Below are 112482 nucleotides of genomic sequence, written 5' to 3'. Positions count from 1 at the left end.
GCACGGATCCGGGGGCGCCGCGCGGTGGCGGCCCGCCCCGGGCAGAGGGGAGAGAAGCCGGGCGGGGAGCGGAAAAGCTGACTAAATGTTGAACTTGCAAGTTCTAGTCAGGCATACCTAATCTAAGGCTGCTCCGTCCCCCACCGAAGGAGTTCCACCGTCATGTCTTCTTCGATATCCACGGCAGTGTCCTCGCTCGGTCGGCGGACCGACCAGGCACGCCCCTACGTCCTGGCACTCTTCCGCGCCGTGGTCGGCCTGCTCTTCGCCTGCCACGGCGCTGCTTCCCTCTTCGGCGTGCTCGGCGGCGCGGTGGGTGGCGGCACGGTGTCGGCGGGCACCTGGCCCGACGGATACGCGGCCGTCATCGAACTCGTCGGCGGCGTACTGGTGCTGACCGGACTGCTGACGCGCCCTGCGGCGTTCATCGCCTCGGGTTCGATGGCCTTCGCGTACTTCCATGTGCACCAGCCGCACTCCCTCTGGCCGCTCCAGAACGGCGGTGAGCCCTCGGTGATGTTCTGCTGGGCCTTCCTGCTGCTCGTGTTCACCGGTCCGGGCGCCCTGGCCCTCGACTCCGTGCTCGTCACCCGCAGGCGCGTCACCGAGCCGGCCCCGGTGGCGGCCTGACCCACAGTCCGGCCCGCGGCCGGACCCCGTGCGCCGCCCCGCCGGAGCCTTATGCGGCGGGGCCGGCCGACGGCCCGAACGGCACCGTGAAACACCCGACGGGGTCCGCCGAGCCGCCGCGCACCCCGTCGATCACCACCGATCCGGCGCCGCCGGGCCGGAATCCCCAGCCGCGCCGCGCCGTCACCGTGGCCGCACCCTGCGCGTCGGTGGTGAAATCCAGCCGCACCTCGTCGGCCGGGCCCGGCTTCCGGCCGGCCGCGCCGTGCAGATAGCGCGGGCCCGCCGCGGCCGGGGTGCCGCCGCAGGGCCTGGTGTGCACCCGCATACCGAAGCGATGACCGGGCGTCAGCCCCGCCAGCCGCGCCGTCACCCGGGTGCCCGAGGGATCCGTGTACTGCTCGACCTCGATCCGGGAGGCCGCGGGCACCAGCCTCATGTCGTACGTCACCGCCGACGACGGGACGAACGCGGTGGGCGGAGCGAACCGGGCGTGGACACGCTGCCAGTACACCCCCGCGGGGCCGCCGGCGGCCCCGGCGGGCGCCTCCGGCGCACTCCGCACCGGCACACCGCGCTCCACCGGGCTCCCCGCCGCGGCACCCCCGGCGGGCGCCACCCCGCCGCCCGTCAGCATCGCCAGCGCCGCCGCTCCGGCCAGTACCCCTGCCACCGCCATCGTCCGCTCCTTCTGCTCGTTCTACTCGACCCGCTCGGTCCGCTCGACCCGCCCGGTCCGCCCGGTCCGCCCGGTCCGCTCGGCCCGCTCGTCCGTCACCGCTCGGCGGACGTACGGCCCCAGCCTGGGCGCAGCGCGGCCGAATCTCCGCACGGAAGCCGTCATCCGGGTGAACGGGACCTTTCGAACATCCCGCCTGGGGCGGGCCCCGGCGAACCCCCGGCGGATCGGAGCGGAACCTCTCCGCGTACGCTGTATGGCTGTACAGCCGCATCTGCCGCTCCCCTGCGACGCCGCGGCGCCTTCACGAACGGGGAGTCCGGTGTTCGAGAGCGTGCGGTCGCTGACCGACAGTCCATGGATCTATGCCGTGGTAGCGCTCTCCGTCGTCCTCGACGTCTTCGTACCGCTGCTCCCCAGCGGGGTCCTGGTGATCACGGCGGCCACCGGCGCCGCCGCAGGCTCGACCACGGTGGCCGGCCAAGTCCCGCGCAACGTACCGGACTTGCTGATCCTCACCGCGTGCGCCGCGGCCGCGTCGGTCGTGGGCGACCTGGTCGCGTACCGGTTGGCCTGGCGTGGGGGCGAACGCCTGGACAGGGCCATCGCCCGTTCCCGGCGTCTCAGCAGCGCCCAGGAACGCCTCGGCACGGCGCTGGCCCGGGGCGGCGGTCTGCTCGTCGTGATAGCGCGCTTCGCACCCGCCGGCCGCTCCGTGGTCTCGCTGGGCGCGGGCGCCGCTCACCGCAGGGCGAAGGAGTTCGTGCCCTGGTCGGCGCTGGCGGGTGTGGCGTGGGCGGGGTACAGCGTGGGGCTCGGATACTTCGGCGGCCAGTGGCTGGGCGCGAGCTGGCTGGGGACGGCGGTCTCGGTCCTCGCCCTGTTCGGCGCGGGCACGGTGGCCGCGCTGCTGATACGGCGTCCCGCGCCGGTGCCCGCACCGGCCTCGTGACCCCGGGTGCCCGCACCGGCCCCGTGACCCGGCACCGGACCCGGCACCCGCCCGCGCGGCCTCAGCCGCCCGGCTGCGCGGCCCCCTCCGTCGTCCCCCGGCTGTTCCCGTTTCCGCTCCCCCGTACCTCCAGGTCGGCGAGGAGTGTCCCGGTCGCGCGGGCGATCTCGTCGACGGCCCGGTCGAACACGGCACGGTTGTGCGCGGCGGGGGCCCGGAAGCCGGAGACCTTGCGTACGTACTGAAGCGCTGCGGCCCTGATGTCCTCGTCGGTCGCTTCCCCGGCGAGCACGGGCGGACGGAGAGTCTTGATACTGCGGCACATACCTCCAGTGTGACGCGGTCCTGCGCCGTCCGGCCCACGGTGTCAGGCGGCCCCGGGCTCATGTTTCGGGGTGATGCGCGGGATCTCGTAACTCCCGTCCAGGACGGACTGCTCCGGCGTGTAGAGACGGAGCATCGGCCGGAAGTCGCCGCTTGGCGCGGGCAGCCAGTTGGCCGCCTCCGCCGGGTCGGTGGGGCGGTCCTTCTGGATGTGCAGGGTCAGCGAGCCGTCGTCGCCGTAGACCAGACCCGGGGTGCGGTCGCCGATGGAGTAGCGGTCGGCGGGGTTCGCGACGAGGTAGTAGTCCGGTGAGTCGTACATGGTCACGGACCAGAAGGACAGCACGGGCGGCGGGCTGTCGAAGCGCAGGGTGTACTTCCGGGAGCCGTTGAGCCAGTGGCCGTCCGCGTCTTCAAAGGTGTGCGCGTACACCGCTTCGTAACCGTGGTTGCCCCAGAGCCCGGTCCGTGCGGCCACCGCTCTGGTCAGATACGACGACGTCCGGTCGGCGATGCGCCACTCCGGTGAGTCATGGGTCCCCACCCCGAACCAGTCGAGGTTGTAGTCGAAGAGGTGCGGATTCATCTCCCAGGCGCCGGGGGGACGGGCTCCGTCCACTCCGGTGTGACTCGCCTTCTCGACCCGCGAGGCCCCGCGCCGCAGCCCTTCGGTGAGCGCGTGTACGAGTTCCGGGGCCGCGTGGCGGTACGGCGAAGGGCCCTCCTCCAGGAGTTGCAGCGGCTGGAAACGGTCCTGGTAGGCGCGGTCGTCGGCCGACGGCGGGAAGGCCGCCATCCAGACCCGCAGCTTCTCGAAGAAGTGCAGCGGCTCCGGCACATCGGGGTCAGGGGCGGGCAGCCAGTTGTGGTGCATGACGGCTTCGAGGACCTTGAGCGTGAGCCGCCGCTGGAGCCCGTGCACCCGCGGCAGGTCGGCGGGGCCCTCGCAGGCGAAGCGTCCGGTGAGGGAGACGACGGTGGTCGGCGCGTCGATCACCCCGGTCATCCCCTCGGGGGTCTCACCGGCCCAACCGGGCGGCACGATCAGCCACTTGGTCTCGCCGGTACCGGTCGCGCGGCGGCCGACGTACGCGAAGTTGTTGCTCCACGCGTCGATGAACTGCAGCACGTAGTACGCACCGAGGGTGTCCGGTACGTGCAGCGCCAGCGGGCCTCCGGAGAGGTCGAGCTGCGCGATCGAGTACACCGTGTCGTTGTTGACGGAGACGAAGCGCGCGTCGGGGGTGGCGAGCCGCGAGGAGTGCGCGAACTCGTTGAAGGAGGCCGAGGGCAGCGAACCGAACCCCTCGTGGAGCGCGGCCTGCACCATCGACAGGTCGAAGACCAGCGGATACCCGTAGACGTACGCCTCGGCTGCCAGCTCCGTGAGGTCGGAGGGCACAGGAGGCACGGAGGGGGCGGCCCGACCGGCAGCATCAGAACGGTCCGAGGGGCCGGCGGGAGCGGAGGGGCCGGCGGGGGCGGAGGGGCCGGCGGGGGCGGAGGGGCCGGCGGGAGTGGAGGGGCCGGTGGGGCTGGTCGGGCCGGTGGGGGCGGAGCGGTCGGCTTCGTCGGTCACTGCGGACTCCTCTCGGCCGCGCACAGGCGCGCGGGAGCGCGGGGGCTGCGGCGGGAATCCCGTGATGCGCACGTCCGCCACAGTCCGGTGAGGTGTTCCGGCCCTGGTGGACCCGGCGGTGGGCCCGGTGCCACTGCCCTCCCGGTGACAGCTCCGACCCTCCGTGAGCACCCCCCGCTCAGCCACCGGAGCGCGTCCATCCGGGTGAATGTGTCCCTCCGGGTGAAACCGGGACCGGCCGCGGTCGCGGTCGCGGTTTCGGTTTCGGTTTCGGTTTCGGTCGCGGTTTCGCTTCCGGAACAGAGCGATCCGGAAGCGCGACCGCGCGCACCCGCCCAGCCCCCTACGGCTCCGACGTGACGCGGGACTGCCGCCTCCTGCCCAGCAGATCGGCCAGGCCCTGCCGGGTCCCCGCGATGACGACCCGGTCCTCGGGGCGCAGTACGTAGCTCTGCGGCAGGTTCCAGACCAGTTCGGCCTTGCGGTCGTCGCCGCCGTACGAGGAGCGGGGCGCGGACAGATCGGCGCGGCGCTCGTCCGGGTCCGCGAGATCGAGCGCGAGGATCCGCCAGGCGCCCTCCCTGAAGACCTCACCGAGCGTGCGGCCCTCCAGCAGGGGATGGCCCGCGACCTCCACGGCGGCGAACAGCAGCACCCGGCGTTCGACCGGCATGGCGCCGAGGATCTGCCGGCCCATCATCGCCGCGGCGAAGGCGGGTGCTGCCAGCGTCGAGACGCTCCGGCTGCGGGTGACCGCCCGCGGATGGGCCGTCCGCAGCGTACGGAAGACGGCGGAGGCGAACGCGTCGTCGAAGAGCCGCATCGACACCCGGAGGTTGGGCTTCACCGTACGGGCGTAGAGGGCGGCCTCCAGATTGGTGATGTCGGCGCTGGTGAGCGCGAGCAGTGCGCGGGCGCGCTGGATCTTGGCGGCTTCGAGCACGCCCTCCGTGGTCACGTCGCCGATCACGATGGGCACCCGCAGCCGCCGGGCCAGGGCGATCCCGCGCGCGTCCGGATCGGCCTCCACACACACCACGGGGATGTCCAGCTCCCGCAGCCGCGCCAGCACCCGCGAGCCGATCTTGCCGAGCCCGAGCAGGACGACATGGCCGGAGAGCCCGCGCGGCGGCCTGCGCAGCGCGGCGGCGGTACGGAACGTACCGAGCCCTTCCAGTACGGCGGCGACCAGCACCGGCAGCAGCAGGAGCCCGGTCAGCCCGGACAGCATCTGGATCACCTGGCGGCCGGTGGGCTCGCCGATGGCGGGATCGCCGATCGCGAAGATGTCGAGGATGGTCAGATACGCGGCGTGGACCGGCGGATCGCCGGTGGTCAGCCAGGACGCGACGGCCAGGCCGAGCACCGAGACGAAGATCCCGAGGAGGGACCAGCGCAGCCGTCGCGAGAACACCTGCGCGAGGGGCGCTCCGCGCCCGGCCAGCCTGCTCGGGGACAGATCGGGGCCCCGGTAGGAGACCGTCTCCAGAACGACGGTGCCCCGCCCGGCCGCCGCCCGTACGGACTCCTCGTCGGGCAGGAGCTGGGGGCCGTCCTCACCACTGCTGTCCGAACCGTCGGCGCCGCCCGGGTCGCCCGTGGTCGACGAGAGCAACGCCAGGGTGCAGAGGCCGGAGTCCCCCACGGGACCCGACCGGATGCCGGGCGGCCGCTCCACCGCGCGCAGCAGCAGCCCGTCGGCCTGGACGACCTTGCTCGTACCGGCGACCACCGTCGCGGCGAGCGCGGGGGCCGCGGTGTCGGCGTCGGAGAGTACGGTCGTGGAGGCGTCGACCTCACCCCGGCCCATGTCCGGTGCGCTGACGGCGGCCGCCTGGTCGAGCAGTTCCTCCAGATGCTGCCCGAGCTTGCGGTTGTAGAGCCGGATCACCAGCCGCAGCCGGGGGTTGAGCCGACGGGCGGCGAGCGCGGCCCGGATGTTCGCCTCGTCGTCCTGGTGGACGAGCGCCAGTGCGGACGCCTCCTCCACCCCGGCCCGCACCAGTACGTCGTCGTCCAGGGCGGCGGCTTCGAGCAGCCGGTCGGCCACCGCGTCGGAGCCGCCGGACGACGGTCCGGCGACGACGCGCGACATCCGCCCGAAGAGCGCGGAGGCCCGCCCGACCGGGGAAAGCTGGGTGTCCGCCGGGGCGCCCGGGACCCCGGCAGGCGGGACGACGAGGGTCACCGTCTCCCGGTACACACCACGCAGTTCGACGGCGAGCCGGTGGGCCAGACCGTCGTCACCGCAGACGATCATGTGCCCTTCGGCGGTGCTCTGCTGGCTCTGGTGCGGGAGTGAGTACACGTCAACAGAGACTGCCTCATGGGGGTGTTCGGTTTCATACGCGGGTCCGGCCCGCTCGCCCTGTGTTCGGACGGCCCGTGTTCGGACGGCCCGTGTTTGCCCGTGTTCGGACGGCCCGTACAGCCGGCCTCGATTCCATAACGGCGCAGCCACTCCCAATGCTTCGCAAGGGAAACAGTTGCATAGTCTAAACATCTAAGGTGGGCGGGGCCGGGGCCGTGTCCCGGCCCGTACCCGGGGGCGCGCATACCCGCGCCCACGTGCAACGGAACCGCACGGATGACCGTCTGACAGCTCTGGAGAACCGAGGAGACACGAGACCGCCCGCGAATCACCCGCCACACCATCGGAGAGCCGCTGTGCCAGAGGAGAAGAGCCCCGCGTCTGCCTCGCTGTCGCTGCTGTCGATCCTGCCGTTCGCGGTGATGGGCGTGGTCGCCGGGGTGGACATCTCAGCGGGTTCGACCGTCGGGTTCCTGCCGCTGATCTCGCTCGGACCGGCGTTCTCCGGGCTGATCGGCGGCTGGCGGCGCACGGCTGTCGTCGGGCTGCTCGCGCTCGTGCTCTGCTACTCGCTGGCCTGGCACGACGGGGCTTTCCACGCCAGACGCGGCTACACCGCGATGTCCTCGGTGCTCGGCGTGACCGTCGCCGGGATCGCCGCCGCCGTCATGCGCCAGCGCCGCGAGGCGGAGCTGGCCAGCGTCCGCTCCATCGCCGAGGTGGCCCAACGGGTGCTGCTCCGCCCGGTGCCGCACACCGCGGGTCATCTGCGCGCGGCCGTCTCGTACACCTCGGCGGTGGCGGAGGCGCACATCGGCGGTGACCTGTACGAGGTGGTGGCCGCCCCGGACGGCGTGCGCGTGGTCGTCGGGGACGTCCAGGGCAAGGGGCTGGAGGCCGTCGAGACCGCCGCCGTGGTCCTCGGGGCCTTCCGGGAGGCCGCGCACGACGAGCCGGATCTGGCGGGGGTCGGAGCCCGGGTCGAACGCTCCGTGGACCGGGCGCTCCAGGGCGAGAAGTTCGTGACGGCCCTGATCGCCGAGATCAGTCCGGAGAGCGGCGCGCTCTTCCTCAACTACGGTCACCCGCCGCCCCTCCTCGTACGGGCGGACGGCTCCGCGCACTTCCCCGAACCGGCCGATTACGCGCTGCCGCTGGGCCTCGGCGTCCACGGAACCGACGGGCCCGAGCCCTTCCGTGTTCCCTTCGGCCCCGGTGACCAGCTGCTTCTCTACACCGACGGGGTGACCGAGGCCAGGGACCAGGACGGGACCTTCTACCCGCTGGGCGAGCGTCACCGGCTGCTGCGGGACGACGATCCCGAGCGCGCGCTGGAGAGCCTGCGCAAGGACCTGGTGCAGCACACGGCAGGACCGCTCCAGGACGACGCGGCCATGCTGCTCCTGCGGTACCGGGACGACGTCGCGGTCGGCAGAACCTGGAACACGGCACGGCAGGAGGAGACCGCCCCGGGCTCCCCGGCTCCCGCGGAGCCGCCTGCTCGCTCCACCCCCTGAGCTGCCCGTACCGCCCCGGGCCTGCTATTGCGACAACATTGCCTACAGCAGGGCGCCGCCGGATACTTCGAGGCGCTGGGCGGTGACCCATCGCAGGTCATCGGAGGCGAGCGCGGCGATGGCGTCGCCGATCTCCTGCGGTTCGCCGACGCGGCCGAGCGCGGTCTGCGCGCTCAGGCCCTCGCGCATCTGCGCGTCGTCCCGCATGGCGCCGCCGTTGAAGTCGGTGGCGGTCGGCCCCGGCGCGATGGCGTTGACGCGGATCTTGCGCGCCCCCAGCTCCACGGCCAACGTCCGGCTGAGGACCTCGACCGCCGCCTTGGAGGCCGAGTAGACCGAGGTACCGGCACTGGTGTGGCGGCTGAGGGAGGAAGAGACGTTGATGATCCGCCCCCCGTCGGCCAGCACGGGCGCAAGCGCCTGGATGAGGAAGAACGTGCCGCGCACATTGGTGTCCATCACCGCGTCGTAGTCGTCGGCCGTGACCGCTTCCAGCGGTCCGAACAGCCCGATCCCGGCATTGTTGACCAGGACGTCCAGCCGGGTCGCGTCCCAGCGCTCCAGCTGCGCGGCCAAGTGGGAGACGAAGGCAGGAAAGGAGGCCACGTCGCTGATGTCCAGCCGCAGTGCGGCGGCCGTGGCGCCGGCTTCCTGAACGCTCCTGACCGTCTCCTCGGCCTCCCCCGCGTCGCCGCGGTAGGTGACGATGACGCGTAGCCCGTGCCGGGCCAGCGACTGGGCCGTGACCCGGCCCAGCCCACGATTGCCGCCGGTCACCAATGCGATCTTGCCTGACTCCATGAATGCTCTCCCTGCGGGAACGGCGGGAACGGAAGGACGCCGACGGGAAATGCTCCCGTCGCACGAATGCGAGTCGCACGACTCGCCTCCCTTCCACGTAAACATCTGCACAGTGGCGAGTCAAGTGACTCGCCTCGTGATGGGTCATACTGGGCCCATGACCGCAGGACTCTCCGCGCACCATCAAGACCTCGCTCGGCGCAAGCGCGAGGCGATCACCGCAGCGGCCACGAAGCTGTTCCTGGAACGGGGCTACGACGGGACCTCGCTGGCAAAGATCGCGCAGGAAGCAGCCGTCTCGAAGTCCACGCTGTTCAAGCAGTTCCCCACCAAGGCGGCGCTCTTCGAAGCCATCGTCACCGAGTACTGGAAGGGCGGTCCGGACCCGGTGGCGCCCGCGACGCACCCCGGTGACCTGCGCGCCGGCCTGAGCGCGATCGGCCGCCAGTACGCCGACCTGATCGGCCGGCCCGCGATGGCGGCCCTCTTCCGTATCGTCATCGCCGAACTGCCGCGCTTCCCGGAACTGGGACGGGCTCAGTTCGAGCTGGGCAAGCTGCCCTACTTCATCTCCGTCCAGCACTACTTGGAGGCCCAGCACGCCACGGGCACCGCGGTGGTGCCTGACGCGGAGAGCGCCACCAACCAGTTCCTCGGCATGATCGCCAACTACGTCCTGTGGCCGCGGATGCTGCTCGCCGACTGGAGCCCCGCACCTGCCGACATCGGCCACGCCGTCGACGAGGCGGTCACGACGATGCTCGCCCGCTACGGCCGCAGCGCCGACGATCCGCAGCACTCCTGACTGACCGAGGGGCCTCCCCGCAGCCTTCCTGGGGTCCTGGGGTCCTGGCGCCCAGGGGTCCGGGGCGGCCGTCCTCGCCCACAGCGGCGCGGTGCCGGAGCCCTCAGCCGGGGCGGCCCGCAAGCGTCATTCCCGGCGACGGTGCCCACCGGCTGCGCCGCCGCCGGGAGTGCAGACGGTGTCCCCGACCGTCGCCTCGGCGCTGCCGTGGCGCGGCACGGGCGTGGGGGGGGCAGGCGCTGCCAGCGGTTGCGGGCCCTGTCGGCATGCCCTGAGCCCCTTGGGTATGCCTCGCGGGATCCAGGCCGTGATCCCGCAGCCCACCGACCGGGCCGCCACCCGTAAACGCCTCGGCAGCCCAGCCGGCAGACCACCGGCTTTCGACCGCGCCGCCTGCAAGCAACGCACCACGGCCGAGGGCTGCATCAACAAACTCAAGCAGTGACACGGCCCGTCCACCCGCTACGACAAGGCCGCCACCATCCACCCCTCAGGACTCCACCTCGCCGCCATCTTCATCTGGTCAGCGCGGTGATCCGAAGGAAATGCCCTAGACCTCGACGGAAGAGCCCTGAGCCCCGGGCCACTGAGTAGCCGGGGTCACGTCGGCCGCCCCGTAAGTCACCGAGGAATCCTGCGCATCGGGCCACTGACCGGCCACGGTCCTGCTCGTGCCCCTATGGGATTCAGCCGTCACGTGCCAGGTCAGACCGATCACCGACAACGAAAGCACCGCCGAAACGGCAGCAGCGGTCAGCTTCTTCTTACCGTTGTTCATACGTTCCCCTCAGCACTCAACCAGCCGTCGGGATCAGCCGGTCAGAGCCAACTCCTGGCTGGTCAGGCGGTCGACTATGTGTTGGCGCGTCAGATTAACATGGCATGCACATACCGGACTTGACGCTCAGCCCGGCACGATGTCCAGGGTCGGCGGACGCAATTGCTGTACGAGGCGGGACGCTGAAGCCGTCGCCGACCGGTGGCGGAAACGACCTGCCGCCTGGCGGACGAACCGATCGGCCACGGGCCCCTGGTCTGGCCGCGTGGGGCCCTCGGCAAGGGCCATGGCCGGCCGGCACACCCCTGACGTGCTCGTCGGCGGATCCGACGGCCGCTCGGGGGGGGGCTTGCCGCACGCCGCCTTCCAACCTCGTCGATGTCAGACAGACCTGGGAACGATGCTCACGGCGCGGTAGTCGTACCCGTCCTGTCTGAAGCCCGGTGCCTCCCAGACCAGATCGACCTGTTGACCTGCTGGCAGCGTGCGACATCCAAGCGCCTGGATGTCGGCATAGTGGCCGAAACATCCGCCGGGGGTCTGGGGCGAGTCGAGGACACCCCACCCCTCCTCGTCACTCCACTCACGCACAGTCGCGGTCACGGCTCCGCAGGCCGTCCGAGCTCTTGCGATCCTCGCCCGGATGCTCGGATTCCACATCAGAGTGGCCGCCCAGTGGGGGCAGGTACCGAGTGAGGACTGGTCCGCCTACGCTACCGAGTTCAGCCGTCGGAAGAAGGATTCGTGAAGTTATCCCTAACGGTCGCGCAGTTCCCTATCACGTGGGACGTTGAGCGGAATCTGGAATTGATCTCCGAGGTCCTGGCCGAGACCCGACCCGACGACATCGTCGTCCTGCCCGAGGGCGCACTGTCCGGCTACGGATCCGACCTCTCAGCCCTGGCCAACCTCGACACTCCGGCCCTGGCACACGCCACAGACCGAGTTGCTGACCTGGCACAACAAAACGCCATCCATCTGTTCTGCGGCACGTTGTTGTTCGACCGGGGAGTCTGGAGCAACGCCGCCGTCTACTTTTCACCCAACGGCGCCAGGTGGATCTACCGGAAGATCAACCTGGCGATGCACGAACGCGGCCGACTGGAAGCCGGGACGGACCTCTCCACGCTTTCCATCCCCATGGCTGGCGGGCCAGTCAGGCTCGGTGTCCAGATTTGCCGGGAGATCCGCTTCCCCGAGCAGTGGCAGCACCTTGCCGACAGCGGAGCTCAGGCATTCATCTACCTCACCCACGCAGTCAATACAGCCGAGCCGGCCGGAGTCTGGAGAAGCCACCTCATCAGTCGCGCAGCAGAGAACCAGCGGTTCGTCCTGGCGGCGAACGTCGCGGACCCTCACCAGCACTGCCCCAGCATGATCATCTCCCCGCGAGGAGAGGTCCTCGCAGAGGTGACCTCCGGCAGCACCGCCGTCATCAGAACCACCATCGACCTGGATCAGTCCGCCAGTTGGTACCTCGGCCAGCGGCGACAAGACCTGCTGAGGCTGTCCTACGAAGGACAGGCCCTATCGATCTGAACCGAACCAAGGGCGCCTGCCCACAGACAGGCACTCGGGGGCCAATCTCGGAGGGGCCAATACCGACTCCCCTTACGCGTCGTCCAGGACACGCGGCGCGAGGCGGTGAGTCACCTCGACCGCATGCTGAAGCGGCAGCGTCCCAACCGTGGTGACCACGCCCGGTGATGTCAGAAGTGGATGCCAAAGGCCCCCAGCCATGATCGGCTGGGGGCCTTCGCACTGGTGGGCGCGGACGGTTTCGAACCGCCGACATCTGCTTTGTAGGTTCGACCGGAGCCGCCTACGCGACCTGGCAGGCTCGTCCGTGGTTGCCGTCCAGGGCTCTCCAGGTCTGTCGTTGTGCAACGACGTTGATGTCAGGAGTGGATGTCAGCTCATGGGTTCGGCACCTGCTCGTCAACCGGCCTGCGCGGTCGCGACAAAGCCGCGGCAGCACGTCTGTCGTTTGCATGCTTCTGCTCAATCGAGGCACGCAGTTCCTCAGGAGTCGGCCACGGCGCCTGCCTGTGGATCATGCGGTGACAGTTGGCGCAGATGAGGGCCAGGTCGCTGAGCTTGGTGCGGCTTTCCCCAGCTACGTGCAGGGGCAGGACGTGATGGCACTCGATGTACCCGGCTCCGCGGTCCCCGTAGAACTTCTCAAAGTCGAAGCCGCAAGCCTCGCAAGCGAGCTGTCCGCCAAGTTGAAGAACAGAAGCGATCTTCTTCTTGCGCAGGCCCCTGTCCCGTTCGCGCGCCCTGTGCCAGCGCATGAGCAACCGCCCCTCAGGCGCGCTGAAGTCGTCGCCGAACTCCTCTTCCTCGGTCGGCACGAAGGACTGCAAGTCGCCGGTCGCAATGCCCTGCCGAATCAGCCTCGCGGCCTCGGTCATCGCCTGCGGCCGAGCAAGGAACTCGCGCAGGACGGCGGCATCCAGTGCACCGCCGTTGGTGGGCTTCCCCTGGTACTCCGGGTGCCGAGTAGCAATATCGAACGTCTTACGAGCGACGCCGTTGGGGTTGCGGAACTTCTCGTTTCGGTCCGCCTCAGCGTGGATGGGAAGCAACTGGAGCAGGGCGGACAGCTCCACCACCCGGCCATCGCCGGCATCCAGCCCCTTCCAACCGTTCCCCATCACGAGCTGACAGGCAAGGATGATCTCGTCGCGAGCCCAGTCCGGATTCTTGATCGCCTTGACCTGAAAGCCCACCCGCTTGAGCCACGCCGCGGCGTGATCCTTGCCGCCGCTGAACTCGTCCGGCCTGAGGGCCCGCCCCTGATCCCACTTGTGAGCCACCCCCGCAACGGCCTTGGAGTCGTACTCCCGACCTTGGTGGACCAAGGCGTAGGACCGCGCCTCCCCGAAGCCGTACTTCGCCAGGAAGACGTCACGCCCCAACTCGTCATGTTCCGCCAAGACCTTAAGCACGGACTCTCGCGTGATCGCTCCTCTTCGCATAGAAGGATCGTAGGACCGAGCCCGGGCTACACTCTCGCCCTTCGACACAGGGCGGTGACTCACGCCATCGATAGCGACTTCAGCGCCGGGCCAGGAGGCAAGGCTGCAGGACAGGCAGCACAAGCCGTTGACTCTTCATCCAAAACGTATGCCCAGTAGCTTGGTCTTGCGATACCGTTCGCAGCAGAGTCAGTGGATGGCATGGAGGCTAGGAATGTCCGAGGCGAATCCGAGCAGCGACCTTATTCCAATTGAGAGCAAGACGAAGACCATACAGACCTGCTTTCAGCAATGCCTTTACGAAGTCCCCAATTTCCAGCGCCCATACAGCTGGTCACGAGATCAGCTCGTCGATTTTTGGGACGACGTAATCCTAGCGAAAGGCGACTTTTTCTTCGGATCCACGGTAACGTGGGTCAGCAAGAAAAGAGACCTATTTAGCGACACTTATTCCATTATTGACGGTCAACAACGACTAACCACGAGCGCAATCCTTCTGTCCGTTGTGCGTGATGCACTTGATGAAGTAGCTAATAAGCACGCCAACGTTGCCAGCTTTGATGCCGGCGTAGCCAGCAGTCAGGCCCTAAGCACCCAGAAGTATTTGGTCGTCAAGGATGACGACGGTAAGAGCCATCCAGTTTTGCGCCGACCCGAGAGCATGTTTTACGAAGAGATCCAGAATCCAAATGCCATACCATCGGGGGCAAAGTGGAATAAAAGCGCCGAGCGAATTGGGGAGGCGCGCTCCTTCTTCGAGGAAAAAATCCTTTCCGCCCTCAAGGGATTGACGCCAGATGGGCAAGTTGAGCATCTAAAATTGATTCGCTCAAACGCTTTGAAAGCGCGGGTGATTCAGGTTGAGCTGGCATCCGAGGAAGACGGCTTCTTGGTCTTCGAGACATTGAATACGCGTGGATCTGACTTGCGACTGTCAGACCTGGTCAAGAATCTCCTGATTCGCGGAAGCTCTACAGATGCCGACGACAGGAGAGCGGTTGCAAGTCGCTGGGAACGAGTAGTAGACAGTGTTCAGCTAGGGCGCGTTAGCGCGGATGTCGTCGACAGATTTATTTGGCAGTCCTGGAACTCTCGTCGCGAGGCGGTAAAGGAGCCCGAACTATTCAAAGCGATTAGCCGTATCGTGAGTGCAGGTCCAGACGCACATCTTTCATATCTGCGGGAACTCGAACGCGATGCGGAAACTTATCAATGGCTTGAGGCTGAAAATGTGCAGGTGCAGCCGAAATCTCGTGGCCTACGAAATGCGTTCGCCGTTCCAGAATTCGTTGACAGTGTTCGCGCGCTTGCACTTTTCAATGTCTCTGTAGCGAACTCCACGGTACTTGCAGTGGCTCGCAAGTTCCGCGAAACAAGGTTGCTCAAGGTAGCGCAGGTCATCGAAGTTCTTAGGCTAGTTGAAGCCTTCCATTTTCAGTACACAGCGCTCACGAATAGCGGATCTACTGGCGGAACTCGAAGCCGATATAACCGCTTTGCTGTTCGCTTGGAGAGCGCTACCTCCTCCACCGATGTGGCGGTGGCTATCGAGGACTTGAAAGAAAAACTTCGCACAAGCCTGCCCGACCGCACAAGATCTGTTCAAGCATTTTGTTCGCTGTTCTACGCCCCGTCGCTTCAGTTGAATCAGGCGCAGAAGCTCCGATCTCGTAAAATCTTCATCGCTTATGTGCTGATGTCTTTTGCGAAACTGGAAGGGCTATTGCCCGCGGGCCAGAATCTCGCGACTTGGTCAATTGAGCACATCAAGCCTCAGTCTGTGGCCTCCAAGAACCATCTCGACCCGGTCTACTCGATTGGTAATCTGACGCTACTCACCAACCGTCTAAACAGTGCCCTTGGGGATGCACCATTGTCTTCTAAGGCTGAGGCGCTTAGGAAGGGAAGGGCATTTTTCGATACGGAGCTCGAAGCGTGGGAAGCGAACTCCGACGCCTTCCCGTCTGATGCCCAGATCGAGGAAAGATCGCGTTTTCTGGCGACCGACGCGCTGGACCGGGTTTGGAAGCTATAGATGGATCCTATATGCCGAATAGGCTGCGGAGTCCCTCCCGTGAACGTACCACTCACTCCGGCCCCCATCCCGTCCGCCTTCGACCCACACACCGTGGAGCGGGCGTGGTTCAGGGCGTCAAGGTGGAGCGCACCACCGTACGAACGACCTTGACGCCCTGGGACTCGACTGCTCGGCTATGCCTGGGTCGAAGGTGGTCGGGGTGGGCGTCCCACGACGCTCGCCACGCTCCGGCCGGCACTCGCGAACGGAGCCCCCCCCCCCCCATCCCAGAGTCTGAGCGCCCCCGCCGGAGGCATCGTCTTGAAGCCGCGGGCTTGGTTCTCGTCTCATGCCCCTCGGGCCTACACAGCGGGCGCGCGTCGGCGGCGGCAGCGCCGAGCGGGCCGAAGGTAGGAGCGCGGGCGCAGCCAGAGCCGGGAAGCGCGCCCGGCGGAGCGGAGCGCAGCCGGGTGCCTTGATGAGGTAGAGAAACCTGTAACAGCTCTCGGTAGCCGGAATCGGTGTCTTGGCACCTCTGCGGGGGCGTGGTGCGGTGGACTCCCAAACCGAGGGGGGGTAGGTAGCTGTGCTGCAAGAGGACTTGGTGGGGAATCGGCCGGGAGATGCGATCCGGAGGAAGCTCGTAGAACTGGAGTCCAACCGAGCGAAGAGGCCGTTCGCCCGCTGGTCGCCGGATCGGGAGATACGTAGCGGGGTGTTAGGTGCTCCGGCGGATCTTGGAGCCGTAGGCTCGAAGCATGATTAATCTCCAGGTCCGCAGCGAGGTCGGCACGATCGAGGCTCGCGCCAAGCACGGTGTGGTCTGGGGGCCGGAGCTGGCGGGTCTCGACGAGTCGGTGTTTCCGATGCTGGGGCACCTGTTGCCCTATGCAGACACTGTTTTCAACAGTCGCCAGGTGGCCACCCTGCTGGCCGAAGTGCCGGGTCTGCCTCCCGGCGTGGTCACGGAGGAGTTCGCGCGTGAGCTTCTGGACCTGGGCCAGACGGTTCTCGACGGACACCACCTCTACCTGTGGTTCCTCGGGGACTGAGACAGCAGGTCTACTCAGCCCCTGAGCCAGAGCCGGATCGCCGCGGTGGCGACGGTGCCGTGGAAGACGTAGGCGCGTTTGTCGTAACGAGTGGCGACGGCCCGGTGGTTCTTGAGCCGGTTGATCGTCCGTTCGACTTCGTTGCGGCGCTTGTAGATCTCGCTGTCGAAGCCGGTGGGCCGACCGCGCTTGCTGCCGCGGCGCTTGCGATTGGCTCGCTGGTCCTTCGGCTCGGGAATCGTGTGCTTGATCTGGCGTCTGCGCAGGTAGCGGCGGTTGCGCCGCGAGCTGTATGCCTTGTCGCCACCGACGTGGTCCGGCCGGGTTCGCGGGTGACCGCCCTGAGGGCGGTGGACCCGGATCCGTTTCAGGACCTCGATCATCTGCGGTGCGTCACCCCACTGGCCCGGTGTCACCAGGAAGGCCAGCGGGCGGCAACCTCCCCCATCGGCGAGGTGGATTTTGCAGGTCAGGCCGCCCCGGGACCGTCCGAGCCTTTCGTCGGGTCGGTGGTTTCGGGGCATCGATCTTTTTTCGGGACGTGTGGTGCCTTCTTGCGGGCCCCGGCCGCGTGCTGATGGGCTCGGCAGGAGGTGGAGTCGACGCTGACCATGGTCCAGTCGAGCCGGCCAGCCAGGTCGGCGTCAGCCTGGATGGCACGCAGGATCCGGTCCCAGGTGCCGTCTGCCGACCAGCGGCGGTGCCGTTCGTAAACGGTCTTCCAGCTGCCGAAACGCTCGGGAAGATCCCGCCACGGCATGCCGGTCCGCACGCGAAAGAGGATCCCGTTGACCACCTTTCGGTGATCGCTCCAACGACCGCCGCGTCGCCCGGCGGACGGCAGATGCGGCTCCAGCCGCACCCACTCCGCATTCGTCAGATCACCCCGCCCCATGCCGAGCACAACGACGAGCCAGCCCGACAGTCACATGATCCGCCGGACAGGCCCTAGTCCTGCGCGACCGGCAAGGCGTCCCGACGCCCACCCGTTCGGCCAGGCTCTCCGAATGGCTGCCCTATTGGCTGGAGGAGTTCGTCAGGGACGACAACAAGAAGACGACGTACGCCAAGTACGAGACCCACGTACGCCGCTACCTGATCCCGCAAATCGGCTCCAAAGCTCGTTCCTGCCCCACGTGTGGCGTCGCGGGAGCTGAAGCCACGGGACCTGGAGGAGACGGCGGCCTTCCTGGAGGCCGCGAGGAAGGATCCGCTGTATACAGCGTTCATGCTGGCCGTGGCTCTGGGGCTGCGGCGAGGAGAAGTCCTTGGGCTTCGCTGGTCAGACATCGACTTGGAGCGCCGCACGCTCACTGTGCGAAACCAAATCCAGCGGGTACAGAAGGAGCTGTACGCAGACTCCACGAAGAACCGCAGCACGCGAGCCATCCCCGTACCGCTCATGTGCGTGGCGCCGCTGCGCTGGCAGCGTCTTCGTCAGAGCGAGCAGCGCCTCACCGCAGGGCATGCCTGGCATAACAGCGATTACGTGTTCACGACCAAAACCGGGCGACCGATCGAGCCGAGAAACCTCAGCCGGTCATTCGAACGCATTACGGAGGACGCCGGGCTGCGCCGCGTTCGCCTGCACGACGCACGGCCCGGGTGCGCCACGCTCCTGTCCGCCGCTGGCGTGCCAGCGCGGGTCGTGATGGAAATTCTCGGGCACTCGCAAATTGCTGTCACGATGAACATCTACACCCACGTGTCCGACGACAACCGGCGGGAAGCAATGGGTCACATGGATCGCCTCCTACGGCGACGGCACCCAACTTCCTGAATGTAGGCATCGCCGCCTGCAAGCGCGAAACACAGGCGGCGATGCCTCGTTCACAGCGGATGGATTACACGGAAGAGCTACTCGGCCCAGACTTAGCTTTACGACCATCTGGCCCCCAGCGACCTTCGCTATACCAATCTTCATCCACTGTCGATCGCCGCTCGACCGGGAATTTTTGAGCCACTTTTGCATCGAATTCGCTGACAATCTTCATTGCGCTTCGGGCAGTGCGGACATAGTCAGGCATAGTCGTCGGATAGGAACTACCTCTAACTAGCCCCTTCTCTCCGGTCAATCGAATAAATCGCTCATCCACACGACTCCGCCTATGAACGATCAGATTACGCAACTGAATACCCTTCTTCAGGCTGACCCAGTCATCCTCATCCTGATGCAAGTTCAGCCCTAGGCGCTTGGTGACGTACTGTGCAATATCATCCAGACCCTGGAAGGATAGTTGGGCAACACGCTTTTCGGCAGCCCACGACACAAATTCAGTGATTGTTCCGTGCTGGAGTACGTCTTCCAACGTCACCTGCTCCTGGGATTTCAGGAGGCTAGGACAGACTATGAGAACCTCTGAAATCACATCAGAAACGTATACGAGAAAATTCTCCACAGACCGCGTAACTCCGAATTCAGCAGAAACCGGAGCAAGTTTTTCGACGGTCTTTTTCATGCCTCTCACATTGGAATAGAATTCCGGAAAAATCTTCTCCGGGTCCCCATCCGGGGCAACATGCGAAAAGGTAGATCCAATGCCACGCACAAGCTTCTCGTAGTGCTCAAGGATCAGGCTCGCAGACGCGGCATACTGCACATCCCGCGTATGCTGTGAATAAAATCGGCATGCCGCTTCCGTGGCGACCGCCGGCGTCCAGGTGAACCAGTCTCTCTGATCGCTCATATTCCCCCACCGATCAACACCGCGACGTGCAGATATCGCATTCAGAGTAGGGGAAACTGCATCCCTCTGACCTAGGTTCACCGGACCGATACCACATCTCTCGGCGTCCACTGGTCCTCAGACCCGAGCCCCGGGTGTGCCGTCAGGAATGAACCGCCGTCAGCTACTACCGTCAACGCCCCCGCAGCGACTCGCTGCGGGGGCGTTCTGGCTGGTGGGCGCGGACGGTTTCGAACCGCCGACATCTGCTTTGTAAGAGCAGCGCTCTACCCCTGAGCTACGCACCCGTGGATGAAGCAACAGGGTACATGGCCCTGACCCCCCGCTCGCAAACCTGTTGTACGGGCCATGGAACACCCCGGGGCACGCGCCCCCGCGCGCGCCACCGACGCCTGCGCCCGGCCCGCGCCCGGCCCCGCGCCCTGGGGATAACCCCACCCCCGGTCCGGTGGGCCGCTGGATCGTGCCGGGACGGGAGGCGTCCGTACCGTTGGGGGCCTTCGGCAGGTTCGGTTCGATCTGGGGGAATGATCTACGTGGCACTCCGTACTCGTACGCTGGTCGCGGCCGGCGGGGCCGTTCTTGTCTCCATCGCCCTCACCGGGTGCGGCTCGGATGCTTCGGACGCCCCCGCCGAGCACAAGGACTTCGCGCTCAGCGGGAAGACGCTGACCGTCCGGACCGACGACTCGGCCATCGAGCTGGTGCCGGCCGATGTGAAGTCCGTGCAGGTCACACGGCACGTCGGCGGATGGGTCTTCATGGGGAGCGGACCCCACGCCTCCTGGTCGATGCGGGACGACACGCTCACCCTGAAGGTGAAGTGCAGCGCCGTCATCAGCAACTGCGAGTCACGGCACCGGATCGAGGTGCCGCGCGGGGTCTCCGTGGTGCTGAGCGACAGCAACGGGTCCGTGACCGCCACCGGGTTCGACACCGCGCTGAAGCTCCGCTCGTCCAACGGCAAGGTGACCGTCCGGGACTCCAGCGGAGCCCTCGACCTGAACAGCAGCAACGGGAGCATCAACGCCACCGGCATCTCGTCCGGGCAGGTCGCGGCGGACTCCAGCAACGGCGGGATCCGGCTGGCGCTCGCCTCGGTTCCCGACCGGGTGGAGGGTGTCAGCAACAACGGGTCGGTCGAGATCACGCTGCCCCGGAAGGCGGGGCTCGCGTACAAGGTCAGGACCCAGGCGCGCAACGGGAGCACCCAGGTCGGTGTGCCCACGGACGACGCCAGTCACCACTCGGTCACCGCCCGCAGTGACAACGGAAGGATCACTGTTCGCAGCGGGGACTGACCGGCCCGTGTGTTCGTCCCTGCCTGGTGGGAGAATGGCCAGGGCAGGGCGGACCAGCACGGGAGAGGGATGTGACGGCAAGACACGGACAGCCGTATGCGCGAGCGAGTGCCGTCCGGGATGTCCTGACGCTCATGGCGCTCCCGGTGCCGTTGCTGGCCGGTCTGGCCGGGACTTTCGCGGGCGGCGGCACCAGGCGCTGGTTCGGCGGGCGCGGCGAGAGCCAGCGGGCCGAGGCGCAGGCCGCGAAGGACGCGGCGGCCGCCGCCTTCTACGACCTGGACACCGCTCAGCGTGATCTGCGGATCTCGATCGAGACGATCTCCGCGGTGGACGATTCGCCCGAGGCCCGCAGGGCGCTCTCCGGCTTCGCCTCGCTGGGGCAGCGGATCGACGAGGTCAGCACCTCGTACATCACCGCGGTCGACGCCCATGACCTGGACCGGGACGGTCTGGAGGGCTCGGCGCTGGCCCAGGCGCGTACGGAGCTGACGCGGGCCAAGGACGATCTTGTCCGGGTGAAGGGCGAGCTCGACCGGTTCGGGCAGGGGCTCGGGCCGCTGCTCGGCAAGGCCGAGACTCAGCTCGCCCGGCTCGCGCCCGCCGTGGAGCGGGCCCGGCAGGCGCTGCTCTCCGCGAGCAACGCGCTCGACGCGGTACGGGACTCCGGGCTGAAGGCCGACGATCTCGCCACCCGTCTCGCGCAGCTCGGGCCCGAGCTGACCAAGCTCAACCAGGGCGCGGCCCAGCACGGGGTGCAGGGCACGCTGGACCGGGCGGACAAGGTGATGCGGGACGCCGAGGCCGTGGGGGCCGAGGCCGCGCGGCTGCCGGAGCGGGCCGCCGAGATCGACCGGCGCCTGGTCTCGCTGCGTACCCGCGCCCAGGCGCTCACCACCCGGGCCGGGACGGTCGCCCCGGTCCTCAGTGAGCTGCGCCGCCGCTTCACCGCGCCGTGCTGGCAGGACCTCCAGCAGGTGCCCGAGCAGGCCGCCGTGTCCGTACGGCAGGCGGAGGAGAAGCTCAAGGAGGCGGCCAAGGCGCGTGAGGAGCAGCGCTGGCCCGATGTGACGTCCCTCCTCACCACGGTCAGGACGCTGCTCGACAACACCGACGAGGCGGTCTCGGCGGCCGGTGCGCGGCTCGAACGCCTCAACGCCGTGGCGAAGGACCCGCAGCAGGAGATCGAGCGGACCAGGTTCGCGATCCGGGACGCCCAGCGGCTGGCGATGGCCGGCCGCAACACACCGGACCCCCGGCACGCCCGCCCCCTGGACCAGGCGGTGGAGCGGCTCGACCGGGCGGTGTCGGGGCTGGAGGGGCGCCACCCCGACTACTGGCACTTCCTCACCGAGACCGAGGAGGTACGGAAGACCGCGACGCATGTGGTCGAGCAGATCCGCGAGGAGCGCGGGGCAGGACGCTGAGCGCTGAGCTGCGCAGAAGCCGAACCCTCTCGGGGCAGCCCGAATCCTCCGGCCCGGCCTCCTGCCCGGCGGACGTGTCCGGCGGATCCCCCGGCAGGCTCAGAAATCACCGGAGCACAGGAAGAGAACAGCATGGACCGCACGGACTTCACCGCACGCCTCCGCAGTGAGCGGCTGGTCGCCATCGTCCGCGGCTCTGACCCCGAAGCGTCCTTCAGATCGGTCATGACGCTCGTCGAGAGCGGGATACCCCTGGTCGAGGTGTCGCTCAGCAGCGCGGACGCGCTCGGCGTCATCCGCCGGGCGCGGGCCGCACTCGGCGACGGTGCCTGGCTGGGCGCGGGTACGGTGCTCACCGCCGACGACGCACGGCGGGCCGCGGACGCCGGAGCCGATCTCATCGTGACGCCGGGGCTCGGGGCAGGGGTGGACGAGTCCGTACGCCTGGGGCTCCCCGTCCTGTCCGGAGTCATCACGCCGACCGAGGTCATCGCCGGTGTGGCGGCGGGCGCCACCGCGCTGAAGCTCTTCCCGGCCTCGATGGGAGGCCCCTCCTATCTGAAGGCGCTGCGGGCTCCCTTCCCGGATGTTCCGTTCGTACCGGTGGGCGGGGTGGACGCGGCGGCGGCCGCCGAGTACCTGGCACTGGGTGCGGTCGCCGTGGGTGTGGGGTCGCCGCTGATCGGGGACGCGGCGGACGGCGGGGACCAGGACGCGCTGCGGAAGCGGGCCTCCGAGTTCCTGGCAGTCGTGGAGACGGCGGGGGCCGGCCGGGCGGCGGGCACGGCCACGGGCACGACGGCGGCCACGGCCGGTAGGTCATGAGTGTGTTCACCTTCGGCGAGACCATGGTCGCGCTGCGTGGAGACGGGCAGTTGAAGCTCGGCGGCACGATGGCCGTTTCGGTCGCCGGGGCCGAGTCGAACGTGGCCATCGGGCTGGCCCGGCTGGGACACCCGGTGGACTGGGCGGGCGCGGTCGGCGCCGACGAGGCCGGGGAGTTGGTGCTGCGGACCCTGCGGGCCGAGGGCGTCGACGTCACGGGCGCCGTGCGCGACGGCACCGCGCCGACCGGGCTGCTCCTCTTCGAACCGCGGCTGCCTGGCGTGACCCGGGTGCACTACTACCGGGCGGGGTCGGCCGGTTCACGGATCGCGGCCGACGACGTCGAGCGGGCCTTCACGGCGTTCCTGGAGGCCGGAAGCGCCGCCCCCGCCACCCCTGTGGAGGCCGGAACCGCCACCCCCGCCACCCGTGTGGGGGCCGGATCCGCCGCCCATGCCACCCGCGGCGGAACCGGAACCGCCCCTCGCGTGCTGCATCTGACGGGCATCACCCCCGCCCTCTCCCCCAGCGCCAGGTCCGCCGCGGAGCGTGCCATGGAACTGGCCGCCGAGAACGACGTACTGATCAGCCTCGACGTCAACTTCCGTGCCCGGCTGTGGAGTACGGAGGAGGCGGCGGCGGTGATGCGGGACTGGGCGCCGCGCGCCGACGTACTGATCGCCTCCGACGACGAGCTGCCGCTCTGTCTGCCCGCGGGCTCTCCCGACGACCCCGCCCTGCGGGCCGAGGCGCTGCTTGAGGCCGGGGCGGGTGAGGTCGTGGTCAAGCTCGGTGCGGCGGGCGCCACGGCGTACACCCTCCAGGGCGAGCTGCACGCCCCCGCGCGTACGGTGCCGGCCGTGGACCCGGTCGGCGCGGGCGACGCGTTCGTCGCCGGGTATCTCTCTGCGCTGCTCGACGGCTCGGACACGGCGGAGCGGCTCGACCGGGCGGTGACTACTGGGGCGTTCGCGGTGGCCGCGTCCGGGGACTGGGAAGGCGCTCCGACCCGCGCCGAGCTGGGCCTGCTCGGAGCGGCGCCGGGCACAGTGGTGCGCTGAGGTGGTGCGCCGGGGCACCCCGCGCCTCTAATCTTGGGCGCATGCCCCGTTACGAGTACCGCTGCCGCTCCTGTGGCGACACATTCGAGATCAGCCGTCCGATGGCCGAGTCATCGGCGCCCGCCACCTGCCCCGAAGGTCATGAGGACACCGTCAAGCTGCTGTCCACGGTGGCCGTCGGAGGCTCCGCCACCGGGGCGCCGTCCGCCGGAAACAGCGCAGGCGGCGGAGGTGGCGGCTGCTGCGGCGGAGGCTGCTGCGGGTAGCAACCCCGGCAGGCCCGCGCCGCCCCCCGCCGCTACCTCGGCGCGGCGCGGGTGAACTCCCGCAGGATCTCCTCGCCCGCCGCCACCCCGCGCCCGGCCGTCACCGCGACATGCGGGGCGCTCCAGCCCGCGTCCGCCAGTTCACCGTGGGCCGGGCGCCAGCCCCGGTCGGCGGCGAGCAGCAGGTCCGCGTCCAGGAGGGAATCGCCTGCGGCCAGGGTGAGTTCGGCGCCGGTGCGGCGGATCACCTCGCGCACCGCCGCGCTCTTGGTGAGCGGCTCCGGCACCGCGTACAGCTTGCGGCCCTGGAGCGAGACCGTCCAGCCGCGCGCGCCGGCCCAGGCGGACAGCTCATCCACCCAGCCCTCGGGCAGCAGGGCCCGCTCGACGACCAGATAGGCGAAGAGGTCCTCGGCCACCCGTTCCTTGAGCAGCCAGGCCGGATCGGCGGCGCCCACCAGATGGGCGCGCACCTCGGACAGCGTGGCGCACTCGGCCGCCAGCCGCCGGTCCACACCGGAGCGCCAGTCCGGGTCGGACACCCCGTCGACCAGCAGATGGCCGCCGTTGGCACAGATCGCGTACCGCGGCGGCGGGCAGGGCAGCCGGATCCGGTGGTACTGCTCGCGCGTCCTGGTCGTCGTCGGTACGAAGAGGTTCCGCTCCGCGAGCGCGCCGAGCAGCCCCGCCGCGGTCTCCGTCACGTACGAGAGCGGGCTTCCCCGGTAGACCTCGACGCAGAGCAGCCGCGGCGCGTCCGCGTCCGGCATGGTCAGGTCGAGCGCGGGCGCCGAGTAGATGAGGGTGCGGTCGAGATCGCTGGCGACGAGTACGGGCGCTGCCTGGCTCACCCGGTCACCGCCGCGGTGCCGTCGGCGCCGGTCGCGCCACGGGTGAAGCGCGGGTGGATCAGTCCGACACAGCTGTACGGCAGGCCGTCCACCTCCTCGACCGGGACACCGCGCTGCTCCGCCAGGAGCCGTACGTGGTCGAGCTCGGCGCCCGCACCGCTCCTGGCCAGGATCTTCCAGGGGACCCGGCGCAGCAGCACACGGGTGGTCTCGCCGACGCCGGGCTTGACGAGGTTGACGTCGTGGATGCCGTACTCCTCGCTGATCCGCTCGACCGCGGCCCACCCCTCCCAGGTCGGTGAACGGTCCGCCGCCAGCTGCTCCTTGACGGCTGCGTCGACCGCGCCCGACACCTCGTCGAAGCGGGCGGCGACGGCGTCGACGAAGTCGGACGACACATCGGATCCCGCCAGTTCGCGGTAGAACTTCCCGCCGTGGAAGTCCCCGGGCCCGACCAGGTCGGCGCGGAGGACCGTACGGGAAATCAAGCCGGACACCGTGGAGTTGAGGCAGGCGGACGGGATGAGGAAGTCCTCCCGGGTGCCGTACGTGCGGACACAGCCGCCCGGGTCGGCGAGGACCGCGATCTCCGGGTCGAAACCGGGGAACTCCGCCAGCGCATCGGCCAGTTCGCGGGTGATGGCCCCCTTGCCTGTCCACCCGTCGACGAAGACGACATCGGCCGGGTCGTGGTGCGCGGCCAGCCAGCGCAGCGCGTTGGCGTCGATGCCCCGGCCGCGCACGATGGAGACCGCGTAGTGCGGCAGGTCGAGGCCGTGACGGTGCTGGGCCCAGCGGCGCATCAGCACCCCGACGGGCGTGCCGGCGCGGGCGAGGGAGACCAGGACCGGCCGGGCCGACCGCTCGGCGAGCACGGTCTCGGCGACCGTGCCGACGGCCTGCGCGATACGCGGGGCCGAGGTTTCGAGCGCCGCCCTGAACAGCTCCTGGTACTGCTCGCTCGGCTGGTACTCGACCGGCAGCGACTCGGCGTAGTGGGCGCCGCCGGTCTGGATCGCTTCCTCGCGCTCCTCGGTGGGCGCCTCCAGCTCCACACCGGAGAGGTCCTGGAGCAGCCAGCCGACGTCTTCGGCGGCGTAGGAGGAGAAGGCGGGGCCGCGCAACGGCTCGGGCATGGCGGAGGCTGCTTCCTGCTGTTCGGGGGCGGGACGGTTTCCGGAGTCGTGTGGAGCGCGAGGGTTGCGGGAGATACGGGGGGCGAGACGTTCGTGGGGGTCGCGAAGGCTACGACGGTTCTCGGGAACGTACGACGGGACGTACGACGGGACGACCGCGAGCAGCACCTGCGGTACGTGGGTGGCGAGTTGCGCCAGAAGCCCGCCGGGGGCGTGCAGTTCCGGGGTGTCGGCGGCCGAGTCGACCACCAGGACCACCGCGTCGAATCCGCCGCCCGCCACGTTGTACGCGTAGCGGCTGCCCGGTCCGTCGCCGGGGTTGTCGTGCGCGGGGAAGACCAGTCCGGTCCGTATCGCGTAGCCGGGATCGTCCAGGGCGAATACGGGTGAGCGGGTGGTGGTCGACGACCGTATGTCGTGCCCGGCCCGCTCCAGCGCGAGGCCGAGACGGAGCGGGGCGTACATCAGCTCCTCGAACCCGAGCACCAGGACCCGCGGGGCGCCCGTGACGGACGGAACCGCAGGGCCCGGCTCCGGCTTCGACTCCAGGTACGGCTCCGGCAGGACCTCCGCGAGCCGCGCCGCCATCCCCGGCAGCGCGGACTCCAGGGCCGTCCGGTGGCCGGGCGTGAAGCCGTGCCGACCACCGTCCGGCAGCCCGGCGGGCCATCCGAGGTCCACCCGGACGACCTGGCCGCGGAGGCTCTCTCCGGAATCTCCGGCGGACACCGCGCCACTGGGTCTGCCGTCCCGCCGGCCCTCGCGCGCCCCGTGGTCCTCGTACCGCTCGACCAGGCGGCGCCCCTTCTCCAGTACGCCGTCGGGCAGTTCCACCTCACCCCGTACCGCGGTCAGCAGATCGACCCGGGCGCCGATCTCCCGGGCGAAGTCCGTGAGCCGGTCCCGGTCGGCGGCCGAGCGCATGTCGACCAGCGCGACGACCACGTACCACTGGCGCGGATACCGCTCGTGCAGATCACGGATGGTGTTGAGCACCGTGTTACCGGTCGAGAACTCGTCGTCGACGAGGACGAGCGGGCCGTCACCCGCCAGCAGCTCCGGGTCCTCGGGCAGCAGCAGATGCGAGGTGGCGTGCGAGTGCGACTCCTCGAAGCCGCCCGCACGCGCCACCCCGGCGACCTCGCGCCGGGTGGAGTGCAGATACGGGGCGAGGACCAGCCCGTCCGCGACCGAGTGGCCCAGACCCGTCGCGGTCTCCGCATAGCCGAGTACGACCGCCCGGCTCGCCGCGTCGTCGCCGAGCAGGCGCCGTACCGCGAGGCCGAGCCCGTGGCCCTGGCCGTACACCGTCGAAGGGCGCTGCGGGACATGCTTGCCCAGCACGTTCGACACCAGCAGATGAGCCCGTTTCGGATTGCGCCGCAGGGCGAGGCCCAGCATGTCCCGGAGTCCGTCGTCCCCGGAGAGCCGCACACCGAGCCGGTCCGCGACCCATGTTCCCGACCAGACCGCTGTTCCCGACCGGACCGCTTCGCCCACGTCGCCCGTCTCTCTTCCCGTTCGCATCAGCCGGAGAGCCCGGCCGTGAGCAGTTCGACGAAGCCGACGTCTTCTCTGGCCACACCGAAGACCTCGGCCCGCAGGAGGGTCCGCTCGGCCCAGGCCCGGTGCGGTTTCACCTCGTTCATCTTGTTCGTGTACGCGGAGCGCAGCACCCCGCCGCCGTCCCGGTCGGGCCGCACGATGTCGCGGGCGTCGCTGAACTCCTCGTGGCTGACGACCGAGAGGGCGTGCACCGGCATCACATGGGAGGGGTGGATGCAGGTCTTGCCGAGCAGTCCGTTGGCGCGGTCGAGGCCGATCTCGCGCAGCAGTCCGTCCAGGTCGTGCTCGATCAGGGTGGTGCGGAGCTGGTCGGCGCTGCCCTCCATGAAGGGGCTGCGGCGCAGCTGGGGCTTGAACATCCGTTCCTGGACGCGGAAGTACTCCCAGACCGGGCCGGTGATCGTGAAGCCCGTGCCGTCCGAGCGGCCCAGCACGTTCACCACGTCGGCGATGACGGCGGCGACGATCTGGACGTCGTACGCGGTCATGTCGGGTGTCCTGCGCAGTCCGTACGCCGAGCAGAAGTCGGTGACACCCAGCCGGAGCGCGAGGACCCGGTCGCGGTACTTGTCGACGGTGCGGGCGATCCCGGCGAGGCTGTCCGCACGGGTCTCCAGATGCAGCAGCTCGGGCGATTCGAGCACCGGCATGGCGAAGAGCCGGCGGCCGCTCAGGGCCTCCCCCCTGGCGAGCGCCTCCAGGAAGGCCGTGCCGCGCTCCTCGGTGAACTTCGGCAGTACGAATCCGGACAGCAGACGTACCGTGGGGCCCAGTCTGCGGACCAGGTCGGGTATCTGGTCCGGCTCACGGACCCGGATGAAGAGCAGCGGTACGCCGTCGGGCTCCCCGGAAGGTGTGGCGCACCCGGCGTCCAGCTCGGCGAACTGGCGGACCAGATTGGCCTCGCCGTCGGCGACATCGGCGTCGTCGATCGAGTCCTCCAGGCACAGCACCATGGAGACCACCCCGCGCGCCGCCTGCTTCAGGACGTCGTCGGCGAGCCGGGGCCGGGTGGCCGGGCTGTAGAGCGTGGCGCCGAGGGCGGCGGCGAGCAGGGGCGCCGGAGACCCGGAGGTGAACTCGGCCGGCTGCTGATGGAAGAGCCCCGACCGGACAAGGGGCGAGATATGCCCGAAATGATGCATAAGGTTCCCCCGTAGTTGCCGTACATGATTGCCCTGCGCAGGCGCCGTGGGCAGGTGCCCTGCGTAGTTGCCGTGCCGTCCCGATGACGCGTGGCCGGTAATAGTACGTATGGACGCATGGCGCTAGTTCCAACGGGGAGGAAATCCGGGACGTCCCGCACCGGTCGCCCCGTCCGTTTCTCCGGGTTGCACCGGACTCGCCACAAAGCGCCCCCACGTTGTCCGCGGCTGTCCGGGGAAGGCAGGATGACCGGCATGACGCACGCGATGATGAAGGGTTCGAACGTCCCGCTGGACGCCAGGGCGGTACGGGCCGTCCTGCGCTGGACCCCGGGCCCCGACGTCCCCGACATCGACGCGTCGGCCCTGGTACTGGGCCACGGCGGGCGGGTGCGCTCCGACGAGGACTTCGTCTTCTACAACCAGCCGCGCCACCCGTCGGGCCTGGTGCGGCGGCTGTCGAAGAAACGTGACGGCGGGGCGCTCACCGACACCGTCGAGGCGGACCTGACGGCCCTGGACCCCTCGGTGGAACAGGTGGTACTGGCCGCGTCCTCCGACGGCGCGTCCTTCCGCTCCGTACGGGATCTGCAGATCCTGCTGTACGACGCGGCGGCCCCGGCCGGCGAGGGCGCACCGGCCCTGGCCGTCTTCGACGTACAGCCGGAGACCGGCGAGGAGACGGCGATGATCTGCGGCGAGCTGTACCGCCGCGGGGATCGCTGGAAGTTCCGGGCGGTGGGGCAGGGCTATCCGACCGGTCTGGTCGGGCTCGCCACCGCGTACGGCATCTCGGTCGACGAGACGGCCGAGCCGGACGGAGCGGCCGAGCCCCCGGCGGCCCCGGCCGAACCTGAGCTGCCCGCACAGCAGAGCCCCCCGGGCGCGACCGGCCCCACGGTCCCGGCCGGCTATCCGCCGCCCCCGCAGTCCCCGCCGCCCGGCTACGGCTACCCACAGGCGGTCCCGGCACAGCAGTCCCCTCCCGGCTACGGATATCCGCAGCCGGCCGCAGCCGCGGCGCCTGCGCCCGATCCCTACTTCCGGCTGCCGCCGATGGGCCCGCAGTTCCTGCCCCGCTGACACCCGGGCGGACGGGGGACGACCGGGGCGGATCAGCGGGCTCCTGAACCTGGGGCCGCGCCGCCCAGCCGCGTGCCGGCCTCAGATCTTGGTCTTGTAACCCCGGCCCCACTGGAGCCCCCAGCCGTACAGCCGGTCCAGCTCGGCCTGGAAGCCGTAGACGAACTTCACCTCGCGGCGCACCACCATGTCGCCCTTGACCTTGTCGATGGCGAAGACCGCGCAGGACCGGGCCTGCGGATGGCGCTCGTCGAGCTGGATCTCGATGCGCGGGCCGTTGCTCGGGTAGAGGGTCACCACGGCGTGGGTACGGTCGAAGGCGGGGGTCTGATCGTAGATGTAGACGAAGACCAGCAGCCGTTTGATGTCGTCGCGGTGGTCCATGTTGACGTAGAGCGTCTCACCGGACGGCGAGCCGAACCGGTCGTCACCGCTGAGCTGTACGTACGGCGACTCGTTGAGACTGCCGAGGAAGTTGCCCAGGGGCTGCACCACGCCCTTGGTGCCGTCCTCCAGCTCATAGAGGCAGCCCAGGTCGAGGTCGACGTTGACGACGCCCTGGGTGTGGGCCTGGACGACGTCCGGCTGGAACATCTTGGACGGATGGCGCAGCAGGCTGCCGCGCTGGCGGGTGCTGCCGCCGAAGTCCGACGACCGCATCCGCCAGGACAGGTTGACCCGGAGGTTACCGGTGGTCGCGCCCTGTTTGGTCAGGGAGACCATCGGGTGGCGCTTGGTCAGCTCGATCGCGTTGGAAGCGGCGCTCCCCGAATCGAAGTGCGGCGAATTGTTCCGTCGGAGACTGTCCCAGAAGGCCATGTCCCACCCCCAGCATGCTCGGCGACTCTTCCCCGGTTCTTCCCGGGACTTCTTCCCCGGATTTCTTCCCCCGCGCGCCCTGCCCGCACGCGCACAGGGCGGTCAGGAGGCTTCCGCTTCCTGACCGCCCCGTTCAGAGCGTTCCGCAATCCGGTACGGGTCACACCCCGGACGGGACTTCCGTCCGGTCGCCCGAGCTGTCCCCGCCCTCCGCGGCGATCCGCTTGTTCCTGCGGACCGACGACAGGAAGGACCAGGCGATCAGCACGACCCCGACGAGACCGGTGATGACCTCGTTGATCTCGTACTGGATGGTGACCAGCAGGATCACCGAGAGCGCGCCGATCGCGTAGTGCGCGCCGTGCTCCAGGTAGACGTAGTCGTCCAGGGTGCCCTGGCGGACCAGGTAGACGGTGAGCGACCTGACGTACATGGCGCCGATGCCGAGGCCGAGCGCCATCAGCACGATGTCGTTGGTGATGGCGAAGGCGCCGATGACCCCGTCGAAGGAGAAGGAGGCGTCGAGGACTTCCAGGTAGAGGAACATGAAGAACGCGGCCTTGCCGGCCATCATGACGGCCGGGACGCTCGAACCGGACTTCCGGGCCTCTTCCTCGGCCTCCTGCTCGCGCTCCTCGTCCTCCTCCAGACGGTTCTCGAAGTACCCGGAGAGCCCGCCCACCACGAGGTAGGTGATGAGCCCGGCGATACCGGAGATGAGGACCGTCTGCGCCTTGTCCGCGTGTGCGCCCCCGTGCTGGTGGGCGTGGGTGGCGAAGGTGAAGGAGGAGATCAGCAGCACGGCGAGCGCGATGCAGACCGAGAGCATGTCGACCTTGCCGAGCTTGGCCAGCGGGCGCTCGATCCACCGCAGCCACTGGATGTCCCGGTCCTCGAAGATGAAGTCGAGGAAGATCATCATCAGGAACATGCCGCCGAAGGCGGCGATCGACGGATGCGCGTCGGTGACCAGCTGCTGGTAGTGGTCCTTCTCGTTGAAGGCCAGCTTCACCGCTTCGATCGGATTGATCTTGGCGCTGATGGCGACGATCACGACGGGGAAGACCAGCCGCATACCGAAGACGGCGATGAGCACACCGACCGTGAGGAAGATCTTCTGCCAGAAGGCATTCATCTTCTTCAGGATTCCGGCGTTGATCACCGCGTTGTCGAAGGAGAGCGAGATCTCCAGGACGCCCAGGATCGCCACAATGCCCAGGGCGGTCCATCCGTCGTAGATCACCGCCACGGCGAGACCGACCACGGTGATCACGAATGACCACCCGAAGGTTTTCAGAAGCACTGGCTACCCCATCGTGTGTGTACGGGTTCCCCCGCGCCGTGCGCGGCCCGGGTCCTGTCCCAGCCCTGCATGCTCCCCGGGGTGCGGACCGGAATCCGAACCCTGGAACCCCCACACGAAACCCGGTGGATCGACCGGACTTGAGCCATGCGGGAAGAATGCTTTAGGAAACGTTGACCCCGAAGTCTAGAGCGATGCCCCGCAGCCCCGACGCGTACCCCTGCCCCACGGCGCGGAACTTCCATTCCCCGCCGTACCGGTAGAGCTCGCCGAAGATCATCGCGGTCTCCGTCGACGCGTCCTCACTCAGGTCGTACCGCGCCAGCTCCTGGCCGTCCGCCTGGTTCACCACCCGGATGAAGGCGTTGGCCACCTGTCCGAAGGTCTGGCCGCGGCTGTCCGCCTCGTGGATCGAGACCGGGAAGACGATCTTGTCGCAGTGGGCGGGCACCTTGGTGAGGTCGACGATGATCGACTCGTCGTCCCCCTCACCCTCGCCGGTCAGATTGTCCCCGGTGTGCTCCACGGAGCCGTCCGGGCTGGTGAGCTGGTTGTAGAAGACGAAGTACTCGTCGCCGAGCACCCGCCCCGACTGGCACAGCAGTGCGCTGGCGTCGAGGTCGAAGTCCGCTCCGGTGGTGGAGCGTGCGTCCCAGCCGAGCCCGACCAGCACTTGTGTGAGGTTGGGTGCGGCCTTCGAGAGGGAGACATTGCCTCCCTTGGCGAGCGTGACGCCCATGATGCTGATCCTCCCCGAGGTGTGAACGGTTGACCCGGTCCCGTCCGGTCGGTCTCCGTGGGCCCTTCGCGGCTCTTCTTGGCCCCAGGCCGTGGACCCGGGCGGACGGCCCGGTCCGTGGGGGCCCGGGAAGCCCGGTGCACGGAGACCGGCCGGGCAGGACCCGGCACGTCCGGCGCCGCACTGGGGTGCGGCGCCGGACGGTGTGGCTTCTGCTCAGACGTTGACGCCGAAGTCCTGCGCGATACCACGCAGCCCGGAGGCGTACCCCTGGCCGATGGCGCGGAACTTCCACTCCGTGCCGTTGCGGTAGAGCTCGCCGAAGACCATGGCGGTCTCCGTCGACGCGTCCTCACTGAGGTCGTACCGCGCCAGCTCGGAGTTGTCCGCCTCGTTCACCACGCGGATGTACGCGTTGCGGACCTGGCCGAAGCTCTGCTGGCGGCTCTCGGCCTCGTAGATCGAGACCGGGAACACGATCTTCGCGACGTCGGCGGGGACGCCGGAGAGGTTGACCTTGATGATCTCGTCGTCGCCCTCGCCCTCACCGGTGAGGTTGTCACCGGTGTGCTCGACCGAGCCGTCGGGGCTCTTGAGGTTGTTGAAGAAGACGAAGTTCGAGTCGGTGGCGACCTTGCCCTCTTCGTTGGTCAGCAGGGCGCTGGCGTCGAGGTCGAAGTCACCCCCTGTGGTGGTGCGTGCATCCCATCCGAGACCGACGACGACTGCCGTCAGATTGGGTGCGGCCTTGGTCAGCGAGACGTTGCCGCCCTTGCTGAGGCTGACTCCCACGAGTCCTCCCAATTGGTTTCGAGGGGCCGAGGAGGGCCCTTGCCCCCGTTTTTACGTGGCACCGGATCAACGAACCGATCCTAGTGACGGGTTCCCGGACACGGCAGGCTCTTGCCCGGCCGGGTCAGAGGGTGTCGAGCGCCTTGGCGTACTCGTTCAGGTCACGAGCGTCGGGCAGACCGTTGACGACGGTCCAGCGGACGACGCCCTCCTTGTCGATGATGAAGGTCCCGCGCACCGCGCACCCCTTCTCCTCGTCGAAGACGCCGTACGCCCGCGAGGCCGCGCCGTGCGGCCAGAAGTCCGAGAGCAGCGGGTACTCAAGGCCCTCCTGCTCGGCGAAGACACGCAGCGTGTGGATGGAGTCGTTGGAGACGGCGAGCAGCTGTACGTCGTCGTTGACGAACGTCGGCAGCTCGTCACGGAGAGCGCAGAGCTCGCCGGTGCACACGCCGGTGAAGGCGAAGGGGTAGAAGAGCAGCACCACGTTCTTCTCGCCGCGGAAGTCCGAGAGGCGGACGGTCCGGCCGTGGTTGTCCTTCAGCTCGAAATCCGGGGCCTCGGTGCCGACCTCGATCGCCATGAAAACGCTTCCCTTCGGTGGGGCCATTCGACTGACACCCACCCTATGGCCTCGCGCCCCGGGCCCCCGGGGGCGGCCGGTCCCGGGCGGACGGAACGGTGTCCGGGAGAGCGGACCGAACGGTGTCCGGGAGAGGAGAGAAGCCCCCCTTCGGTCCGCTCCTTCCCCGGACAGGGGGAAGCCCCCGCAGGCAGGACGGCCGACGGGGGCTTCTCGGGGCTTGTGGCGACTCAGCGCTTGCCGGACCTTGCCACCTTCGGGGTGATCAGACGGCTTCCCGTCCAGTCCTTGCCGGCGTTGATGCTCTTGGTCTGGGCCAGACCGGCTGTCTGGGACGCCTCGTTGATGTCGCTCGGCTCGACGTAACCGTCACGGCCGGTCTTGGGGGTCAGCAGCCAGACCGCGCCGCCGTCGTCGACCAGACCGATGGCGTCCACCAGCGCGTCCGTAAGGTCGCCGTCCTCGTCGCGGAACCACAACACGACGGCGTCAGCCACGTCGTCGTAGTCCTCGTCGACGAGTTCCTGGCCGATGACACTCTCAATACCCTCACGGAGTTCCTGCTCGACGTCGTCGTCATAGCCGATCTCCTGGACCACTTGTCCGGGCTCGAACCCCAGGCGTGCCGCCTGATTGGTCCGCTCCTCCGCGTGGTCCGCGGTCGCGCTCACGGTTTGCCTCCTGATCGTTTTTGGAAATGCACCAGCCACGCGCGTGCGCGGGGCGTTGGCCGTAGTCCACACGGGCGGGACGGATCGCGCAAGTACCCAGCGGTCGAGACAGCCGAAACGGTGACGTTTCCTGGCACCTCATCCCAACCTCAGACAGCTTCTGACGGGCTCTGGTGATTCATCCCACACTGTTCATCCGTATTTGCGGGGTTCCGCGGCTTCGGATACTTCAATTGTGCCCCGGATCCCTTTGGGAATGTCTGAGCGGGTCGGGCGTAAGGTTGCGATTTCGCCGGAGCCGGCAGCGGCCTCCGGACGAGCCGTCCCGCCGGGCGGCGGTCACCCCGGTCGCCCTCCGGTCCGCCGCCCGCCTCTCCTGCGGTTACCCCTCGGTAGAGATGACGTCAGCGTCCGGGCGGTACACCATGGTGGCGGCGTACGTCCCGATACGGCAGGACCGAACAGCGAAGGAACAGCGTGGTTTCCGGATCCGATCGCACCCCGATCATTATTGGCGGCCTGCCGAGCCAGGTCCCGGACTTCGATCCCGAAGAGACCCAGGAATGGCTCGACTCCCTCGACGCCGCCGTCGACGAACGCGGCCGTGAGCGTGCGCGTTATCTGATGCTCCGCCTCATCGAGCGCGCCCGCGCGAAGCGCGTGGCCGTGCCCGAGATGCGCAGCACGGACTACGTGAACACGATCGCCACCAAGGACGAGCCGTTCTTCCCCGGCAACGAGGAGATCGAGCGCAAGGTCCTGAACGCCACCCGCTGGAACGCGGCCGTCATGGTCTCGCGGGCCCAGCGCCCGGGCATCGGGGTGGGCGGTCACATCGCCACTTTCGCCTCGTCCGCCTCGCTCTACGACGTGGGCTTCAACCACTTCTTCCGCGGCAAGGACGACGGTCTCGGCGGCGACCAGGTGTTCTTCCAGGGGCACGCGTCCCCCGGTATCTACGCCCGCGCCTTCCTGCTCGACCGCCTCACCGAGCAGCAGCTCGACGGGTTCCGCCAGGAGAAGTCGAAGGCGCCCTACGGGCTGCCCAGCTACCCGCACCCGCGGCTGATGCCGGACTTCTGGGAGTTTCCGACCGTGTCGATGGGCCTCGGCCCGCTCGGCGCGATCTACCAGGCGCGGATGAACCGCTACATGGAGGCGCGCGGGATCGCGGACACCTCCCAGTCGCACGTCTGGGCCTACCTCGGCGACGGCGAGATGGACGAGCCCGAGTCGCTCGGCCAGCTCTCCCTCGCCGCCCGTGAGGGCCTGGACAACCTGACCTTCGTCGTCAACTGCAACCTCCAGCGCCTCGACGGCCCGGTACGCGGCAACGGCAAGATCATCCAGGAGCTGGAGTCGCAGTTCCGCGGCGCCGGCTGGAACGTCATCAAGCTGGTCTGGGACCGGAGCTGGGACCCGCTGCTGGCCCAGGACCGCGACGGCACCCTGGTCAACAAGATGAACACCACGCCGGACGGCCAGTTCCAGACGTACGCCACCGAGAGCGGCGCCTATATCCGCGAGCACTTCTTCGGCAGCGACCAGCGGCTGCGCAAGATGGTCGATGACATGTCCGACGAGCAGATCCTGCACCTCGGGCGCGGCGGCCACGACCACCGGAAGGTCTTCGCGGCCTACACGGCGGCCAAGGAGCACAAGGGCCAGCCGACGGTGATCCTCGCCCAGACCATCAAGGGCTGGACGCTGGGCCCGAACTTCGAGGGCCGCAACGCGACCCACCAGATGAAGAAGCTCACCGCCGACGACCTCAAGCGCTTCCGGGACCGGCTGCACCTGCCGATCGCGGACAAGGAGCTGGAGGACGGCAACCCGCCCTACTACCACCCGGGCCGGGACTCCGAAGAGATCCAGTACATGCACGACCACCGCAAGTCCTGCGGCGGTTACGTACCGACCAGGGTGGTGCGCGCCAAGCCGCTGCCGCTGCCGGACGACAAGGCGTACGCCGTCGCGAAGAAGGGCTCGGGCCACCAGTCGATCGCCACCACCATGGCGTTCGTCCGGGTCCTGAAGGACCTCATGCGGGACAAGGAGATCGGCAAGCGCTTCGTGCTGATCGCCCCCGACGAGTACCGCACCTTCGGCATGGACGCGTTCTTCCCGAGTGCGAAGATCTACAACCCGCTCGGTCAGCAGTACGAGTCGGTCGACCGCGAACTGCTGCTCGCGTACAAGGAGTCACCGACCGGGCAGATGCTGCACGACGGGATCTCCGAGGCCGGCTGTACGGCGTCGCTGATCGCGGCCGGTTCGGCCTACGCCACGCACGGCGAGCCGCTGATCCCGGTCTATGTCTTCTACTCGATGTTCGGGTTCCAGCGCACCGGTGACCAGTTCTGGCAGATGGGCGACCAGCTGGCGCGCGGCTTCGTGCTCGGCGCGACCGCCGGGCGGACCACGCTGACGGGTGAGGGGCTCCAGCACGCCGACGGCCACTCGCAGCTGCTCGCCTCGACCAACCCGGCGTGTGTGGCCTACGACCCGGCGTACGGCTACGAGATCGCGTACATCGTCCAGGACGGTCTGCGCCGGATGTACGGCGAGACGGCCGACGGCAGGGCCGGCGAGGACGTCTTCTACTACCTCACCGTCTACAACGAGCCGATCCAGCACCCGGCGGAGCCCGACGGTGTCGACGTCGAGGGCATCCTCCAGGGCATCCACCGCGTCAGGCCCGCCGAGCGGGGCAGCATCCCGGCCCAGATCATGGCGTCCGGTGTGGCCGTCCCGTGGGCGGTCGAGGCCCAGCAGATCCTCGCCGACGAGTGGGACGTGAAGGCGGACGTCTGGTCCGCGACCTCCTGGAACGAACTGCGCCGCGAGGCCGTGGAGGTGGAGCGGCACAATCTGCTCCACCCCGAGGAGGAGCAGCTCGTCCCCTACGTCACGCGGAAGCTCGCCGGCTCGGACGGCCCGTTCGTGGCCGTGTCGGACTGGATGCGTTCGGTGCCGGACCAGATCGCGCGCTGGGTCCCGGGCCCGTACCAGTCACTGGGCGCCGACGGCTTCGGCTTCGCGGACACCCGGGGTGCGGCGCGCCGCTTCTTCCACATCGACGCCCAGTCGATCGTGGTCACGGTCCTGACCGAGCTGGCCAAGCAGGGCAAGGTGGACCGCTCGGCCCTGAAGCAGGCCATCGACCGCTACCAGCTGCTCGATGTGGCGTCGGCCGACCCGGGCGCTGCGGGCGGCGACGCGTAGCCACCGTCCAGCACGCGACGTGAGGGCGGCGGGACCCGCGTGGTCCCGCCGCCCTCACGTGTGCTCGCTCCTCCCTCGCGGGCCCGCGGGCTCAGTTCTCCCAGATCTTGAACGCCCGCACCTGGTACGGCGAATGCGGCAGCCAGGTGCCGCCGCCCGGGTAGGTCTCGAACTCGCCGGTCTCGGCGCACTCGGCGGACTGGTACGTGGTGACCGGGCGCCCGGTGCGGTTGGCGACGGACTGGGCGGTCGTCCCCGCGGGGAGCGGCGTGCAGCTCTCGATGCCGGTGCCGGAGAGGTCGTACGTCCGCCGGGCGCCCTTGAAGCCGCCCTTCTCCCAGAGGCAGAGCTCACCGGTCGCGCACTCCCCCATCCGCGGCTGGGACGCGGCCAGCGCGGTCCGCGGGGCGAGTACCTGGGGCGCGGCGAGCGCGGTGGCCGTGACGAGCCCGGCCGTGACGGTGGTACGGAGCAGCGCCCTGCGGACACCGGCGGCGGGCGTACGACCCCTTGTGCGGTCCGGCGCGGTGCTCAGCGCGGTGTTCAGCGTGGCGTCCGGCCCGGTGCTCGGCGTGGCGTCCGGCGTGCTGGGCGTGGTGTTCATGGTGGTCCCCCGTGGTGCGTCGTACGTACGGATCTTCCGGACCGCAGCCTGACCCGTGACCGCGTACCACCGGAAGGGCGCACCGCCCGGATCACCCTGATAGGCGACAGCCCCGCCGGAAGGGTCCGGCGGGGCTGTCGGATGCGCGGAGTTGACGCGGGAGCGCTCAGATGTGAGCAGCACCCGCGGCGGCCTCCGGGTTGTCACCGCGCTTGGTGAGCAGGGCCACGAAGATGGCCACGACCGCCACGCCGGCGGCGACCAGGCAGGCCAGGCCCATGCCGGACATGAAGGTGTCGTGCGCGACATCGGTGATCTTCGCGGCGAGTCCGGCCGGCGCCTGCGGCGGTACCGGGGCCATACCGACCTGGACGGCCTGCGACGCCTGGTCCAGCTGACCGGGCCCGAACGGGGGAAGCTTGGCGTCCGTCCAGTTGCCCGGGAGGGCGCTGTCGACCTTGGAGGCCATGACCGCGCCGAGCACCGCCGTACCGAGGCTGCCGCCGATCTGCATGGCGGCCTGCTGGAGACCGCCCGCGACGCCGGAGAGCTCCATCGGGGCGTTGCCGACGATGACCTCGGTCGCGCCGACCATGACGGGGGCGAGCCCGAGGCCGAGCAGTGCGAACCAGATCGACATGCTGACGCTGCCGGTGTCGGTCTCCAGCGTGGACATGCCGTACATCGCGACCGCGGTGCAGAGCATGCCGCCGGCCAGCGGGATACGCGGGCCGAGCTTGGTGATCACCGCGCCCGCGAGCGGGGAGGCGACGATCATCATGCCGGTGAGCGGCAGCAGATGGAGTCCGGCGTCGACCGGGCTCATGCCGTGCACGTTCTGCAGGTAGAAGGTGACGAAGAAGAGGCCGCCCATGAAGGCGATGGCCATGAGCACCATCAGCACCACGCCCGCGGAGAGCGGCACCGAGCGGAAGAGCGCCATCGGGATGAGCGGCTCCCTGACCTTCGTCTCCCAGAACGCGAAGGCCGCGAAGCAGACCACCGAGACGGCCAGGAACATCCAGACCTTGCCGTCGCCCCAGCCCCAGGCGGGGGCCTTGATGAGCGCCCAGACCAGACAGAACATGGCCGCCGAGAGCAGCAGGATGCCCAGGATGTCGAAGGACTTCGGGGCGTTCTCGGCGCGGTGGTCCTTGAGGATGACCGCGCCCACGACGAGCGCGATCACACCGACCGGCACGTTGATGAAGAAGACCGACTGCCAGCTGACGTGCTGGACGAGCAGGCCGCCGATGATCGGGCCGCCGGCGGTGGAGGCGCCGATGACCATGCCCCAGAGGCCGATGGCCATGTTGAGCTTCTCGGCGGGGAAGGTGGCGCGCAGCAGTCCGAGCGCCGCGGGCATCAGCAGCGCGCCGAACAGGCCCTGGAGGACGCGGAAGGTCACGACCAGGCCGACGCTGTTGGAGAAGCCGATGGCGCCGGAGGCGGCGGCGAAGCCGATTACGCCGATGAGGAACGTCTGACGGTGGCCGAAGCGGTCACCGAGCTTGCCCGCGGTGATCAGCGCCACCGCGAGGGCGAGGAAGTACCCGTTGGTGATCCACTGGATCTGGGCGAAGCTGGCCCCGAGGTCCTTCTGGATGGCCGGGTTGGCGATCGCGACGATCGTGCCGTCGAGCGCGACCATCATCACGCCGATGGCCACGGAGAAGAGTGTCAGCCAAGGGTGGCCGCGGAGCCCCTTGGCCGGTGGTGCCGAGACTTCCTGCGGCGCCGGGTCGACAGTGGTCTGACTAGTCATAAGAATCAGATTAGTGTCAGCCGCTGACAGTTGACAAACCAATTCACAAGTCGGTAGCTGTCACGTAGCTCACAGGTAATCTGAATGGACAAAGCGCCCGAAACGGGAAGCAGTTCGGGACCGCGCGCCGTACCCCCAACCCCACTTTCCCCCACCGGAAGAGGACCAGAACGTGACGATGGAGCAGACGGAGCCGTCGACGCCGGGCGCGCCGACCGGACTGCGGGAGCGCAAGAAACAGCGCACCCGCGAGGCCCTGCTGCGCGTCGCGCTCGAACTCTTCACGACGAAGGGGTACGAGCAGACCACCGTCGACGAGATCGCCGACGCCGTCGAGGTCTCCCAGCGCACCTTCTTCCGGTACTTCGCCAGCAAGGAGGAGGCCGCCTTCGCCGTGCACGACCTGGTGGAGTCCCGCTTCTTCACGGCGCTGGAGGCCCGCCCCCCGCAGGAGAGCCCGTTCGAGGCCATGCGCAACGCGGTGCTCGCCTCCTGGGACAGCATCAGCCTGACCATCGAGGACCTGGTCCCCGTCGATCTGTATCTGCGGGTCTGTCAGGTCATCGAGTCGTCACCGGCCCTGCTCGCGATTCATCTGCGCCGCTCGGCCCAGCTGGAGGACCGCATCGCCCAGCTGATCGCCGCCCGCGAGGGGCTCGACGTGGACACCGATCCGCGGCCCCGGGTGGCCGTCGCGGCGTTCGACGGTGTCATGCGGGCCACCGGCCGGATCTGGGGCAAGGGCGAGGATCTGAGCATCGCGGCCATGCGGGCCGTCGCCCTGGCCCATCTCGACCAGATCGGTCCCGCACTGGCGGAGAACTGGCGTACGACAGACGCACAGAGACTGTAGTCATTCGGATACATTCCCGCCGCGAAACGTGATGTGCCTCACTGACTTCGTAAGCACCCTTCCCCGTCTCCTAGGGTGGCGGGCAGTGACTTCCTTCGACTCCTCCCCCACGCTCACCGTCTGGCGCACCCTGCTCGCGCTCGCGGTGGTGTTCGTCATGCTGGCCACGACCGGCTGGACTGCCGTGCACCACCAGAGAACCGCCGGACCACGCCAAGCCGCGCTGGCCGCCTGGGGCAAGGGCTCCATCGCGGATCACCACCTCCCGTCGGCCAACGCGTCGCCGCATCGGCTGGCACGTTTCTTCGCTTCGCTCACCGCGGGCGACCGGACCCGGCTCGCCGACCGCTACCCGCTGGTGGTCGGCAATCTCAACGGCGCCCCGGTGAGCCTGCGCTACGAGGCCAACCGGCAGGCGCTGAAGGAGGCCGCCGCGCAGGAGCACAAGCGGCTGACCGACCCGACGCTGAACAAGGTCGGCCAGCTGGACGCGCTCCAGACGTACGACCGCTACAACGCGCTGGCGCAGCCCGGCCGGCAGATCCTCGCCTTCGACCCGACCGGCACCGGCCGCGTCGCCGAGGTGATGGGCGATCTGCAGCGGGCCCGGCACATCTCCATCGTGGTGCCCGGTGTCGACACCAATCTGCTGACCTTCCAGAAGTCCCAGAACGCCTACTACACCGCGCCGGTCGGCATGGCGACGTCGCTGTACGGCGCCGAGCGCGCCGCGGACCCCGGGTCGCGCACCGCCGTCATCGCCTGGGCCGACTACACGTCGCCCGTCGGTATCGGTGTCGACGCGGCGATCGGCAGACTCGCCGCCGAGGGGTCGCTCCGGCTGCACGCGCTCGTCGACGCGCTGCCGGGCCGGGCGCCCGTGGCGCTCTTCTGCCACAGCTACGGCTCGGTGCTCTGCGGGGTGGCCGCCCGTAACCTTCCGTCCCGGGTCAGCGACATCGCGGTCGCGGGCAGCCCGGGGATGCGTGTCGAGAACGCCGCGCAACTGGGCACCGACGCCCGGGTGTGGGCGATGCGGGACAGCGACGACTGGATCCAGGACGTCCCGCATCTGGATGTCGGCGGCCTCGGTCACGGCGCCGATCCGGTGTCACCGCAGTTCGGCGCCCGGGTCGTGTCGGCGGGCTCGGCGCAGGGTCATACCGGCTATTTCACGCCGGGTACGGAGAGTCTGCACAACTTCGCGGCGGTCGGCACCGGCGAGTTCGCTTCGGTGACCTGTGCGCACGGCGGGACCGCCTGTCACGGCTGACCACAGCTGATTTTGCGGTGGCCGGTGAGGTTCACGCGCGTAGATGCCCGCACATCAGGTCCGCCGCAGAGGGGCGACGCGCAGGCGCACGCCGCCTACGATGTGGCACATGGGTGATGTACTGGCGGGAATTCAAGCCACCTGGGAGTTCGCGACCGACTCCGTGCTCATCCGCTTCGAACGGGGGATTCGCACGCCGAAGCTCTTCCAGGCGCTGCGCGAGAGGCGTATCCCCCACGAGGCGCTGGGGTCGGTGACGGTGACCGAGGGCAGACGGGGGACGGTGGTGCTCCGTGCGGCGCCCCGCGCGGGCGCCGACCCGCTGATGGAGGCCGCTTCGGGGCAGCTGAAGGAGGGGTGCGATCCGTACCGGCTGGTCCTTCCGGCCGCGCAGCGGACGCTCGCGGAGTACTACGCGGAGGAACTGGCGGCCCGGCTCGTGCCGGAGGCGGCGGAGCCCGCCGAGCGGTTCCTGGTAGCGGCGCCGGAGGCACCGCTCCACTTCAAGGCGTACGACGGCAAGGCGTCCTTCGACGGCTCACGGGTCTCGTTCAGATGGTCCTGGACGGGCGCGTCGTCGGCCAAGTGGAAGAGCGGCGACCAGAGCTTCCCGGTGGACGAGCTGACCGGGGTCGACTGGCGCTCCCCCGAGGTGTACGACGGGTATCTGCGGGTGCTGCGGCAGGGCGGCCCGGACACGGCGCAGGCCGACCAGGATCCGGCAGCGGTCGTCTTCGGGCTCGGTTACGGGCCGGTCCACGAGTCGCTGCCCTTCGCCGCCGCAGTCCTCGGGGCGGCCCGCCACTCCAGGACGGTGCCGGTCCCGGTGCCGGCCATCGCCACCGGCCGGCGCGACCCCGCGGACATCGCCGAGCGGATACGGCACCTGGGCGAGCTGCACTCCTCCGGGCTGGTGACGGACGACGAGTTCAGCGCGAAGAAGGCCGAGCTGCTGGCGGAGCTGTAGCCCGGTCCCGTGGACGGCGGAGGGGGCCCGCGCGGTGCGGGCCCCCTCCGTAGCCGGGTATCCGGACTCCGTCGTCAGGTGTCCGGCTCCGTGGCCGGTGGCCGGTACGGCTACTCGCGCGCCGCCGACGTCGACGACATGTCCGGGTAGCGGTCGCCCTTGACCTCGGCCGCGATCGGTTCGAGCTGCGCCAGCTCATCGGCCGTCAGCCGCAGCCGGGTGGCGCCGGTGTTCTCCAGGAGCCGGGTGCGCTTGCGGGTGCCGGGGATCGGCACGACCGCCGACAGCCCGTGCACCTCGGCCCGCTGCTGCACCCAGGCGAGGGCCACCTGCGCCGCCGTCGCACCGTGCGCTGCCGCGATCTTGTGCACCGGCTCCAGGAGCGCCGCGTTCGCCTTGGCGTTGTCCCCGGTGAAGCGGGGCTGGAACTGCCGGAAGTCGCCGCTCGCGAGCTCCTTGGAGGCGTCCGCGAAGGAGCCGGTGAGGAAGCCCCGGCCGAGCGGCGAGTACGGCACGATGCCCACGCCGAGTTCGGCTGCCGCGCCGATCAGGCTCCGCTCCACGTCCCGGCTGAACAGCGACCACTCGGACTGCACGGCGGTGATCGGGTGCACCGCGTGCGCCTCGCGCAGCTCGGCGCCGGTCACCTCGCTCAGCCCCAGGTACTTGACCTTGCCCGCGGCGACCAGCTCGCCCATCGCGCCGATGGACTCGGCCAGCGGCACGTCCGGGTTGCGGCGGTGCATGTAGTAGAGGTCGATGACGTCGACATCCAGCCGGCGCAGGCTCGCCTCGACGGCCTGCCTGATGTACGGGGCGTCGTTGCGCACGCCCCGGTAGTGCGGGTCGTCGGCGCGCCGCTCGATGGAGAACTTGGTGGCCAGCGTGATCTCGTCGCGGTGTGCGGCGACGAACGGCGCGAGGAACGTCTCGTTGGCGCCCTGCCCGTAGATGTCCGCGGTGTCGATCAGCGTGACACCGGCCTCGACGGTGGCCTCCAGGGTGTCCCTGGCCGCCGCCTCGTCGGTGTCCCCGTAGAACTCGCTGATGCCCATGGCGCCGAAGCCCTGTACACCGACCTCGGGCCCGTCCTGGCCCAGCCGCACCCTGTCGATCTTCTCGATGCTCATCAGGTTCAGTACCTCTCCGACGCCCGCCGGGCGTCCGCGTAATAGTCGATCTTGAAGTCGAGTACGGAGAGCGTGTCCTGGAGCTCCGCGATGCGCAGCCGCACATCCCTGCGGGTCTCCTGCAGCAGCTCCTGACGCTCTTCGAAGGTGTCCACGCCCTGGCGTACGAGTTCGGCGTAACGGACCATCTTGGCGACCGGCATCCCGGTCAGCCGCAGTTTGCCGACGAAGGCCAGCCAGTCCAGGTCGCGGTTGGAGAAGCGGCGCTGGCCGGTGTGCGACCGGTCGACATGCGGCATCAGCCCGATCCTCTCGTACCAGCGCAGGGTGTGCGCGGTGAGACCGGTGAACGCGACGACCTGGCTGATCGTGTACTGGTCCCGCCCGTCCGGGAGCCTGTCCGCCGTGGACGCGGGCGCGGTCGCACAGGGGTGCACGGTCTCCGGCGCCGGCCCCGTGTCGGTCTCGGTCTCGGTCACAGTCATGCGCTCCCCCAGCTCCTTCGTCCTCGCTCCTTCGTCCTCGCGACAACCCCAACGCTAGATCCTTCGAGTGCACTCCAGGCAAGCGAATAGGGGCAGAACTTCGGCGGCGGCTCCCGTAGCCTCGCGCACCATGAGCACCGCACGCCGCGCGCACCCCGATGACGCCGTCGAACTCGTACGCCTGCGCAAGCTGATGCAGGACTCCCTGTCCGGCGCACCGCACCCGGACATCAGCTGGCAGCCCGCCGCCGTCGAAACGCTCCGCGGGAAGCTCGGTGACCCCGCGGCGGATCTCACCGCGTTCGTCGTCGACCGGCCGGACGGCGGCCTCGCCGCCTGCGTGGTCGGCACGGTCGAGTACCGGCTCGGCGGGCCCGGGAACCCGCACGGCGCGAGCGGTTACGTCTTCAGCGTCGCGACCGATCCTGACATGCGCCGCCGGGGGTACTCGCGCGCCTGTATGGAGGCGCTGCTCGGCTGGTTCCGGGAGCGCGGTGTGCCCAGGGTCGACCTGCGCGCGTCGGCGGACGGCGAGCCGCTCTACACCTCGCTCGGGTTCGTCAGGACCCCCGATCCCGCGATGCGTCTGACGCTGTAGTTAGGCTCGTCCCTCATGAAGAGCCTGGCGATGACCGAGAACTGGCCGGTACCCGCGGTGGCCGCGGCCGTCGTACGAGCGGACGGCACCGTCGCCGGTACGGTCGGCCCGACCGGGCGGCGTTTCCCGCTCGCCTCGGTCACCAAGCCGCTCGCCGCGTACGCCGCGCTCATGGCGTACGAGGAGGGGGCGGTCGAGCTGGACGAGCCCGCGGGTCCGCCCGGGGCCACGGTCCGCCATCTGCTCGCCCACACCAGCGGGCTCGCCTTCGACGAGGACCGGGTGATGGCGGCCCCCGGTGAGCGCCGGATCTACTCCAACGCGGGGTTCGAGGCGCTCGGCGACCACATCGCCGCGGCCACCGGCATCCCCTTCGCCGAGTACCTCCGCGAAGGGGTGCTCGAACCGCTCGGGATGACGGCCACATCCCTTGAGGGCTCGCCCGCAAAGGACGGTGTGTCCACCGCCGACGATCTGGCCAGGTTCGCCGCCGAGCTCCAGGCGCCCCGGCTGCTCGACCCGCGTACGGTCGCCGACGCCACGTCGGTGGTCCACCCGGGCCTCAAGGGTGTGCTGCCCGGCTACGGTCTCCAGAACCCGAACGACTGGGGCCTCGGCTTCGAGATCCGTAACACCAAGTCCCCGCACTGGACGGGCAGTTCGTCGTCCCCGTGCACCTTCGGCCACTTCGGCCAGTCGGGTACGTTCCTCTGGGTCGACCCGGAGGCGGGGGCCGCCTGTGCGGTGCTGACCGACCGGGACTTCGGGCCGTGGGCGGTCGACGCCTGGCCGCCGTTCACGGATGCGGTGCTGGCGGAACTCCGGTCCTGACAGCGATCCGCACAGCATCCGACCACTCCTGGGGCTGGCGCACGGGCCGTCCCTACCGGTAGGCAGGAGAGGCGACGTGCGAGTACTGGGGGGTACGGGGTGGATCCGGAGCTGACGGCACTTACTTCCACGGCGGCCACGACCGTGGTGCAGTTACTGGCGACAGAGGGGTGGGAGCGGGCACAGGCCGCCGTGACCGGGCTGTGGCGGCGGTTGCATCCGGAGCGGGCGGACACCGTGAGCGCCGAACTGGAGGAGTCCCGCTCGCAGGTGCTCGCCGCCCGGCGCACGGGGGACGGCGAGGCCGAGCGGGATGTGGTCGGCGCATGGCAGGGGCGGCTGCGCAGCCTGCTGCTCTCCCATCCCGAAGTAGCCGTCGAACTGCGCCGGTTGCTGGCCGACGAGCTGGAGCCCGCGCTGGCCGCGACCACGCAGACCACCTCGACCACGATGTCGGCACGGGCGTCGGGCCATGCCCGGGTGTACCAGGCGGGGCGGGACCAGCACATCACGGAGGCGTGAGCTGTGAGTCCCGGCCGGGACCCGGAGGCGCCTGATCCCGGCCCTTCGGGTGCCTCAGGGGTCTCGGGTGCCTCGCGCACCTCAGGTACCTCGCGTGCCCCGGGCGCCTCGCGTGCCCCAGGTGAAGAGGTCCACCTCCGGGCCGATGCCTCCGGGCACGCCACCATCAACCAGGCCGCCCGGGACCAGCACTTCCATTACGCCGACGGTGTACACGGGCAGCGCGATGTCGCGGCGGGCGGGCCGGCGCCCGAGTGTCCCTATCCGGGGCTTGCCGAGTTCGGGTCGGAACAGGCCCGGTGGTTCTTCGGACGGGCCGGGCTGATCGCAGAGCTGACGGCCCGTCTGGATCAGCGCCGGCGTACCGGTGGGGCGCAGACGGTCGTGGCGCCGTCCGGGGCGGGCAAGTCCTCACTGCTGCGCGCCGGTCTGCTGCCGAGGCTCGATCAGGGCGCCCTACCGGGCTCCGACCGATGGCCGAAGCTGGTGTTCACCCCGACCGCCGACCCGGTGGGGGCCCTCGCCGCTCAACTCGCCTCGCTGGCGGGCACTCGCCCTGACGCGCTGGCCAGGACGCTGACCGCCGACCCGCGCCAGTGCGTCTCCGTACTGTCCGAAGGTCTGCGCCGCCGTGTCGGCGACGGGGACCGGGAGGCGCGGGTGCTCCTGGTGGTGGACCAGTTCGAGGAACTCTTCACGTTGTGCGGTGACGACCGGCAGCGGCACCTCTTCGTCGACCTGCTCGGGCGCATCGCGGGCGGTGACGGGCAGGCAGGTCCGGAGGCGGGCACCGCGGCGGACCCGGCGGCAGGCTCGGTGCCGAGCCAGGCTGGGCTGGTCCTGCTGGGCATCAGGGCGGACTTCTACGCGGCCTGTGTCGACTTCCCGGTCTTGCGTACCGCGCTACAGGATGCCCCGTTGGTGGTCGGGGCCATGTCGGACGTGGAGTTGCGCGAAGCGATCCTGTATCCGGCCCGCAGTGTGGGCCTCGATATCGAGACCGGGCTTGTCGAGTTGCTGCTGCGGGACCTGGGTGCTTCGGCCGGGGCGGACGGGGAGAGAGCCGTCGGCTACGAGGCCGGGCGGCTGCCCCTGCTGGCTCACGCGTTACGGGGCAGCTGGCAGCAGCGCCACGGCTCCACCCTCACCGTGCGCGGCTACCAGGCCACCGGTGGTATCCAGCACGCTGTCGCGACGACCGCCGAAGACGTGTACTCCCGTCTGGACGCGGCCGGGCAGCTGGTGGCGCAGTCGCTCTTCCTCCGAATGGTCAAGGTCGGAGACGGGACCGAGGACGTCCGGAGGCGGCTGTCACAGGGCGAGTTGGCGAGTTACGGCGCTCAAGCGGGGCCGGTCGTGGACGCGTTCACCCGGACACGGCTGCTGACCCAGCAGCAGGACATCGTGGAGATCACCCACGAGGCCCTGCTGCACAGCTGGCCACGGCTGCGGGACTGGATCGAGACCGACCGTGCGGACCGGCTGACCCGCCAGAGCCTGGAGGAGAGCGCGCTCACCTGGGACCACGATCACCGGGACGCGTCCCTGCTCTACCGCGGCAGCCGACTGGAGGTCGCACGCGTCTGGGCAGCGTCCTCCCCCGGAGTTCTGAGTGGCACGGCACAGGCCTTCCTCGCGGCCTGCACCAGGGCAAGGCGCCGGACGACCCGCCTCCGTACCGCACTTGTCGCCGTGCTGGCGGTGCTCGTGCTGGCTACCTCCGGCGCCGCGGTATTCGCCTTCCAGCAACAGGGCGAGGCGTTGCACCAGCGCGACCTCGCCGTCTACAACAGAGTGGTCTCCGAGGCGGACCAGTTGCACACGAAGGACGCGTCCCTGTCGGCCCAACTGCTGCTCGTCGCCCACCGTATGAGGCCCGGCGACGAGACCTACACACGGCTCGTCGACACGGGGGACGATCCGCTGTCCACTCCCCTCCTCGGTCACAAGGGCAGTGTCAGCACGGTGGCGTACAGTCCGGACGGGAAGACGCTCGCCAGCGCGAGCTGGGATTCGACCGTCCGGCTGTGGAACGTGGCGGACCCGACCCGGCCCCGACTCCTGGGGCGCCCTCTGAAGGGCGCCACCACCGGCGCCGTCAACGACGTGGTGTTCAGCCCGGACGGGCACACCCTGGCAGCCGGATCCACCGACTCCTTCGTACGGCTGTGGAATGTGTCGGACCCCGCGCGTCCCACCCTGCTCGGTGAGCCTCTCCGGGGAAACACCAGGGGCGTTTCGTCGGTGGCGTTCAGCCCGGACGGCCATCTGCTGAGCATCGGCGGAGGTGACGGCACGGTGCAACTGTGGGACATCTCCGCCCCCTCACGGCCCGAACCCCTGGGTTCCCCGTTGGGGGGCCTCTCCGGCAATGTCTCCTCTCTGGCTTTCAGCCCCGACAGCAGGACACTCGCCTCGGGGAGCGCCGACAGGACGGTCCGGCTGTGGGACGTCTCCCGTCCCGCCCGTCCCGTGCCCCTGGGCAGCCCGTTGAAGGGCTACACCAGCACCGTGACCTCCGTCGCCTTCAGCCCCGACGGGCACACCCTCGCCACCGGGGGCGGCGGTCAGAGCACGGTGCGCCTGTGGGACGTGTCGGCTCCCGCAAAGCCCCGGCTCCGCGGGAGCCCCCTGTACAGCGACAAGAACGTCATCACCCAGGTGGCGTTCAGCCCGGACGGCCGCACCCTGGCGGTGGGAAACGGGGCTTCGACCGTGCGGCTGTGGAACGTGTCCAATCCCGACAGGCACATCCTCATCGGCCGGGCCCTGGCCGGCCACACCGGCATCGTGGCCTCGGTGGCGTTCAGTCCGGACGGGCACACCCTGGCAACCGGCAGCTACGACAGGACGGTCCGGCTGTGGAATCTCCCCTCCACCCGCCTCACCGGCGCCACCGCTACTGTCAGCTCGGTGGCGTTCAGCTCGCAGGGACGCCTCCTTGCCACGGGCGGGGGCGGAGACGGATCGGTGCGGCTGTGGAGGGTATCGGCCGGATCCAGGCCCAAGTCCCTGGGGAAGCCGCTGAAGGGCCACATCCGTTCCGTCATGTCGCTGGCGCTCAGCCCCGACGGGCGCACACTGGCCGCCGGAGACATCAAGGGAGGGGTGCAGTTGTGGGATGTCTCGACAGCTGCCGAGCCCCAACTCCTCGGCGAACCGCTGAAAGGCCACACCGGCAATGTCGGAACTCTCGCCTTCAGCCCGGACAACCGGACCCTCGCCTCGGGAAGTGACGACAGCACGGTGCGTCTGTGGGACGTGACCAGCCCCTCCCGGCCCGCGCCCCTCGGCGAGCCTCTGAAAGGCCACACCGGTCAGATCTGGTCCGTCGCGTTCAGTCCGGACGGCAGAGCACTCGCATCGGGAAGCAACGACAGGACAGTCCGGCTGTGGGATGTCTCCCACCCCGCCCTTCCCGCACCTCTGGGCCGCCCTCTGACCCTCGGATCCCAGGCGGCCTCGCTGGCGTTCAGCCCGGACGGACACACCCTGGCCATCGGCACCTACGACTTCACCGTCCGCCTGTGGAACGTATCGGATCCGGCCCGCCCCAAGCCCCGGGGCCGCCCCCTGGAAGGGCACACGAGCGCCGTGCGGACGGTCGCGTACAGCCCTGACGGCAAGATGCTGGCATCCGGAGGCTTCGACGGGACGGTGCGCCTGTGGAACGTGTCCGATCCGGACCGTTCCACATCCCTGGGCGAGCCGCTGACCGGGCACAACAGCGGTGTCTGGTCAGCGGCGTTCAGCCCGGACGGCCGGACCCTGGCCACCGGCAGCCTGGACGAGTCGGTCCGGCTGTGGGGACTGGATACGGACACCATCACCCACCGGATCTGCGCCGACACCAGGAACATCCTCACCGCCAGGCAATGGCGGCGCTACGTCGGCGGCTCACTGCCCTACCACCCGCCCTGCGCCGCCTGAGGCTCCTCCCACCCGGAGAACTCAACGGACCGCTGTCACCCCGGCCTCCCCCGGCTCCGGTACATCCGCCGCCTTCGCGGTCAGGCACTCGAACCACACCGTCTTGCCGCACCCGTCATGGCGCGGCTCCACGCCCCAGCTGTCGGTGAGGGCATCGACCAGGACCAGCCCCCGCCCGCCCTCGTCGAGTTCATCCCCCACAGCCGCGCTGGGCAGGTGCGGGCACCCGTCCGCGACCTCGATCCGCACGCCACGGCCCGGGAGCCAGAGGATGCACGTCTGGCAGAGGCGCCCCGGGACATGCCGTACGACATTCGCGATCAGCTCGGTGAGCGCCAGCTCGGCCACGTCGGCCACGTCGAGAAGACCCCAGCCGGTGAGGTACATGCGCAGGATGCGCCGCAGATGGAGCGCCGAGTGCTCACTCACCGCGAAGGCGGCGCGGTAGGTCGGCTCCGCGTGGTCCGCCGGGGAAGCAGTTACGTCATTCATGTCACCAGGGTGCAATGCGACGGTTACGCTCGGCTACGTACTGAACCGAACGCCGGGCGGCGTTGCAGGCCGGAGGTGCCCACGTGGCCAACATCCACTCGCTCGACCCCAGTGCCTCGCCGCTGGACTACTTCGGCTGGGAACTGCGCCGGCAGAGAGAGGCCGCCGGCCTGAAACAGGGGCAGCTCGGCGACATCATCTTCTGCACGGGCTCCCTGATCGGCCAGATCGAGACCACGAAGAAGATCCCGACCCGCGACTTCGCCGAACGCGTGGACGCGGCACTCGGCACGGACGGCGTGTTCTCCCGCCTGGTCGGCCTGGTCCTGCGCAGCCAGCTGCCGACCTGGTTCCAGCCGTATGCCGACATGGAGGCGCGTGCGGCCTACATCTCCACGTACCAGACGCAGTTGGTGTACGGGCTTCTCCAGACGGAGGAGTACGCGCGGGCGCTGCTCCGTGTCGACCATCCGAGCAAGGCCGACGAGATGGTGGCCGCCCGGCTGGAGCGTCAGAGAATCCTGGAGGGCGAGCATGCGCCCGCTCTCTGGGTCATCCTGAGCGAGGCCGTGTTGCTTCAGGAAGTCGGCGGGCGGGACGTCATGCGCAGGCAACTGGCCCGGTTGTTGGACTTCCGTCACGATCCGTGGGTGCAGATCCAGGTCCTCCCGTTCTCAGTCGGCCAACACACCGGTTTGATGGGGTCGTTCAACCTCCTCCGGTTCGACAACGACCCTGACCTGTTCTACGTGGAAAGCTACGATCAGGGCCATATGACGGCCAATCCGCAAGTGATCAAAGAGCGTTCGGTCGGTTACGCTCGCTTGCAAGCGACCGCCCTCTCCCCCGAGGACTCGGCGGTACTGATCGCTCGGGTGATGGAGGAACGATATGGAGACCAGGGATGACCTGACCGGAGCGTGCTGGCGGAAGTCTTCGCACAGCGGCACCAACGGCGGCGACTGCGTCGAGTGCACAGTGACCGGCGGTGCGACCTGGCGTAAGTCGACGTACAGCGGCAACACCGGCGGCGAGTGCGTCGAGGTGGCCGCCGGCCTCCGCGGCACCGTGCCGGTCCGAGACAGCAAGAACCCCGCAGGTCCGACCCTGTTCGTGCACGCCGCAGCCTGGCAGACCTTCGTTGACGGGGTCCGCTAGAACTCCCAGACCAGCACCTCGGCGGCCGTCGCCGCCACCAGTTCCAGGCCCTCGGGCCCCGTGATCCGCACCGAGTCCCCCGGCCCCAACCCCGTCTCCCCCAGCCGCACTTCGCCCCGTACGACGTGCAGGTACACCCCGGGCGCGTCCGGCACCGCAACGCGCTCGCCGGGGGACGGCCTGCGGACCGAGAGCAGCGCACCCGAAGCCGGGACCGCGTACGGGGTGGCGTCCGCGATGCCGCGGACGATGGCGTACGACGGGTCGCCGCCCGGCTCCAGGGGTGACAGCCACATCTGGACGAAGACCAGCGGGTCCGGGCCCTCGTTGCGTTCCGCGTGGCGTACCCCGCCGGCCGACGAGAGGTGCTGGACGTCTCCGGCGCGTACGACCGTGGCGGCGCCCGTCGAGTCGCGGTGGGTGAGTTCGCCCTCGACCACCCAGGTGATGATCTCGGTATGGCTGTGGGGGTGTTCGTCGAAGCCCGCGCCGGGCGCGAGCCGCTCCTCGTTGCAGGCCAGGACCGGTCCGAAGCGCAGGTTGTCCGGGTCGTAGAAGGTGCCGAACGAGAAGGCGTGGCGGGAGTCGATACCGGCCGCGGCGTCGCCTCCGCGGTAGCGCTCGCCGGAGCGCCGTACATCCATCACGCCGACCACCGTAGCCCCGCCACGCCATGCCCGGGTCCGGATAAGGCAGTCTTGTCCACGTGCCCCGACCCGATTCCGCGCAGCCCGGACCCCCTCCCGAACATCCGCACGCCGCGACTCTGAAGCGTCTTGAGCAGTCCTCCGGCCGGCTCTCGGCGAACGCCATCGCCCGGATGGACGAGACGCTGCCGTGGTACCGGGCCATGCCACCGGAGAACCGATCCTGGATCGGTCTGGTCGCGCAGGCCGGGATCGCGGCGTTCACCGAGTGGTTCCGGCACCCCGAGGCCCCGCAGGCGATCTCCACCGATGTCTTCGGCACCGCTCCGCGCGAGCTGACCCGGGCCATCACGCTGCGGCAGACGGTCGAGATGGTGCGTACCACCATCGAGGTCATGGAGACCGCGATCGAGGAAGTCGCGGCCCCCGGCGACGAGTCGATCCTCCGCGAGGCGCTGCTCGTCTACGCCCGGGAGATCGCCTTCGCGACCGCCCAGGTGTACGCGCAGGCCGCCGAGGCGCGCGGGGCGTGGGACGCCCGGCTCGAATCGCTGGTGGTCAACGCGGTGCTGTCGGGCGAGGCCGACGAGGGCGCGGTGTCCCGGGCCGCCGCGCTCGGCTGGAACTCGCCCGACCATGTCTGTGTGATCCTCGGCACCGCGCCCGAGGGCGACAGCGAACTGACCGTCGAGGCGATCCGGCGCGCCGCGCGCCACGCGAAGGTCCAGGTGCTGACCGGGGTGCTCGGCAACCGGCTCGTCGTCATCGCGGGCGGCAACGACAACCCGCTCCAGGTCGCCAAGGCCCTCATCGGCCCGTACGCGGCGGGTCCGGTGGTCGCCGGGCCGATCGTGCCCGACCTGCTGGCGGCCACCCGTTCCGCGCAGGCGGCGGCGGCCGGGCTCAAGGCCGGTTACGCCTGGCAGGACGCGCCGCGCCCGGTGCTCGCCGATGATCTGCTGCCGGAGCGCGCCATCGCGTCCGACCCCTCGGCGCGCGAGCAGCTGGTGGAGGAGATCTACAGACCTCTGGAGGAGGCGGGTTCGGCCCTCCTGGAAACGCTGAGTGTCTATCTGGAGCAGGCGAGCAGCCTGGAGGGCGCGGCCCGGATGCTCTTCGTGCACCCCAACACCGTCCGCTACCGGCTGCGACGTGTGACCGACGTCACCGGCTGGTCACCCTCCGACGTGCGCTCCGCGTTCACTCTGCGCATCGCCCTGATCCTGGGGCGCCTGGCCGACGGGGATACGCACCTCTAGACTTTTGTCGGACACCAACAATTCCCCCGGCGGTTCTTCGTCCCTGTCCCCACGGGCGTCAGGGGCCGTCCACAAGAGAGAGTGTGAGGGTGCTCGTACTCGTCGCTCCCGGCCAAGGCGCTCAGACGCCCGGCTTCCTGACCCCCTGGCTCGAACTCCCCGGTGCCGCCGACCGTATCGCCGCGTGGTCGGACGCCATCGGGCTCGACCTCGCCCACTACGGCACGGAGGCCGACGCGGACGCGATCCGCGACACCGCGGTGGCCCAGCCGCTGCTGGTCGCGGCCAGTCTGCTGTCCGCTTCCGCGCTGGGTGACTTCGTGCCCGGTGCCGTCGCGGGACACAGCGTCGGCGAGATCCCGGCCGCGGTGTTCGCGGGCGTCCTCGACGAAGCGGCGGCCCTCGGTTTCGTACGGACCCGTGGACTGGCCATGGCCGAGGCCGCAGCTGTCACCGAGACCGGGATGGCCGCGCTGCTCGGCGGCGACCCGGAGACCGTGCTGCCGCACCTGGAGAAGCTCGGGCTGACCCCGGCGAACGTGAACGGCGCCGGCCAGATCGTCGCCGCGGGCACCGCCGAGCAGATCGCCGCGCTCGTCGACGACAAGCCGGAGGGGGTGCGCAGGGTCATGCCGCTCAAGGTGGCGGGTGCCTTCCACACCCACCACATGGCGCCGGCGGTCGCCGGACTCGGCAGGGCCGCGCAGGACCTGGTCGTCGCCGACCCGACGGTCCCGTACCTCTCGAACGCCGACGGCGAGGCGGTCGCGACCGGCCCCGACGTCGTCGCCCGGCTGGTCAGCCAGGTCTCGAACCCGGTCCGCTGGGATCTGTGCATGGAGACCGCTCAGAAGCTGGGCGCCACCGCGCTCATCGAGGTCTGCCCCGGTGGCACGCTGGTGGGCATCGCCAAGCGCGCCATGCCCGGCGTGCGGACGCTGGCACTGAAGACGCCCGACGACCTCGACGCGGCTCGCGCCCTCATCGCCGAGACCCAATCACCTGCCGCTGACGCGGCGGGGGCCTAAGGAGCCCGAGAGAGCATGGCGAAGATCAAGCCCAGCCAGGGCGCCCCGTACGCGCGGATCATGGGGGTCGGCGGCTACCGCCCGACCCGGGTCGTGCCCAACGAGGTGATCCTGGAGACGATCGACTCGTCCGACGAGTGGATCCGCTCCCGCTCCGGCATCGCGACCCGCCACTGGGCGTCCGACGAGGAGACCGTGGCCGCGATGTCCATCGAGGCATCCGGCAAGGCCATCGCGGACGCCGGGATCTCCGCCGACCGGATCGGCGGCGTGATCGTGTCGACGGTCTCGCACTTCGCGCAGACCCCGGCCATCGCCACCGAGATCGCCCACAAGCTCGGCACCGAGAAGGCGCCGGCCTTCGACATCTCGGCGGGCTGCGCCGGCTTCGGCTACGGGCTGACGCTCGCCAAGGGCATGGTCGTCGAGGGTTCCGCCGAGTACGTGCTCGTCATCGGCGTCGAGCGGCTCAGCGACCTCACCGACCTGGAGGACCGTGCGACGGCCTTCCTCTTCGGCGACGGCGCGGGCGCGGTCGTGGTCGGCCCCTCCCAGGAGCCGCACATAGGCCCTACGGTGTGGGGCTCGGAGGGCGACAAGGCCGGGACCATCAAGCAGACCGTGCCGTGGTCGGACTACCGCGACGGCAAGGGCCGCGAGAAGTTCCCGGCGATCACGCAGGAGGGCCAGGCGGTCTTCCGCTGGGCCGTGTTCGAGATGGCGAAGGTCGCCCAGCAGGCGCTGGACGCCGCCGGTATCGCCGCGGCCGACCTGGACGTCTTCATCCCGCACCAGGCCAATATGCGGATCATCGACTCGATGGTGAAGACCCTCAAGCTGCCGGACCATGTCACGGTCGCCCGTGACGTCGAGAACACCGGCAACACCTCCGCCGCCTCGATTCCGCTCGCGATGGAGCGGCTCCTGGCGACCGGTCAGGCGAAGAGCGGCGACACCGCGCTGGTCATCGGCTTCGGGGCGGGTCTCGTCTACGCCGCGACTGTCGTTACCCTCCCCTAGGGCATTCCGGAGTAATCCGGTTCGTTCGAACACCCCGAGCAGTCCCCGACACACACCGCTACACATCGAAGGAGCGCCAACATGGCCGCCACGCAGGAAGAGATCGTCGAGGGTCTCGCCGAGATCGTCAACGAGATCGCAGGCATCCCGGTCGAGGACGTCCAGCTGGACAAGTCCTTCACCGACGACCTGGACGTCGACTCGCTGTCCATGGTCGAGGTCGTCGTCGCCGCCGAAGAGCGCTTCGACGTCAAGATCCCCGACGACGACGTCAAGAACCTCAAGACCGTCGGCGACGCTGCCGATTACATCTCGAAGCACCAGGCCTGACCCAGGCCCGCGGCTGACGCCACCCGGCGGTGGCGCCGTGATTCAGATCCCTCTACACGTGGAGAAGAAATTCCAGTGAGCCCGACCAATCGCACCGTGGTCGTCACCGGTATCGGCGCAACCACACCGCTGGGTGGCGACAGCGCATCGACCTGGGACGGTCTGCTCGCAGGCCGTTCCGGTGTCAAGCCGCTCACCGAGGAGCGCTTCGCCGAGCTTCCGGTCCGCATCGCCGCCCCGGCGGCTGTCGACCCGAGCGAGGTCCTGGCCCGTCCTCTCGCCCGCAAGCTTGACCGCTCGGCCCAGTTCGCGGTGATCGCGGCCCGTGAGGCCTGGTCCGACGCGGGCTTCACCGCGAAGGCCGGTGAGGACGACGCCGTACACCCCGAGCGGCTCGGCGCGGTCGTCGCCTCCGGCATCGGCGGTATCACCACCCTGCTCGACCAGTACGACGTACTCAAGGAGAAGGGCGTACGCCGTGTCTCCCCGCACACCGTCCCCATGCTCATGCCGAACGGCCCGTCCGCCAACGTCGGTCTCGAACTCGGCGCGCAGGCGGGCGTCCACGCGCTGGTCAGCGCCTGTGCGTCCGGCGCCGAGGCGGTCGGCTACGCGGCCGAGATGATCCGCATGGGCCGTGCCGACGTCGTCGTCGCCGGTGGCACCGAGGCGACGATCCACCCGCTGCCCATCGCGGCCTTCGCCAACATGATGGCGATGTCCAAGAACAACGAGGACCCCGAGGGCGCCTCCCGCCCGTACGACAAGGGCCGTGACGGCTTCGTACTCGGCGAGGGCGCCGGCATCGTCGTCCTGGAGTCGGCCGAGCACGCCGCCGCGCGCGGAGCCCGGGTCTACTGCGAACTCGTGGGCCAGGGCCTGTCGTCGGATGCCCACCACATCGCGCAGCCGGAGCCGACCGGCCGCGGTATCGCGGCGGCGCTGCGGCACATGCTGGAGACCACCGATCTCAACCCCGCCGAGGTCGTGCACGTCAACGCGCACGCCACCTCGACTCCGCAGGGCGACGTCGCCGAGATGAAGGCGCTCCGCCAGGTGCTGGGCGACGACCTCGACCATGTCGCCATCTCCGCGACGAAGTCGATGACCGGGCATCTGCTGGGCGGCGCCGGTGGTATCGAGACCGTCGCCACGGTGCTGGCGCTGCACCACCGCACGGCTCCGCCGACCATCAACATCGTGGACCTCGACGAGGAGGTCGACGCGGACATCGTGCGGGACAAGCCGCGGACGCTGCCGCAGGGGCCGATCTCCGCGGTCAACAACTCGTTCGGTTTCGGCGGTCACAACGTGATGCTGGCGTTCCGCTCGGTCTGACCACGACCGGCGACGGCCGCACCGCCCGCGGGCCCGTCCCTCCCTGTCCGGGAGGGGCGGGCCCGCGGGCGTGACCGGCCTCAGGCGTCGAAGCTCGCGAAGTACGAGGCGGCCATGTCGTCGTCGCCGTGGCCCTGCGCCTGCGCCCGGCGGAACCGCTCGCCGCCGGCGGCCGCCACATCCATCCGCACCCCCGCGGCGCGCCCCGCCTCGACGATCAGCCGGGCGTCCTTCGCCGCGGTGGTGACCGAGAAGCTCGGGGTGTAGTCCCCGGTGAGGATCGCCTGCCCCTTGATGTGCAGATAGCCGCAGTCCAGCGTGCCGCCGCCGACCGCGTCCAGGAAGTCCGCCGGGTCCACGCCGAGTCCGGCCGCCAGCGCGAGCGCTTCGGCCGTGCCGTGGGTGAGGGACAGGACCCAGCTGTTGCAGACGAGTTTCAGCCGGGTTGCCGCGCCCGTGGAGCCGTCGTCGCCGACCCAGACCGTACGGGAGCCGACCGCGTCCAGGACGGGTGCGAGAGCGTCACGTACGGAGCCGGGGCCGGCCGCGAGGACGGTGAGCTGACCGTTCTCCGCCGGGACCTTGGTGCCGAGTACGGGGGCGTCCACGAAGACCAGCCCGTGCTGCCTGGCGAACGCGGCGAGCGGGAGCAGCCCTTCGGTGCCCGCGGTCGTGGACTGGAGCCAGACAGCTCCGGACTTCAGCACGGGCCCGGCCGCGGTCATCGCTTCGAGGGCGGCGGCTCCGTCGTACAGCATCGTGAGGATCACGTCCGCGCCCTCGACGGCCTCGCCGGGCGTGCCGGTGACACGCGCACCGTCAGCGGCGAGCGGCTCGGCCTTGGAGCGGGTCCGGTTCCAGACCCGGACATCGAGCCCGGCGCGGCAGAGGTTACGGGCCATCGCGGCGCCCATGATGCCCGTACCGAGAACAGCTACTGAGGTGTTGTCAGCCATGGGCCGATCGTAAAGCGGATCAGACGACCTGGTGCAGCCAGCGCACCGGGGCTCCCTCGCCCGCGTACCTGAAAGGCTCCAGCTCGTCGTCCCACGGCTTGCCGAGCAGCCGGGCGATCTCGGCCTCCAGGTCGCTCTCGCCGCCCAGTGAGCGGGCCAGTGCGGCCCGCAGCCGGTCCTCGGGGATCAGGATGTCGCCGTGGATTCCGGTGACGGCGTGGAAGATGCCCAGCTCCGGTGTGGCGCTGTAGCGCTCGCCCTCGGCCGAGGGGCACGGCTCCGACGTCACTTCGAAACGCAGCAGATTCCAGCCACGCAGCGCCGAGGCGAGCTGGGACGCGGTGCCGGTCCCGCCCTTCCAGGAGAACTCGGATCTCCAGGTGCCCGGAGAGGCGGGCTGCCTGATCCAGTCGAGATTCACCCGCGCACCGAGAACGCCCGCCACCGCCCATTCGACGTGTGGGCACAGCGCGCGTGGTGCGGAGTGCACGTACAGAACTCCACGTGTCGTCACCGGGACCTCCAGTGCGGGTCGAGGTTCGCCTTCCCCAGCGGCCTCTCGCCCGTTCTGCCCCGGGGTGCAACAGTAAACAGCATCGGGAGTTAATCTCCTGAAATGGGACAGTATGTGACGTGATGTAATTTACCGGAGCCGCTGATGGGCGATGTTGCCACTGGTCCGACGGGGAAAAACTACCGCGCGGGGGCCTCACTCGTGTGACGTACTGTCGGTCCTGGCCCCGTTGAACACAGAGCTTTCACTCGGCAGGACGCCCGGGTCGGCCACTTGGAGGGTGCAGAGGGTGCAGAGGAAGCCGGAATACGCGCCGGGGTCCGCCCGGAGCCGCCGCGGCCGCACCGCTGTCGCGGCGCTGCTGGCGGCTGTCGTGCTCCCGCTCGGCGCGACGGCCGGCTGTGACTCTTCCGACAGTGGCGGGAAACATGCGCAGGGCCCTCACGGCGCGCCGTCCTCACCCGCCCCGACCTGGGACACCTCCCCCGGATCAGTGGCCGCCGTGGGCGATTCCATCACCCGTGGCTTCGATGCCTGTTCGGTGCTCGCGGACTGTACGAAGGTGTCCTGGGCGACCGGTTCGGACCCGAAGGTGCGCAGTCTGGCCTCCCGGCTCGGGGTGAAGAAGCAGTGGAACGACGCCAGGACCGGGGCCCGGATGGCCGATGTGCCCGCCCAGATCGACGCTGCGGCGGCGCACCGCCCCGAGTTGGTGACGATCATGGCAGGTGCCAATGACGCATGCCGGGACTCGGTTTCGCACATGACACCGGTGGATGAATTCCGCACCTCGTTCATGACAGCGCTGAAACGTTTTCGCACGGCGCTGCCCAAGAGTGAGGTCTATGTGTCGAGCGTGCCGGACCTGAAGCGGCTCTGGTCGCAGGGGCGCGGCAATCCGCTGGGCAAGCAGATCTGGAAGCTGGGGATCTGCGCCTCGATGCTGCGGGACGCCGATGCGATGGACCCGGCGGCCGTGGCGCGGCGCGACGCCGTGCGGGAGCGGGTGGTCGCGTACAACGCGGTGCTCAGGGACGTGTGCGCGTCGGACACGCACTGCCGTTACGACGGCGGGGCGGTCTTCGGTTTCCGGTTCACCGGGGCCCAGTTGAGCCCCTGGGACTGGTTCCACCCCGGCCGGGACGGCCAGGAGCGGCTGGCCGAGATCGCCTACCGCAACGTCACGGCCGCCCGGCCTCCGGCGTAGGGTCCGGTCATGAGCAGCGCGCAGCCGGAGATCTTCGGCCGTCTCGGTGACGGCACCCCTGTCCACCGCTGGACCCTGGAGCGCGGCGGCACGCGGGTGCGCGTGCTCACGTACGGCGGGATCCTGCAGTCCGTCGAGGTACCCGACCGGACGGGGGCGGCGACCGGTGTGGCCCTCGGGTTCCCGGACCTCGCCGGGTATCTGGCCCACCCCGGGCCGTACTTCGGGGCGCTGATCGGGCGGTACGCGAACCGCATCGCGGGCGGTGCGTTCGCGCTCGACGGGCGGACGTACCGGCTGCCCCGCAACAACGGGCCGCACAGTCTGCACGGCGGCGACCGGGGCTTCGACAAGCGGGTGTGGGAGGCGGAGGCCACCGGGCACGGGGTGCGGCTCTCGCGGGTCAGCCCGGACGGCGAGGAGGGCTACCCGGGGCGGCTGGCCGTCTCCGTGACGTACGGCCTGACGGAGAGCGGTGCGCTGCGGATCGGGTACGAGGCGACGACGGACGCGCCGACCGTGGTGAGCCTGACCAACCACTCGTACTGGAACCTGGGCGGCGCCGAATCCGGCAGCGCGGCCGGGCACGAGCTGCGGATCGCGGCCTCGCTGGTGACGCCGGTGGACGCGGAGCTGATCCCGACCGGGGGTTCGGAGCCGGTGGCGGGGACGCGCTTCGACTTCCGGGAGGCCCGTAAGTCGGGTCCCGGCTATGACCACAACTATGTGCTCGACAACGAGGTGCCCGGTGGCGGCAGTACGGAGGCCGCCGAACTGTTCGACCCGGCATCGGGGCGGGTGCTGACGATCACGACCAGCGAGCCGGGCCTGCAGCTCTACACCGGTGACCACATCGACGACGGGCCGTACGGTGCCTGCGCCGGGATCGCGCTGGAGACCCAGCGCTTCCCCGATGCGCCGAACCGGCCGGAGTTCCCCAGTGCGGTGCTCAGGCCGGACGGCGCCTACGTCTCCGAGACGGTGTACGGGTTCTCCACGCGGTAGCGGGCGCGGGCTCTGCCCGGTCCGGCGCGCCCCCGCCCTGTCCTGCCCGGTGGGCAGGGGCGGGGGCGCGCCGGTGTGTCAGACCGTGATCGCGGCCGTCAGCCTGGTGTCCGTGAGGGAGCGGCCGGCCCGGATCTCGTAGCCGCCCGGGCGGCGCGTCCAGCCGCCGGACTCCTCGTCCCAGGTCTCGAAGACCCGCGGGGAGAGCGCGACGGCCACCTCCACCGTCTCCCCCGGCGCCGCTTCCACGGTGGCGAATCCGGCCAGCTGGCGGGCGGCCCGGTCCGGTCCCGGGCTGTCCGGGGCCGCGTAGACCTGGACCGTTTCGCGGCCGGTGCGGCTGCCGGTGTTGCGGATACGGACGGTCGCGGTCCCGGTGGCCGCTTCCAGGGACTCGTAGCTCCACTCGGTGTAGCCCAGGCCGTGGCCGAAGGGGTAGGCGGGGGTGGCGCCGGACCGGTCCCAGGCCCGGTAGCCGATGAACACGCCCTCCTCGTAAGGGAGTTCGCCGTTCTCCGGCTCGACCCTGCTGACCGGGGCGTCCGCCAGGGCCACCGGCCAGGTGGTGGGCAGCCGGCCACCGGGCTCCGCCGCTCCCAGGAGTACGTCGGCGAGCGCGGCACCGCCCTCCTGGCCCGGGAACCAGCTGAGCAGCACCGCCGCCACGCTCTCGCGCCAGGGCAGCTCCACCGGGGAGCCCGCGTTGACGACCACGACCGTGTTCGGATTGACGGCCGCCACCGCGCGTACCAGGTCGTCCTGGCGGCCGGGGAGCCCGAGGTCCTTGCGGTCGAAGCCCTCGGACTCGACCTCCTCGGTGGTGGCGACGACCACGACGGCGGTATCCGCCTCGCGTGCGGCGGCCACGGCCTCGGCGATCAGCTCGTCGGGGTCGTGCTGCGGGTCGCGGTGCATCAGCGAGAAGCCGATGGCCTGGAGCCGGGATCCGGCGCTCTTGTAGACGGTGTACTCGAAGGCGATCGCGACGGACTCACCGGCCGTGAGGGGGGCGGTGCCGCGCTCGACGGGGGCGCCGAAGACCGCGGCGAACGGGTCGGCCTCGTCGCCCGGGAGTTCGTCCGCTTCGAAGAGGACCCGGTCGCCCACGGTGAGCCGGAAGCCGCCGAGTCCCCGGGTGCCGAAGGTGTGCTCGCCGCTCTCCCTGGGGGTGAACGTGCCCTTGACCTCGATGGTGTGCAGCGCCTCGTGGGTCACCCCGTCGGGCAGGTCGCTGCCCACCCACTGGATGCGTCCGCCGGGCACCGATGCGGTGCCGAGGATTCGGCCCGCCTTGTCGCGGCAGACCGCGTGCAGGGCGAACCCCTTGCCCGCAGGGGCCAGTTGGCCGCTCGGGTCGGCGCCGATGGCGTAGCTGACGGCGCCGTCCGGGAGTGCGGCGGCCAGTCCGTCGAGCGGGGAGACCAGCTGGGTCGGGAAGACGGTGGCCGAGCCGCCGCCGAGGATACGGGCGTCGCGGGCGGCGGCGCCGATGAGCGCGACCTTGCGGGTCCTCGGCGCGTCCAGCGGCAGCGCGCCGCCCTCGTTCCGTACGAGCACGAAGGCGCGGCGGGCGATCTCGCGGGACAGCTCGCGCCCGTCGGTCTCCGGCGGCGGCTCGGTGACGACCGGCGGTGCGCCGTCGAGGATGCCGACCCGGGCGGCCAGCCGCAGCACGTTCCGTACGGCGTCGTCGACCGCGCTCTCGGGGACCTCGCCCGCCCTGACGGCGGCGGCCAGCGGCTCACCGTACGGGGTGACCGGTCCCGGCATGGCGACGTCGAGGCCGCCGGTGATGTCCCCGGCGGTGGAGCGCGCGGCCGTCCAGTCCGAGACGTTGAACCCGTCGAAGTGCCACTCGCCGCGCAGGACTTCGTTGACCAGGTAGCGGTGCTCGGTCATCGTCGTGCCGTTGACCGTGTTGTACGCGGTCATGATGCCCCAGGGGTGGGCGTTCTTGACGATGGTCTCGAAGGGCGCCAGATACAGCTCGCGCAGTGGGCGCGGGGCGATGAGGTTGTTGACGGTGAAGCGGTCGGTCTCCGCGTCGTTGCCGACGAAGTGCTTGACGGTGGTGCCGACGCCACCGCTCTGCACTCCCCGGACATAGCCGGCGCCGATCTCGCCGGTCAGATGCGGGTCCTCGGAGTAGCACTCGAAGTGCCGTCCGCCGAGCGGCGAACGGTGCAGGTTGACCGTCGGCGCGAGCAGGACGTGCACCCCCTTGCGCCGTGCCTCCTGGGCGAGCAGGACACCCGCCCGGCGGGCCAGCTCCGGGTCCCAGGTGGCGGCGAGTGCGGTCGGTGACGGCAGGGCGATGGACGGGTCGTCGGCGGTCCAGCGCACTCCGCGGACGCCGATCGGACCGTCGGACATGACGAGGGACCTCAGCCCGATCTCCGGGACCGCCGGGAGCGACCAGAAGTCCTGTCCGGAGAGCAGCCGGGCCTTGGTACCGAGATCCAGCCTGGCGAGTGCGGCCTCGACCGCGGCTTCGCGGACCGGGTCCGCGTCGTTGATGGGGGTGGCTGCCACCGTCGTACCTCCGCCTTGACGTAGTGAAGTTCCGCAGTCCCGTGCGTGATGTCTCCATCCTGACGCGCGTACCGGTAGATCGGTAGGTTTCGTTACTTCTTCGTGATGTGCGATGTCGTACGGTCCTCGGAGAGCACGTCTCGGACGGGGAAGGGAGCCGGTGGATGGGGAGCACCAGAGGCGAGGGGCGGCGGGCGGAGATCCTCCGTGCGGCGCTTGAGGTCATCGCGGAGCGCGGCTACCGGGGGACGACGCTCGGAGCGGTCGCCGAGCGGGTGGGCCTCACTCAGCAGGGGCTGCTGCACTATTTCCCGAGCAAGGACGCGCTGCTCGTCGCCGTACTGGAGGCGCGGGACCGGTGGGATCCGGGCGGGTCCGCGCGCTCGGGTGAGCCCTGGCCGCTCGGACTGCTCGGCTCACTGGTCGAGTACAACGCGATGCGGCCGGGGGTCGTGCAGACCTTCGCCGCGCTGCTCGGCGAGAGCGTCACGGACGGGCATCCGGCGCGGGACTTCTTCACGCGCCGCTATACACAGGTGCGGGGTTCGATGGCGGCCACGCTGCGCGGCGAGTTCGGGGACCGGCTGCCGGGCGGGCTGACCCCGGAGGAGGTCGCCCCGCTGCTGGTGGCGGTGATGGACGGGTTGCAGTACCAGTGGCTGCTGGACCCGGAATCGGTGGATATGCCCACCGCCTTCCGGGCCTTCACTACGCTGCTCGGGGGCGGCGCGGCGGCGGGGTGACGGGGGCCGGGTCTACTGGGCCCACAGGTGCCGGGGTTGCTCGGGCCGGGGCTACGCGTCCGGGGTTACTGGGCCCGGTAGGGCGTGGCGGCCGGGGGCGCGAGCGTCGCGGGTGCGCCGTCGGCGTGCGGGTCCCGTGGGGCGTGCGGGTCCGGGGCGCCGTCGGGGTGCGGGTCCCGTGCCTGGTCGGGGCGCGGACCTCGCAGGGCGTCCGGTTCCGCTTCCGGTTCCGTCGCGGTCTCCCCCGTCAGATCACGCGCCATCAGCGTCGCCCCGGCCACCGCGCCTGGCATCAGGAAGACCGCGACCAGTGGCACCAGGAAGCAGAGCGTCAGCGGGACGCCGAAGCCGAGGGTCAGCAGGCGGCGGCTCTTCAGCAGGGCCAGCCGCTCACGGAACTCCATACCGCGGCGCTGCAGCGCGATCGCCGTCAGCTCCTCGGCGAGGAAGAAACCCGAGACGCAGAAGCCGATCGCCGGGACCACGGTCTGGCCGACGACCGGCAGGAAACCGGCCACGAAGAGCAGCAGTCCGTAGCAGGCCACCCGCACCAGGACACGGACGCTGTCGCGCGCGGATATCCACAGCTCACGCCAGAAGGAGAGGCCGGAAGCGGGGACATCGGAGCCCTCCGACGCGTCGACCCGCTCCGAGAGCGCGTCGTAGAAGGGCTGGCCGACCAGCAGGGTCACCGCGGTGAACGAGACGACGGCGAGCAGCAGAGCCAGCGCCCAGAGCAGTACGGTCAGCACACCCCGAAGGAGCCCCGGCCAGGGCGAGCCCCAGGTGTCGGCGAACGGGGTCGCCCAGGCCACGGCGTCGTCCGCCCAGAACGCCAGCGCGACCAGCACCGCCGCATAGAGGACCAGCGTGATCAGCCCCGGCAGCAGCCCGAATCCGTACTGCCTGCCGCGCCCGCCGACCCAGCGCTGCCCCTTCACCAGATAGCCGAAGCCCGCCCCGAGATCACCCATGCGCAGCAGCCTAGCGGGGGGCGGGGCAGCGGAGTCCGGCAGCGGCCGGGGCCGCACGTCCCGGCCCCGGCTCAGGCTCCGACCCCGGCCCCGGCCCCGGCTCGGGGGTGGGCTCGGGGGCGGGGGCAGGGACGGGGGCGCCAACAGCCCGTACGGAGACGGCGAAGGGCCGCCCCCGCCGGAGCGCTCCGGAGCGGGGACGGCCCTCCCTGTCCCGGGCCGAGCCGGGATCAGCGGGTCATGATCAGGCGACGGCCAGGTCGACCTTGATGTTGCCGCGGGTGGCGTTCGAGTACGGGCACACCTGGTGCGCCTTCTCGATCAGCGCCTGCGCGGTGGCCGTGTCGACGTTCGGGATGGCGGCGGTGATGGTGACCTCAAGGCCGAAGCCGCCCTGCTCGGTCTTGCCGATGGAGACGGCCGCGGTCACGGTCGAGCCGGAGATGTCGGCCTTCTCCTGGCGGGCGACGACACCCAGCGCACCCTGGAAGCAGGCGCTGTAACCGGCGGCGAAGAGCTGCTCCGGGTTGGTGCCCGCGCCGCTTCCGCCCATCTCCTTCGGCGGGTTGACGACGACGTCGAGGTTGCCGTCGTTGGAGGAGACCCGGCCGTCACGGCCGTTCTCCGCGGTGGCGACAGCGGTGTACGCGACATCGATCTTCTGGATTGCCATGCGAGTTCCTTCTGTTGTGTACGCCGCGTCTCGCGCCCACGACCGCGGCGGCCTGGGGACGAGACTACTGGTTCACGGCGACGATCATCTTCCCGGTGTTCTCACCGCGCAGCAGCCCGAGAAACGCGTCGACGCCCTGCTCTACGCCTTCGACGACCGTTTCCTGGTAGGTGAGCTCGCCCGAGGCGATCCAGCCGGCGACATCCTTGACGAACTGCGGCTGGAGCGCCGCGTGATCGCCGACGAGCATGCCCTGGAGCCGCAGCCGCTTGCCGATGACCAGCGCGAGATTGCGCGGAGCCGGGGTGGCCTCGGTGCTGTTGTACTGCGAGATCATTCCGCAGATCGTGGCGCGGCCGTGCACGTTGAACGAGGTGAGGGCCGCTTCCAGGTGCTCGCCGCCCACGTTGTCGAAGTACACGTCGATGCCGTCGGGTGCCGCCTCGCGCAACTGCTTCGTGACGGGGCCGTCCTTGTAGTTGAAGGCCGCGTCGAAGCCGAGGTCCTCGGTGAGGTGCCTGACCTTCTCATCGGAGCCCGCCGAGCCGATGACGCGTGCGGCGCCCCTGATCCTGGCCATCTGGCCGACCTGGCTGCCGACGGCGCCCGCGGCGCCGGAGACGAAGACCGTCTCGCCCTCCTTGAAGGAGGCGACATCGAAGAGGCCGGCGTAGGCGGTGAGTCCGGTCATGCCGAGCACACCGAGGTAGGCCGAGAGCGGGGCGGCCGAGGGGTCGACCTTGGTGGCGTGCTTGGCCGGCACCTCGGCGTACTCGCGCCAGCCGAGGCCGTGCAGGACGTGGTCGCCCACCGCGAAGCCCTCGGCGTTCGAGGCGATGACCTCGCCGACCGCGCCGCCGTCCATCGGCTTGTCGAGCTGGAAGGGCGGGGTGTACGACTTCACGTCGTTCATCCGGCCGCGCATGTACGGGTCGACCGAGAAGTAGAGGTTGCGCAGCAGGATCCGGCCATCGGCGGGCTCGTCCACCGGGGCCTCGCGCAGGGCGAAGTCCGCGTGGGTGGGCCAGCCGTTCGGACGGGCGGTGAGGTGCCAGGCGCGGCCGGTAGTGGGGAGTGCGGACATCGGGTACAGCCTCCTGAGCAAAGATTCATGACGTGAAACATCGACTGCCTTAAACAACCATGCCTGGATATTTTAGATTGTCAAGCATGTGGGTACCATGGCGGACATGGCCACTCGTACAGACCCGCTGACCCTGGAAGTCGTCGAGCTGATCGGCGACATCGTCATCCGGTACCACGAGGAGTACGACGAGGCGGCGGCGGCGCACTCCCTCACCGGGGCGCAGGCGCGGGTGCTGGGTCTGCTGTCCATCGAGGCGATGCCCATGCGCCGGCTCGCCGGGCACCTGAAGTGCGAGCCGTCGAACGTCACCGGGATCGTCGACCGGCTGGAGGCGCGCGGTCTCGTGGAGCGCCGCCCCGACCCCGCCGACCGCCGGGTCAAGATCGCCGCCGCCACCGACGCGGGCCGGCGGACCTCCGGGGAGCTGCGCGCCACGATGGACTTCGCCCGTGAGCCGCTGGGCGAGCTGTCGGCCGGGGAGCGGACGGTGCTGCGGGATCTGCTGCGGCGCATGCTGGGGCGTACGGAGGAGTAGGGGACGGCCGGGGTACGGGAGGGGGCCGGGCCGGCGCCGCTGCCGGACCGGCAGGATGGGGGTATGCCGCGATCAGGGAGCCCGTTCGGGCCGCTCGACTTCCAGCTGGTGCTGCTGCGCCGGATGGCCGACCATCAGCCGGTCCTCGTCGAGGACGCCCGGCACGAGCTGGGCGTCACGCTCGCGGAGATGCGCGAGGCGAACCGGCGGTGGCAGGCGATGGTCCGCTCGGCCCGGTCGGGCGGGGCGGCCCGGCGCTACCGGTCGGTGCTCGGCGAGCCGTCCGCCACCGCCCGCAGGAGGATCGGCGATCTGGAGTGCGAGGCCCTTCAGTGGCCGGTGCCCCTCTGGCCGGACCTGCGGTTCGAGGTGCTGACCGCGCCGGGCGGCGCGGTGTGGAACGAGTGGCTGGTCCGCGCCCCCGGCGCCGCGGCACCCGTCCTGGACACGGCGGACGATCTACGGCCCTGGTCGTGCACGGTGGACGAGGTGGCCCGCGCCTTCGCCCCCGTACGGCCGATGGAGGGCACCGCGCCGACCCGGTGGCGGCTCGCGCTGACGCTGCCCGGCGGGCGGCCCGCCGTCGCCGACTTCACCTGGGGGCTGCTCCAGGACGTACGAGCCACCGACACACCCGCGTAGAAGCTTGCTTTCTGGCGGCCCGTCAGAAAACCACCCGGGCGGCTCAGCCCAGCGCGCGCCCGGGTTGCGGCCGTCGCACGATGCGATGAGGACCGGCTGCCGCCGGTGCCCCACCCCAGTGTTTCCCGGGAGATCGTGCCGTGACCGTCAGTCTTGATCAGTTGCGTCGTTGCCAGGTAGCCGTCGACCTCGGGGCCTCGCGGACCCGCGTGTTCGTCAAGGGCATGGGCCTCGTCGTGGACGAACCGAGCGTCGTCGCGGTGAACGTCCGGACGGGCGCGCTCATCGCCGTCGGCGACTTCGCCGAGCAGATGACCGGCCGCACCCCCGGATACATCCGGGTGGCGCGCCCCGTCACGGGCGGCACCGTCGTCGACATCGACCTGGCCCGGCGCATGCTGGGGCAACTGCTCGGTGACAAGCTGCGGCGCAGGCTGCGGCGCACCCCGATGCTGCGCGCCGCCGCCTGCACCCCGCACAAGTCCGACCCGCTGGCGCAGCGCGCCACGGTCGAGACCCTGCTCGGACTCGGAGCCCGGAAGGTCGAGCTGGTCGACACCCTCGTCGCCGCCGCCGTCGGCTGCGGGCTCCCCGTCGAGCAGCCGACCGCCACCATGATCATGGTCTGCGGTGCGGCCACCACGCAGATCGCCGTACTCTCGCTCGGCTCGATCGTCACCGCCGAGCGGATCCCGGTCGGCGGTGAGGCCATCGACCGGGCCGTCGTACAGCATCTGCGCCAGCACCACCAGCTGCTGCTGCCGGGCCAGGCCGTACGGCCGCTGCAGCTGGCGCTCAGCGGCAACGGGCTGTCCCAGGACGGGCCCGAGTACACCGAGATCCACGGCCGGGACGTGGCCACCGGACTGGCCCGTTCGGTCCAGGTCGAGACCGCGGCCGTACGGGAGGCCATCAACACCCCGCTGACCGCCGTGCTCGACGGCATCGGCCGGGTGCTGCGCGGCTGCCCGCCGGATCTGGTCGCCGATCTGTCCGACCGGGGCATCATGATGGTCGGCGGGAGCGCCCTGCTGCCCGGCCTGGAGCAGATGGTGCGCAACGCGACGGGGATGCCGGTGCACATCGCCGAGCGGCCCGACGTCTGCTCGGTCCTCGGACTCGGCGCGATGCTGGAGGGGAAGATCCAGCCCCTGACGCTGGCTCCGCTGAGCGGCTGAACCGCACCCCAGGGACCTGCGACGATCGGAGCGGGGGACCACGATGACCGCTGACACCCGGCTTCCGCTGCTGCTCGAAGCGGTGCTGAGCGTCGGTACGGATCTCGAACTGCGCGGCACGCTCCAGCACATCGTGGACTCGGCGACCCGGATGACGGGCGCGCGGCGTGGGGCGCTCGGGGTGGTCGACCCCGAGCGCGACCGCCTCAGCGACCTGTTCTCGACCGGCACCGACGGCGACGCGCTGATCGGCCTGGCCGACGACACCCCCGGCCTGCTGCGGCTCCCGGTCCGGGTCCACCAGCAGGTCTTCGGGACCCTCCATCTGGCCGACAAGGACGGCGGGGGGTTCGACCGGGACGACGAGGCGCTGCTGCGGGTGCTCGCCGCGCAGGCGGGCATCGCCATCGGCAACGCCCGGCTGTACGAGACCGCCAGGCTCCGCGAGCGCTGGATCAAGGGGGCGGCGGCCGTCACCAACGCGCTGCTCACCGGCGAGAGCGCGACCGACGCGCTGACCACCGTCGCCGAACAGGCCAGGAGCCTCGCCGACGCGGTCGCCGGTGTGGTGCTCCTGCCGACCGACGCCGGCGGTATGGAGATCGTCGCCGCCTCCACCTTCGACGACCCGGGCGACCTCATCGGCGCCACCATCGCACCGGGCTCCCCCGTCCTCGTCCAGTTGCTCAGCGGGGACCCGGTGTACATCGAGGACTCGTCGACCGATCCCCGGATGACCACCCATGTGCGGGCCCGTTTCGGGCCGAGCATGATGCTGCCGCTGCAGAGCGGCGGCAAGCTGATCGGCACCCTCGCACTGCCCAGGCGGCGCAGCGGCCGCCCCTACAACGCGGCGGACCGGACGCTCGCCCTTCAGTTCGCCTCGCAGGCCGCGCTCGCGCTCGTACTGGCCGACGCCCGGCAGAACAGCGAGCGGCTGGCGGTCTTCGAGGACCGCGACCGGATCGCCCGGGATCTGCACGATCTCGTCGTCCAGCGGCTCTTCGCGACCGAAATGATGCTGGAGTCGACCCATCGGCGGGCGGCCGGAACCGAGCTCGGGGAGCTGATCGGGCGGGCGGTCGACGAGCTGGACTCGACCATTCAGGACGTCAGGACGGCGATCTTCGCCCTCCAGCAGCCGCCGGCCGACGCACCGTCGACGCTGCGCGGTCAGGTGCTGCGGGAGGCGGACAGCGCGCGGGCGCTGCTGGGGTTCGCACCTTCGGTGCACTTCGTCGGCCCGGTGGACGCGCGGATCCCGGAGCGGACCGGCGAGGAGCTGCTGTCCGCACTGCGCCGGGGGCTCGCCCGCGCGCACCGGTCGCCGGACGCCGCCCGGGTGGCGGTGGTGGTCGACGCCCGGGAGGGGCCGGTACGTCTGACCGTCACGCACGACGGGACACCGGACGGCGAGGACGGGAACACGCTGGTGTGGGAGGCGTCGTAGGGCCGGTCCGCCCCTGCGGCCGGGTTACGGCACCGGCGACCTGGCGTCGTAGCGCAGGAAGCCGCGCCGGGTCAGGCCGAGCAGGGTGACCGCGAGGACGCAGGCGAGGCCGCCGCCGACCACGGCCGCGGTCGGGGAGGCCAGATCGCCCGCCGAGCCCGCGAGGAAGTCGCCGAGGCGCGGTCCGCCCGCGACGACCACGATGAAGACCCCCTGGAGCCTGCCGCGCATCTCGTCCGGGGCGGCTACCTGCATCATCGTGTTGCGGAAGACCATGGACACGGTGTCAGCGGCACCGGCGAGCGCGAGGAAGAGCAGCCCGAGCCAGAGGTTCCTGGTCAGGCCGAACACCGCGATGGCGAGCCCCCATCCGGCGACCGCGACCACGATCGCGAGGCCGTGCCGGTGGATGCCGCCCAGCCAGCCGGAGAAGACCCCGCCGAGCAGCGCGCCGACCGCGGGGGCCGCCACCAGCAGCCCCGTGGTGCGGGCGTCTCCCCCGTACCAGAGGACGGCCACCGCGGGGAACAGCGCCCGCGGCTGGGCCAGGATCATGGCGCAGAAGTCCGAGAAGAACGTCATCCGGAGGTTGGGGCGGGTGGCCAGGAAGCGCAGCCCGTCCAGGACCGAGGCGCGGCTCTTCTGGCCCGCGGCCCGGTCGGGGAGCATCGTGGGCAGCCGCCACATCGCGTAGAGGGCGGCGACGAAGGAGACGGCGTCGATGAGGTACGCGGCCTGATAGCCCCAGAAGCCGACGATGAGGCCGCCGAGCATCGGGCCGATCAGCGTCCCGAAGGTGGTGGTCATCGAGGACAGCGCGTTGGCCGCGGGCAGTTGTTCACCGGGCAGCAGCCGGGGGATCATCGCGGATCTGGCCGGGGCGTTGAGGGCGGCGCAGACGGACTGCAGGGCCACGATGCCGTACAGAAACCAGACATGGTGGAAGCCGGCGAACGCGGCCGACGCGAGGGCGACCGAGAGGAAGGCGGACCCGAGGGCGCTGTACAGCCCGAGTTTGCGGCGGTCGAGCGTGTCCGCTACGGCCCCTCCGTACAGGCCGAACGCGACGAGCGGCACCAGCGAGAAGAGCCCCACCAGCCCGACGGAGAAGCTGGAGTGCGTGAGGGCGTAGACCTGGAGCGAGATGGCCAGGGTGGTCATGCCCTGCCCGACCCAGGAGACGGTGTTGCCGAACCACAGCCGCCGGAAGTCGGGGGATGTGCGCAGCGGTGTGAGGTCGGCGAGTATGCGCCGACGTATCGGCGTCTCCTTGGGCGGGCGTATCGGGGTCACACGGGATGCTAACCGGCGCCCGGGACCGCCCCCCGCCCCGGTCGGGTCAGTCCTTCGACCGCTGCGACGCGATGAGACCGCTGAACAGCCAGTGGACGGCGTCGCCGTAGAGATTCTCGGGAACCAGCTCCGGATCCGTCCTGCGGAGCTGCACAAGTCCCTGGAACAGCGCCATCACGACTGTGGCGACCCCGTCGAACGGAACGTCGTCGGACTGCCCCCGCGCCTTGGCCCGGTCCGAGAGGACGGTGGACAGCGCGTCCCGGTTGCCGCGGAACTGTGCGGCCATACGCTCCTGGAACTCGGGGTGACGGATCGCGTACAGCCAGAACTCCGCCTGCAGCGGGGCGAGATCCATGTCCTCGCTCGCGACCTCGACCAGCAGCCGGGACAGCATGGTCTGGGTGTCCTCGACAGTTCCGTCCCGGTCGGACAGGATCGCGGCGGCCTCGGCGAGGCGGCTGCCGCTCCGGTTCGAGAGAAGCTCGACGAACAGCTCGTCCTTGCCCGCGAAGTTCGAGTACAGCGCCCCGGTGGAGAACCCGGCGCTCTCCGCGATGTCGTCGACCGACGCCCCCGCGAAACCCTTGCGTGCGAACACCCGCGCCGCGGCCTCCAGGAGAAGGGTGCGGGTGCGCGCCTTGGTCTCCGCCCGGGTCATACGGCGCGGACGTGAGTCGTCGTCTTTCATATAGCGAACATTACCGAAATAGTGTTAATTACGTCAATTGCCGGGAGGGCGGCCGCATGGCGGGGCGCCTTCAGGCCCCGTCCGGCAGCCAGTTGCCGTGGAACCCGGCGGGCACCCGGGCGGGCAGCTCGATTGTGGCGACGGGTTCCGAGAGGTCCGTGGCGTCCAGGATCACCAGGTCACTGGCGTCACGGGTGCGGTCGTGGACATAGGTGATCAGCCAGCGCGGAGGCGCGAACGCCGCCTCGCCCGGCGTCCGGTCCGCGCCGAAGGCGTGCTCCGCGGCCGATCCCGTGTGCAGGTCGTAGCGCACGAGCGAGTTCCCGGCCGTCACATGGCCGTACCGGGCGTCGAGCCCCGCGAGACGGTCGTCGATACGGGGGAACTCGCAGGCCCTGTCGTCCAGTTGCTCTTCCCGTACCGCGCCGGTACGGAGATCGAGACGCCACCGCCACAGATGCGCGGGCACGGAGTCGTGGCCCTCCCACCACAGGTGCGCGTACCGCGCCGCGTACAGGACGACCTCGTCGCCCGCCTCGTACGCGTTGAGCGTATGGAACACGTAGCACGGATCGATGGGGAACCACCGCACCGCACCGTGCGGATCGGTCCTCGGCAGCAGCCCGATCCGGGCGCCGTATCCCGGGTCCCAGCGGTAGGGCATCCCCTTTCCGCCGGGCACCAGCACGACCGGCAGATCGAGGAAGACGACATGCCTGCTGGTGAGCGTGAACTCATGCATCATCGTCGGCCCGGCCACCTCTATCGGGCGGCTCAGCCGCAGGGTGCCGTGCGCGTCGGCGCGGTGGTACGTCAGATACGGCTGCCGCTTCGCATAACCGAAGAAGTGGAGCTCCCCGGTCTCCGGGCAGATCTTGGGATGCGCGGTCATCGGGGTGGTGAGCCCGCCCCCGAAGTCGTACGGACCGACCGTCTCCAGCTCACGGGTCACCTCGTACGGCAGCGACGCCTCCTCCAGCGCGAGCGTCCGGCCGGCGTGGCTGACGACATGGGTGTTGGCCCAGGCGCCGGTCAGCTCCGGTGAGCCGTCCGGACGGGGCGGCAGCGGGGTGTCGAAGCCCTCGGTGCGCACCCAGCGGTTGCGGTAGCAGGCGGCCCGCCCGTTCTCCAGGCGCACACCGTGGAGCATGCCCTCGCCGAGAAACCAGTGCCGCGACTCCGTACGCGGGTTCGGTCCGTTGCGTACGTACCAGCCGTTCAGCTCGGGCGGCACCGCACCGGTGACCGGCAGGTCGAACGCGGTCGACTCGGCGGCGACCGGGGCGTAGTTCCCCCGGGTGTGGAAGGTGTGCTCGGTCACGGGGCTGCTCCATGGTGGGGTGAACGGTCCGCGGAGGGCAACGGGGTTGTATGCGCGCGATCGTGACGGCGCGTCAACTCTGCGGTGACACCCGTCACGCCCGCACGGCAGGGGCTCGCTATCGGATGTGCGGCAGGGGCTTCGCGGTCATGGGCGGCGCGAGAGGGGTGAAGAACCGGCTGTCACCCAGCGGCCCGAGCAGCATGACGGCGAGTCCGAGCCCGATCGCGACGACGAGCGAGGCATCGCCGACCGAGCCCTTGAGCTGCTCCTCGACCACGGCCGCGATCACTACCAGGACGGCCTTCGAAGCGACCAGCGGCACCAGGTGCACCTCGACGGACCTGCGCCGGAGCCGGGACCTGAGCAGGAACATCACCACGGCGAACACGAGGATCGTGCGCAGCGCCTCCTCCCACACCGGCCTGCCGCGGTTGAGGTACCAGAAACCGCCGATCAGCAGACCGCCGAGCAGATAACGGAGGGCTTTCGATGAGGACGTCATTTCTTCGCTCCGAGAGGTGTGGGGAGACCGGTGGCGGCCAGTGCACGGCGGCGCCGGGGTATCGGGCGGGGGCGCGCATCGGCCCCCCCGTCCGGCTGGGCGTCGCCCAGCGGCTTTCATATGGATAACGCTATTCGGATAGTGAGCATTATGTCAATCGCTGGAGAGCAGGGCGGGCAGCAGAAAGACCCCGGCCGCTCGGCCGGGGTCGGGGTGGGGTCGTGGTCGCGGTGGGGTCGGGGTCGCGGTGGGGGTGGGGTCGCAGTGGGGGTGGGGTCGGGGTCGCGGTGGGAGCGGGAGGGAAGCTGGGAGGTCCTAGACCTCGACCAGGGTGATCTCGGTGGCCTTGACGCTGGTCCACACCCGTACGCCGTCCGCGAGGCCGAGTTCGAGTGCGGCCTGCGGGGTGATCTCGGCCACCAGGTCGGGCGCCTCGGCCGAGGTGATGAGGACGCGGAGCCTGCTGCCCGCCGATGTGATCTCCCGTACGGTGCCGGGCCAGACGTTGCGCGGGCTGCCGGTCGGCCGGTCCGGGTGTACGGAGACGGCCTCGGGCGCGATGATCGCCAGCGCCCCGGTGCCCTCGGCGAGCCCGTCGGCGACGACGAGCTGTCCGCCGCCGGTGAGCGCGAGGCCGTCCCCCGACGCGGTGCCGGTCCAGGCGTTGCGGCCGAGCATCCGGGCCACCCACGGCGACCGCGGATGCAGGGTGACTTCGGCGGGCGGGGCGTCCTGGAGCGTACGGCCGTCGTCCAGTACGAGGACCCGGTCGGCCAGCGAGACCGCCTCCACCGGGTCGTGGGTGACGATCAGACAGACACCGGCGAAGCCGCTGAGGTGCGTCCGCAGGGTGTGGCGCACATGGGCCCGGGTGGTCTGGTCGAGTGCGGCGAGTGGTTCGTCGAGCAGCAGCAGCCGGGGGCGGGCGGCGAGCGCCCTGGCGAGGGCGACGCGCTGCGCCTGGCCGCCGGAGAGCTGGGAGGGCTTGCGGGCGGCGAGATGGCCGACGCCGAGCCGCTCCAGCCACAGGGCCGCATCCCGGCGCGCCTCCGCGCGTGGCACCCGGCGCGACCGCAGGCCGTAGGCGGTGTTGGTGAGCGCGCTGAGATGCGGGAAGAGCGCCCCGTCCTGCGGGACCCAGGCCACCCCCCGGCGGTGCGGCGGCAGCGGGCCGACGTCGGTGTCGCCCAGCCGCAGTTCCGCGTGGGCGCGCGGGGTGAGGCCGAGGAGGGCGCGCAGCAGGGTGGTCTTGCCCGCGCCGTTGGGGCCGACGACCGCGATGGTGGTGCCCGGCTCCGCGTCCAGGGTCAGCTCGTTGAAGCCGGTGACCACCGCGTGCAGCGGCCAGCGCTCCTGCGGGGCAAAGGACTCGGGGGCCGGGCCGCCTCCCGTGGTGGTGTCCGCTGCGCCGACGGCGCGGTCCGCGTCCGGTGCGCCTTCCGCAGTGGCGGCGGGGCCGAAGCCGGGTTCGGGCCGGCCGGTGCCGTCCGTACCGTCCGTGTCGTCGGCGGGGCGTACGGGCTTCGCGGTGCGCTCGGCCGTTCCGCCGGTCCACCGTCCGCGCAGGGCGACCAGGACGGCCATCGCGATGACGAGAAGCAGCAGCGAGACGGAGGTCGCGGCCTCCGGCGAGTCCTGGAGCAGCAGATACACCTGGAGCGGCAGCGTCTGGGTGGTACCGGGCAGATTCCCGGCGAAGGTGATCGTCGCCCCGAACTCACCGAGCGCCCTGGCCCAGGTCAGCGCGGCGCCCGCGGCGAGACCCGGCGCGACCATGGGCAGCGTGACGGTGCAGAACACCCGGACCGGCGACGCTCCGAGCGAGGCCGCGGTCTCCTCGTACCGCGGACGCAGCCCGGCGAGCGTGCCCTCCAGGCTGATGACCAGGAACGGCATCGCCACGAAGGTCGCCGCGACCACCGCCCCCGAGGTGTGGAAGGGCAGCACGATCCCGAAGGTGTTCTCCAGCCAGGGCCCGAGCAGCCCCCGGCGGCCGAACCCGAGCAGCAGCGCCACACCGCCGACGGTGGGCGGCAGCACCATCGGCAGCAGGACGAGCGAGCGTACGAGCGTCTTGCCCGGGAAGTCGACCCGGGCGAGCAGCCAGGCCAGCGGCACCCCGAGCAGCAGTGAGAGGCCCAGCGCCCAGAAGGAGACCAGCAGCGAGAGCCGTAGCGCCTGGGTGGTGTCCGGGCTGGTCAGATGGGTGCCCAGCTCGCCCCATGAGGTGCGGGCCAGGATGCCGATCAGCGGCATCAGCAGGAACGCGACCGCGATCAGAGCGGGCACCGCGAGGGCGATCGGGGTGCCGGTGCGCGGAGTGCGGGCACGGACGCGGATGCTTCTCATCGGGGTTCCTGTGATCGGGATGCCGGACAGCGGCCACCCGGGTGCCGGAGCCGTGGCCGCGTATCCATACAAGGCGGGACCGTACGGGGCTGTCCACCGTCTGCGCGGATACGGCAGCGGCAACAACAGCCCCGTACGGGAGAGTTGAGCGTTCTACAGCTTGGGCGTTCTACAGCTTGGGCCGCACTACGGCTTTAGGCGTGCTACGACTTTGGCCGTACTGCGGCTTGGGCCTGCTACGGCTTTGGCCGCACTGCGGCTTTGGGCCTGCTACGGCTTCTGGAAGCCCGCGCCCTGGAGGATCTTCTGCGCCTCGGGGCCGGCCAGCCACTTGACGAACGCGGCGGCGGCCGCCGAGTGCTTCGAGTCCTTGATGGTCGCCGCCGGGTAGGAGGCGACGGCGTTCTGCGCGTCGGGGATGTCGACGGCCTGGACCTTGCCGGGCGCCGTGGCCGCGTCCGTCTTGTAGACGATGCCCGCGTCCGCCTCGCCCAGCTCGACCTTGGAGAGGACGGCGCGGACGTTGACCTCCTGGGAGACCGGCTTCACCTTGATCTTCTGGGCGTCGAGCACCTGCTTGCTGTAACGGCCGACGGGCACCTCGGGGGCGGCGAGTACGACCTTCAGCTTGGAGTCGGAGAGGTCCTTCAGGTCCTTGATCTTGTCCGGGTTGCCCTTGCCGGTGGCGATGACCAGACGGTTCTTGGCGATGATCTCCGGCGTACCGACGTCGGACTTGAGGCCGTCCATCGTCTTGGTGTCCGCGGTGACCAGCGCGTCGGCCGGGGAGCCCTGCTTCACCTGGGTGGCCAGTTCCTGGGAGCCGGCGAAGGAGTAGGTGATCTTCGTGCCGGGGTGCTCCTTCTCGTACGCCTTCTTCGCGGTGGCGAACACGTCGGTGAGCGAGGAGGCGGCGAGGACGGTCAGATCCGCCTTCGGGGTGCCGGACGCGGAGTCGGACGCCTTGGCGCCGGTGTCCTTCTTGCTGTCGTCGTTGCCGCCACAGGCGGCCAGCGGCAGCAGCAGGGCTGCGGTGACGATCGCGGTGGCGGTACGGCGGCGGGTGAGGATGCGGGACATGAGGGTGGGACTCCTTGAGGGACGGGCGGCACGGTTGCTGCCCGAGCGGATGGGGATGAGCCACGCCGAATGGGGGCCTCCCGGCTCGGGTTGGTCCGAGGGTTCGGGGAAGGGCGACGCCGCTGTGTGGGGGAGCTGCTTACGGGAGCGGATCCGAGCCGGCACGGGGCTCAGGTCCGGTCGATGTGCACACTGGTCGACTTGACGCGGGCGGTGGCCTGCATGCCGACCTCCAGGCCGAGTTCCTCGACGGCCTCCCTGGTGAGGAGGGAGACCAACCGGTGCGGGCCTGCCTGGATTTCCACCTGAGCCGCCACATCGCCGAGCTTCACGGCGGTGACGATGCCCGGGAACGCGTTGCGCGCCGAGGTGTAGGACGCGCCGTCCTCGCCTGCGGAGCTCTGCCCGATCTCGATCGAGAAGGCGGCCAGATCGCGTCCGCCGATGAGCCGGCGGCCGGATTCGTCGCGGTGGGTCGCGACTCTGCCGGCATCCGCCCAGCGACGAGCGGTGTCGGGGCTGACGCCGAGCAGACGAGCCGCCTGACCGATCGTGTAGGACTGCATATGCGGAAAGATATGCCCAGTTGGCTGGCATCTGCAATTCATCGGCCGAAGCTCCATGGCAGATGCCAATCCCCTTGGAGGAAGACCCGAAGCGCCGTTGGGCGACAGGGGACGCACGGCGAAGGCGGGGAACGTAATATCGCAAATCCGACATCCCCCTCTGTGTGCGAGGTTCCCCCATGTCTCTGGACATCCGCAGTCTGAGCATCCGCAACCAGCTCCCCGGCACCGTCACGGGCGTCACCGAGGGGGCGGTCATGGCGACCGTCAAGGTGCACCTCGGCGGCGGCCAGGAGGTCACCGCCGCCATCACCCTGGAGGCTGCGCGGGAGCTGGGTGTCGCGGAGGGCGTGGCCGTACGGGCGCTGATCAAGTCCACCGAGATCTCCCTGGCGACCGGCCCGGTCACCGGGCTGAGCATCCGCAACCGGCTTCCCGGCACGGTCACCGCCGTCACGACGGGCGGGGCCATGGCCGGGGTCAAGGTCGACGTCGAGGGGGCGGAGCTGACGGCGGCCATCACGAAGGAGTCGGCGGCCGAACTCGGCCTCGCGGCGGGCTCGTCCGTCGTCGCGCTGATCAAGTCCACCGAGGTCTCCCTCGCCACGGTGTGAGGGCGGGCGGCACGGCCGCGCCTACCGCTCGGCGAAGACGCAGGCACCGACCCAGACACTGGTGATCGCGCTGATGTAGCGCGCCCCGCAGCGGTCGGACGGGACCACCAGCTGACTGCCCGCCATGTCCAGGCCGCGTCCGTCCACGGCGGTGGCCAGCAGGATCGGCGAGTCCGCGAAGTCCGCGTCGATCTCGGCCCAGGACAGCACCGTACGGTGCCCGTCCCCGCCCTGGACGGCCAACAGGAAGCGGGAACGGTCCTTGCGCCGCGCCGGGTCGAAGGCCGGCCGTGCGTCGCCGACGACCTCGCGCAGCAGCGGACCCTCGAAGGTGTGGTGCTGCGGGCCGTTCTTGGCGCAGTCGAAGACCACATCCGCCCGGTGCTGGCCCCACCGGGCCCGCAGATCCGCCACCGTCAGCGCGACGGGCCGCACCAACTCGCCCTTGAGCACCAGGCTTCTGGGCGCCAGGGAGGCGGCGCGGACGGGCCGGGACGGTGCGGTGGTTCCACTCATGGGGTTCCCCCTCCAGGCGGGCCACTCGGCGTCCGCCCTTGCCTGGAGCCCATGATGCCCACCGCCTCGGCGCCTGAACCACAGGTGCGGCCCGATGTGGCTCGCCCGGCTCGCCGCTGGGAGGGAAAGGGGCCGCGGGAAGCGGTATCCGCGAGATGTCCGGGGATCCGGGTGAATCTCTAGACATCCAGGCCCCTCGCCCGCCGGTCCATGGCACGCCATACGCGGTCGCGGGTGACCGGGAGTTCGGTGAAGCGGATACCGGTGGCGTCCCGCAGGGCGTTGGCCAGCGCCGGGGCCACCGGGTTGAACGGGCTCTCGCTCATGGACTTCGCGCCCAGCGGACCGATGGCGTCGTCGGTCTCCATGAAGTGCACCTCGGTACGCGGCACATCGGCGAAGGCGGGCAGCCGGTACATCCGGAAGGCGGGCGTGGTGACCTGGCCACGGTCCCCGATCCGTACGTTCTCGAAGAGCGTCGCCCCCAGGGCCTGCGCCACTCCCCCCTCGACCTGGCCGCGGCACTGCATCGGGTTCATCACCTTGCCCGCGTCCGCCGCGTGCACGCTGCGCAGGATACGGATCTCACCGCTGCCGGGGTCGACGGCGATCCGGAACCACTGGGCGTTGAAGGCCACCGAGCGGGGAGTGCCGCCGAAGTACCCGTCCTCGGCGAGCACCTGGCCCGCCGTCTGCGCGGCGGCGTACACCTCCTTGAGCAGCAGACGGCGGTCACCGCACTCGACGGCCTCCTCGACCAGACGGCAGTCGGCCGGGGACACCCCGAGATGGGCGGCGGCGAAGCGCAGCAGCGACGCCGCGAGCGCCTCCGATGCCCGCAGGGTGGCCTTGCCCGCCACCACGGTGCCGGTCGACCCGAAGGCACCGGTGTCGTGGCGGACCACGTCCGTGTCCGACTGCCGGATGGCGATCCGGCCGACGGTGGTGCCGAGTTCGCCCGCCGCGATCTGCCGGTGGACGGTGGTGGTGCCGTTGCCGAACTCGGCCGTACCGACGGCGAGGTCGAAGGTGCCGTCGGCGAGCAGCGTGACACGGGCGTCGGCGATGTGACCGCCGGGCGGCCCGGTGGCGATCATCGAGAGGGCCGCGCCCTCCCCGGTGAGCCAGCCATCGGGCACGACGGCGCCCGGTGCGGTCTCCGGTGCGGTGTCCGGGGCGCCCGCGCTCTCCTTCTCCTGCGCCTGTGCCCGCTCCTTCTCCTGTGCCTGCGCCGTGCGGACGATACCGAGGCACTGGTCGAGCCCGTAGCTCGCGATGTGCAGGTCCTCCTCCTCACCGTCGGCGGTGACCATGGGCTCGCCCGCCTTGATGATGTTCCGCGCCTTGAGGTCCAGCGGGTCCATGTCCAGCCGCCTGGCGATCTCGTCGAGCACGGACTCCATGCCGAAGACGACCTGCCCGAGCCCGTACCCGCGGAACGCGCCCGCCGGAACGGTGTGGGTGTAGACCGAGTAGCCGTCGGCCCTCTTGTTGGGGCAGCGGTACACCGAGAGGGACTCGCCGCAGGCGTGGAACATCACGGCGGGGCCGTGGTTCCCGTACGCCCCGGTGTTGGAGACGACGCGCAGCTGGAGCGCGGTGAGCGTGCCGTCCCGCCGGGCCCCGGCCTTGATACGGATACGGAACGCGTGGCGGGTGGTGGCGCCGTAGAACTGCTCGGCCCGGGTGTACTCCAGCTTGACCGGGCGGCGGGTCCGCATCGCGGCGAGCGCGACGATGTCCTCGACGATCATCTCCTGCTTGCCGCCGAAGCCGCCGCCGACCCGGCCCGCGAACACGCGCACCTTCTCCAGCGGCAGTTCGAAGAGGACACAGAGCGCGCGCCGGGTCAGGAACGGGGTCTGGCTGCTCGTCCGTACGATCAGCCGCTGCCCTTCGGGCGGGGCGGGGATCCCGGCGGTACGGCCGGTGCCCGCCGCCTCTTCTGCCGCTACTGCCGCTACTGGCTCTTCTGCGTCTCCGGCCTCTCCGGCCTCCGCAGCCTCTCCGGCCTCCGCGGCCTCCTCTGCCTCTTCCAGCTCTCCCGCCTCTCCCGGCTCTCCCACCCCGGCGTGGACGTTCACGCCCGTCTCGGGGTCCCTGCTCACCCGGTCGACCCCCACCGCGGAGCCCACCTCGCCGGCCACGTTCTCGTCCATGTCCTCGAACCAGGCCACCGCGCCGTGCGTCTCCAGGCTGGCGTGCTGCACCCGCTGGGTCCGGAAGTCCTGTTCGTACACCACGTCGGCCTCGGCGAAGCCCGCCTCGACATCGCCGGTCTCGCCGTGGGTCTCCCCGACCACGTTGTCCTGCGGGCGGCTGATCCGGGATCGCTCCGCGTCCTTGGCGTGGACGACGGGAGCGCCGGGCAGCATCGCCTCCTCCGGGTCGAGCACGGCGGGCAGGACCTCGTACTCGACCTCGATCCGGCGGCATCCCTCCTCGGCCGCGCCCTCGCTCTCGGCGACGACGGCGGCGACGCGCTGGCCGACGTAGCGCACCGTGTCGTCCAGCAGCCGGGTGTCGTCCGGGTCCTCCTCGGGGTGTTCATGGCGCGCGGTCGAGTAGAGCCGCTCCGGTGCGTCGTGGTGGGTCAGTACGAGGTGCACTCCGGGCACCCGCAGCGCGGCCGCCGTGTCGATGGAGACGATCCGGGCGTGCGCGTGCGGGGAGCGCAGCAGCTTCATGTGCAGCAGCCCCGGCACATTGATGTCGAAGGTGTAGCGCGCGGTGCCGGTGACCACCTGCGGCCCGGCGGGGGCGGGCAGACTGCGGCCGACGGCCTTGCCCGCGCACGGCGCCTCGGCGTGCTTGACGCCCCGGATGGAGTCCTCGATCGCCCGGTAGCCCGTGCAGCGGCACAGATTTCCCTTGAGCGCCCTGGGCAGGTCGGTCAGCTGGTCCTCGTCGAGCGCCGCGGTGGTCATCAGGAACCCGGCGGTGCAGAACCCGCACTGGAATCCCTGCGCGTCGAGGAACTTCTGCTGTACGGGGTGGAGTTCGCCGTCCTTCGCGAGCCCCTCCACCGTGGTGACCGAGCGGCCCTCCGCCCGGACGGCGGGGTAGAGGCAGCTGTGCACGGGCTCGCCGTCCACATGCACCGTGCACGCCCCGCAGTCGCCCGCGTCGCACCCCTTCTTCACACCGAACCAGCCGCGGTCCCGCAGATAGGTCCGCAGACACTGGCCGGGGCGGGGCTCCGCGTCGAAACGCTGGTTGTTCACTTCGATCTCGTAGGTCATCGCACACCGCCCCCGGTGAGTTCGGAACGGATCTCCTCGGCCAGCCGCAGCGCCATGTGGCGGCGCCACTCGGGGAGTCCGTGGATGTCGTCGAACCAGTCGTCGTCCCGGACCTCCCGCAGGATCGCCGCGCGCAGTTCGTCCGGCGAAGGCGGCAGCGGGAACCAGAACCGGAAGGGCCGTACGGTCGCGGCCGAGACCGTGATCGCCAGCGAGCCGTCCAGCGGGTCGAGCGCGCCGATGACCAGGGCGCCGGAGCGTCCGAGCCCGTAGAGGGACGCCTGCCGGAAGGCCGTACGGGAGGCGACGGCGCGGGCGGGCAGGGTGACCGAGCGCAGCAGCTCCCCCTGGCCCAGGTTCTTCGCCCCGGCACCGGTGATGAACTCCGTGACCGGCAGACGGCGCAGCGATCCGTCCTGGGCCCGGAGCAGGCAGACGCCGTCGAGAGCGGCGGTGAGGGAGATCATCGGGCCGGCCGGCAGACCGTTGCAGAGGTTGCCGCCGAGAGTCGCCATGTTCCAGATCTTGAACGAGGCGAGGAAGGCGCGGCAGCACTGCTCGACGAGCGGCGCCGCAGGGGCCGACCAGACCTTTCCGAACCGCGAGAGCTGGGCGATCGTGCAGGTCGCGGCGATCTCCAGACCGCCGTCCGGCAGTTCCTTCAGCGGCTCCCAGCCCATCCGGCTGAGGTCGATCAAACGCCGCAGCCGGGGCTGGGGTTCGGAGAAGAGGTAGGTGCCGCCGCCCAGCCAGTAGTCGCCGGGCCGCCAGGCCGGCCGGGTGCGCGCGTCCCGCACCTCGGCCACCGTGTTGAGATCCATAGCGCTCCCCCTCGTTCCCTCTCCGTACTGCTCCCGGCCCGTACCGTGCGGGGTTCGTCGGGGTGTCCGTATGCCGGGGCCGCTGCCGACGCGGCATGTGCTCCGCCAGTGAAGCAACGCGCCGGGGTCCGGGACGACTGGTTCCGGCCACGGAAAACCGCCGGGTGCACAGCACGATGGTTGGACGATCAACCAAGGGGCGTTCCTCCATTGACGCCTGGCATTTACGATGGTTCCACTCACACTCGCCTCGTGAATGTGAGATGCCGGATCTTCAGGTCGGGCGCTGTACAAGGGGCTGTCCGGCGGATCAGGGCGCAGGTATCGCCGGTTCCCGATCGGCCCCGGTGAGCGGGGCCTGGTGCGTCCAGCTGCAAGGAGGAGGAGGGCGGCGAGGCGGTGGGGGTCCCCCCGGCCGGAGGCTGGGGGAGTCGTCAACCGACGACAACGCCGCAGATGGGCGTGCCAGGCCCCGCGTCTGCGCCCGGATCCGCCGGACAGCCCCTAGGAGCCAGAGCATGCACGTCGGACAACTTCTCCAGCTCGAATCACTCGATCTGGCCCTGCTCTGGGGGGAGCCCCCGCTCCTCACCCGGGAGATCAGTGGTGTCACCGCCACCGATCTGGAGGACCCGGCACGCTTCCTCCAGCAGGGCGAGATCGTGCTGAGCGGGCTGGTCTGGTGGAGCCCCGACGCCGGCCCGGCCAAGACCGACCACTTCGTATCGGCGCTCCGCTCGGCCGGGGCGACGGCGCTCCTGGCGGGCGAGGAGACCCATGGCACCGTCCCCGGCGTGCTGATCGACTCCTGCCGCGAACACGGCGTTCCGCTGCTCTCGGTGCCCGCGCAGACCAGCTTCCGCGCCATCACCGAGGCGGTCTATCTGCGCCAGTGGGGCGACCTCAGCCGCCGCCCGGCGCACCACTACGCGCTGCCCGCCAACGTACGGACCGAGCTGTCCCGGCTGCTCGCGGACGGCGCGGGCCCCGACGAACTGCTCGACCGTGCCTTCGCCCATCTCGGGCGGCTGCCCTGCTACCTCCTGTCGGCCGGTGGCCGCACCCTCGGCCGCACGCCGTCCGCCCCCGAACTGCCCGCGCCGCGGGCCGCCGCGCTGCTCAGGGACACCGCGAGGGACACCACCCGGGTCGCCCTGCGGGTCGAGGCGGAATCGGGCCCCTATGACACCTGGTACCTCTACCTGCCCGACCCGGCGGAGGCCCCGCCGCGGGTGCTCCACGAGATCGCCGATGTGATGGCGCAGCACCGCCACACGCTCGACCGGCGCCGGGCCACGGAGCGGCGGGCCGGTGACGAACTGCTGGCTCTGGCCGACTCACCGGTGGCGGACCCGGCGGTCCTGGACTCCGCGCTGGCCGCCTGCGGTCTGCCGGCGCACGGCCACTACCGGGTGATCGCGGCCGCGCTGGGCGGTGACGGTGCGCAGCGGGCGGAGGGGGCGGATGCGCGGGCCGCTCTCACGGAGGCGCTGAGCCAGGTGGTGACCGGACCGTTCGCGGTGGGGGTGCGGCCCGGCGGGACCGCGGTGGCCGTCCTGCACACGGGACACGACGAGGACTCCGGGCGGCCCGCGCTCGACCAGGCGTGGTCACTGCTGCACGGCTGCTCCCCCGGGACACCGCTGCACGCCGGCATCAGCGACCGCACCCCGGGCCCCGGCGGCCTCAACTCGGCTCTGGGGCAGGCGCGTTACGCCCTGGCAGCGGCGGCCACCACGGCCTCGGAGGCCGACCGGGTCACCGCGGTGGACGACCTGACCTCACTGGACGCGCTGCTGGCCGGTGTCCCCACCGACGTACGGGCGGCCTTCAGCGTCAACACCCTGGGGCCCCTGTCCGACAGCTCCAGCGGTTCGCACCGTGTGCTCCTGGAGACGCTGGAGTCCTTCCTCGCCCACAACTGCTCCTGGACCCGTACGGCCGAGGCGCTGCATCTGCATGTCAACACGGTGCACTACCGCATCCAGCGCGTGGAGGCGCTGACCGGCCGGGGGCTCTCCAACCTGGACGACAAACTCGACCTGCACGCCGCGCTGAAGTGCCGCTGAGAGGCAGGACCGCGGGCTGCCGGGCCGCTACTGCCGGTCGATATGCACATTGGTCGACTTGACGCGCGCTGTCGCCGTCACCCCGACCACGATCCCCAGTTCGTCGACGGCCTCCCGGCTCACCAGGGAGACCAGCCGGTGCGGCCCGGACTGGATCTCGACCTGGGCGACCACGTCGTCGACGGTGACCCGGGTGACGATCCCGGCGAAGGAGTTCCGTACGGAGGTGTGGACCTCCCCCGGCACCGGATGCAGGCCCTGGGCCCGCCCCTTGGCGAAGGACGCGAGGCTCACCCCGTCGATGACACGGTTCCCCGCGCCGTCCCGGTCCATGGCGATCTGCCCCCCGTCGGCCCAGCGGCGGACGGTCTCAGGACTCACACCGAGCAGACCCGCTGCCTGGCCAATGCTGTACGAGGGCATTCCTGCACCCTAAAGCCACCCGTACGGCGGCGGCGTGCGGGCCCCGTGCGGCCCCGTGCGGCCTGCGCCGTACGCGTCAGGCGGATCCGCGGGCGAAGACCCCGCGCAGGGAGGCGGCGTAGCCCACGACTCCGGCGAGCAGAAGTCCGCAGACACCCTGTTCGATCTTCATCCACTCGGGGAAACCCCCGGGCAGCGCGATGATCACGACGATGACCGCGACCATCACGGACGAGATCACCGTCAGACGGCGCCAGGCACCACGTGCGCCCCGCGCGGCACGCACGGCGAACCGGTACAGCAGCACGGAGCTGGCCGCCACGATGGAGCCGCGTATCCACACGGCGGAGTTCACCGCGGCGTGGTCGTCGCGCAGCAGCACGACGGCCAGAAGGGTCAGGACGCTCAGGCCGAGATAGCCGCCGACCAGCAGTTTGATTCTGCGGAACGCCTCCCTGGTGCGGGGCTGTTCCAGGCTCCGGGAATTGACGGTGTTCATACTCGTCCTCCTTGAGGGCTCCCGTTCCGGTCAGCTGGTGCCCGCGGCCGGGATCATCCGGTCGATCAGCCACACCAGCTGTCCGGCCACCTCCGGGCCGTCCAGCTCGGAGTGGTTCATGAACTGCTCGGAGAGCGCGTCGATGGTCGCCCGCAGCAGTACCGCCGCCGTCCAGGTGTCGAACTCCCCGAACTCACCGGCCCGTTGGCCTGCCTCAAGCAGCTGCTGAGCGACGGCGACGAGACTGTCGTTGCCCTGGCTCGTGTAGCGGAGCGCACCGTCGTCGCCGCGCAGGTTCCGGCTGATCTCCAGCACGGCCCGCGCTTCCTTCTGGTGGGTCCAGGTGAAGTTCACGCAGGAGCGCACATAGGTCAGCACCCGCTCGCGCTCGGTGGAGGCGGCCGCCCGCTCCGCCCGCAGCGGTGGCACCGCGTCCGCGTACACCTGCTCCATCACGGCTTCCATCAGCTCGGACCGGGAGGTGAAGTGGTAGAGCACCACACTCTTCGACACCCCGGCCCGCCGGGCTACCTCCGCGATGGTGGTCGCCGCGTACCCCAGCTCGACGAGGCCGTCGATCGCGCAATCGACGAACTGGCGACGACGGGCGCGGTTCACGAAGGTGCCGTCGCCCTGACCATCCACACTCTTTTTCGACCGCATGGTCGAAAAGTAACACGTGCGGTCAGCCTATGCCATTGTTCCTGGTCAGGGGGACGCCCGAGGGGAGGCACGGGTCCGGGCGCGCGGAAGCGGCTGGACGCGGCACTCGGCGCGGTCGGCCGTGCCGACAAGGTCAACGCGGTCAACGCGGTCGACAGGGCCGGCAGGGTGGGCACGGTTGGCGCGACGGATGCGAGCGGTCAACAGGGTGGCCGCGCACCGCCGTTCAGCCCGTCAGCCGAGCTGCAGCACATGACTGTGCCGGCTGCCGAAGAAGACGAGCGGGACTCCGCCGTCATGTGCGCCGGACGAGGTGGCCGCCGATGCGACCCGCGCCACGAACAGCGTGTGGTCGTGGATCTGGATCTCCCGCGTCACCTCGCACTCGAAGCGGGCGAGGCTCCCTTCGAGCGTGGCCACATGGCTCCCCTCGACGAAGCGCGGTTCTATGTGTCCGTCGCGTGGTCCGCTGAAGTGGGAGGCGTACGCGCTCTGCCCGTGGCCGAGCACGCTCACCCCGTACCAGCCGCTCCCCGATATGAGGGAGTGCGTCTTCCCCTTCCGGAGCGAGACCATGACGGTCGGGGGATCGAGGCTGATCGACGTGAAGCTGTTGACGGTGGCGCCGCGCGTCTCCCCCTCGGGGTCATCCGCGGTCACCACGACGATTCCGGTCGCGAACAGCGCCACGGACTCGCGGTACAGCTCCATGGACGCCTCTGGCCTGGACGCTCGCATACGGACGCTCCTCTTCCTGGGGGATCGGCATCCAACGGGGGCTCCTGGCCCACCCCGTTGCAGGTTAGGTTAGCCTAACTTAAGCAGAAGGGCTTCGAGGTGTCGTACGCCGGTCCGGGCGTGCCCGCACCTGCCCGTGTATCGGCCTGTCGATCTGTCGACTCATCGACCTGGAGTGATGTATGACCGCTGGGACCGTCACCACCCGCCCCGTCCAGGCGCCGTTCCGCGTCTTCCCCGTCCATGTGGAACGGACCGTCCGGCTCACCCCGCAGATGGTGCGCGTCACCTTCGGGGGCCCCTCGCTCTCCGCCTTCCGCACCGGCCACCGCGACCAGCGCGGCAAGATCCTGCTCCCGGCCCCCGGCCAAGCCGAGCCGCTGCTCCCCGAAGGCACGACCGACAGCGGCTGGTACGCGGTCTGGCGGACGATGCCGCCGGAGACCCGGCCCGTGCTGCGTACGTACACCTTCCGCGCCCACCGCACCGATCCGGACGAGGTCGACATCGACTTCGCCCTGCACGGTGAGGGCAGCGGCCCCGCCTCACGGTGGGCGGCCGGCGCCCGCCCCGGTGACCGCGTCCTCGTCGTCGGCCCGGCCCGCGAGGACGCCGGCGGTGTGGACTTCCTGCCGCCGCCCGGTACGCGTTCGGTCGTGCTGGCGGGTGACGAGACGGCGCTACCCGCCATCGCCTCGATCCTCGAAGGGCTCCCCGCCGCGCTGCCCGTCCAGGTCTTCGCCGAAGTCTCGGGGCCTGCCGAGGAGTTGGAGCTTCCCGGCACCGCACAGGTCACCTGGGTGCACCACGGCCAGAGCCCGTCACCCCTGCTCGACGCCTTCCGGGACGCCGAACTGCCGGTCGCCTCGCCGTACTTCTGGATCGCCGGAGAGGCTTCGGTCAGCAGGGAGCTGAGGCGCCATCTGGTCGGGGAGCGCGGGGTCGAGCGCGGTTCGGTGTGCTTCAAGGGGTACTGGCGACGGGGGTTGACCGAGGACCAGGAGGAGAGCACCGCCGCCGCACCGCAGGACGGCACGGACGACTGAGCCGGTCCGGCGGTCCCGCTCACGGCGGGGACCCGACCGGCCTCCGGCCCGGGTCCCCGGCGTCATCCCCCACCGGACGAACGGCTCTGGGGCCTGTCGTCGGAGTGCCGTGCGGCAGGCGGCACTCGACGGCAGGCCCCAGAGCCGTGTCCGTGAAGTCGCGAGCCGGACACGGCTTCGCGGGACACGGCCTAGCCGCGCGCCCCCGACCACGCGGCCCACAGCGCCGCGTATCCCCCGCCGGCCGCGACGAGTTCGTCATGGGTGCCGTGTTCCACGATGCGGCCCTGTGCCAGGACCAGGACGCGGTCGGCGCGTACCGCCTGGGTGAGCCGGTGGGCCACCACCAGCGCGGTGCGGCCCTCAAGGGCGCGCTCCGCCGCCGCCTCCAGCACCCGTGAACCGGCGCTGCCCGCCTCGGCGGTGGCTTCGTCCAGGACCGCGATCGGCGGATCCGCGAGCACGAGCCGGGCGAGCGCCAGCTGCTGCGCCTGTACGGGGGTGAGGCGCAGGCCGCCCTGGCCGATCCGGGTGGCGAGGCCCTCCGGCAGCGCCTGCGCCCAGTCCAGCGCGTCCACCGTCTCCAGCGCTGCGAGCAGTTCGGACTCCCCGGCATCGGGCCGGGCCAGCCGGAGGTCGTCGGCGAGCGAGCCCGCGAAGACATGCGTCTCCTGGTTCACCAGGGCCACCGTGCGGCGCAGCAGCGGGGCGGACATCTCGTCCAGCGGCACGCCGCCGAGCAGCACCCGGCCCTCGGTGGGCCGGTGGACCCCGGCCGCGAGCCGGGCCAGGGTGCTCTTGCCCGCACCCGTCGTGCCGACCACCGCGACCCGCTCCCCGGCGGCGAGCCGCACATCGGCCCCCATGAGCACCTGGTGGCCGGGGACATAGGAGTGGCCCACCCCGCGCAGCTCGACGGTGGCGCCCGCGGTCCCGGCGGCGCCCGGCTCCTCGGTGAAGGGTTCGGTCAGCTGGGCCAGGCCCATGACGCGGGTGGCGGCGGCTCCGGCGGACTGCACCTCGTCGAAGGAGGACAGCAGCCCGTTGACCGGGTCGAAGAGCCGGTGGAAGTAGAGGGCGGCGGCGCTCGCCGTACCGATGCCGACATGGTCCGTACGGACCAGGACATAGCCGACGACGAGCAAGGCGCTCAGCCCGGTCCACTCCGCGACGTTGAGCCGGCCGAAGAAGCGGGTGCCGATCCGGGTGGAGCGCAGCGCGAGGTCCCGGGTGACCCGTGAGCTGTCGGCGGCGGCGGCCAGCCGGCCCGGCACCAGCCGGAAGGCGCGCACGGTGTGGGCGCCGTCGACCGATTCCAGGACGGTCTGCGCCAGCTCCCCCTGGGCGATCCGTTCGGCGCGCCGCACCGGGCGCGAGGTGCGCATCAGCCAGCGCACGGCGTACGCCTGGAGGGGCACCGCGAGCAGCGCGGCCAGCGCGAACCGCCAGTCGAGCAGCAGCAGGGCGACCAGGGTGAGCCCGATCTCCAGTACGGCGCCGATCAGTTGGGGCACCAGACTGCGTACGGCCTCCGCCAGCAGGGCCGTGTCGTTGCTGACCCGGGAGACCAGGTCGCCCATGCTGGAGCGCTCCAGACGCTCCAGGGGTACGGCGAGCGCCCTGCCGAGTGCGCTCTCCCGGATGTCGGCGAGCATCTCCTCACCGCTCCGCGCGACCAGGGCGTCCCCCCAGCCGCTGAAGACGGCCTGTGCCAGGCAGGCGACGGCCACGATGACCACGGGCGCGGTGACGGCGGACACGGTGTGCCCGCCCTCGGCCACCAGGTCGACGACGCGGCCGAGCGCCCGGGGGATCACCAGCCCGCCGACGACCCCGGCGACGATGAGGGCCAGCGCTGCGACCGGGCGGGCGGGCCTGGCGCGGATCCGCGCCAGCAGGTCGGCGCGGACGGCGGCGGCGGTCGCGGTCGGCAGGAGTTCCCGCCGGTGCGTTCCTTCGCCGTCGACGCGTTCGGTCTTGGGCGCGGTCATGCCATCACCGCCGCGTGGTAGGAGGGCTGTGCGGACGTCAGTTCGTGGTGCGTGCCGGTCGCTCCCACCGCGCCGTCGGTCAGCAGGACGACCCGGTCGCAGCTCTGGAGCAGGATCGGGCTGGTGGTCACGAGAAGCGTGATGCCGTCGGTGCGCACTCCGCGCAGCCCGGCCGCGATCTTCGCCTCGGTCGCCGCGTCCACCGCCGTGGTCGGCTCGTGCAGGACGAGCACGGGTGCTCCGGACGCCAACGCCCTTGCGAGGGCGACGCGTTGGCGCTGGCCGCCGGAGAGTGACCGGCCGCGTTCGCCGATTCTGCTCTCGGCGCCCTGCGGGAGGGAGCGGACGACTTCGTCGGCGTCGGCGGCGGCCATCGCGGCGGCCACCCTTTCGGCACCGGCGGCGGCCCTTTCCGCATCGGCGGTCCTTTCGGCGCCGGCCCCCCTTTCGGTGCCGGTGGCGGCCATCCCTCCGGCGTCGGCGGCGACCGCGACGTTCTCGGCCACCGTGGCGTCGAAGAGATCCGAGTCGTGGTCGGCGACCAGCAGCATCCGCCGGGCGGCGTCGAGTTCCAGTCCGTCCAGCGGCACCCCGCCCAGCGCGACGCCGCCGTCCTCGGGGAGCGTGCGCAGGGCGAGTACGTCGAGCAGCGCGGCGGCGACCGCCGGATCGGGCGCCACGATGCCGAGCGTGGTGCCGGACTCGATCCGCAGGTCCAGCTTGCGCAGCGGCCCGTTGCGTACACCGGTGAGCTCCAGTGCCCCGGCCGGGAGCGGATGGCCGGGCAGGTTGCCGCCGGTCACCGCGTACGGTTCGGCCAGCAGCTTCGCCATCCGGCCTGCCGAGCCCCGGGCGCGCGCCCGCAGGCTCATCGCCCCGCCGAAGCGGCTGCTGGGGCCGATCAGGAACTGGGCGAGGCCCACCGATGCGACGAACTCCCCCACCGAGATGGTGCCTTCGACCGCGAGCCGGGCACCGACCAGGGCCACCAGGGCGAGGAACAACCCGTTGAGCAGCAGCGTCACCGCGTCGTACCCGGCGCTCCAGCGCGCGGCCCGCACGGTCGCGGCGAGCGCGCTCCGGCTGGCCGTGCGGTAGCGCCGCTGCGCGGCGGGCTCCACACCGAGCCCCTTGATGATGCGCAGCCCGCGTATCAGGTCGGCTGCGGTTCCGGTGGCCCTGGCCACCTGCGCCTGCTCGGCGCTGCCCCGGGCGCTGAGCGGTTTGGCGAGCAGCCGCGTGGCGGCGAGGAGGGGGACGAGCCCGATCAGCACCAGGAGGCCGAGCGTGACGGAGGTGAGCAGCAGGGCGACGGCGCCGAAGGCGAGGGCCGCGACGGCGCCCGAGCCGATGACCCAGGCACGGTTGCCCAGGCCGATACGGAGGCTGTCCGATGTGGCGGTGCTCAGCAGCGAGCCCGAGTTGCGTGCGCCGTTGGCGAAGCCCCGGGGGTCGAGGATGCGGGCGACCGCGACCACCCGCAGATCGTGAGCGGCGCCCTGGCTGCCCTGCCGGTTCCACCGGCCGCCCAGCCGCATGGCGGTGGTGAGTACGGCGAACAGGACGGCGAGCAGCCCGATCCAGAGGGCCAGGTCGTCCGGTCCGCCGTGGCGCACAGCGTGGTCGACGACGGCGCCGATGAGGACCGGCACGGCCGCTTCGCACATCTGGTGGACGGCGGTGAAGACCGCGGCACCGACGATCCAGCGGCGCCTGCGGAGGAACGCCCAGCGCAGGACGCCCTGTTCGGTGGGTTCGGGTCCTGGTACGGGTACGGAGTCGTCCCCGGCGCCCGGATGCGCCCGCGTCCCCGCGGTGGTCACGCTCTCCGGTTCAGCCTCGGCCGTGCGGGCCACCATAGGTCTCCCCAAACTTCCTTGTCGTCGTCGCTGTGTGGGCGTAGCTGTGTGGTTGTACCTGCGCTGTCGTGCCTGCGTCGCCGTGGGTCCGCGTCGTACCCGCGTCGCCGTACCGCTGGGTGCGGGCCCGCACCCGGCGGTCGCTCAGCGGCCCCTGCGGTACTGGCGGGCCAGCAGAAAGATCAGATAGAGGCCGCCCACCGCGCCGGTGGCCACGCCCACCGGAAGCTCCGCGGGGAGCGCACGCTGCGCCGCCAGATCGCTGACCGGCATGATCAGGGCCCCCATGGCGGCGGCGGGCCCGATGCCCACACCGGGCGCCCGGGTCAGCCGCCGGGCCAGCTGGGGCGCGGCCAGCGCGACGAAGGCGACAGGCCCGGCCGACGCGGTCGCCACCGCCACCAGGGCCACGGCGGTGACCATCAGCGTCAGCCGGGTGCGTTCCACCGGGAGGCCGAGGGCGCGGGCGCTGTCGTCGCCCATTTCGAGCAGGCTGCCCCCGCGGTTGAGCAGCAGGAGAAGCGGCAGCAGTACGGCCATGGCCACCGCGAGCGGCACCACCTGGCTCCAGCTCCGGCTGTTGAGGCTGCCGGTCAGCCACACCTGGGCGGTCAGCGCGTCGTTGAGCGACGCCCGGGTCAGCATCCACTGGTTGAACGCGGTCAGCATGCCGGTGACCCCGATGCCCACCAGGATCAGCCGGAAGCCCTGGACCGAACGGCGCCGGAAAGCCAGTAGATAGACGGCCGCCGCGGTCAGCAGACCGCCGGCCACCGCGCTCGCCGACACCTCGGTGGGCGAACCGTGCACGATCACCAGGCAGACGACGGCGCCGGTGGCGGAGCCCGTACCGAAGCCGATGACGTCCGGACTGCCCAGCGGGTTACGGGTGATGCTCTGGAAGACCGCACCGGCGGCGCCGAGCGCGCAGCCCACCAGGACCCCGGTCAGCAGCCGCGGCAGGCGCAGCCCGTCGACCACGAACCGGGTGGCGTGGTCCCCGCCGCCGACGAGGGCCCGCACCACGTCGGCGACCGGGATGCTGTAGTCCCCGGTGGCCAGGGTGTAGAGGGCGACGGCGACCATCAGCGCCAGCAGCACCGCGCACACGGCCACACTGCGGATCCGTACGCGTACGGCCAGCAGGCCGCCGATGCGTACGACGCGCAGGTGCACCGCGGGGGCGGGGGCCGGGGCGCCGGTCTCCCGGCGGGTGAGCACGGAGGTCACAGCTGCGCGATCCTTCCGCTGCGGGCCAGGGCGATGAAGACGGGGGCGCCCAGGAAGGCGGTGACGATGCCCACTTCGAGCTCGCCGGGCCGGGTGACGATCCGGCCGACGATGTCGGAGCCGATCAGCAGGATGGGGGCGACGAGCATCGAACAGGGCAGTACGAAGCGCTGGTCGGGGCCGGTGAGGAAGCGGGCCAGATGCGGTACGGCGAGTCCGATGAAGCCGATCGGGCCGACAGCGGCGGTGGCCGCCCCGCAGAGCAGTGTGACGGCGACGGCGCCGAGGAGCCGGGTGCGGCCCACATGGGCCCCGAGCGCGCGGCCGGTGTCCTCGCCGAGTGCGACGGCGTTGAGCGAGCGGCCGAGCCCGAGCGCCAGGAGCGCCCCCACCGCGATGAAGGGCAGCACCTGCCACATCACCGTGCTGCTGCGTCCGACGACGGAGCCCACGTTCCAGTACCGGAACTGGTCGAACGCGTCGGGTTTGAGCAGCAGGACGGCGCTGGTGAAGGCGGTCAGCGCCGCGGTCACCGCCGTGCCGGCCAGCGCGAGCCGTACGGGGGTGGCGCCGGACCGTCCGGCCGAGCCGAGCAGGTAGACGGCGACGGAGACCACGGCGGCCCCGCCGAACGCGAACCAGATGTAGGCCCACGTACTCTGCAGCCCGAGGAAGCCGATCCCGACGGCGACCGCGGCCGACGCACCGGAGTTGACGCCAAGGAGCCCGGGGTCGGCCAGCGGGTTGCGGGTCAGGGCCTGCATCAGCGCGCCGGCCAGACCCAGTGCCACGCCGACCACCAGCCCCAGTTCGGTTCTCGGCAGCCGCTGCTGGCGGACCACCAGCTGGTCGTCGCTGCCGTCGAAGTGGAACAGGGCGTCGAACACGGTGTGCCAGGCGATGGACTTGGCGCCGACCACCAGGCTGAGCCCCACGACGAGAGCCAGCAGGACGAGACCGGTCAGCAGTCCCGCCGTGCGGCCGGCGGTGGAGTGCCGCCGGCGGTCGCGCCGGGCGGTGGTCCGGGGCGGTGCCGGAGATATCTGGGGTGCAACGGACGAGGACACAAGAGGTGAGGTTAGCCTAACCTTCTCACCACCAGCAATGCACGGTGCCGCCTTGCGCCGTCATGCCGCCGAGCCCCTGCGCGACCGGCGGCTCCGAGAAGGGATCCCGACCATGAACAGCCCTACACGCCCGTCGCGGTCGCACCGCGCCCTGCTGGGCGCCTGCTGCCTGCTGACCGCCGCCGCGACCCTGACCGCGTGCGGGGGCTCGTCGTCCGGCAGCGACTCGGACCACGCGGACAGCAAGGCAGCCAAGAGCGACGCGGGCTCCTTCCCCGTCAGCATCACGAGCAAGTTCGGCACGGCGAAGATCACCAAGGCCCCCAAGCGGGTCGTCGCGCTGGGCTGGAGCGACCAGGACGCGCTGCTCGCGCTCGGCGTGAAGCCGGTCGCGATCGTCAAGACCGAGGACAGCTTCAAGAACGGCGTCGGCCCCTGGGCCGAGAAGGCACTGGGCAGTTCCCGCCCCGAGGTGCTGAACACCACGGACGGTTACTCCGTCGAGAAGATCGCCGCCCTCCACCCCGACCTGATCGTCGGGGTCCAGTCCGGACTGACCAGCGCGGACTACTCCAAGCTCTCCCAGATCGCGCCCACGGTCGCCTACCCGAAGAACCGGCAGGCGTACGGCACCCCCTGGGAGGAGCAGACCGACCTGATCGGCAAGGCGGTCGGGCGCGAGAAGGAGGCGAAGGCGGCCGTCGCGAATGTGAAGTCCGGGCTGCAGAAGGACGCGAAGACCTACCCGCAGCTCAAGGGCAAGAGCTTCCTGTACGCCTTCCCGCAGCCCGCCAACGGGCGGATGGTGCTGTACAAGGACGAGCGGACGAAGGTGCTCCAGCAGGTCGGCCTCACCCTGGACCCGGTGGTCGACAAGGGGACGAAGATGAACAGCTTCGCCAACTCGCTGAGCACCGAGCACATCGACGAGCTGAAGTCCGACGCCCTGGTCATCTGGTACAACACCGCCAAGGACCGTACGCAGCTGGAGTCGAGCGCCGCGTTCAAGAAGCTGCCCGCGGTCCGGAAGGGCGCCTATGTGCCGCTCGACCGGACGATGTCCCAGGCCACCAGCGCGCCCAGCGTGCTGAGCATCCCGTGGTCGATGCAGAAGCTGCTGCCGCCGCTGGCCAAGTCCCTGGGCTGACCCGCCCGCGCCACCACGGCACACCGGAGCCGCATGCCCGCCGGAACGGGGGCCGGGCATGCGGTCCTTCGGCATGCCCGCGGCCGGAGGCGGTCCGAGCTGCCGACACGACGGGCCACTTGACGTGAAACCCGACTAAGGCAAGGCTTACCTAAGCAAGTCGCCGACTGCTGGACCCTGGCATGCCGCAGCACAGTCATGCCCGCGGGCCACCTCCCCGTCCCGCGTGGGGTCCGGACGCCGGCTGTGCCCGACCGTCCCTTCCCGCCCGCTCCCGTCCGCCTGTTCCCGTCCGCTTGGAGGACCGTCATGACACTTGACCACTCGGAGATACTCGCCAGCCTGGATCCCGAGGACTCCAACAGCATCGTCAAGGCGTTCGCCGCCAACACCGCCTTCCGCGCCGCCGAGTGGGAGGAGCTGACGACCGAGGACAATCCCTACCGGCGGCCCGTCAGGCCCGACGACCTGGCCTGGCTCGACTACAGCAAGCCGATGCCGGCCGCCAAGGCGCTCAAGCTCAGCGCCCTCCTCGGCCACCGGATGCTGCGCAATGTCTACGACAGCGGACTGCTCTATCTGCCGCCCACCGCGGGGAAGGCGCCCCAGACCGACGGCGCCGCCTTCTACAGCGACCGCAACCGGATGCTCGGCGCCCTCGCGGCCCCCGTACTCGAACAGCATCTGTTCACCCTGCTCGACGGCGAGCGCAAGCCGCTCGGCGGCAGCGACCCCGCCCATCTGAAGCGCGAGGTGCGCGAGTACTACCAGCAGCGGACGGCGGAGCCCGGCAGAGCGTTCACCACGGCGCTGGCCACCAAGGACCGCAAGGCTTCGGCCACCTTTGTGATGCTGCAGCTCAGCGCCTTCCTGCCGGCCGCGCGCTCCTCCGTGGGCCGGGCCGCGCTCGGTGAGTACGACGCGACGCACCCGGGAGCCCGCACCTTCCTCCTCGACGACTACCGCTCCTGGGCCGGGCTGCACGAGACGTACCGCACCCTGCTCGGCGGGGCCGGCCTCAAGCCCACGGCGGCCGCCTACTGGCAGCTCTACCTCGGCACCTCGCTCGCGCGCGGCAACCATCTGCACCGGCTCTCGCACAACCGCGAGCTGTACCCCGAGTTCCTCGGCGCCCTGCTGCACCACAAGATCGAAGAGGCCGCCGACGGGCCGCGCTTCGCGGAGGTCTTCGAGGACGGACTCGGGCTGCGCAGCGTCCTGTTCGACGCTCTCGGCGCCGTACGCGAGACCGACCTCGACCCGCTGGTCGACCGGCTGCTGCTGCCGCTCCTCAGCGTCTACGGGGACGAAGCCGTGGACCGCTTCCACCGGGGATTCGCCGACGCCCGCTGGTTCTCGCAGCTGTGGGACGAGGACCTCGCGGAGCAGCTGGCCTGGGCCGACAGCATCGAGCTGCACCAGGAGAAGGCGGAGCGGCTGAACAAGCACATCGAGGACAACAACATCACCGTGGACCTCGACACCTTCGTGGAGAGCAACGAGGAGACCTCCACCACCCATGTGCACAACGAGCACCGGCTGGTGATGGTCGAGCGCGGCCAGATGCACTTCTGGAACAACACGACGCACAAGCTGGAGTTCAACGAGGGCGACAAGGTCCTCATCCCGGTGTCCCGGCTGCACGGCTCGACCGTGCTCTCCGGCGAGTGCACCTACCACCAGCCGATCATCCCGGAAGAGATGTACCAGCAGTTCTGACCCTCACCCGCCGGCCGGGCGCCCGCCGATTCACGGCGCCCGGCCGGTGCGGCGCGCGGCAACACCCCTTCGTACGCCGCCCGTTCGAGTCAGCGCGGTCGCCGGACCGAGCGTGTCACGGCCCTTCCCGGGATGGAGTCCCAGCAGTGCCCACCCCTTCTGACAGCAACGGCATGTCCGCAGGCCCGACGGCCGAAGCGGAGATCGCCGCCTGCACCATCGGGAGTACGCCCCAGTGGGGCCTTCCGGTGGCGCGGGATCTGATAACGACCCTGCTCAGCGCCGAGAATCCGTTCCCCTGCACGTTCGCCGTGGCCGCCGCGAAGAAACGCGCCCTGCGGTACGGCTTCGTGGAGAGCCCACACGACGACGGGACCTGGGGGCCGCTCGTCGACATCCTCAGCAGCTATCTGGAGTGCTACCAGGAACTCGGCAAGGACACCTCCCTGGTGGTCTTCTTCCGCCCCGACGAACACGCCCTGAGCCTGGACGAGTACTTCCAGCGGTTCTGGTCGGTGCTGCAGTTCCTGCACGAGAAGGACCCGGAGCCGTGGCCGGGCGGCGTGCCCACCGATCCGGAGGAACTCATGTGGGAGTTCAGCTTCGGCGGCACCGAGATCTTCGTCGTCTGCAACACCCCCGGCCATGTCACCCGGCACAGCCGCAACAGCCAGGGCTTCATGATCACCTTCCAGCCGCGCTGGGTGTTCGAGGGCCTGGAGGCCGACTCCCCGCGCGGTGCCAAGGCGCGGAAGGTGATCCGCAACCGGATCCGGCGCTTCGACGGGATGGAGCCCGCCCCCGAACTCGGCAACTACGGCGAGGAGGGCAACCTGGAGTGGCGGCAGTACTTCCTCCCGGACACCCCCGAGGGCACCGTGCCCGTCTGCCCATTCCGGGCCGGCCGGGAGCACCGGACAGAGCTGGCGACCGACGACGAGATCCCGGAGCAGAGCCGATGAACACCACAGGACCCGGCAGCGGCACGACTCCCCGTGACGGCACAGACGGCACGGGCGGCACGGGCGGCGCGGCTGACGCGTACACCGCCGTGGTCAACGACGAGGGCCAGTACGCCCTGTGGCCGGCCTGGCGCCCGCTGCCCGGCGGCTGGCACGGCACAGGCGTACGGGGCGACCGCGAGGAGTGCCTGGCGTACATCGAGCGCGAGTGGACCGATATGCGCCCCCGCAGCCTGCGCGGCGAGCCGCCCCGGCCCGCCTGAACCAGCGGCAGAACCAGTCCGCCCCCTCCCCCGACCACAGAACGGATACCGCCCGCCATGACCGACCTCGCCGATGGGCAGCCGCTGACGGGCGCCCAGTCGGGCATCTGGTACGCCCAGCAGCGCGACCCGCTGAGCCCGGCGTACAACTGCGCCGAATACGTCGAGCTGACCGGCCCGCTGGACGTGGAGCGCTTCGCCGAGGCGCTGCACCGGACGGTCACCGGGATCCCGGCGCTGTGGATCCGCTACGCCGAGCGGGGCGCGGATGCGGAGCCGGTCGCCGTACAGCGGGAACCGGACGGGGCGGGCACCGGCACGGCGCTGCACCAGGTCGATATGACGGGGCATCAAGATCCCTTCGAGGGAGCCCTGGAGTGGATGCGGGCGGATCTGCGCCGGCCGGTGGACCTCGCGGCAGGACCGCTGGTGCGCAACGCGCTGATCCGTATCGGACCCGAGCACCACCTCTGGTACTTCATGTGCCATCACATCGCCCTGGACGGCTATGGATTCGCCTTGGCCGAGAGCCGGGTCGCCGAGCTGTACAACGCCTCGGTACGGGGCGACGGGGGACCTGACGAACCGTTTGCCGGGGTCGGGGCGCTGCTCCGCGAAGAGGCGGAGTACCGCGCGTCGGACCGCTTCGGACGCGACCGTGCCCACTGGCAGGACCTGCTGGCGGGCGCGGCCGAGCCCGCCGCTCTCGCCGCCGGGACGGCTCCGCCGTCCGCCGGATTCCTGCGGGCACGCTCCGCGCAGCCGGAGGCGGTGCGGAGCACCGTGGAGCGGGCCGTCGGTGAACTGGGCAGCAGCAGGCCGGAGTTCCAGCTCGCGGCCGTCGCCGCCTATCTGCACCGGGTCACAGGACGCTCCGACATCGTGCTGGGGCTGCCGTTCGCCGGGCGCCTCGGATCGGCCGCGGCGCGTATCCCCACGACGACGGTCAACGTGCTGCCGCTGGTACTCGACCTGAGCCCCGCGACGACCCCGGCCGAGCTGGCCGCTCAGGTGCGCACCAGGCTCCGGGCGCTCCGCAGGCACGCCGGATACCGCGGTGAGGACATCCGCCGCGACCTGCGGCTCCCGGCCACCGGGCGCCGGCTCACCGGCCCCCTGGTGAACGTCGGGATGGCCACCCCCGACCTGCGTTTCGACGGCCGTCCGGCGCCGGTCCACTTCCTCTCCGCGGGCCCGGTGGACGGCCTGACCCTCACCTTCCGCGACGACCCGCGGGGCGGGGGCGCCGATCTCACCCTCGACGGCAACCCGGCGCTCTACGACGGCGAGGAGATCGCGGCACACCACCGCCGTCTGCTCACCTTCCTGGAGTCCTTCGCGGCCGACCCGCACGCCCCCATCGGGCTGCTCGACACCGTGGCCGCGGATGAGCGGCAGGACATACCCGAACTGGCCCCGGCAGAGGCGGAGTACGGTCCTGACGGCTCGGGGGACACCCTGCACGGGCTGATCGGCCGACAGGCCCGCACCCGCCCCGACGCGGTCGCCGTGGTGCACGGCGCCACCCGGCTCACCTACCGTGAGCTGGACGAGGACGCCAACCGGCTGGCCCGGGAGCTCGTCGGGCGGGGCATCGGCCGGGGCGACCTGGTCGCCCTCGCGCTGCCCCGGTCGGCGCGGCTGGTGACCGCGGTCCTGGCCGTACTCAAGGCGGGTGCCGGCTATCTGCCCCTCGACCCGCACCAGCCCGCCGCACGCACCGCCGCCGTACTGCGCTCGGCCCGCCCGGCCCTGCTGGTCACCGGGGGCGGCGGGGACGACGGTGCCACCGCCCCCGGCACGGCGGACACGGACCGGCCGGACACGGAGGGGCCGGGGCCGGACCAGCTGCGCACGGACGGGCTCGCGGACCGGCTGCACACGGACCGGCTCTACGCGGACCGGCTGGACCTGGACGCCCCCGCCGTGCGCGAAGCCCTCGCGGCCCACCCGGTCACGGCGCCGGACATCGCCGGGGCAAGCGGGCACGACTGTGCGTACGTCATCCACACCTCGGGCTCCACCGGCGAGCCGAAGGGTGTGGTGATCCCGCACCGCAACGTCGTACGGCTGCTCACCACCACCGACCGCTGGTTCGGCTTCGGGCCCGACGACGTCTGGACGCTGTTCCACAGCTACGCCTTCGACTTCTCCGTCTGGGAGCTCTTCGGCGCGCTCACCACCGGAGGCCGCCTGGTCGTCGTACCGCACACCGTCAGCCGGGCACCGGCCGAGTTCCTGCGGCTCCTGGTGGACGAGCGGGTCACCGTGCTCAACCAGACGCCCACCGCCTTCGAGCAGCTGTCCGCCGCCGACCGTCAGGAACCTTCGGCCGGAGCTGAACTGAGGCTGCGTCATATCATTCTGGGCGGAGAACCGCTGCGGCCCGCCGTGCTCGGCGACTGGTATCTGCGGCACCCCGAGGGGGCGCCGCGGATCATCAATATGTACGGCATCACCGAGACCACCGTGCACGTCACCCACCGGGCACTCGGCCCGGCCGACGCGGAGCCGGACGCCTCCGGGCTCATCGGCGTCCCCCTGCCGGATCTGCGTGTCCGGCTGCTCGACTCCGCGCTCTGCCCGGTGCCGCCAGGCGCGGTCGGCGAGCTGTACGTCGCGGGCCCCGGTCTTGCCGACGGCTACCTCGGGCGGCCCGGACTGACCGCCGAACGCTTCCTGCCCGACCCCTACGGGCCGCCGGGATCACGGATGTACCGCAGCGGCGACCTGGCCCGCCGCGACGGACAGGGGCTGCTCGACCACCGGGGCCGCGCCGACGACCAGGTCAAGCTCCGCGGCTTCCGGATCGAGCCGGGAGAGATCGAGGCGGCCCTGCTCACCCACCCCGGCACCGCCCAGGCGGCCGTGGTCGTCCGCGAGGACACCGGTGTCGGCCGCCGGCTGGTCGCCTACGCCGTGCCGCACCCCGGCGAGGCGCCGGACCCCGTCGCGCTGCGCACCCACGCCGCCGGACTGCTGCCCGAGCACATGGTGCCCGGCGCCGTGGTGGTGCTCGACGCCCTGCCGCTGACCGCCAACGGCAAACTGGACCGCGCCGCACTGCCCGCCCCCGGTTCGCTCTCCGGCAGCCGGGCGGGCCGCCCGCCCGCCGACGTCCGCGAGCAGGTGCTCTGCGAGCTCTTCGCCGCTCTGCTGGACGCCGAACAGGTCGGCCCCGACGACGACTTCTTCGCGCTGGGCGGGCACTCACTCCTTGCGACCCGGCTGGTCGGCCGGGTCCGGGACGCGCTGGACGCCGGTATCGGCGTACGCGATCTGTTCGAGGCGCCCACCCCGGCCCGGCTGGCCGCCCGTCTCGACACCTCGGCACCGGCCCGGCCCCGGCTGGCCCCGACGGCCAGGCCGGAGCGGGTCCCGCTGTCGTACGCCCAGCGCAGGCTGTGGTTCCTGCACCGGATGGAGGGGCCGAGCCCCACGTACAACATCCCGCTGGCGATGCGGCTGACCGGGCCGCTGGACGTGGCCGCGCTCCGTGCGGCGGTGACGGATCTGGTGGACCGGCACGAGAGTCTGCGGACGGTCTTCCCGCCGGACGACGGCGACCCGTGCCAAGTCGTCCTGCCCGCCGGGAGCGCCACCGTCGAATGGGACGTGACCGAGACCGGCCCGGAGGGCCTGACGGCTGCGCTCACGTCGGCGGCCCGCTTCGCCTTCGACCTGACCAGCCATCTCCCGCTGCGGGCAAGGCTGCTGACGGCGGGTCCTGAGGACCACGTACTCCTCCTGCTGCTGCACCACTCGGCCGGTGACGACTGGTCCCTGGCACCGCTGGCCGACGATCTCGCCGCGGCCTACACCGCCCGCCGCGAGGGCGGCGCCCCGCAGCGCGCACCGCTGCCCGTGCAGTACGCCGACTACGCCCTGTGGCAGCACGAACTGCTGGCCGAGGACGGCGATGTGACGGCCGACCAGCTCGCCTTCTGGACCGAGCGGCTGGCCGGCCTCCCGGACCAGCTCGACCTGCCGACCGACCGCACCCGCCCCGCCGTCGCGAGCCACCGCGGCGGGACGGTCCCGGTGACGATCGACGCGGAGCTGCACCGCTCCGTCCGGGCCCTGGCACAGCGCTGCGGGGCGACGGTCTTCATGACGCTCCAGGCCGGTCTGGCCGCCCTGCTCACCCGGCTCGGCGCGGGCACCGACATCCCGCTGGGCAGCCCGGTGGCCGGCCGCACGGACCGGGCCCTGGAGGACCTGGTCGGATTCTTCGCCAACACCCTGGTGCTGCGCACCGACACCTCGGGCGACCCGGGCTTCGCCGAGCTGCTGGCGCGGGTGCGCGCCGTCGACCTCGCCGCCTTCGACCACCAGGACGTCCCCTTCGAGCGGCTGGTCGAGGAGGTACGCCCGGCCCGCTCCCCCGCCCGGCACCCCCTGTTCCAGGTGATGCTCTCCTACGGTGCGGGGCGCCCCGATCCGAGGCTCCCCGGGCTCACCGCCCGGCCGGTCCGCGTACACAACGGGTCCGCCAAGTTCGACCTCACCCTCTCGCTGAGCGACACCCCGGGCGGCGACGGCATCGAGGGGTTCCTGGAGTACGCCGTCGACCTGTTCGACGAGGAGACCGCACGGGGGCTCACCGAGCGGCTGCTGCGGCTGCTGCGGCAGGCGGTCGCCGAGCCCGGACTGCCGCTCAGCAGGCTGGAGATACTCTCCGGGGACGAACGGGACCTGATGGTCCGGCAGTGGAACGACACCGCCGCCCCGGTCGACCCCCGCAGCTTCCCCGCGATGTTCGAGGAGCAGGCCCGCAGCCACCCGGAGCGCGAGGCGCTGGTCGCGGGCGGCCACCGGCTCACCTACCGGGAGACGGACGCGCTGGCCAACCGGCTGGCGCACCGGCTGCGCGAGCTGGGCGTGGGCCCGGAGCGCACGGTGGGCATCCATCTGCCGCGCAGCGCCGAGATGGTGGTGGGGCTGCTCGCCGTACAGAAGGCCGGTGGCGCCTTCGTGCCGCTGGAGCCCTCGTGGCCCGCCCAGCGGATCGGCACCATCATCGAGAACGCCCGCCCGGCCGCCGTCCTCACCACCGCCGGGGCCGCGGACGAGCTGCCCGGGTCGGTGCCCGCCGTCGAACTCGACCTGGCGGGCGACTGGTTCGCCGACCAGCCCGAGCACAGCCCGGACGTGCCCATCGACCCGGAGAACCTGGCGTACGTCATCTACACGTCGGGCTCCACGGGCACCCCCAAGGGCGCCATGATCCGCCACCGTGCCATCAGCAACCGGCTGCCCTGGCAGATCGGGCTGCTCGGTCTCACCCCGGACGATCCGGTGCTCCACAAGGCCCCGCTGACCTTTGACATCTCGGTCAACGAGATCTTTCTGCCGCTGGCGGCCGGTGCGACCCTGGTGGTCGCCGACGCCGGGCGCGAGGGCGATGTGGCGCATCTGCTCGAACTGATCGAGCGGGAGCGGATCGCCTTCGTCTACATCGTCTCCTCGGTCCTCGACATCATGCTGGAGCGCGCCGACATCGCGGAGGCGGGCGCCTCGCTCAAGCACGTCTGGTGCGGTGGCGAGGTGCTCACGCCCGAGCTGTTCCGGCGCTTCCGGGACCGGCTGGGCGACGCGACGATGTACCACGGGTACGGTCCGGCCGAGACCACGATCGGGGTGACCTGCCAGGTCTACCGCGGCGACGCGGAGCAGGGCATCACCATCGGCAGGCCGAACCCCAACACCACGGTGTACGTGCTCGATCCGGCGATGAACCCGGTCCCGGTGGGGGTGCCGGGCGAGCTGTATCTGGGCGGTGTCCCGCTGGGCCGCGGCTACCTCGGCGATCCCCGCCGCACCGCCGCCGCCTTCGTGCCCGACCTCTTCTCGGGCGAGCCGGGGGCCCGGCTGTACCGCAGCGGCGACCTGGCCAGGTTCCGTGCGGACGGGAACATCGAGTTCCTGGGCCGGGTGGACAACCAGGTCAAGATCCGCGGGGTGCGGGTGGAGCTGGAGGAGATCGAGTCGGTGCTCAGCCGGCATCCGGGGGTGCGGCAGGCCGTCGTCCTGGTCCGCGACGGCGGGCCCGGCGGCGCCCAGCTGGCCGCCTGGTGCACTCCGGACCCGGCGGGCCCGCACGCCGAGGGCGAGGAGTTGCTGGAGTGGCTGCGTACGGCCCTGCCCGAGTACATGGTGCCGCGGCACTGCCGGGTCGTGCCCGCCTTCCCCCTGATGACATCCGGCAAGGTGGACCGCAAGGCGCTCGCCGCATCCGCCGACGAGACGGCGGACACCGGCCCGGACGCGGCTCCGTACACCGAGCCCACCGGTGACACCGAACGGCTGGTGGCGGAGGTCTGGGCGCAGGCCCTGGGCCTGCCGAGGGTCGGCGCGCACGACAACTTCTTCGACCTGGGCGGCCACTCCCTGCTGCTGGCCCGGGTGCAGACGGCGCTGCGCGCCCGCCTCGGCTGGGACGTACCGGTCCTGGACCTCTTCACCCGCCCGACCGTCTCCGCGCTCGCCGGATATCTGGACGACCGCGACGGCCTGGCACCCCCGTCCGCCTCCAGCGCGGGCAGCCGGCAGGCGCTCGGCGTCCTGCTGCCGCTGCGGACCAGCGGCGACCTGCCGCCGCTGTTCTGCCTGCATCCGGCGTCCGGGCTGAGCTGGCCCTTCGCCGGGCTGCGCCAGCACATCGACATCAGGCGCCCGCTGTACGGCATCCAGAGCAGGGCGCTCACCGGGGAGCGGCCCGCGGCGGGATCGCTCGCGGAGATGGCGGCGGAGTACGTCGAGCACATCCGGGAGGTCCAGCCGCACGGCCCGTACCACCTGGTGGGCTGGTCGTTCGGCGGCGTCGTCGCCCACACGATGGCCACCCTGCTGCGCCGGGAGGGGGAGCAGGTCGCCCTGCTGGGGATGCTCGACTCGTATCCGCGCTACCCCTGGGAGAAGCTGGCCGACGACCATGAGCAGCAGGCCCTGCGCTCACTGCTGTACATGTCGCACTACGACCTGTCGCAGCTGGACGACGCACCGCTGGACCGGGAGCGCGTGATGGCGGTCATCGCCGAACGCGGCGGGATACTCTCCGAGCTGGCCGCGCCCTCGATCCAGGGGGTGATGGACACGTTCGTGTCGTCGGCGGTCCTCCAACAGGGCGTGGAACACGAGGTGTTCGACGGTGATCTGCTGTTCTTCACGGCCACTGTCGACCAGGTCGACACGGCGCTGACGCACCGGGACTGGAAGCCGTACGTGGCGGGCACGATCGAGAACCACAACGTCACCTGCCGCCACAAGGACATGACCCGCAACGGCCCCCTCGCGGAGATCGGCCGTCACCTCGACCGCCGGCTGCGCGACCTGCCCTGAGCCGGGCGGCGGTCGCCGGTCCCGTACCGCCGCCCCACCCCCGTACCGGCCGCCGGAACCACCGGCTGCCGGTACGGGGCGTGTCCACCGCCCGGAATCCACCGCAGGGTGAAGGCTTCGGGGATGCACGCCGTCCTGCACGCCCTGTCCATCACCGGTTCCATGACCTGGGAGATCACCTGGGCCCTGATCCTCGGTTTCACGCTCTCCGCCGTCGTCCAGGCGGTGGTACGCAAGTCCACCGTCGTCTCCCTCCTGGGCGACGACCGCCCCCGCACCCTCGCCGTGGCGGCCGGACTCGGTATGGCCTCGTCGTCCTGCTCGTACGCCGCGGTGGCGCTCGCGCGCTCACTGTTCCGCAAGGGCGCCGACTTCACCGCGGCGATGGCCTTCGAGATCGCCTCGACCAACATGGTGGTCGAACTCGGCGTGATCCTCGCCCTGTTGATGGGCTGGCAGTTCACCGCGGCCGAGTTCACCGGCGGCCCCCTCATGATCGTCGTGCTGGCGCTGCTCTTCCGGCTGCTCCTGCGGGAGGGACTGCTGGAGCAGGCGCGCGAACAAGCCGGACACGGTCTGGCCGGTTCGATGGAGGGCCATGCCGCGATGGACATGTCCGTCCAGCGGGAGGGATCCTTCACGCGGCGGCTGTTCTCCCGGGAGGGCTTCACGGCGACCTCACACGTCTTCGTGATGGAGTGGGCGGCGATCCTGCGCGACCTGGTGATCGGCCTGCTCGTCGCCGGGGCCATCGCCGCCTGGGTCCCGGACTCCTTCTGGCGCGGCTTCTTCTTCGACGGCCACCCCCTGGCGGCCCGGCTGTGGGGCCCGGTCATCGGCCCGCTGGTCGCCATGGCCTCGTTCGTCTGCTCCATCGGGAACGTGCCGCTCGCGGTCGTGCTGTGGAAGGGCGGCATCAGCTTCGGCGGCGTCCTGGCGTTCATCTTCGCCGACCTGCTGATCCTGCCGATCCTCAACATCTACCGGAAGTACTACGGGGCACGGATGACGGCCTTCCTGCTCGTGGCCTTCTACGTGGCCATGGTCGTCGCCGGTTACGTCGTCGAGTTCGCCTTCGGCGGCCTGGGACTCGTCCCCGACCGGGCCGACGCGCGCATTCCGTCGGGCGGTGTCGGCTGGAACTACACGACCTGGCTGAACATCGTCTTCCTGGCTCTGGGCGCCGCGCTCCTGGTGCGGTTCTTCCGGACGGGCGGCCGGGCCATGCTCCGCATGATGGGCGGCCCTGAGCCCCGGGGCGGGCACGGCTGAGCCACGGTGTGTGTGCCGCAAGGGCACAAACCCTGCCCTCACAGCACACCCCAAGCCCCTTCCCAGTAGGCCGGAACGGAGGAGAATGGCCCCAGCCACCGCCCTTGTGGAAGGAACCACCGTGCACCGCCGTGACGCACACCCCTCGCACGCCACCGGCCAAGCCCATGACCGCTCGGCGGTCGTCCGCCCGTCGGCACGGACCGGCGGACCCGCGGCCCCCCTGCTGAACCTGCAGCGCACCGCGGGGAACGCAGCGGTGGCTCGCGCGGTGACAGCTGCCAGAACGGACGGGCGGCAGCCCGCCAGGCCCGCGCAGGCGGTGCAGAGGGCGGAGATGCGGAACACGCCCAAGGGCGAGTCGACGGGCTTCGGCGGCTCGCTCGACGAGGACGACGTCCGGCTGCTCACCGAGGCCGCCCAAGAGGTCCAGAAGGTCATGGAGGAGGCGCGGGCCAAGGACCCGGAGAAGGAGGTACTGCTCTTCATCGGTGTCGGAACGGGCAACCCGGCGGCCGCCTGGGGCAACCCCACCCACGGCGGTGTCGGCGGTATCACCAACGAGAACCAGCACTCCCCCGGCTTCCTCTCGGCGGCCGGAGAGGCGGGCTACACGGTCATCTCGGTCAACTTCAACGTCGGCTCGGGCAAGGAGCTCTCCCAGACCGGCGGCTCAGGACCCGTGGTGAAGCTGACGGTGCCCGCCCGGTTCCCGCTCGACGCGGACGGCCAGGAGAAGGCGAAGGGCGCCATGGCGGGCCTCCACGCGGCGGCCGCCCAGGCCAACCGCTTCGCCATCATGAACGCCGTCACACAGGCCGACTACCAGCCGCTGCTCGACCTGGCGGCCGCCAAGTCGAAGGGCCAGTCCGCCTACCTCAAGTCGTATATGCAAACCGGCGAGACCAGCGCCTTCTCCCCGATGAGCAAGAAGAAGGGGCAGCACATCGAAGGCAGCAAGTTCGCCTCGATGAGCGACGTCTTCCTCGCGGACGCGGAGTAGCCCCTCACGCGTACGGGGAACGAGCCCCCGCCCCCTCAGTGCCCCGGACCCGCCGATGGACCGCTCCGCCCCGGCCCGGTGGCAGCGCCCAGGGCCCGCTCGATCTCGGCGGCCGGAAAGGGCGTCCGCTTGCTCCCGGTGAGAAGGCGGCGGTGGAATTCGTCCATGACCAGGGCGGTCCTGGCATGCCGGTCGATGATCGCGGCGATCTCGGCCGGTACGTCGTCGGGCCGGTGGCCGGTGATCCACTCCCGCAGGAACACCTCGTGTTCCCTGCCGCCGCGCAGGCCGTCCGGCAGATGGTGGCGGAGCAGATGGCCTGCCGTGTGGCCGCGGTCGTAGAGGAGATGGCTGGAGAGGAACTCCGCCTCGGCGGGGCGGAGTTCGAAGCCGGAACTCAGGGCGAGCCCGAAATCCGCGAAGTAGAGCCGCCGGCCGTCGGTCAGGACATTGGCGAAGTGGGCGTCGAAGTGGACGAGTCCACGCGAGCGCATGAAGTCGCTCCCGCGCGCCAGTTCCTCATCGATCCAGGGGTACGGCGTCCCCGCCCCCGCCCCCGCCCCCGGACCGGCGGCCCGGTAGCCGTGCAGCCAGTCGGCGAGTGTGTGCGGGACATGTTCCAGGAAAAGCACCAGGCTGAACGAGGACCGGCCGATGGCCTCCAGCCGCGCACGTACGGCCGGTGACCCCTCCCAGTGCGCGACCGCCCCGTCGATGCCACCGAACTCGTCGGTGAAACCCCGGGGAGGAGAGTCGGGCAGCACACGCCAGTGGTACATCAGCGGAAAGCCCTCGTACTCCCTCCCGAGGACCCAGTTGGTGGTCATGACGTGTACGGCCAGCTCCCGCCAGGCTCCGAACCCGGCCGAGCCGACCCCGTACTGGTAGAACACCGGCAGCCCGAACAGGTTCGCCGTCGACCGCGTGTGCTCCGGCCGCAACTCGATGTCCGTGAGCGGGACCCGCTTGACGAAGACCCGCGTACCGTCGATGTCCGCCTCCGCCGCCCGGCCACCGATCCCTGTCCCGAGCGGACCGGCGGCAGCCACCAGCTCCCCGAGCCGGCGGTCGCTCAGCAGGGACAGGCGGGTCGCCACGGCGGTGCACGTGGCAAGCCGTGCGGCGTACCCGGAGCCGGGACACCGCACTGACGACTCCTCGGTGCCCTCGGCCGGGGCTTCGTTGATCTCGGGCACATGAGCGAGCCTAAGGCGTTTCCCGGCGGGTCCCCGGGGCGCACGGCTCGGCCTTCCCACGAGGACTGACGCAGCCGCACCCGGATCACCGTGCCGCGGCACGGGCCACTCCTCCAGCGGTGGCCACTCCTCCAACGTTCACTCCTTCAACGGTCACTCCTCCAGCGCCCGCGCCATCCCGTCGAGGTCCTGGAGGAGGACGGTCAGACGGTCCCCGGGAACGGCCCGGATCATGCGGGCCTCGATGGCGTACACCGAGGTCTGAGCGGCTGTCAGTAGCCGGCGCCCCTCATCGGTGAGCCTGACCGGGCGGGCGCGGCCGGTCTCCACGGTGTCGGGGCGGGCGGTCAGACCCGCGTCCAGCAGACCGCGCAGAACGACGTTCATCGACTGGCGGGTGACGAACGTGGCGCGGGCCAGTTCGGCGTTGGACAGATCCGGGCGGGCGGCGAGGACCTCCAGGCAGGAGTACTGCGGCACGGTCAGGCCGTGGGCGCGCAGCGCCCGGTCCATGGCGCCGCGCAGACCCGCGTGGGCGCGCTTGAGGCGGTACCCGACATGCTCGGTGACGTTCTCGGCGGGGTGCGGATCGACCGGTTCACGGCCCTGGATGTCCATGCTTTGACAACCTCTCGACGGGTTCGCTAGCTTCCACTATGTCAAAGTACTGACATCGACTGGGTGCCGGGTGCGAGCGCACGCCTGCCCGAGCGCCCGGCCACAAGCCGAACCACCAACCCCCACTGGCCGAACCACCGACTGAACCACGGGCCGGACCACCGGCCGAACAGGAGAACATCGCATGTCCCTCAGCATCGACGGCCCCGACTTCGTGGCCCTGCAGGTCCGCGACGTGGCAGCAGCCGCGGCCTTCTTCGAGGAGCAGCTCGGACTGCGCCGCACCCCCGCCGCCCCGCCCGGCGCGGTCGTCTTCGACACCAAGCCCTGCCCGTTCGCGGTCCGCGAGCCGCTGCCCGGCACCGACCTGGAAGCGGGCCGCCCGGGGCTCGGCGTCGCCCTGTGGTTCTCCACGTCCGACGCCCCGGCACTGCACGAGAAGCTGACAGCGGCGGGCGTCAAGATCCTCACACCGGTCTCCGACAGCCCGTTCGGCCCGGTGTTCTCCTTCGTCGGCCCCGAGGGCTACGTCCTTACCGTTCACGGGAGTTGAGCGCGTCCGCCGTCTCCCCCCACCCCCACTGAACCGCTCCCGCTCACGGCTTCCTTCCGGTTCCTGGAGCAGACGGCGGCCGTCCCCGTGCACGCCGGAATCAGCGTACGGGGACGGCCCGGCTCAGCCGCCTCGGGACAGCTCGGCCCCGGGTTCTCTCAGGGAGTGTGCAGCGCCGATGCGAGGGCGTGGA

At 70.7% G+C, this 112482-nt stretch carries 99 protein-coding genes, 1 tRNA gene and 1 pseudogene (1 of these 101 cut by a window edge); 48 read left to right on the top strand and 53 right to left on the bottom strand.

The window, feature by feature from the left end; all coding sequences use genetic code 11:
- Nucleotides 1-162: 162 nt before the first annotated feature.
- Nucleotides 163-630 (top strand): DoxX family protein, encoded by a 468-nt coding sequence (locus tag ACWGKJ_RS06160; RefSeq protein ID WP_385024089.1) that lies wholly within the window; start codon nucleotides 163-165, stop codon nucleotides 628-630.
- A gap of 49 nt (nucleotides 631-679) precedes the next feature.
- Here the strand turns inward: ACWGKJ_RS06160 and ACWGKJ_RS06155 are convergent, their stop codons facing one another.
- On the bottom strand, nucleotides 680-1309 hold the full coding sequence (locus ACWGKJ_RS06155; protein WP_385024087.1) for a superoxide dismutase family protein: 630 nt from the start codon (nucleotides 1307-1309) through the stop codon (nucleotides 680-682).
- A gap of 322 nt (nucleotides 1310-1631) precedes the next feature.
- Between ACWGKJ_RS06155 and ACWGKJ_RS06150 the strand changes: the two genes are divergently transcribed.
- The gene (locus ACWGKJ_RS06150) at nucleotides 1632-2261 is read left to right on the top strand and encodes a DedA family protein (RefSeq protein WP_385024083.1); all 630 of its coding nucleotides are present in this window, start codon (nucleotides 1632-1634) and stop codon (nucleotides 2259-2261) included.
- Nucleotides 2262-2322: 61 nt separating this feature from the next.
- On the opposite strand, the gene ACWGKJ_RS06145 is transcribed toward ACWGKJ_RS06150, so the two are convergent.
- The 3 genes from ACWGKJ_RS06145 to ACWGKJ_RS06135 all read right to left on the bottom strand — a co-directional run bounded on the left by ACWGKJ_RS06145 (nucleotide 2323) and on the right by ACWGKJ_RS06135 (nucleotide 6424).
- A complete protein-coding gene (locus ACWGKJ_RS06145) occupies nucleotides 2323-2586 on the bottom strand; it encodes a DUF2277 domain-containing protein (RefSeq protein ID WP_385024081.1) in 264 nt (87 codons plus the stop codon).
- Nucleotides 2587-2628: 42 nt separating this feature from the next.
- Complete coding sequence (locus tag ACWGKJ_RS06140) at nucleotides 2629-3987, bottom strand: DUF1254 domain-containing protein (RefSeq protein WP_385024079.1); 1359 nt, start codon at nucleotides 3985-3987, stop codon at nucleotides 2629-2631.
- A gap of 520 nt (nucleotides 3988-4507) precedes the next feature.
- Complete coding sequence (locus ACWGKJ_RS06135; protein ID WP_385024131.1) at nucleotides 4508-6424, bottom strand: NAD-binding protein; 1917 nt, start codon at nucleotides 6422-6424, stop codon at nucleotides 4508-4510.
- Nucleotides 6425-6831: 407 nt separating this feature from the next.
- Between ACWGKJ_RS06135 and ACWGKJ_RS06130 the strand changes: the two genes are divergently transcribed.
- Complete coding sequence (locus ACWGKJ_RS06130; RefSeq protein ID WP_385024077.1) at nucleotides 6832-7992, top strand: SpoIIE family protein phosphatase; 1161 nt, start codon at nucleotides 6832-6834, stop codon at nucleotides 7990-7992.
- A 42-nt stretch (nucleotides 7993-8034) separates the two neighbouring features.
- Here ACWGKJ_RS06130 and ACWGKJ_RS06125 read toward each other — a convergent pair whose 3' ends face one another.
- Nucleotides 8035-8793 carry an SDR family NAD(P)-dependent oxidoreductase gene (locus ACWGKJ_RS06125; protein WP_385024075.1) on the bottom strand — a complete coding sequence of 253 codons (759 nt, stop codon included), beginning with the start codon at nucleotides 8791-8793 and terminating at the stop codon, nucleotides 8035-8037.
- Nucleotides 8794-8950: 157 nt separating this feature from the next.
- Here ACWGKJ_RS06125 and ACWGKJ_RS06120 point away from each other — a divergent pair, with 157 nt between their 5' ends.
- Both ACWGKJ_RS06120 and ACWGKJ_RS06115 read left to right on the top strand, forming a co-directional pair.
- Nucleotides 8951-9598 (top strand): TetR/AcrR family transcriptional regulator, encoded by a 648-nt coding sequence (locus ACWGKJ_RS06120; RefSeq protein ID WP_385024073.1) that lies wholly within the window; start codon nucleotides 8951-8953, stop codon nucleotides 9596-9598.
- A gap of 286 nt (nucleotides 9599-9884) precedes the next feature.
- Nucleotides 9885-10043, top strand: a complete 159-nt coding sequence (locus ACWGKJ_RS06115; RefSeq protein ID WP_385024071.1) for a hypothetical protein — start codon at nucleotides 9885-9887, stop codon at nucleotides 10041-10043.
- A gap of 105 nt (nucleotides 10044-10148) precedes the next feature.
- Here ACWGKJ_RS06115 and ACWGKJ_RS06110 read toward each other — a convergent pair whose 3' ends face one another.
- Both ACWGKJ_RS06110 and ACWGKJ_RS06105 read right to left on the bottom strand, forming a co-directional pair.
- Entirely contained in the window at nucleotides 10149-10376 is a 228-nt protein-coding gene (locus ACWGKJ_RS06110) for a hypothetical protein (RefSeq protein ID WP_385024069.1), read from the bottom strand.
- A 381-nt stretch (nucleotides 10377-10757) separates the two neighbouring features.
- Complete coding sequence (locus ACWGKJ_RS06105) at nucleotides 10758-11036, bottom strand: S1 domain-containing protein (RefSeq protein ID WP_385024067.1); 279 nt, start codon at nucleotides 11034-11036, stop codon at nucleotides 10758-10760.
- An 84-nt stretch (nucleotides 11037-11120) separates the two neighbouring features.
- Between ACWGKJ_RS06105 and ACWGKJ_RS06100 the strand changes: the two genes are divergently transcribed.
- Nucleotides 11121-11915: a carbon-nitrogen hydrolase family protein gene (locus ACWGKJ_RS06100; RefSeq protein WP_385024065.1), complete on the top strand. Its 795-nt coding sequence runs from the start codon at nucleotides 11121-11123 to the stop codon at nucleotides 11913-11915.
- Nucleotides 11916-12292: 377 nt separating this feature from the next.
- Here ACWGKJ_RS06100 and ACWGKJ_RS06095 read toward each other — a convergent pair whose 3' ends face one another.
- Nucleotides 12293-13357, bottom strand: coding sequence for an HNH endonuclease (locus ACWGKJ_RS06095; RefSeq protein ID WP_385024063.1), 1065 nt, complete (start codon nucleotides 13355-13357; stop codon nucleotides 12293-12295).
- A 214-nt stretch (nucleotides 13358-13571) separates the two neighbouring features.
- Between ACWGKJ_RS06095 and ACWGKJ_RS06090 the strand changes: the two genes are divergently transcribed.
- Together ACWGKJ_RS06090 and ACWGKJ_RS06085 are read left to right on the top strand one after the other, a co-directional pair.
- Nucleotides 13572-15392, top strand: coding sequence for a DUF262 domain-containing protein (locus ACWGKJ_RS06090; RefSeq protein ID WP_385024061.1), 1821 nt, complete (start codon nucleotides 13572-13574; stop codon nucleotides 15390-15392).
- Between the two features lie 740 nt (nucleotides 15393-16132).
- A complete protein-coding gene (locus ACWGKJ_RS06085) occupies nucleotides 16133-16426 on the top strand; it encodes a hypothetical protein (RefSeq protein ID WP_385024059.1) in 294 nt (97 codons plus the stop codon).
- 14 nt (nucleotides 16427-16440) lie between these two features.
- On the opposite strand, the gene ACWGKJ_RS06080 is transcribed toward ACWGKJ_RS06085, so the two are convergent.
- Nucleotides 16441-17321, bottom strand: a protein-coding gene (locus ACWGKJ_RS06080; RefSeq protein ID WP_385024129.1) for an IS5 family transposase whose coding sequence is annotated in 2 segments (ribosomal slippage) — nucleotides 16441-16961 and nucleotides 16961-17321 — 882 coding nt in all. Because the reading frame shifts where the segments join, the coding sequence is not laid out codon by codon here.
- A 53-nt stretch (nucleotides 17322-17374) separates the two neighbouring features.
- Between ACWGKJ_RS06080 and ACWGKJ_RS06075 the strand changes: the two are divergent.
- Nucleotides 17375-18206 (top strand): annotated as a pseudogene (locus ACWGKJ_RS06075) (tyrosine-type recombinase/integrase); the annotation flags it as partial.
- A 64-nt stretch (nucleotides 18207-18270) separates the two neighbouring features.
- On the opposite strand, the gene ACWGKJ_RS06070 reads toward ACWGKJ_RS06075, so the two are convergent.
- Entirely contained in the window at nucleotides 18271-19113 is an 843-nt protein-coding gene (locus ACWGKJ_RS06070) for a hypothetical protein (protein ID WP_385024057.1), read from the bottom strand.
- Nucleotides 19114-19325: 212 nt separating this feature from the next.
- Nucleotides 19326-19400 (bottom strand) — tRNA-Val (locus ACWGKJ_RS06065).
- A 240-nt stretch (nucleotides 19401-19640) separates the two neighbouring features.
- Here ACWGKJ_RS06065 and ACWGKJ_RS06060 point away from each other — a divergent pair.
- The 5 genes from ACWGKJ_RS06060 to ACWGKJ_RS06040 all read left to right on the top strand — a co-directional run bounded on the left by ACWGKJ_RS06060 (nucleotide 19641) and on the right by ACWGKJ_RS06040 (nucleotide 23993).
- Nucleotides 19641-20414, top strand: a complete 774-nt coding sequence (locus ACWGKJ_RS06060) for a DUF4097 family beta strand repeat-containing protein (protein WP_385024055.1) — start codon at nucleotides 19641-19643, stop codon at nucleotides 20412-20414.
- Between the two features lie 71 nt (nucleotides 20415-20485).
- A complete protein-coding gene (locus ACWGKJ_RS06055) occupies nucleotides 20486-21841 on the top strand; it encodes a hypothetical protein (protein ID WP_385024053.1) in 1356 nt (451 codons plus the stop codon).
- A 132-nt stretch (nucleotides 21842-21973) separates the two neighbouring features.
- Nucleotides 21974-22666 (top strand): bifunctional 4-hydroxy-2-oxoglutarate aldolase/2-dehydro-3-deoxy-phosphogluconate aldolase, encoded by a 693-nt coding sequence (locus ACWGKJ_RS06050; protein ID WP_385024051.1) that lies wholly within the window; start codon nucleotides 21974-21976, stop codon nucleotides 22664-22666.
- A complete protein-coding gene (locus ACWGKJ_RS06045; protein ID WP_385024049.1) occupies nucleotides 22663-23727 on the top strand; it encodes a sugar kinase in 1065 nt (354 codons plus the stop codon). The genes ACWGKJ_RS06050 and ACWGKJ_RS06045 overlap by 4 nt, the downstream gene beginning before the upstream one ends.
- A gap of 41 nt (nucleotides 23728-23768) precedes the next feature.
- Nucleotides 23769-23993 (top strand): FmdB family zinc ribbon protein, encoded by a 225-nt coding sequence (locus ACWGKJ_RS06040; protein WP_385024047.1) that lies wholly within the window; start codon nucleotides 23769-23771, stop codon nucleotides 23991-23993.
- Nucleotides 23994-24025: 32 nt separating this feature from the next.
- Here ACWGKJ_RS06040 and ACWGKJ_RS06035 read toward each other — a convergent pair whose 3' ends face one another.
- From ACWGKJ_RS06035 to ACWGKJ_RS06025, 3 genes are read right to left on the bottom strand one after another with little or no spacing between them, the layout of a single operon-like run.
- Nucleotides 24026-24844 (bottom strand): HAD family hydrolase, encoded by an 819-nt coding sequence (locus ACWGKJ_RS06035; RefSeq protein ID WP_385024046.1) that lies wholly within the window; start codon nucleotides 24842-24844, stop codon nucleotides 24026-24028.
- A complete protein-coding gene (locus ACWGKJ_RS06030; RefSeq protein WP_385024044.1) occupies nucleotides 24841-27507 on the bottom strand; it encodes a phosphoribosyltransferase in 2667 nt (888 codons plus the stop codon). The genes ACWGKJ_RS06035 and ACWGKJ_RS06030 overlap by 4 nt, the downstream gene beginning before the upstream one ends.
- Complete coding sequence (locus ACWGKJ_RS06025) at nucleotides 27507-28691, bottom strand: HpcH/HpaI aldolase/citrate lyase family protein (RefSeq protein ID WP_385024042.1); 1185 nt, start codon at nucleotides 28689-28691, stop codon at nucleotides 27507-27509. Before ACWGKJ_RS06025 ends, ACWGKJ_RS06030 begins: the two co-directional genes overlap by 1 nt.
- A 255-nt stretch (nucleotides 28692-28946) precedes the next feature.
- On the opposite strand from ACWGKJ_RS06025, the gene ACWGKJ_RS06020 reads away from it, so the two are divergent.
- On the top strand, nucleotides 28947-29774 hold the full coding sequence (locus tag ACWGKJ_RS06020; RefSeq protein WP_385024040.1) for a TerD family protein: 828 nt from the start codon (nucleotides 28947-28949) through the stop codon (nucleotides 29772-29774).
- 81 nt (nucleotides 29775-29855) lie between these two features.
- Here the strand turns inward: ACWGKJ_RS06020 and ACWGKJ_RS06015 are convergent, their stop codons facing one another.
- From ACWGKJ_RS06015 to ACWGKJ_RS05990, 6 genes are all read right to left on the bottom strand, one after another.
- On the bottom strand, nucleotides 29856-30593 hold the full coding sequence (locus tag ACWGKJ_RS06015) for a TerD family protein (protein ID WP_385024038.1): 738 nt from the start codon (nucleotides 30591-30593) through the stop codon (nucleotides 29856-29858).
- A 160-nt stretch (nucleotides 30594-30753) separates the two neighbouring features.
- Nucleotides 30754-31896, bottom strand: a complete 1143-nt coding sequence (locus ACWGKJ_RS06010; protein WP_385024036.1) for a DUF475 domain-containing protein — start codon at nucleotides 31894-31896, stop codon at nucleotides 30754-30756.
- 163 nt (nucleotides 31897-32059) lie between these two features.
- Complete coding sequence (locus tag ACWGKJ_RS06005) at nucleotides 32060-32635, bottom strand: TerD family protein (protein ID WP_385024034.1); 576 nt, start codon at nucleotides 32633-32635, stop codon at nucleotides 32060-32062.
- Nucleotides 32636-32851: 216 nt separating this feature from the next.
- Nucleotides 32852-33427 carry a TerD family protein gene (locus ACWGKJ_RS06000; protein ID WP_385024032.1) on the bottom strand — a complete coding sequence of 192 codons (576 nt, stop codon included), beginning with the start codon at nucleotides 33425-33427 and terminating at the stop codon, nucleotides 32852-32854.
- A 124-nt stretch (nucleotides 33428-33551) separates the two neighbouring features.
- A complete protein-coding gene (locus ACWGKJ_RS05995; protein WP_385024030.1) occupies nucleotides 33552-34010 on the bottom strand; it encodes a peroxiredoxin in 459 nt (152 codons plus the stop codon).
- Nucleotides 34011-34240: 230 nt separating this feature from the next.
- Nucleotides 34241-34681, bottom strand: a complete 441-nt coding sequence (locus ACWGKJ_RS05990; protein WP_385024028.1) for a DUF3052 domain-containing protein — start codon at nucleotides 34679-34681, stop codon at nucleotides 34241-34243.
- 477 nt (nucleotides 34682-35158) lie between these two features.
- Between ACWGKJ_RS05990 and aceE the strand changes: the two genes are divergently transcribed.
- A complete protein-coding gene (gene aceE / locus ACWGKJ_RS05985; protein WP_385024026.1) occupies nucleotides 35159-37906 on the top strand; it encodes a pyruvate dehydrogenase (acetyl-transferring), homodimeric type in 2748 nt (915 codons plus the stop codon).
- Between the two features lie 91 nt (nucleotides 37907-37997).
- On the opposite strand, the gene ACWGKJ_RS05980 is transcribed toward aceE, so the two are convergent.
- Complete coding sequence (locus tag ACWGKJ_RS05980) at nucleotides 37998-38381, bottom strand: peptidase inhibitor family I36 protein (RefSeq protein WP_385025709.1); 384 nt, start codon at nucleotides 38379-38381, stop codon at nucleotides 37998-38000.
- 295 nt (nucleotides 38382-38676) lie between these two features.
- Nucleotides 38677-40275: an MFS transporter gene (locus tag ACWGKJ_RS05975; RefSeq protein ID WP_385025575.1), complete on the bottom strand. Its 1599-nt coding sequence runs from the start codon at nucleotides 40273-40275 to the stop codon at nucleotides 38677-38679.
- Between the two features lie 178 nt (nucleotides 40276-40453).
- On the opposite strand from ACWGKJ_RS05975, the gene ACWGKJ_RS05970 reads away from it, so the two are divergent.
- The 3 genes from ACWGKJ_RS05970 (at nucleotide 40454) to ACWGKJ_RS05960 (ending at nucleotide 43368) form a co-directional block, all read left to right on the top strand.
- Nucleotides 40454-41128 carry a TetR/AcrR family transcriptional regulator gene (locus ACWGKJ_RS05970; protein WP_385025712.1) on the top strand — a complete coding sequence of 225 codons (675 nt, stop codon included), beginning with the start codon at nucleotides 40454-40456 and terminating at the stop codon, nucleotides 41126-41128.
- Between the two features lie 85 nt (nucleotides 41129-41213).
- A complete protein-coding gene (locus ACWGKJ_RS05965) occupies nucleotides 41214-42401 on the top strand; it encodes an alpha/beta hydrolase (protein ID WP_385025578.1) in 1188 nt (395 codons plus the stop codon).
- Nucleotides 42402-42510: 109 nt separating this feature from the next.
- Nucleotides 42511-43368 (top strand): DUF4429 domain-containing protein, encoded by an 858-nt coding sequence (locus ACWGKJ_RS05960; protein WP_385025581.1) that lies wholly within the window; start codon nucleotides 42511-42513, stop codon nucleotides 43366-43368.
- Between the two features lie 110 nt (nucleotides 43369-43478).
- Here ACWGKJ_RS05960 and ACWGKJ_RS05955 read toward each other — a convergent pair whose 3' ends face one another.
- A complete protein-coding gene (locus tag ACWGKJ_RS05955; RefSeq protein ID WP_385025584.1) occupies nucleotides 43479-44498 on the bottom strand; it encodes an aldo/keto reductase in 1020 nt (339 codons plus the stop codon).
- A 5-nt stretch (nucleotides 44499-44503) separates the two neighbouring features.
- On the bottom strand, nucleotides 44504-44983 hold the full coding sequence (locus tag ACWGKJ_RS05950; RefSeq protein WP_385025587.1) for a MerR family transcriptional regulator: 480 nt from the start codon (nucleotides 44981-44983) through the stop codon (nucleotides 44504-44506).
- A 130-nt stretch (nucleotides 44984-45113) separates the two neighbouring features.
- Here ACWGKJ_RS05950 and ACWGKJ_RS05945 point away from each other — a divergent pair, with 130 nt between their 5' ends.
- The 4 genes from ACWGKJ_RS05945 (at nucleotide 45114) to ACWGKJ_RS05930 (ending at nucleotide 50864) form a co-directional block, all read left to right on the top strand.
- A complete protein-coding gene (locus ACWGKJ_RS05945) occupies nucleotides 45114-45581 on the top strand; it encodes a GNAT family N-acetyltransferase (protein WP_385025590.1) in 468 nt (155 codons plus the stop codon).
- A gap of 15 nt (nucleotides 45582-45596) precedes the next feature.
- Nucleotides 45597-46412 carry a serine hydrolase domain-containing protein gene (locus tag ACWGKJ_RS05940; protein ID WP_385025593.1) on the top strand — a complete coding sequence of 272 codons (816 nt, stop codon included), beginning with the start codon at nucleotides 45597-45599 and terminating at the stop codon, nucleotides 46410-46412.
- 99 nt (nucleotides 46413-46511) lie between these two features.
- Nucleotides 46512-46934: a hypothetical protein gene (locus ACWGKJ_RS05935; protein WP_385025596.1), complete on the top strand. Its 423-nt coding sequence runs from the start codon at nucleotides 46512-46514 to the stop codon at nucleotides 46932-46934.
- A gap of 3 nt (nucleotides 46935-46937) precedes the next feature.
- The gene (locus ACWGKJ_RS05930; protein WP_385025599.1) at nucleotides 46938-50864 is read left to right on the top strand and encodes an nSTAND1 domain-containing NTPase; all 3927 of its coding nucleotides are present in this window, start codon (nucleotides 46938-46940) and stop codon (nucleotides 50862-50864) included.
- 21 nt (nucleotides 50865-50885) lie between these two features.
- Here the strand turns inward: ACWGKJ_RS05930 and ACWGKJ_RS05925 are convergent, their stop codons facing one another.
- The gene (locus ACWGKJ_RS05925; protein ID WP_385025602.1) at nucleotides 50886-51356 is read right to left on the bottom strand and encodes an ATP-binding protein; all 471 of its coding nucleotides are present in this window, start codon (nucleotides 51354-51356) and stop codon (nucleotides 50886-50888) included.
- 83 nt (nucleotides 51357-51439) lie between these two features.
- Between ACWGKJ_RS05925 and ACWGKJ_RS05920 the strand changes: the two genes are divergently transcribed.
- Both ACWGKJ_RS05920 and ACWGKJ_RS05915 read left to right on the top strand, forming a co-directional pair.
- Entirely contained in the window at nucleotides 51440-52264 is an 825-nt protein-coding gene (locus ACWGKJ_RS05920) for a helix-turn-helix domain-containing protein (RefSeq protein ID WP_385025605.1), read from the top strand.
- Nucleotides 52248-52514: a DUF397 domain-containing protein gene (locus tag ACWGKJ_RS05915; RefSeq protein WP_385025609.1), complete on the top strand. Its 267-nt coding sequence runs from the start codon at nucleotides 52248-52250 to the stop codon at nucleotides 52512-52514. The genes ACWGKJ_RS05920 and ACWGKJ_RS05915 overlap by 17 nt, the downstream gene beginning before the upstream one ends.
- Here the strand turns inward: ACWGKJ_RS05915 and ACWGKJ_RS05910 are convergent.
- Nucleotides 52511-53158 (bottom strand): pirin family protein, encoded by a 648-nt coding sequence (locus tag ACWGKJ_RS05910; protein ID WP_385025715.1) that lies wholly within the window; start codon nucleotides 53156-53158, stop codon nucleotides 52511-52513. The genes ACWGKJ_RS05915 and ACWGKJ_RS05910 overlap by 4 nt on opposite strands.
- A gap of 62 nt (nucleotides 53159-53220) precedes the next feature.
- Here ACWGKJ_RS05910 and ACWGKJ_RS05905 point away from each other — a divergent pair, with 62 nt between their 5' ends.
- From ACWGKJ_RS05905 to fabF, 5 genes are all read left to right on the top strand, one after another.
- A complete protein-coding gene (locus ACWGKJ_RS05905; protein WP_385025611.1) occupies nucleotides 53221-54420 on the top strand; it encodes a PucR family transcriptional regulator in 1200 nt (399 codons plus the stop codon).
- An 89-nt stretch (nucleotides 54421-54509) separates the two neighbouring features.
- Entirely contained in the window at nucleotides 54510-55448 is a 939-nt protein-coding gene (locus ACWGKJ_RS05900; protein WP_385025720.1) for an ACP S-malonyltransferase, read from the top strand.
- A 15-nt stretch (nucleotides 55449-55463) separates the two neighbouring features.
- Nucleotides 55464-56468: a ketoacyl-ACP synthase III gene (locus ACWGKJ_RS05895; protein ID WP_385025613.1), complete on the top strand. Its 1005-nt coding sequence runs from the start codon at nucleotides 55464-55466 to the stop codon at nucleotides 56466-56468.
- A gap of 81 nt (nucleotides 56469-56549) precedes the next feature.
- A complete protein-coding gene (locus tag ACWGKJ_RS05890; protein WP_385025615.1) occupies nucleotides 56550-56798 on the top strand; it encodes an acyl carrier protein in 249 nt (82 codons plus the stop codon).
- Nucleotides 56799-56873: 75 nt separating this feature from the next.
- Entirely contained in the window at nucleotides 56874-58136 is a 1263-nt protein-coding gene (gene fabF / locus ACWGKJ_RS05885) for a beta-ketoacyl-ACP synthase II (RefSeq protein ID WP_385025618.1), read from the top strand.
- 80 nt (nucleotides 58137-58216) lie between these two features.
- Here the strand turns inward: fabF and ACWGKJ_RS05880 are convergent, their stop codons facing one another.
- Both ACWGKJ_RS05880 and ACWGKJ_RS05875 read right to left on the bottom strand, forming a co-directional pair.
- Nucleotides 58217-59092 carry an NAD(P)-dependent oxidoreductase gene (locus ACWGKJ_RS05880; RefSeq protein ID WP_385025621.1) on the bottom strand — a complete coding sequence of 292 codons (876 nt, stop codon included), beginning with the start codon at nucleotides 59090-59092 and terminating at the stop codon, nucleotides 58217-58219.
- Nucleotides 59093-59111: 19 nt separating this feature from the next.
- Entirely contained in the window at nucleotides 59112-59606 is a 495-nt protein-coding gene (locus ACWGKJ_RS05875) for a DUF3145 domain-containing protein (protein ID WP_328326171.1), read from the bottom strand.
- 289 nt (nucleotides 59607-59895) lie between these two features.
- Between ACWGKJ_RS05875 and ACWGKJ_RS05870 the strand changes: the two genes are divergently transcribed.
- Together ACWGKJ_RS05870 and ACWGKJ_RS05865 are read left to right on the top strand one after the other, a co-directional pair.
- Nucleotides 59896-60813, top strand: a complete 918-nt coding sequence (locus ACWGKJ_RS05870; RefSeq protein WP_385025625.1) for an SGNH/GDSL hydrolase family protein — start codon at nucleotides 59896-59898, stop codon at nucleotides 60811-60813.
- Between the two features lie 9 nt (nucleotides 60814-60822).
- Nucleotides 60823-61818 (top strand): aldose epimerase family protein, encoded by a 996-nt coding sequence (locus tag ACWGKJ_RS05865; RefSeq protein ID WP_385025628.1) that lies wholly within the window; start codon nucleotides 60823-60825, stop codon nucleotides 61816-61818.
- Nucleotides 61819-61896: 78 nt separating this feature from the next.
- Here ACWGKJ_RS05865 and ACWGKJ_RS05860 read toward each other — a convergent pair whose 3' ends face one another.
- Complete coding sequence (locus ACWGKJ_RS05860; RefSeq protein ID WP_385025631.1) at nucleotides 61897-64350, bottom strand: beta-glucosidase family protein; 2454 nt, start codon at nucleotides 64348-64350, stop codon at nucleotides 61897-61899.
- A gap of 164 nt (nucleotides 64351-64514) precedes the next feature.
- On the opposite strand from ACWGKJ_RS05860, the gene ACWGKJ_RS05855 reads away from it, so the two are divergent.
- Complete coding sequence (locus tag ACWGKJ_RS05855) at nucleotides 64515-65093, top strand: TetR/AcrR family transcriptional regulator (RefSeq protein WP_385025634.1); 579 nt, start codon at nucleotides 64515-64517, stop codon at nucleotides 65091-65093.
- 65 nt (nucleotides 65094-65158) lie between these two features.
- Here ACWGKJ_RS05855 and ACWGKJ_RS05850 read toward each other — a convergent pair whose 3' ends face one another.
- From ACWGKJ_RS05850 to ACWGKJ_RS05840, 3 genes are all read right to left on the bottom strand, one after another.
- Nucleotides 65159-66067: an EI24 domain-containing protein gene (locus ACWGKJ_RS05850; RefSeq protein ID WP_385025637.1), complete on the bottom strand. Its 909-nt coding sequence runs from the start codon at nucleotides 66065-66067 to the stop codon at nucleotides 65159-65161.
- Nucleotides 66068-66311: 244 nt separating this feature from the next.
- Nucleotides 66312-66740: an organic hydroperoxide resistance protein gene (locus ACWGKJ_RS05845; RefSeq protein WP_385025640.1), complete on the bottom strand. Its 429-nt coding sequence runs from the start codon at nucleotides 66738-66740 to the stop codon at nucleotides 66312-66314.
- Between the two features lie 64 nt (nucleotides 66741-66804).
- Nucleotides 66805-67824, bottom strand: a complete 1020-nt coding sequence (locus tag ACWGKJ_RS05840) for an NADP-dependent oxidoreductase (protein ID WP_385025643.1) — start codon at nucleotides 67822-67824, stop codon at nucleotides 66805-66807.
- A 106-nt stretch (nucleotides 67825-67930) separates the two neighbouring features.
- Between ACWGKJ_RS05840 and ACWGKJ_RS05835 the strand changes: the two genes are divergently transcribed.
- The 4 genes from ACWGKJ_RS05835 (at nucleotide 67931) to ACWGKJ_RS05820 (ending at nucleotide 71632) form a co-directional block, all read left to right on the top strand.
- Nucleotides 67931-68362: a MarR family winged helix-turn-helix transcriptional regulator gene (locus ACWGKJ_RS05835; RefSeq protein WP_385025646.1), complete on the top strand. Its 432-nt coding sequence runs from the start codon at nucleotides 67931-67933 to the stop codon at nucleotides 68360-68362.
- A gap of 63 nt (nucleotides 68363-68425) precedes the next feature.
- A complete protein-coding gene (locus ACWGKJ_RS05830) occupies nucleotides 68426-69004 on the top strand; it encodes a hypothetical protein (RefSeq protein WP_385025649.1) in 579 nt (192 codons plus the stop codon).
- Between the two features lie 140 nt (nucleotides 69005-69144).
- On the top strand, nucleotides 69145-70182 hold the full coding sequence (locus tag ACWGKJ_RS05825; RefSeq protein ID WP_385025652.1) for a rod shape-determining protein: 1038 nt from the start codon (nucleotides 69145-69147) through the stop codon (nucleotides 70180-70182).
- Nucleotides 70183-70225: 43 nt separating this feature from the next.
- A complete protein-coding gene (locus ACWGKJ_RS05820) occupies nucleotides 70226-71632 on the top strand; it encodes a GAF domain-containing sensor histidine kinase (protein WP_385025655.1) in 1407 nt (468 codons plus the stop codon).
- A gap of 24 nt (nucleotides 71633-71656) precedes the next feature.
- Here the strand turns inward: ACWGKJ_RS05820 and ACWGKJ_RS05815 are convergent, their stop codons facing one another.
- From ACWGKJ_RS05815 to ACWGKJ_RS05785, 7 genes are all read right to left on the bottom strand, one after another.
- Entirely contained in the window at nucleotides 71657-72925 is a 1269-nt protein-coding gene (locus ACWGKJ_RS05815; protein WP_385025658.1) for an MFS transporter, read from the bottom strand.
- A gap of 46 nt (nucleotides 72926-72971) precedes the next feature.
- Complete coding sequence (locus tag ACWGKJ_RS05810) at nucleotides 72972-73616, bottom strand: TetR/AcrR family transcriptional regulator (RefSeq protein ID WP_385025661.1); 645 nt, start codon at nucleotides 73614-73616, stop codon at nucleotides 72972-72974.
- 70 nt (nucleotides 73617-73686) lie between these two features.
- Nucleotides 73687-74937, bottom strand: coding sequence for a carotenoid oxygenase family protein (locus ACWGKJ_RS05805; RefSeq protein ID WP_385025664.1), 1251 nt, complete (start codon nucleotides 74935-74937; stop codon nucleotides 73687-73689).
- A gap of 118 nt (nucleotides 74938-75055) precedes the next feature.
- The gene (locus ACWGKJ_RS05800; protein WP_385025667.1) at nucleotides 75056-75442 is read right to left on the bottom strand and encodes a hypothetical protein; all 387 of its coding nucleotides are present in this window, start codon (nucleotides 75440-75442) and stop codon (nucleotides 75056-75058) included.
- A gap of 315 nt (nucleotides 75443-75757) precedes the next feature.
- A complete protein-coding gene (locus ACWGKJ_RS05795) occupies nucleotides 75758-77791 on the bottom strand; it encodes an ABC transporter permease (protein ID WP_385025670.1) in 2034 nt (677 codons plus the stop codon).
- Nucleotides 77792-78061: 270 nt separating this feature from the next.
- Nucleotides 78062-78871 carry a molybdate ABC transporter substrate-binding protein gene (gene modA, locus ACWGKJ_RS05790; RefSeq protein ID WP_385025673.1) on the bottom strand — a complete coding sequence of 270 codons (810 nt, stop codon included), beginning with the start codon at nucleotides 78869-78871 and terminating at the stop codon, nucleotides 78062-78064.
- Between the two features lie 170 nt (nucleotides 78872-79041).
- A complete protein-coding gene (locus ACWGKJ_RS05785) occupies nucleotides 79042-79437 on the bottom strand; it encodes a TOBE domain-containing protein (RefSeq protein WP_385025676.1) in 396 nt (131 codons plus the stop codon).
- A 179-nt stretch (nucleotides 79438-79616) separates the two neighbouring features.
- Between ACWGKJ_RS05785 and ACWGKJ_RS05780 the strand changes: the two genes are divergently transcribed.
- Nucleotides 79617-80051, top strand: a complete 435-nt coding sequence (locus ACWGKJ_RS05780; protein WP_385025679.1) for a TOBE domain-containing protein — start codon at nucleotides 79617-79619, stop codon at nucleotides 80049-80051.
- Between the two features lie 21 nt (nucleotides 80052-80072).
- On the opposite strand, the gene ACWGKJ_RS05775 is transcribed toward ACWGKJ_RS05780, so the two are convergent.
- The 3 genes from ACWGKJ_RS05775 to ACWGKJ_RS05765 all read right to left on the bottom strand — a co-directional run bounded on the left by ACWGKJ_RS05775 (nucleotide 80073) and on the right by ACWGKJ_RS05765 (nucleotide 84630).
- Entirely contained in the window at nucleotides 80073-80567 is a 495-nt protein-coding gene (locus tag ACWGKJ_RS05775) for a molybdopterin-dependent oxidoreductase (protein ID WP_385025682.1), read from the bottom strand.
- A 179-nt stretch (nucleotides 80568-80746) separates the two neighbouring features.
- Nucleotides 80747-83809, bottom strand: coding sequence for a molybdopterin-dependent oxidoreductase (locus ACWGKJ_RS05770; protein WP_385025685.1), 3063 nt, complete (start codon nucleotides 83807-83809; stop codon nucleotides 80747-80749).
- Nucleotides 83806-84630 carry an FAD binding domain-containing protein gene (locus ACWGKJ_RS05765; RefSeq protein ID WP_385025688.1) on the bottom strand — a complete coding sequence of 275 codons (825 nt, stop codon included), beginning with the start codon at nucleotides 84628-84630 and terminating at the stop codon, nucleotides 83806-83808. The genes ACWGKJ_RS05770 and ACWGKJ_RS05765 overlap by 4 nt, the downstream gene beginning before the upstream one ends.
- Nucleotides 84631-85148: 518 nt before the next feature.
- On the opposite strand from ACWGKJ_RS05765, the gene ACWGKJ_RS05760 reads away from it, so the two are divergent.
- Nucleotides 85149-86699, top strand: coding sequence for a PucR family transcriptional regulator (locus ACWGKJ_RS05760; protein WP_385025691.1), 1551 nt, complete (start codon nucleotides 85149-85151; stop codon nucleotides 86697-86699).
- 27 nt (nucleotides 86700-86726) lie between these two features.
- Here the strand turns inward: ACWGKJ_RS05760 and ACWGKJ_RS05755 are convergent, their stop codons facing one another.
- The 4 genes from ACWGKJ_RS05755 to ACWGKJ_RS05740 all read right to left on the bottom strand — a co-directional run bounded on the left by ACWGKJ_RS05755 (nucleotide 86727) and on the right by ACWGKJ_RS05740 (nucleotide 89022).
- Nucleotides 86727-87122: a TOBE domain-containing protein gene (locus ACWGKJ_RS05755; protein WP_385025694.1), complete on the bottom strand. Its 396-nt coding sequence runs from the start codon at nucleotides 87120-87122 to the stop codon at nucleotides 86727-86729.
- A gap of 76 nt (nucleotides 87123-87198) precedes the next feature.
- Nucleotides 87199-87621, bottom strand: coding sequence for a hypothetical protein (locus ACWGKJ_RS05750; RefSeq protein ID WP_385025697.1), 423 nt, complete (start codon nucleotides 87619-87621; stop codon nucleotides 87199-87201).
- A 30-nt stretch (nucleotides 87622-87651) separates the two neighbouring features.
- A complete protein-coding gene (locus ACWGKJ_RS05745; RefSeq protein WP_385025700.1) occupies nucleotides 87652-88284 on the bottom strand; it encodes a TetR/AcrR family transcriptional regulator in 633 nt (210 codons plus the stop codon).
- A gap of 234 nt (nucleotides 88285-88518) precedes the next feature.
- Nucleotides 88519-89022, bottom strand: coding sequence for a flavin reductase family protein (locus ACWGKJ_RS05740; RefSeq protein WP_385025703.1), 504 nt, complete (start codon nucleotides 89020-89022; stop codon nucleotides 88519-88521).
- Nucleotides 89023-89204: 182 nt separating this feature from the next.
- On the opposite strand from ACWGKJ_RS05740, the gene ACWGKJ_RS05735 reads away from it, so the two are divergent.
- Nucleotides 89205-90068: a siderophore-interacting protein gene (locus ACWGKJ_RS05735; RefSeq protein ID WP_385025706.1), complete on the top strand. Its 864-nt coding sequence runs from the start codon at nucleotides 89205-89207 to the stop codon at nucleotides 90066-90068.
- A gap of 191 nt (nucleotides 90069-90259) precedes the next feature.
- On the opposite strand, the gene ACWGKJ_RS05730 is transcribed toward ACWGKJ_RS05735, so the two are convergent.
- The 4 genes from ACWGKJ_RS05730 to ACWGKJ_RS05715 all read right to left on the bottom strand — a co-directional run bounded on the left by ACWGKJ_RS05730 (nucleotide 90260) and on the right by ACWGKJ_RS05715 (nucleotide 96215).
- A complete protein-coding gene (locus ACWGKJ_RS05730; RefSeq protein WP_385024535.1) occupies nucleotides 90260-92059 on the bottom strand; it encodes an ABC transporter ATP-binding protein in 1800 nt (599 codons plus the stop codon).
- Complete coding sequence (locus ACWGKJ_RS05725) at nucleotides 92056-93918, bottom strand: ABC transporter transmembrane domain-containing protein (RefSeq protein WP_385024537.1); 1863 nt, start codon at nucleotides 93916-93918, stop codon at nucleotides 92056-92058. Before ACWGKJ_RS05725 ends, ACWGKJ_RS05730 begins: the two co-directional genes overlap by 4 nt.
- A 144-nt stretch (nucleotides 93919-94062) precedes the next feature.
- Nucleotides 94063-95148 carry a FecCD family ABC transporter permease gene (locus ACWGKJ_RS05720; protein WP_385024539.1) on the bottom strand — a complete coding sequence of 362 codons (1086 nt, stop codon included), beginning with the start codon at nucleotides 95146-95148 and terminating at the stop codon, nucleotides 94063-94065.
- On the bottom strand, nucleotides 95145-96215 hold the full coding sequence (locus ACWGKJ_RS05715) for a FecCD family ABC transporter permease (protein WP_385024541.1): 1071 nt from the start codon (nucleotides 96213-96215) through the stop codon (nucleotides 95145-95147). The genes ACWGKJ_RS05720 and ACWGKJ_RS05715 overlap by 4 nt, the downstream gene beginning before the upstream one ends.
- 112 nt (nucleotides 96216-96327) lie before the next feature.
- Between ACWGKJ_RS05715 and ACWGKJ_RS05710 the strand changes: the two genes are divergently transcribed.
- From ACWGKJ_RS05710 to ACWGKJ_RS05680, 7 genes are all read left to right on the top strand, one after another.
- Nucleotides 96328-97362 (top strand): iron-siderophore ABC transporter substrate-binding protein, encoded by a 1035-nt coding sequence (locus ACWGKJ_RS05710; protein WP_385024543.1) that lies wholly within the window; start codon nucleotides 96328-96330, stop codon nucleotides 97360-97362.
- 309 nt (nucleotides 97363-97671) lie between these two features.
- Entirely contained in the window at nucleotides 97672-99081 is a 1410-nt protein-coding gene (locus ACWGKJ_RS05705) for a cupin domain-containing protein (protein WP_385024545.1), read from the top strand.
- Nucleotides 99082-99227: 146 nt separating this feature from the next.
- Complete coding sequence (locus ACWGKJ_RS05700; RefSeq protein WP_385024547.1) at nucleotides 99228-100043, top strand: YqcI/YcgG family protein; 816 nt, start codon at nucleotides 99228-99230, stop codon at nucleotides 100041-100043.
- Entirely contained in the window at nucleotides 100040-100306 is a 267-nt protein-coding gene (locus tag ACWGKJ_RS05695; RefSeq protein ID WP_385024549.1) for an MbtH family protein, read from the top strand. The genes ACWGKJ_RS05700 and ACWGKJ_RS05695 overlap by 4 nt, the downstream gene beginning before the upstream one ends.
- 57 nt (nucleotides 100307-100363) lie before the next feature.
- Nucleotides 100364-107647: an amino acid adenylation domain-containing protein gene (locus ACWGKJ_RS05690; protein WP_385024551.1), complete on the top strand. Its 7284-nt coding sequence runs from the start codon at nucleotides 100364-100366 to the stop codon at nucleotides 107645-107647.
- A 123-nt stretch (nucleotides 107648-107770) separates the two neighbouring features.
- Entirely contained in the window at nucleotides 107771-108919 is a 1149-nt protein-coding gene (locus tag ACWGKJ_RS05685; protein WP_385024553.1) for a permease, read from the top strand.
- Between the two features lie 121 nt (nucleotides 108920-109040).
- Nucleotides 109041-109922, top strand: coding sequence for a hypothetical protein (locus ACWGKJ_RS05680; RefSeq protein ID WP_385024555.1), 882 nt, complete (start codon nucleotides 109041-109043; stop codon nucleotides 109920-109922).
- 35 nt (nucleotides 109923-109957) lie between these two features.
- On the opposite strand, the gene ACWGKJ_RS05675 is transcribed toward ACWGKJ_RS05680, so the two are convergent.
- Nucleotides 109958-111070 (bottom strand): protein kinase family protein, encoded by a 1113-nt coding sequence (locus ACWGKJ_RS05675; protein ID WP_385024622.1) that lies wholly within the window; start codon nucleotides 111068-111070, stop codon nucleotides 109958-109960.
- 201 nt (nucleotides 111071-111271) lie between these two features.
- A complete protein-coding gene (locus tag ACWGKJ_RS05670) occupies nucleotides 111272-111736 on the bottom strand; it encodes a MarR family winged helix-turn-helix transcriptional regulator (RefSeq protein ID WP_385024557.1) in 465 nt (154 codons plus the stop codon).
- Between the two features lie 184 nt (nucleotides 111737-111920).
- Between ACWGKJ_RS05670 and ACWGKJ_RS05665 the strand changes: the two genes are divergently transcribed.
- Complete coding sequence (locus tag ACWGKJ_RS05665) at nucleotides 111921-112289, top strand: VOC family protein (RefSeq protein WP_385024559.1); 369 nt, start codon at nucleotides 111921-111923, stop codon at nucleotides 112287-112289.
- A 158-nt stretch (nucleotides 112290-112447) separates the two neighbouring features.
- On the opposite strand, the gene ACWGKJ_RS05660 is transcribed toward ACWGKJ_RS05665, so the two are convergent.
- Nucleotides 112448-112482 carry the 3' end of an alpha/beta hydrolase gene (locus ACWGKJ_RS05660; protein WP_385024561.1) on the bottom strand. 940 nt of this gene lie beyond the right edge of the window, so the window shows 35 of its 975 coding nt (coding positions 941-975); its start codon lies beyond the right edge, outside the window; the stop codon is at nucleotides 112448-112450.

The sequence above is a fragment of the Streptomyces sp. NPDC054757 genome (assembly GCF_053612185.1).
The sequence above is the reverse complement of the archived record's forward strand: the minus strand, read 5'-3'. Positions and strand labels throughout refer to the sequence as shown.

Excerpts from the sequence above, each read along its gene's own strand:
- ACWGKJ_RS05895 (WP_385025613.1), top strand. The coding sequence starts at position 55,464 with ATGGCGAAGATCAAGCCCAGCCAGGGCGCCCCGTACGCGCGGATCATG.
- ACWGKJ_RS05780 (WP_385025679.1), top strand. The coding sequence starts at position 79,617 with ATGTCTCTGGACATCCGCAGTCTGAGCATCCGCAACCAGCTCCCCGGC.
- ACWGKJ_RS05730 (WP_385024535.1), bottom strand. The coding sequence starts at position 92,059 with ATGACCGCGCCCAAGACCGAACGCGTCGACGGCGAAGGAACGCACCGG.
- ACWGKJ_RS06120 (WP_385024073.1), top strand. The coding sequence starts at position 8,951 with ATGACCGCAGGACTCTCCGCGCACCATCAAGACCTCGCTCGGCGCAAG.
- modA (WP_385025673.1), bottom strand. The coding sequence starts at position 78,871 with ATGTCCCGCATCCTCACCCGCCGCCGTACCGCCACCGCGATCGTCACC.
- ACWGKJ_RS05995 (WP_385024030.1), bottom strand. The coding sequence starts at position 34,010 with ATGGCGATCGAGGTCGGCACCGAGGCCCCGGATTTCGAGCTGAAGGAC.
- ACWGKJ_RS05880 (WP_385025621.1), bottom strand. The coding sequence starts at position 59,092 with ATGGCTGACAACACCTCAGTAGCTGTTCTCGGTACGGGCATCATGGGC.
- ACWGKJ_RS05685 (WP_385024553.1), top strand. The coding sequence starts at position 107,771 with ATGCACGCCGTCCTGCACGCCCTGTCCATCACCGGTTCCATGACCTGG.
- ACWGKJ_RS05915 (WP_385025609.1), top strand. The coding sequence starts at position 52,248 with ATGGAGACCAGGGATGACCTGACCGGAGCGTGCTGGCGGAAGTCTTCG.
- ACWGKJ_RS06015 (WP_385024038.1), bottom strand. The coding sequence starts at position 30,593 with ATGGCCTTCTGGGACAGTCTCCGACGGAACAATTCGCCGCACTTCGAT.
- ACWGKJ_RS05795 (WP_385025670.1), bottom strand. The coding sequence starts at position 77,791 with ATGAGAAGCATCCGCGTCCGTGCCCGCACTCCGCGCACCGGCACCCCG.
- ACWGKJ_RS05785 (WP_385025676.1), bottom strand. The coding sequence starts at position 79,437 with ATGCAGTCCTACACGATCGGTCAGGCGGCTCGTCTGCTCGGCGTCAGC.
- ACWGKJ_RS06110 (WP_385024069.1), bottom strand. The coding sequence starts at position 10,376 with ATGAACAACGGTAAGAAGAAGCTGACCGCTGCTGCCGTTTCGGCGGTG.
- ACWGKJ_RS05890 (WP_385025615.1), top strand. The coding sequence starts at position 56,550 with ATGGCCGCCACGCAGGAAGAGATCGTCGAGGGTCTCGCCGAGATCGTC.
- ACWGKJ_RS05940 (WP_385025593.1), top strand. The coding sequence starts at position 45,597 with ATGAAGAGCCTGGCGATGACCGAGAACTGGCCGGTACCCGCGGTGGCC.
- ACWGKJ_RS05725 (WP_385024537.1), bottom strand. The coding sequence starts at position 93,918 with ATGGTGGCCCGCACGGCCGAGGCTGAACCGGAGAGCGTGACCACCGCG.
- ACWGKJ_RS05955 (WP_385025584.1), bottom strand. The coding sequence starts at position 44,498 with ATGAGCATCGAGAAGATCGACAGGGTGCGGCTGGGCCAGGACGGGCCC.
- ACWGKJ_RS05740 (WP_385025703.1), bottom strand. The coding sequence starts at position 89,022 with ATGCGAGCGTCCAGGCCAGAGGCGTCCATGGAGCTGTACCGCGAGTCC.
- ACWGKJ_RS05850 (WP_385025637.1), bottom strand. The coding sequence starts at position 66,067 with ATGGGTGATCTCGGGGCGGGCTTCGGCTATCTGGTGAAGGGGCAGCGC.
- ACWGKJ_RS06125 (WP_385024075.1), bottom strand. The coding sequence starts at position 8,793 with ATGGAGTCAGGCAAGATCGCATTGGTGACCGGCGGCAATCGTGGGCTG.
- ACWGKJ_RS05925 (WP_385025602.1), bottom strand. The coding sequence starts at position 51,356 with ATGAATGACGTAACTGCTTCCCCGGCGGACCACGCGGAGCCGACCTAC.
- ACWGKJ_RS06005 (WP_385024034.1), bottom strand. The coding sequence starts at position 32,635 with ATGGGCGTCACGCTCGCCAAGGGAGGCAATGTCTCCCTCTCGAAGGCC.
- ACWGKJ_RS06090 (WP_385024061.1), top strand. The coding sequence starts at position 13,572 with ATGTCCGAGGCGAATCCGAGCAGCGACCTTATTCCAATTGAGAGCAAG.
- ACWGKJ_RS05690 (WP_385024551.1), top strand. The coding sequence starts at position 100,364 with ATGACCGACCTCGCCGATGGGCAGCCGCTGACGGGCGCCCAGTCGGGC.
- ACWGKJ_RS05735 (WP_385025706.1), top strand. The coding sequence starts at position 89,205 with ATGACCGCTGGGACCGTCACCACCCGCCCCGTCCAGGCGCCGTTCCGC.
- ACWGKJ_RS06135 (WP_385024131.1), bottom strand. The coding sequence starts at position 6,424 with ATGATCGTCTGCGGTGACGACGGTCTGGCCCACCGGCTCGCCGTCGAA.
- ACWGKJ_RS05710 (WP_385024543.1), top strand. The coding sequence starts at position 96,328 with ATGAACAGCCCTACACGCCCGTCGCGGTCGCACCGCGCCCTGCTGGGC.
- ACWGKJ_RS06105 (WP_385024067.1), bottom strand. The coding sequence starts at position 11,036 with ATGTGGAATCCGAGCATCCGGGCGAGGATCGCAAGAGCTCGGACGGCC.
- ACWGKJ_RS06060 (WP_385024055.1), top strand. The coding sequence starts at position 19,641 with ATGATCTACGTGGCACTCCGTACTCGTACGCTGGTCGCGGCCGGCGGG.
- ACWGKJ_RS05800 (WP_385025667.1), bottom strand. The coding sequence starts at position 75,442 with ATGACGTCCTCATCGAAAGCCCTCCGTTATCTGCTCGGCGGTCTGCTG.
- ACWGKJ_RS06115 (WP_385024071.1), top strand. The coding sequence starts at position 9,885 with ATGCCTCGCGGGATCCAGGCCGTGATCCCGCAGCCCACCGACCGGGCC.
- ACWGKJ_RS05960 (WP_385025581.1), top strand. The coding sequence starts at position 42,511 with ATGGGTGATGTACTGGCGGGAATTCAAGCCACCTGGGAGTTCGCGACC.
- ACWGKJ_RS05755 (WP_385025694.1), bottom strand. The coding sequence starts at position 87,122 with ATGCCCTCGTACAGCATTGGCCAGGCAGCGGGTCTGCTCGGTGTGAGT.
- ACWGKJ_RS06040 (WP_385024047.1), top strand. The coding sequence starts at position 23,769 with ATGCCCCGTTACGAGTACCGCTGCCGCTCCTGTGGCGACACATTCGAG.
- ACWGKJ_RS05855 (WP_385025634.1), top strand. The coding sequence starts at position 64,515 with ATGGGGAGCACCAGAGGCGAGGGGCGGCGGGCGGAGATCCTCCGTGCG.
- ACWGKJ_RS05820 (WP_385025655.1), top strand. The coding sequence starts at position 70,226 with ATGACCGCTGACACCCGGCTTCCGCTGCTGCTCGAAGCGGTGCTGAGC.
- ACWGKJ_RS05775 (WP_385025682.1), bottom strand. The coding sequence starts at position 80,567 with ATGAGTGGAACCACCGCACCGTCCCGGCCCGTCCGCGCCGCCTCCCTG.
- ACWGKJ_RS05750 (WP_385025697.1), bottom strand. The coding sequence starts at position 87,621 with ATGAACACCGTCAATTCCCGGAGCCTGGAACAGCCCCGCACCAGGGAG.
- ACWGKJ_RS05975 (WP_385025575.1), bottom strand. The coding sequence starts at position 40,275 with ATGACTAGTCAGACCACTGTCGACCCGGCGCCGCAGGAAGTCTCGGCA.
- ACWGKJ_RS05765 (WP_385025688.1), bottom strand. The coding sequence starts at position 84,630 with ATGGATCTCAACACGGTGGCCGAGGTGCGGGACGCGCGCACCCGGCCG.
- ACWGKJ_RS06020 (WP_385024040.1), top strand. The coding sequence starts at position 28,947 with ATGACGCACGCGATGATGAAGGGTTCGAACGTCCCGCTGGACGCCAGG.
- ACWGKJ_RS06045 (WP_385024049.1), top strand. The coding sequence starts at position 22,663 with ATGAGTGTGTTCACCTTCGGCGAGACCATGGTCGCGCTGCGTGGAGAC.
- ACWGKJ_RS05865 (WP_385025628.1), top strand. The coding sequence starts at position 60,823 with ATGAGCAGCGCGCAGCCGGAGATCTTCGGCCGTCTCGGTGACGGCACC.
- ACWGKJ_RS05705 (WP_385024545.1), top strand. The coding sequence starts at position 97,672 with ATGACACTTGACCACTCGGAGATACTCGCCAGCCTGGATCCCGAGGAC.
- ACWGKJ_RS06085 (WP_385024059.1), top strand. The coding sequence starts at position 16,133 with ATGATTAATCTCCAGGTCCGCAGCGAGGTCGGCACGATCGAGGCTCGC.
- ACWGKJ_RS05910 (WP_385025715.1), bottom strand. The coding sequence starts at position 53,158 with ATGGATGTACGGCGCTCCGGCGAGCGCTACCGCGGAGGCGACGCCGCG.
- ACWGKJ_RS06095 (WP_385024063.1), bottom strand. The coding sequence starts at position 13,357 with ATGCGAAGAGGAGCGATCACGCGAGAGTCCGTGCTTAAGGTCTTGGCG.
- ACWGKJ_RS06050 (WP_385024051.1), top strand. The coding sequence starts at position 21,974 with ATGGACCGCACGGACTTCACCGCACGCCTCCGCAGTGAGCGGCTGGTC.
- ACWGKJ_RS05970 (WP_385025712.1), top strand. The coding sequence starts at position 40,454 with ATGGAGCAGACGGAGCCGTCGACGCCGGGCGCGCCGACCGGACTGCGG.
- ACWGKJ_RS05845 (WP_385025640.1), bottom strand. The coding sequence starts at position 66,740 with ATGGCAATCCAGAAGATCGATGTCGCGTACACCGCTGTCGCCACCGCG.
- ACWGKJ_RS05810 (WP_385025661.1), bottom strand. The coding sequence starts at position 73,616 with ATGAAAGACGACGACTCACGTCCGCGCCGTATGACCCGGGCGGAGACC.
- ACWGKJ_RS06160 (WP_385024089.1), top strand. The coding sequence starts at position 163 with ATGTCTTCTTCGATATCCACGGCAGTGTCCTCGCTCGGTCGGCGGACC.
- ACWGKJ_RS05945 (WP_385025590.1), top strand. The coding sequence starts at position 45,114 with ATGAGCACCGCACGCCGCGCGCACCCCGATGACGCCGTCGAACTCGTA.
- ACWGKJ_RS05840 (WP_385025643.1), bottom strand. The coding sequence starts at position 67,824 with ATGTCCGCACTCCCCACTACCGGCCGCGCCTGGCACCTCACCGCCCGT.
- ACWGKJ_RS06070 (WP_385024057.1), bottom strand. The coding sequence starts at position 19,113 with ATGAGCGATCAGAGAGACTGGTTCACCTGGACGCCGGCGGTCGCCACG.
- ACWGKJ_RS05760 (WP_385025691.1), top strand. The coding sequence starts at position 85,149 with ATGCACGTCGGACAACTTCTCCAGCTCGAATCACTCGATCTGGCCCTG.
- ACWGKJ_RS05695 (WP_385024549.1), top strand. The coding sequence starts at position 100,040 with ATGAACACCACAGGACCCGGCAGCGGCACGACTCCCCGTGACGGCACA.
- ACWGKJ_RS06145 (WP_385024081.1), bottom strand. The coding sequence starts at position 2,586 with ATGTGCCGCAGTATCAAGACTCTCCGTCCGCCCGTGCTCGCCGGGGAA.
- ACWGKJ_RS06030 (WP_385024044.1), bottom strand. The coding sequence starts at position 27,507 with ATGCGAACGGGAAGAGAGACGGGCGACGTGGGCGAAGCGGTCCGGTCG.
- ACWGKJ_RS05670 (WP_385024557.1), bottom strand. The coding sequence starts at position 111,736 with ATGGACATCCAGGGCCGTGAACCGGTCGATCCGCACCCCGCCGAGAAC.
- ACWGKJ_RS05950 (WP_385025587.1), bottom strand. The coding sequence starts at position 44,983 with ATGACTGTGACCGAGACCGAGACCGACACGGGGCCGGCGCCGGAGACC.
- ACWGKJ_RS05745 (WP_385025700.1), bottom strand. The coding sequence starts at position 88,284 with ATGCGGTCGAAAAAGAGTGTGGATGGTCAGGGCGACGGCACCTTCGTG.
- ACWGKJ_RS06155 (WP_385024087.1), bottom strand. The coding sequence starts at position 1,309 with ATGGCGGTGGCAGGGGTACTGGCCGGAGCGGCGGCGCTGGCGATGCTG.
- ACWGKJ_RS05835 (WP_385025646.1), top strand. The coding sequence starts at position 67,931 with ATGGCCACTCGTACAGACCCGCTGACCCTGGAAGTCGTCGAGCTGATC.
- ACWGKJ_RS05665 (WP_385024559.1), top strand. The coding sequence starts at position 111,921 with ATGTCCCTCAGCATCGACGGCCCCGACTTCGTGGCCCTGCAGGTCCGC.
- ACWGKJ_RS05830 (WP_385025649.1), top strand. The coding sequence starts at position 68,426 with ATGCCGCGATCAGGGAGCCCGTTCGGGCCGCTCGACTTCCAGCTGGTG.
- ACWGKJ_RS06025 (WP_385024042.1), bottom strand. The coding sequence starts at position 28,691 with ATGCATCATTTCGGGCATATCTCGCCCCTTGTCCGGTCGGGGCTCTTC.
- ACWGKJ_RS05770 (WP_385025685.1), bottom strand. The coding sequence starts at position 83,809 with ATGACCTACGAGATCGAAGTGAACAACCAGCGTTTCGACGCGGAGCCC.